Here is a 115,343-nt window from a genome sequence, read left to right as displayed (position 1 = left end):
AATGTAGTACAAGAACTAGTTGAAATAATAAAATAAGTGCTTAAGAAAGAGGAGAAACGATGAAGGAAAATACGAAGAAAGAATTATTCTCTTGGGCTAAAACGATAGGGTTTACCCTTGTATTAATTGCTATTATTCGCGGTGTTTTATTTACACCTTCTTTAGTACAAGGTGAATCGATGATGCCCACTTTAGAAAATAACGAACGAGTTCTCGTGAATAAGATTGGTTATAGTATAAGTGGATTAGATCGCTTTGATATTATCGTCTTCCACGGAAAAGAAGGGTACGATTTAGTAAAACGAGTAATTGGTTTGCCAGGCGATACAGTTGAGTATAAAAATGATGTTTTATATGTAAACGGCAAAGCGATGGAAGAACCATATTTAAAACAGTTTAAAGAAAAAGCAGTAGGCCGTGTATTAACTCCAGACTTTACGTTAGAACAAATCACAGGGAAAACGAAAGTGCCAGAAGGCCAAGTATTTGTTTTAGGGGATAATCGTGAAGTTTCTAAGGATGGTCGCATGTTTGGCTTTATTTCAGAAGATGAAATTGTCGGAAAAGGACAAGCTGTTTTCTGGCCGTTAAAACAAGTAAGAGCGTTATAAAGTGTGGTGAAGTATGGGAGAGATATTCTTCCATACTTTTTTATTTGCTTAAAATCTATTGATTGAATTGAAAGAATATTTTATAATTTTAAATTATATGTTTGTTTCGAAAAATGGAATTTAAGTTCCGTAATTCGGAACGAAAGGGAGATAGAATGAGTATAAATAAAACGGCAGTTAAGACAATGGATATTTTAGAGTTGTTTTATGAGCATGAAGAGCTAAGTTTAACTGAGATGGTTCAGCTTACAAATATGCCGAAAACATCTGTTTATCGTTTAATTGGCTCGTTAGAAGAGATGGAGTTTTTACAAAAAAACGAAAAGGGGAAATATCGTTTAGGGGTCGTATTTTTACGGTTCGGTCAACTTGTTTCACACCGGTTATCAGTAAGAAATATAGCAATTCCTTATATGAAAGAACTTAGAGATAGTTTAGGACAGGCAGTTAATTTAATAATTCAAGATGGTAATGATGCAATTTATGTTGAAAAGATGGAAGGTGTTCAGCCGGTACGCGTGTATACGGCGGTTGGAAGAAGAGCACCACTTTATGCTGGCGCATGTCCAAGAATTTTACTATCATATTTCTCTGAGGAAGAGAAACGGAGATACATAGAGGAAGTGGATTTAAAACAGTTTGCAGATGGAACAATCGTGGATAAGAAACAATTGTTAGAAGTGTTGCAAATGGCAAAAAAGGAAGGCTACACAATTAGTTATTCTGAGTTGGAAAATCATACAGCCGCGATAGCAGCACCCATTTTTGCGAGCGATGGAACGGTTGTAGCAGGCATTAGTATTTCAGGATTAGCAATTGAGTACAGCGAAAGTAACATTTCATATTTTATTGCGAAGGTGAAAGAAACAGCGCATCGCATTTCGAAAGAACTCGGCTTTTTGGCATAGAAAGAGGGAGTAGGATGAAATTTTCTGCGTTAGGGGATCAAGCAATTATTGTTACATTTGGTGAAGAAATTAAGATGGATATATATGAGAAAGTACAGCGGTTATTTCAAGCACTGCAGCAACAGCCGTTTGCAGGAATGATTGAGTGCGTTCCGTCGTTTACTTCATTAGCTGTTTACTACAATGCATATGAAGTATGGAAGAGAAATGAGAGAAGTGAAAGGTCATATGATTACGTTCGTCAGTATATAAAGGAGCTGTGTGATTCTTATAAAGAAGAAGTAAAACAGGATGTGAAACATATTTCTATACCAGTGTGCTACGGGGGAGAATATGGACCTGATTTAGAAGAGGTTGCACATTATAAAGGTTTACAAGTAGAAGATGTGATTCGAATACATAGTGAAACTACATATTTTGTATATATGCTTGGTTTTACACCAGGGTTTCCGTATTTAGGAGGACTATCAAAAGAATTAGAAACACCTAGAAAAGAAACGCCACGATTACAAATCTCTCCTGGTTCAGTAGGTATTGGCGGAAATCAAACAGGTATTTATCCGCTTGAAACACCAGGTGGATGGAATATTATCGGCCGAACACCTATTACTCTATTTAATCCGAACGAAGAAATACCAACATATATTCAAAGTGGTATGTATTTACGATTTATCCCAATAACGAAGGAAGAGTACGTATCGCTTGAGGGGGCTAAAAAATGGATGTAGAGGTTTTGCATGCAGGGATGTTTACAACAGTCCAAGATTTAGGGCGATCTTATTATCAACAATATGGTGTACCTGTTGGCGGGGCTATGGATCAAAGTGCAATTCGGATGATCAATATGTTAGTTGGTAATGAAGAGAATGAAGCGGCACTCGAAATGACGATTATGGGACCTAAATTGTTAATAAAGAAAACGACTTTACTTGCGATTGGTGGAGCAGATATGGAACCGTTACTGAATGGAGAACGTATCCCGTTATGGCGTCCCATTTTAGCGGAAGAAGGTAGTATGCTTTGTTTTGGAAAAGTAAAAAGTGGTTGCAGAGCGTATGTGACTTTTGCGGGTGGCATCCATATTGATCACACTATGGGAAGTAAAAGTACGTACATACGTGCTGCGATTGGCGGTATAGAAGGAAGAATGCTCAACAAGGGTGACTACTTCCAAATTGGTGCACAACCAGAAATGGCGAATCGTTTCATTCAAGACTTACAAAAAAATGAGCGAATAAAAACGAAATGGGCAATTAGCAACAGCGTACTACCAAAATATAAGAAACATCCTAAGCTTCGTGTCATAACTGACTTTGAATACGATCAATTTACAGAAGAAAGTAGAAAGACATTTTTTACGAAAGAGTATAAAGTATCTAATTATGCTGACCGTATGGGCTATAGGGTTGAGGGAGAAGTTTTAAATAGGATTGAAGAAAAAGAGATTTTATCGAGTCCTGTTACATTTGGAACCATTCAAGTTCCTAATGGTGGACAGCCGATTATATTAATGGCAGATAGGCAAACGACAGGTGGCTATCCGAGAATGGGAAATATCATTTCAGTAGATTTCCCTCTTCTTGCCCAGCTAAAGCCGTGGGACTATGTTTCTTTTGAGAAAATTACGCTTGAAGAAGCGGAACAATTGTACATAGAACAGGAAGTAAATATGAATCTATTAAAGAAATTCATCGCTTTACGAAGCTGGAATTAGGAGGAATACATTGTGACTACAATCGATTTAAACTGTGATTTAGGAGAAAGTTTTGGAGCTTATAAAATGGGGAATGATGATGAAATTCTTCCGTTCGTTTCCTCTATAAACGTTGCTTGCGGTTTTCATGCGGGTGATCCGTCTGTTATGCGTCAAACTGTTGAAAAAGCTTTGGAGCATAACGTAGCGATAGGAGCGCATCCTGGATTTCCTGATTTAATTGGATTCGGTAGAAGAAACATGAATGTTTCAGCAAGTGAAGTATACGATTATGTTTTATATCAAATCGGCGCATTAGACGCATTTGTAAAAGCGGCAGGCGGGAAAATGCAGCATGTAAAGCCGCATGGTGCCTTATATAATATGGCGGCAACGGATTCGAAAATTGCAGATGCAATCGCTAAGGCAATTTATCATATGAATCCGAGTCTATCGCTTTACGGATTAGCAAATAGCGAGGCGTTTATACAGGCTGCAGAAAAATACAATGTAACTCTCGTACAAGAAGCGTTTGCGGATCGTACATATAAGCAAGATGGAACGTTAACGAGCCGTACAGAAGAAAATGCACTTATAAAAAATGAAGACGAAGCGATAAAGCAAGTGCTTCAAATGGTGAAAGAAGGCTATGTAAATTCGGTCAATGGAGAGGAAGTAGCAGTTCAGGCGCAGACGATTTGTTTACACGGTGATGGAGAAAAAGCAGTACAATTTGCGGGAAAAATATACAGAATATTCGAACGTAATGGTATTTCTATTTGTGCACCGAAATAAAAAATAGGGGGAAGTGCTGGGATGATTAAATTAATCGGAATACTACTTGTTGCAGTGGGCTTTTTATTTAGATTAAATACACTTTTAGTAGTTATGGTTGCAGGTATTGTTACGGGGATGGTTTCAGGATTAAGTTTTTATGATGTGATCAGCATGTTCGGTAAATTTTTCATAGAAAATAGATATATGTCTATGCCAATTATATTAACTTTACCGGTAATCGGAATTTTAGAGCGTTACGGTTTAAAAGAAAGAGCAGAAGCACTTATAACGAAATCAAAAGGAGCAACAACTGGAAGAGTATTAATGTCATATTTTACGATAAGAGAATCGTCAGCAGCACTAGGGCTTAATATTGGTGGGCATGCACAAACGGTAAGACCGCTCGTTGCACCGATGGCAGAAGGGGCCGCGCAAGGTAAATACGGTAAACTTCCTGAAAAATTAAGAGAAAAGATTAAAGCAAACGCAGCTGCTGCGGAAAATACAGCTTGGTTTTTCGGAGAAGATATTTTCATCGCAACTGGTGCTATTTTATTAATGAAAGGGTTCTTCGATTCAGTAGGTATGCATGTGGGTGTATGGGATATGGCACTTTGGGGCATTCCAACTGCAATATCTGCACTTATTGTAAGCTGGATTAGATTTAGAAGGTTTGATAAATATATAGAGAAAACAATGAAGGCAGAAGGAAAAGAAGAGAAGGAGGCAATCTAATATGAACATCATCACAATGGATACAATCTATTATGTATTAGGGATAATCGTTGCTTTTATCGCTGTTCGTATCGCATTCGATCGTGAACATCCCAACAGATTCGGTTCTAGTTTATTTTGGGCATTGTTTGCAGTTACATTTTTATTCGGAAATGTAATTCCTTCGTTTTACGTTGGCTGTATCGTGCTCGCTATGGTCGTTTTAGCCTCGCTAAATAAAGTAACAAAATCAGAGGAAAAAGAAGTTCCAGTACAAGAGCGTGTAAAACATGCTGAGAAATTAAAAAATAAAATTTTTATGCCTGCACTATTAATTCCTATTTTTACAATTATCGGTACGTTGACCTTAGGGAAAATTAAATGGGGAAATGTCTCTCTTGTTGATCCAGATAAAGTAACATTAGTTGCATTAGCGCTTGGTGCATTACTCGCATTCGTTGCGGCGATGCGTATTACAAAATCAAAAATAACAACGCCTGTACAAGAAGGAAGCAGACTATTACAAGCTGTCGGCTGGGCTGTAATTTTACCACAAATGTTAGCAGCACTTGGCGGTATATTCGCGAAGTCTGGCGTTGGACAAGTTGTTTCAGATTTAGTCGGACAAGTGTTACCGACAGAGTATCCGTTCGTTGCTGTTATGGCGTATTGTTTAGGAATGATGCTTTTCACAGTCGTAATGGGAAATGCATTCGCAGCGTTTGCCGTTATTACTGGCGGAATTGGTTTACCTTTAATTGTTCAAATGCACGGTGGGAATCCAGCAATTATGGCAGCACTCGGTATGTTTGCTGGATATTGCGGAACGCTACTTACGCCAATGGCAGCAAACTTTAATATCGTTCCGGCGATGCTTTTAGAACTAAAGGATAAAAATGCAGTTATTAAAGCACAAGTACCAATTGCTCTTTCAATCTTTATTATCAATATGTTTATTATGTACGGCCTTGTATATCGTTTCTAATTAGGAGGGAAAACTATGAAAACAGTATTATTAACAGGATTTGATCCGTTTGGCGGAGAAAGCATCAACCCAGCTTGGGAAGTAGCAAAAAGTTTGCATGAAAAAACAATTGGAGAGTACACGATTATTAGCAAACAAGTCCCAACGGTATTTCATAAATCAATAAAAGTATTAAAAGAATATATAGAAGAACTAAACCCTGAAATGATTATATGTATCGGACAAGCTGGGGGCAGACCAGATATTACGATAGAGCGTGTCGCAATTAACGTTGATGATGCAAGAATTGCTGACAATGAAGGGAATCAGCCCATAGATGTGCCAGTTGCAGAAGAAGGACCAGCTGCTTATTGGTCTACACTTCCGATGAAAGCAATCGTAAAAAGACTGCAAGAAGAAGGTATACCAGCTTCCGTTTCACAAACAGCAGGTACATTCGTTTGTAATCATTTATTCTACGGTCTCATGCATGAACTAGAGAAGCGTGATAAGAAAATAAAAGGCGGATTTATTCATATTCCGTTCTTACCAGAACAAGCGAGTAAATATCCAGGGCAACCGAGTATGTCACTTTCTACTATTCGTAAAGGGATCGAATTGGCAGTTGAGGTAACGACAACAGTTGAAGTAGATATTGTAGAGGTTGGGGGTGCGACGCATTAAATAAAACGAATTGTACAACACCTCCTGTAAACAACTGGTATAATAAGTATAGGAATATACATAGAGGTGATTTTTGTGCAACAATTTGAAGAAGTACGTTCAATTTTAGAAAAAGCGAAGAAAATTACAGTATTAACAGGCGCTGGTGCAAGTACGGAAAGTGGTATTCCAGATTTTCGTTCAGCAAATGGATTGTATGCTGATGCGAATGTGGAGATGTACTTATCAAGAGGGTACTATAACCGAAGTCCGAAAGAATTTTGGAAGCATTATAAAGAAATCTTTCAAATTAATACGTTCCATCAATATAAACCAAATCGTGGCCATCGCTTTTTAGCTGAGCTAGAAGAGCAAGGGAAAGATATTACGATTTTAACGCAAAATATTGACGGTTTACATCAATTAGGTGGCAGTAAGCACGTCATTGATTTACATGGAACACTTCAAACAGCACATTGTCCAAAATGTAAATCAGGCTATGATTTACAGTATATGATTGATCATGAAGTACCGCGCTGTCAGAAGTGTAATTTCATTTTAAATCCAGACGTTGTTTTATACGGAGATACATTGCCGCAATATCAAAATGCGATGAAACGTTTATATGAAACAGATGTACTTCTCGTTATGGGAACGTCATTAAAAGTACAACCTGTCGCTTCATTCCCGGAAATCGCAAAAAGAGAAGTAGGGGCAACAACTATTTTAGTAAATGAAGAGTTAACAGAACAGGAATATAACTTTGATTATGTTTTTCAAAATAAAATTGGTGAATTTGTTGAAGGATTATCTTCAATGAAATAAGTTATCGAAAAAACTGAGGTATCCGCCTCAGTTTTTCATTTGAGTAATCACTGTTTTAAGCCATATGAAAACATTTTGATAATGTAGTAACCACATCTCTATAATTTATAAAAATCAATTTGCCCCATTTTTCTTTTAGAATAATATTCATGTTATTGTGCATTAAGGGAATGGTAATAAATAGGATAATTAATTAAAAAACTGAAAATTAAATCTTTTATTTCTTTTGTAATTAATATAAAATTCTATATATATCATATAAATAAATTTGATACATAATGATTTTGCGTAGAAATGTTAATAGAATGAAGCGAGGGAGCGAAATGAGACAGAAAAAGGAGCAGAAGAAACAATCGAAAAAGAAAAAGACTCATATTCCTTTTCGGTTAAATGTACTATTTTTTATTGTCTTTCTTTTATTTTCAGCTATTATAATTCAATTAGGTAAAGTACAAATCATTGATGGAGAAACGTATAGAAATGAAGTAAACAAAAAGGAAGATGTAACGGTAAGCACTCCCGTTCCTAGAGGGAAAATGTTTGATCGGCAAGGTCACGTTATTGTAAATAATAAACCATTGCGAACCGTTACATATACGAAAATGAGAGGAGTAGACTCGAAAGAAGTTTTACAAGTAGCAAGAGATTTAGCCAAGCTGATTGAAATGTCGCAAGAGGACATGGATAAGTTAACAGAGACAGATAAGAAAGATTTTTGGATGCAGTTAAATGAAAAGCGGGCAGCAGCGAAAGTAACGAAAGAAGATGAGAGTAAATTTAGAAAGCAAGAAATAGAAGGAAAAGAATTAGATAAAAAAGTAGAAGAACTGCGCCGGGAAAGAATTACACAAGAAGAATTAAATGAGCTTTCAAAGGAAGATATAGAAGTATTAGTAATTAAAAGCAAAATGAATGCGGGATATAAAATGACGCGGCAAATCGTTAAAAAAGATGTAAGTCAAAATGAATATGCTGTCGTTAGTGAAAGATTGGCAAGTTTACCGGGGGTAGATACGACAGTAGATTGGGAACGTGAATACCCAAATGATAAAATACTTCGCTCTATACTAGGTAGCGTTTCTAATGAAAATGAAGGGTTGCCAAGAGAACAATTAGATTATTATTTAGTTCGTGATTATAATCGAAACGATCGTATTGGTAAAAGTTACATTGAAAAACAATACGAAGATGCACTACATGGAACGAAAGAACAGTCTAAAAATATTATGGATAAAGCAGGGAAAATTGTTCGAACAGAAAAAGTGACCGAAGGAAAAAGTGGAAATAACTTAATGTTAACAGTCGATATGGATTTACAGAAAAAAGTAGAGGGAAGCCTTGAAAAGAATTTACGAGCTTTTCATGCTGCAGAGCCGATGATGGATCGTGCGTTCGTAGTAATGATGAATCCGAAAAACGGTCAAATTTTATCAATGGCAGGAAAGAAAATTGTAAATAAAGATGGCGGTATGCAAATAGAAGATTATGCATTAGGAACGATGACAAGTTCTTATGAGTTAGGATCAACTGTAAAAGGTGCTACTTTATTAGCTGGATATCAAACAGAAGCGATTAAGCCATATACACATTTCTTTGATGCACCAATGTATTTTAAAGGAAGTTCTAAGCCGAAGAAATCGTGGAAAGAATTTGGGGATATTGATGATTTAAGAGCTTTACAAGTTTCATCAAACGTTTATATGTTTAATACAGCTTTAAAAATGGCAGGCATTAATTATGTCCCAAATAATCCATTAGATATTAAACAAGAAACATTTAATAAAATGCGCTACTATTTTAGACAATTTGGCCTAGGTGTGTCGACTGGTATTGATCTGCCAAATGAAGCAATCGGTCAAGTAGGTAGAACTGATAACATACCCGGATTTTTACTTGATTACGCGATTGGACAGTATGATACATACACGCCTCTTCAGCTTGCGCAATATATTTCCACAATTGCAAATGGCGGTTACCGAATGAAACCACAAATTGTACAAGAAGTTAGAGAGCAACCGAATAGACCAGAGGATGTAGGAAAAGTCGTTCGGTCGATTGAACCAGTTGTATTAAATCGAGTGGATATGGACACTTCGTACATTAATCATGTAAAAGAAGGGTTTAGAAGAGTTTTTCAAGAAGCTGACGGAACAGGTACCGGAACGTTTAAAGGTTTACCATATAAACCAGCGGGAAAAACAGGAACAGCTGAGACAGTATATGGTGGAGAAAGTGATATTGGAAGAGATGAGAATAACAACCGAAAAAAATGTTATAATTTAACTCTTGCCGGTTATGCACCATATGATGCTGATCCGGAAGTAGCTTTTTCAGTTGTTGTACCATGGGTGAATGATGATAAATCAGGAATTAATTCTGCGATTGGTAAAGAGATTTTGGATGCGTATTTTGAATTAAAAACAAATAGATCAAATACAAATTCAATTCCAGTAGAACAACCGAACAAGGCACAGTAAAAATAGTATCACTGCATGGAAACATATTGTGCAGTGATATATTTTTTGAGTTAAAAAGCGCTTTATAAGGTGGGAATGGATATGAAAAAGGAAATTAAGAGAGGCTGGGGGAAGTACATACTATTTATATTGGTGATGGTAATAGGCTACCATTCTTTTACTTTATGTAAAGTGGAAGGGGAATCGATGCAGCCGACTTTATATGAAGCAGATTACGTATTTGTAAATAAAGCAGTAGTACGTCTTTCTAATTTACAACGCGGAGAAATTGTTATTATAAAGGAAGCGGATGAATCGAAATATTATGTGAAACGTGTAATAGGGCTTCCGGGTGATGTAATTAACATAACGAACGGAAAGGTATATGTGAACGATAAAAAGCAAGAAGAACCATATACGAACAAAGATTTATTTAACAACACACAAGTGTTTTATAACTTTCAAAAGACAAAAATTCCGCCAAATAAGTTATTTGTAATGGGAGATAACCGCGAAGTAAGTAGAGATAGTCGAAATGGCTTAGGATATATTGAAGAAGATAACATAATTGGCAAGGTGGAATTCGTATATTATCCTTTTTCAAAAATGAAAATGATAGAATAAGTGGGGGAGAAGCAAAACCCCACTTATTAAAGTTTCACTTTATTTTCTTTAAAAAACCTTTTGGATTAAATGATATGAAAAATTTATGTTTAGACTCGTCGATTATGAAGTTATTATTTTTAGTTAAAAACTCATCCACAGCCTCCATCGGACCAGGACCCCAATCGGGAAGAAGCGGATTTCCATTAATGGAGGTATCTTCTACAATCATATAACTGCCAGTAGTGACGATAGATTTATATAGTAATAGTTCTTTGGATACATGCTCTTTACTATGATCAGAATCTAAAATAACTAAAACCACATCATCAGGTTTGCGCATGCTTACTATTGTTTGGACGGCCTGCACAGAAACAGAAGAGGCTGTTAAATACGTAATCCGATTATGTGATGGCCGATTTGGCTGCGGAGTTATATCGATAGTAAGTACGTGACCTTTTCCAATTAAATCTAACATAGAAGCTAAATACAGTGCACTACCACCGTGAAAAGTCCCGCATTCAATAATTAAATCGGGCTTTAATTCATAAATAATTTCTTGATACAAAAAGAGGTCAGAGGGAAGTTTACAGATTGGAACTCCGAACCAGTGTGTATCGTTTAACCACACGAGGCTGTTGTAATATTGGTTTAGAAATTCATTGCTTATATTATCGATTTTAAATTCTCCTTTCTAAAAAGGATTCTCTCGTTTGACGTAAAGTGTTTACGCATGAAAGTTGTACTATATATTATGTAGTAAGGAATTGTAAGGCGAGTGTTTTTACTTGAAAATAAGCCAAATAACTCATGTGGAAAATGAAAGGAAATGATTGTATGTACAAATACACAATTTGTTTTATTAGAAAAAGCGATAAAATACTGCTATTAAATAGAAATAAAAAGCCGAATATGGGGATGTGGAATGGTGTTGGAGGAAAAATAGAAGATAATGAAACGCCATACGAAGGAATAATTAGAGAAACGTTTGAGGAAACGGGTATAGAACTTTCAAGTGTAATGTATAAAGGGACTGTTGGTTTTAAAGGTAAAGATGAGCCCCAGGCTAGTGAAGGAATGTATGTGTTCGTTGCTGATTTGCCAGATGGAATGCAAATGAATACACCATTTCGTACGGCTGAAGGATTATTAGAATGGAAAGAAATTGATTGGATATTAGATGGTGATAATAGAGGTGTTGTTAGCAATTTACCAAAATACTTACCGACAGTATTAACAGAAGAAAATAAGTTAAAACATATATTCACGTATGATAACCGGAATATTATTCATTACACAACTGCATGTTTGACAGAAGATGATGCGAATAAGCGATATGAAAAACAACTCATTTCTCAATAGAAGAGGATAGTGAAAAATCACGTTTTTGCTCTCATTATATATGCGAGGTGATTATATGTTTCAGAAATACAATTCATTGGTCAGAATTGTAATATATATGATATAACTTTTCTTATGGTGAAAGAGTAGAGAATATACGTAAACGGAACAAAAAGGAGGTGGCTTTGCCACCTCTTTTTGTTAGCTACGAATCGCCTTAATTATAAATCGATGTTGATTCACATCTAAATATCCTTTTTGCAAAATAATCTCATGTATACGATATAACTCCTCAAAGTACTTTTCGACAGTAAAATCAGGAATTTGCCACGGAATTGCTTTTAAATAATAGATGATAGCGCCAATATCATAAAAACGTTGGAAAGGGAATTCTTCTTTTGCTTCTAAAATAGTAAATCCATTTTGGTTTAACTCACTGCATGCAGTTTCGAGAGACCAATTTGCAAACTCACTATTTAGAGGCGTACCCAATTGTTCATTAAGTTCAACGCAATCAAGACCGCCAACTTGTTGTGTAAGAAATGTTCCATTAGGAGAAAGTATTCTATTTACCTCAGAAGCAGAATAGGATTCATGTTGATTCAGAATGAAATCAAACTGTTCATTTTGAAATGGTAAAGCAGTATCATCACTTACTGCCACAACTGTAACCCCTAAAGGTTCTAATTTCTTCTGAGCAATTGGCACGTTTGGAGCGTAGCCCTCAGTAGCGAATGTAGTTGACGGGAACGGTTGTAACATAGATAAAAACTCTCCGCCACCAGTACCCATATCGAGCATTGATTCTGCACGTTGCATAAGCTGAAAAGCAGTACTGCCGTACGACCACGATAATGGCTCGCTCTTCATTCGACCCGTTTCTGAAATGAAAGAAAAATCCCAGCCACTAAAGTTTGTATTTGCACTTTCTAATAAAGTTAAAAATAATGGATCACGTTTCATAAATTTGTCCTCCTATTTTTTAATGGATAATATGATGAGAAAAGAAAAAGGGAGGACCTCTTATTAAAATGAAGCAGTTTTATGTTTCATGTTCGAATAGATTCATATAAATTCGCTCCTTGTGAGAATGGTTATTTATATATTCGGGATAAATAAGTGGAAATCCTTTGATCAAGAGCTAGGGAATTTAGTAGATATGACTAAGGAAGTTCTAAATCGCTTGGAAAGCATGATAAGTGATAAAAATATATTAATTGGAATGCACCGAGAGAAATAATCGTTATTCACGAAAAAATATAGATGGAGGAAGCTTTGTTAAACCTGTTGAAGAATGCAATAGAACATTCTAAACCAGGTGGTAACATAATGATTCAGGTCAAAAATTCTCCAATCTATATCGAACTAGTGATCCAAGATTTTGGAGAGGGAATTTTAGCTGAAGAATTACCTCATATTTTTGAACGATTCTATAAATCAAGTAGTTCTAAAAAGCTTGGCTCGAATGGAATTGGGTTGGCACTTGTCAAAGCTATTATTTAGGCTAACTAACATATTGTATGTTTCAGTATCTATTTTATAAAAAAGAAAATAGATGTAACGGTCCTCCTTTTAATAAAAAAATCCTATAAAAATATAGTGCTCTTAAAAAATTTTGTTACAAATTTGTTTTGTTTGACTTTAAAAAAGGAAAGTAATATTTATTTGTAGAAAATTTTTAAGGATAAAAATAGGATGAATATCCATGGTAAGAAAAAGGGGGCACTTAAATGTTAACAAATGATTTAGATTTTCGATTAGAACCACGTTTAAAAGAACTGTATGAACAACATAAAATAAGAGCGCAGAAGATAGACTGGGCTTATCATGAGTTTTTACCATGGGATAAGGGAATGGACTTTAAAAGAGTTCCTTGGGATGAAAGTCAAGTTACTCTCCCTTCTGGTGTAATTACGGCCATTGAAACAGCTTTATTAACAGAAGTGAATTTACCATGGTTTACAACGTATTTATCTGCGACTTTTAAAGGTTCCCTTTCTGTTATTACAGACTTTATTCATACTTGGACCTCAGAAGAGGATCAACATTCGAATTTATTAGAGACATATTTACTACTCACTCGAAGTGTAAACCCTAAACGTATACATGAATTAAGAAAATCAGTCGTTGAGTGTGGATTTGAGCCTGATTTTCATACACCAATCGAAGCCATGACATATACGACGCTACAAGAACTTGCAACAATGGTGTTTTACAATAATGTAGCTAAGGTGGCAAGTAAGCATGATCCAGATCTTGCTACATTATTACGCCGTCTTGCAAAAGATGAAACACTTCATTATGCGTTTTATCGAGACGTTATTCGAACACATTTAGAATTGGAACCAAATTATTGCTACCATATTGCCAATGTGATTAGGAATTTTAAAATGCCAGGTGCCGTCATGCCTGATTTTGAAAATAGAATGGCTGTGATTGCAAAAGAAGCAAACTATGGCCCACTACAATATTTTGATCAAGTACTTGATGTAGTGGTTGAGTATTGGGGGTTAAAAGATTTACGACCAATTGCCCCTCTAGCAGAAAAAGCAAGAATTGAGATTTTGGAGTATCATATAAGATTGAAAAAAATACGGGATCGATTTGGCCGTTTTCAAGGGGAAATTGATCTACGTTAATGGGTGGAGATTTCAGGATATACGCGTATGGATTCCCTTTTCTTTTATTGGAAATCTCGAACGCTCTTTGGTATTTTACGGCTGTTTTACTTGATTTAACTTTTGAAGAAAAAAACTAATTGACACCTAAAATTAACTTGTGATATCATTGAGTATTTGATAAAAAACAACATATGTGTTAAGCTTGAAAAGGTTACCACATATGGAGGTGGATTATATGTTTCAAATTGGCGATAACATTGTTTATCCAATGCACGGAGCAGGTATAATTGAAGCCATAGAAGAAAAAGAATTCTCAGGGGAAAAACAACAGTATTATGTCATCAAAATGTCAATCAGTAATATGCAAGTCATGATTCCTACGGGTAAAATATTGAATTCGAATATACGCCCAGTTACTGATATACTTGCATTAAAACACATTATACACATTTTTCAGCATGAAGAATCATGTAAATTACTGCCGTGGAAACAAAGGCATAAAGTGAACACGGACAAAATAAAAACGGGTGAAATACAAGAAGGTGCTGAAGTTGTACGCGATTTAATGCGTATGAAGAAAGAAAAAACACTGAATACAAGTGAAAAAAAATTGTTGGATGATGCATATAAGTTTTTGGTCAGTGAACTAGAATTAATTAAAGGAATCACTGAAAATCAAATAAAAAGTTTCTGTTAAGGTTTATTATAGATAATGTATTATATCTCCCGAAAACATCCTGAATTTTTCGAGAATATGATGAGTATTAAAAGTAAATCATTTCAAAGACATTCAATTTCTTCAACTCACTTTTAGAGTAGGAACCTCTTTTGTTATTATTTCAATCTAATCCATTTTTATTTTTAAATTTATTTTACGAACATTCGAAGTTTCATTAAATAACTCGATTAAATAGTCACTTGATTTTTGCAATCCTGATTCACACTGGCACGGACAAGGAGCCGTAAGGATGAAAGAGAGGTAGGGCTTTCATTGTTTTAGGTAATATACTATCTAAGTCATTATTTCTAGAAGAAAAAACAATCAATCTCACCGCCAGCTTTAAGAGTTCCTTACATCTACTGAGACAGTGAATAGTAATTGTTTATCTTCTTTACGTAAAATTGATAAACGAACTGGTAACACCATATGGTAAACTACAAAAAATGGTTTCCAGACCAAGAAACCATTTTTTATTTTATTTACATAACAATAGTAAATTAAGCAGTAAGAAGGAGTCCGCACATGAAAAAAATGTTAACAAAAGAATTAAGTAATGAATTAAAGAAGCGAGAAGGGATTATTTCTATTACAGTTGAGCCTTATGAAAAAATTGAAGTTGGTGGAATTCGTGTAGATGGACCAGCTATTATTCTAATTAATCAAGAATAGGTAAAAATAGTTGCATGCAAGGAGAAAAGGATCAGCCTTTAAGAAAAGGGGGATCCTTTTTGCTTGCTGCAGCTAATATGGGATATACATAACTTTTATCTGATGTGTTGGGGTTAAAAGGAAGGAGAGGATGGAGATTATCATGGTGGAAAGCTTAATATTGGTAGGATTTCTTTTTACGTTATATAAATTAGTTGATAAAAAAACAAACTAATTATTTAAAACGATAGATTGTTTCCTTTTTAAGGGCGAGATTTATCTGAGAGTGAAATGGATCATCTAAAGGAGGAATTAAAATGGATGCAAGGAAAGAACGCATAAAATACGAGAAGATGTCAAAGAATTATGATCGTATTTATTTAGTTTCGTTTATCCTATTAATTGTACTTGTTTGTAGTAGTGTGATTATCATAGGAGCTACAGGCGGAAAATATGGAGTGTTTTTATTGTTAGCAATTTTACTTAACGCACGTATTACGAAAGAATCTCAAAAAAAGTATGAGCACTATTCTAATAAAGGGCGTATTTAAAATGATACATAACCAGAAAGGAACAACCTAGATGTATATTCAAAATATCCCTTTATCATCTCCTATTAACTAGTAAAAGTAACTTTATATAAATCATTTTTTTAGCAATGTAGAAATAGAAACCGTACCCTATTAAAATGTTATTTCCGTCCATATAATGAATTATCCTTCTAGCATATTTATAAGATTTATATCATATATTAGTAGAAAGAATGCAAGTTAGAAAGGAGTTTTATAGAATGAGTTATTTGGAGGGAAATGACTTTAGTAAACAAAATATGGTAAGTGTGCCTAATCCCTATGTATATCAGACATTACAATCAGTAATTGGTAAACATGTGGTTATTGAAACTGTAAGAGGCAATATAAGAGGTAAATTAAAGGATGTGAAACTAGATCATTTGCTCATTGAAGATACGGTGCCATATATTGTACGCATTCAACAAATTGTATGGATTATGCCAAAACAATAATCACATGTAATTTGATTTATAATAGATTAGCATTATAAATCAAATAAAAACACAGGGTTTTATCTCTGTGTTTCTTCAAATTTTCGTTTTTGGATATATGCTTGAGCATGGATAATTTCTTTCTGAAGTTCTTTTAATTCTTCCGTAGATCCAGATTCAATCCTCATGTACGTAGTAACTAGACTAATCATCATATCCATCTTCTCTACTATATTTTGAATGACCTGTTCAGATTGCTCTTTTTTAGGGTGTTGTATTGCTGTTAGAGCATTTTCTATATAATTGTTCTTTCTTTGCTGGATATCATAAATAAACTGTTTTGTGTTTGAGTTCATTTGTTATTCCTCCGTTTTGGATATACTTCTATTCTATCATATTTGAATGGTGAATATTAGATTCCCCTAAATATACACCTGTCACATACATCTCCTCAAATATAGAAACTAATTCCTTAACGTACAGGGAGCTAATCAAAATATGTTAATTTTGTGTCTAAACGTACAATTTTCGTTTTTGATATGGTGAGCCCTAATTGTAGTGCCCAATCCGATGTAAATTCCTCAATAACAACAGATTTTTCCATATCTCTAATACCCTTATGTATTTTGTGCTTGAATATAATATCAGATTTAGATAAGCAAAACTATTTCAAGTGAATAGAATCCACTCTTTAAGAATACATAAAAAATATATATACAAGCGTATTCTAATCACTGCATCATTGGTGAAAGTAGAATTCTATAAATTTTGGAGGAAGAGATATGCAAAAAAAGGTTCTCCTGTTTACAGATTTAGGGATTGATGATGCGTTTGCTATACTGTACACCTTTTTTCGTAAAGACATTCAACTTGTAGGAATTGTGGCCGATTATGGAAATGTATCAAGAGAAGATGTAATAAGAAATATTAACTATTTAAAGTACATTGCGGGAAGAGAAGAAATACCTGTATTCCTTGGTGCTTCTGTACCGTTGACAGGTATAGTGATTCAGTATTTCCCTGAGGTACATGGAAAAGTTGGATTAGGACCTATTATTCCACCTGAAATTTCATATCCAGTTTATCCTTTAAATGATATTTATCAAATTATAGAATCAAATTTAGAAGATCTTACAATTATCAATTTAGGAAGACTTTCTTCGCTAGCTACGACTTTTGTATTAAATTTAGAAACAATGCGAAATGTAAGAGAATGCATTTGCATGGGGGGAGCTTTTTTCTATCCAGGTAACGTAACTGCTGTGGCTGAAGCTAATTTTTACGCAGACCCGTATGCAGCAAACTTAATTCTGCAGCATGCAAAGAACTTGACGATTATTCCTTTAAATGTGACTCAACACGCGATTGTTACACCCGAAATGGTCCAGCAAATTGATGCATTTCATCGGAGTACACAGGATCTTGCAGGACTCATCATCAAACCTATGTTAGATTATTATTATAATTTCTACTCCAAGTCTAATCCTGGTATAAGTGGAAGTCCTATGCATGATTTTGTAACAGTTTGGTATTTGCTAAATCAAGACGCTGTTAGTCTTTCAAGAGTACCTATTAAAGTAATCCCTGATCAAGGAGAAGGATTTGGTCAAAGCATTGCAGATTTTCGTTTTGTTACTAATCCAGGCTATAAAACGCATAATGTAGCTTTTCAGTTTGATTATGAAAAATTTAAGAAAGATATTATGGAAACGTTCCTAAAGAAGAGAGTGTAATAGACTTTATTAACTTCAGATAATACGGATTATGAGAATCAAATGTCACTTAACTTAACTTAACTGTAAATATCAAATTAACAAAACAAGTTCCCCTAAAATAAAAAAGACGTTGACTTCTCTATGTAATTAACTGTCGTTTCATGTCCAGCGATGATGAATAGCCAAATTGTCGAAAGAAGCTCGTTCTTATTCAACTTGTTTTCTTGCTCTCTTGTTTGAATGAGATCGTTTATCAAATCAGAATCAGGATTTAGACGCTTTTCGTTAAGTAATGTCTCAATGTAATGAATAAACTTTTAAGTGTTGTTTTAACTTCAGTTCCCTGAATAGGTTCCACAGAGGTGTCCATGAGTTTTTTGTCTATTTGCGGAACTGGTTTCGATCAGTGGCGGGAATCCCAAGCACCTCTGAAATGAAAATAATGGGTAGTGGTTAAGCAAAATCTGCAATAATTTCCATCTTTCCTTGTTCTTGTACAGCAACTAACAATTCGTCGGCAAGTTGCTGAATACGGGAACGAAGGTCCTCAATCATACGTGGTATAAAGGGTTTAGAGACCATCCGACGCAGGCGAGTATGATTAGGAGGATCTACCGTAAGCATATTCGGACTCTAGATTCTACAACATTTCAACTTACAGACAAGTTTTCTTGACATATACATTATTTTAGACGAGCCTTTTATAATGCATATAGGGTAAATTGTTAAATTTTGATTTTTTATATGTAAAATGATAATAAAGTTATTTAATTTCAAAAGTCCAAATAAGTATAACCCGATCTAAATTTAGATCGGGGTTAAAAATATAGTTGTTTAATCTTGATGTAAGAAACGTCACTAGATTGAAAAATATAACAAAAAAGTTATTGAAAAATGAATCTTTTCACTTGATATATATTTCTTCTGGAGCATTTATACATTTTCATAGTAACCAACCAGCTAATCAATATGATTCCTGCAAAAAGTAATAGTAAATTACTATACAAATGAGTGAAAGAATTAGCATTCATAGGTAGTAATTTTCGGTTTAGCAAATGTATCGATAATAATCCACCTACAATCGCAATCCCCATTCCTTTCGTTAGAAAGCCTGGGAAATTAAGCAAACTCATTCTAGTACCAGCAGCCTTTTGTTCCAAACTACTGAAACACTGATAGAGATAACTGTTTTGGTCATGAACTCACTGTTGTAATATGTCTAGTGTGTCTTCATGGTATGTTTCAAGAAAAGGCCGAATGGCATATTCAGCAGTATTCCTTTTTGTTATTTCATACATTGCGTTGAATGAAGTTTCAAAATCGTTAAGCCCATATTTTTCAACGTATTTTGCAATAGGCATGTACATATATCCGTTTGTAAATGTGCCTACTTCTGTTGTATTTTCTGGTCCCAATGTTTTCAGTAAAATATGTATTGCTTCATTAAAATTTTTTTGTAATGCATCGTGTAATTCATCTGCTATTACTTCTATACGTTGCTTTAACTCTAAATTTTCAACTTTACATGTTACGGAAGATACGAAGTTTCTTTTAGAGAAATTAAGATTGTGTTTACAAATAGAGTTAGCCATACTTTCTGCTAATTCTTCATTAAATAAAAATTTTAACGGAACATATTTACCCATGTTTTCACCTCAATGGTCAGCTAAAAACAATTTTTATTTTTTAATCGACAATCCATAAACCAAAGTCTCACTCGGAGTCGTAATACTAAAACCTGTCGTCTTATAATCAAGTTTCACTGTATCACCAGTGTAATCTTTCGTGAATGAATCCATTTGTACGATAAGCTCTGCATCTTCATATACAACATCATCTGTGTTATATGTATCCCAAATTAAATCGACATCAACGAAAATACTACAAGAGTTCGTCATTGTTCCTCTAATACGAACGATCTTTTTATCTTCGCGTTCTAATCTATGTATAGCTGCTTTTGCTTCATCAGTAATACGAATGTTCATTGTATCCCAACCTTTATTTATATTTCTTCTATTATTGCAAAAACAGGAGCAATAGGGAAGCAAAGAGGTTTGTAACAAAAAACGAGCAAACAAATTTGTTTGCTCGTTTCACTTTATTTTAATTCACATTTATCAAGTGGAATCACTTTTGTTTTTTTCGTAAATTTATAACCTAACCATAGTACTAAGAAGAGTGGTAAACCGATGTAAGAAACGAGTACACCGTTCCAATCAATTGCTTCACCCATAAATGCGCCGTAGTTTTGTCCTAAAATTACGATGATACAAAGTGTAAATGCGAAGATTGGACCGAATGGGAACCATTTTGCTCTATACGGTAAGTCTTTTAAATCTTTTCCTTGTGCGATATATGCTTTACGGAAACGGTAATGACTAATTGCAATTCCGACCCATGCGATAAAGCCAGACATTCCAGATGCGTTTAATAACCAAATGTATACAACACCGTCACCGAATAAAGAAGCAATGAAAGCAATACTACCAACAATTGACGTTACGATTAATGCGTTAACAGGTACACCGCGGCTATCTAATTTACCAAGAAACTTTGGTGCTTTTCCTTGGCGAGCTAAATCCCAAAGCATACGAGTTGATGCATACATACCAGAGTTACCAGCAGATAGTACAGCAGTTAAAATAACAGCGTTCATAACAGAAGCAGCAAAGGCAACGCCCGCTTTTTCAAAAATAAGTGTAAACGGACTTACTGTTACATCACTTGCAGCAAGGCTTTCAGTTGTATAAGGAATTAATAAACCGATAACGAGAATCGCAAGGATATAGAATAAAAGAATACGCCAAAAGATTGAACGAATTGCTTTTGGGATATTACGTTCTGGATCAGATGTTTCACCAGCAGCTACTCCTAATAATTCAGTTCCTTGGAAGGAGAAACCAGCTGCCATAAATACACCGATAATTGCCATGATACCGCCGTTAAATGGTGCATCTGCAACTGTGAAGTTTTTAAATCCAACAGTTTCGCCGCCCATAATTCCGAAAATCATCATGAAACCAACAATTAAAAAGATAATAATAGTAACTACTTTAATAAGTGCGAACCAATATTCAGATTCACCAAACCCTTTAACAGATAAATAGTTTAAAAGGAAAATAATAGCTAAACATAATCCACTCCAAATAAGAGAAGGCGTATCTGGGAACCAAAATTTCATAATTAATGTTACAGCTGCAAGTTCAGCAGCAATCGTAATTGCCCAGTTATACCAATAGTTCCATCCAAGTGCAAAGCCAAGTGATGGATCAACAAATTTTGTTGCATACGTACTAAAAGATCCAGTAACAGGCATGTAAGCTGCAAGTTCAGCTAAGCTTGTCATTAAAAAATAAACCATAATTCCAATTGCGGCGTATGCAATTAATGCGCCACCAGGTCCAGCTGTATGGATGACACCACCGCTGGCAAGAAATAGTCCGGTACCAATTGTACCACCGAGAGAAATCATCGTAAGGTGACGAGATTTTAATCCGCGTTTTAATTCACCTTGTCCTTGTGTAGTTTGCGTTTTAGAGGTAGATTGATTTGTTGCGCTATTCATGTTCAACACTCCTTTTCTTGTAGGTTAGGAAGGAGCGGGGGAGAAAAATACAAAAAACCGCCAAAGGAATTTGGCGGAACGTTTCACAAATAACCACCCCATCATACCCTTCCGTTAAGATAGCACCCCACGTTTACACGGTAATTTGTAAACGTGACAGTTCTGTTCCTTTCGGAGACAGCCCCAGCTCATATTTCCAGAGAAGAAATATAAACTTCGGCAACCTTTCCTTTCAAACGGAGTTGGTGACATTCTCTGTGTCTCGTCCGTTTTACTCATAAAAGTCGCAACCTCTACCTCATCGGATTGATGAGGATTTGATATATTGCTAAGATTTTTAATATATGGCAATTGTAATGACTTTCTGAATATATTGCAAGATATTTTGTTAGGAAAAGTCAAAAAATATCGGTTATTGTATAGGAAACGCTTGCAAAACTCCACCCGAACCTACTATTATGTAGCAATAAGCAAAGAAAAAATTGTTATACAAATGTTTCGCAAAAAATATTGAAAAACCCTCTAAATTAAAAGAAAATTCAGAAAAATATAATTCGACATAACTATCAAAAGAGGATTATTCCTTAAATTCGTTTCAAAGAATAAGTATAAATTTAACGGATAGAATGAATATTCTTTTTATTTTTAGTAAAATTGAGGTATTGTTTAATTGAAAAGGGGAAATCAATATGAAATTAGAAACAGAAAGGCTCTATATAGTGCCGTGTACAGAAGAGAGGATTCAAATTGCTAACGAGCAAGGATACAATAGCGGTCCGCATATTGTAGGGCATGTAAAGAATGTAAAACAAGATGCAGCTATATTACCATGGGGTGCGTGGTATGTTCTTCGGAAAGAAGATGATAGCTTTTTAGGTGATATTGGGTTTAAAGGGAAACCAAACGAGAAGCAAACAGTAGAAATTGGCTATGGATTTATTGAGAAATATTGGAATCAGGGCTATGCAACAGAATCTGTAAGAGAACTAATCGATTGGGCTTTCAAAACAGGAGAGGTAGAAACAATAATTGCAGAGACACTCCTAGATAACTATAGTTCGATTCGTGTTTTAGAAAAGTTACATATGAAGAGAGTAAATGCTACAGAAACGATGATTAATTGGAAAATAGAAAAATAAAAAATACCGCTCGAAGTATATCGGGCGGTATTTTTATCGTTATGGTAGCATTTGTTTTTGATCATTCGGATATCCGGCTGTCGATGCGTTAGAACGCTTGGAATGATTGCGAACAGCAATGAAAATAGAAATAATAACGACAAGACCAACTGCCACGTAAGAAAGTGAAATAATAGTTGGATCCACTTTAAATGTAGTCAGCAGTGTACGTATATTCGTAAAGATAATAAGACCACCAACTAATACCCCAAGTAAATGTGCTGGAACGATACGAACTAACCATGCAGCAATTGGAGCTGCGACAATACCGCCAAGCATTAAGGCAAATACCCAAACCCAGCTTACTTGTTCCCAGCCAAGTGAGATGAAGAAACCAATTGTTGCAGCGAGTGAAACAGGAAATTCACTCGTATCTACAGATCCAATAACTTTTCTAGCTTCATTTCCTCTTGCTAGAAGAACGGGTGTCGTAATCGGCCCCCAGCCACCGCCACCAGTTGAATCAACGAATCCAGCGAATAAACCAAGCGGCACAAGTTGTTTTGCAGACATACGCTTATTTGAAGCAACAATTTGTTTTTGAAGGACGAATCGTAATAAAATATAAACCCCTAAAGTAAATAAAAAAACGGAAATGTACGGTTTAATTACATCGCCAGGTAAATTACTTAAAAAACATGCCCCAACAAATGCACCAATTGCTCCAGGTAATGTAAGTCTGGAAACTGTATATTTATCAACGTTTCCAAATTTGATATGAGATGCACCGGAAGCGGCGGTTGTAACGACTTCAGCTAAATGAACAGAAGCGGAAGCTACAGCCGGTGCGATACCAAACATTAATAATAGTGAGGTAGATGTTACCCCATACGCCATTCCAAGTGCCCCATCAATCAATTGAGCGAAAAATCCGATAATAGCAAAGACAATTAATTTCTGCATAAATAATCCCCCTGTAATAATAAATGAAAAAGGCACTTTTCCCGTATGAGAAAAGTGCCTTTGGTTTTTCCAATCAGCAATAATTAAATTTGTTTCATTATAATACATATTAATCGTATAAATCAACTGGGTTTTAAAGTTTTTTGAATTGAATGAAAGAAAAATAAAATATACAATAAAAGGATGGAGAGAAAGGGGAGAAGGACATGTTGCGATTTGATCATCTAGTACACGCCGTACATTGTACACCGGAAGAAGCGGCAAAACAAATGCAGGCGCACGGATTTTATACTGCAATAGGTGGAGAGCATATTACTTGGGGTACTTGGAATAGTTTATGTTATTTTGATTTATCATATATCGAATTTTTAGCAGTGCAGCATGAAGAAAAAGCGAAAGAAGCAGACAATCCATTAGTACAAGAAACAGTAGTGAAATTACAAGACGGAGAAGGAATGCTGCAAATCGCAATTCGAACAGATGCAATTGAAGACCTAGCAGTAAAGTTTAGTAAGCACGGTTTACATACGATAGGACCATTTGAAGGGAAACGTATGAGAAAAGATGGCCGCCTTTTAGAATGGAAAATGTTATTTGTAAAGCAAGAAGAGAACGGACCGAAATTACCTTTCTTTATACAATGGAATGAAACGGACGAAGAAAGAAGAAATGATTTACGTAACATTGGAACAATCACGGAACATAAAAATAAAGTACAACAAATTGAAACGATCCATTATGCAGTGAAAAACGTTCGAGAAACGGTGCGGAAATGGAAAGAAGTAATGGGGCTATCTACAAGCTCAGTTGTGAAAAGTGAAAAATGGAATGCCGAGTGTCAAAGTGTAGTATTTGGAGATATTCATGTGCAGTTTTGTGAGCCGATTGGAGAAGGGCTAGTGCTAGAACATCTGAATAAGAATGGCGAAAATCCTTTTGCAGTGGAGTTTAAAGGTGAAAATAAACGAGAGCATGAAGTGCTAGGTAGTTTGTACATATATTGATAGAGGTGAACTTTGTGAAGGAAACGCTTAGAGAGATAGAGAGAAAACTAGAATGGCCTCATATTGTAAAGTGTACAGCTATATCAAAAGGTTTTTCACATGAAGAGAAATATAAAATAGAGTTAGAAAACAGAGTAACATATTTTGTAAAAGTATGTGATGCTGTTCATTTTGAACGTAAACAAGAAGAATATATGTATATGAAACAATTAGAGTCATTACATATTCCAACGCCTAAGTTAATTCATTTTATAAAACTTGAACAAATAAATAAATGTGTTCAAGTATTTGAATGGATCCAAGGTATAAATGGTGAAGAAGGTTTAGGGAAGCTATCCGTGGAAGAACAGTACCATGCAGGAAGAAAAGCAGGAGAAGTACTAAAGAGGATTCACTCAATTGGAAGAGAAAGTGCAAGTAATAAATGGGAAACGGTTCGATGGAATAAATACGAAAGATACGTAGAAGCGTTAGCAAATTATGAAATAGACTTCCTTGATTTGAAGCCAGTATTAAGATTTGTAGGGGAGCATAAACAATTATTGAAAAATCGCCCTATTACCTTTTTACACGATGACTTCCATCCAGCAAATAGTATGATTCATAATAAGGAGTTTATCGTTATCGATTTTGGTGGATATGATTTTGGTGATCCAATACATGATTTTTATAACGTAGCGATTTTTACTACAAGAATAAGTAAACCATTTGCGGTTGGACAAGTTCACGGATATTGCGGAGGCGAACCGTCGCTTCATTTTTGGAAACTGTACTCATTATATGCAGCAATGACATTCCCAGCTGATATCGTATGGACAAACCGAAGCACGCCACATTTAGTAAATGATATGAAGGAAAGATTGAACGGAATTTTAGAAGATCATAATCATTTTTCATCCTATATTCCAAAATGGTATCAATCACAACATGAGGATATAATAAACTATAAGTAATGGAGGGATTCATTTGGATAAAATAGCGGTAATTTCAGATATACATGGTAATATTCCAGCATTAGAATCTGTACTGCAAGATATTAAATTAAGAGGAATCGAGCGCGTCGTGTGTCTTGGAGATTTAGTCGGAAAAGGTCCTCATTCTAGCGAAGTGATTGAAATCATTCGTAAAGAATGTGAAGGAGTTGTAATGGGGAACTGGGATGATTTCATTACAAAACCGACTGAATTTGAAACGTTAAAATGGCATCAAAAACAATTATCGGAAGAACAAAATGACTATTTAAGAAGCTTACCATTTTCAATCGAATTTTTTATGAGCGGCAAACTGATACGTATGTTCCACGCTTCACCGAGAAGTTTATATGAAAGAATTCAACCACATGCCTCAAGAGAAGAGCGTATTAGTATGTTCGAAAATAGTGAGCTCACAGAGAATATAGAAGGGGAAAGAAAACCAGATGTCGTTTGTTACGGTGACGTTCACCAAGCGTTCGTTCAAAATTTCAGAGGGAAAACGTTATGTAATGCCGGTAGCGTAGGAAACCCACTTGAAATAACACAAGCTTCCTATTTAATATTTGAAGGAACTTACAATGAAAAAGAAGCAGCGAGCTTTTCTATTCAACTCGTACGAGTACCGTATGATATTGAACTAGCCATCAGACTAGCAGAAGAACTCGATATGCCAGAAATTGAAGAATACAAACAAGAATTACGGACTGCTTTATATCGAGGGTTTAAGGGAAAGTAAGCCAATCATAATATATCAACGATTTTTTTCGATATATCGACGATTCGAAAAAGAATATTGACTTGCCGACAAATAGCGACATAAGTTATAACTCATAATTATATTATGTAAACCGATTGTGTGGAGGCAATATCATGAACCGAAAACAACAAATCAAAAAAATTGCAGATCATATTTTAAAGCTAAACTTAACCCATCCAACAAGAGTTGGAGTAAGTGGTATTACAGCGTCGGGAAAAACAACATTTGCAAACGAACTAGCGGAAGAAATAAAAAAACGAGGATTACCAGTAACACGCGCCAGCATTGATGATTTTCATAATCCGAGAGCAATTCGATACGCGCAAGGAAAAGAATCTGCAAGAGGGTATTATGAAGATGCACACGATTATACAGCTTTCAAAGAAAGATTATTAAAGCCTTTAGGGCCTAACGGGAATTTACAATATGATACGATTTCTCATAACTTAATAACGGATATACCTGTCCATAATGGGCAGCTATTGGCTCAACCTAATATGGTACTAATAGTAGATGGGACGTTTCTATTGAAAAAAGACGTAGAGCATTTATTTGACTATAAAATTTTCGTAGATACAGATTTTGAGATTGCGAGAAAACGTGGTGCAAAGCGCGAGACTGAGGCTTTTGGAAGTTATGAAGAAGCTGAGAAAATGTTTTTAAACAGATATCATGCGGCCTGTAAGATGTATATAGATGAGCATAATCCGAAAAGTTGTGCGGATGTTGTATTTCAGAATAGTGATTTAGGAAATCCAGAAGTTATATTTCATGAATGAGCGTATTACATAATCAGAAATATATGTATAGCCTTTTGTTTATTGTTATAATTAAATTAATTTTATGAAGCAAATAAAAGGGGATAAGACAATAAAAAACGCAAAAAGGGGACAAGAAATATAATGAATGAAGTACTAGAACTAAAAGAAGAACTACTACAAATTAAAAATAATAATTATGCTGTACCAGAAGACGTAGATGCTTATCCATATGCACAGTGGATGTTAGATTATATCGGGTCAACTGATGCTGAATTACGCGATGATTTAATTTATAGTACGCTTCACAAATGGATTACAAATGATGTGTTTAGACAAAAAGAATTACGAGGATTAATGCTGCAAGCAATTAGCCCTGATTATTTATTTTATAAAATTGGTGAAAAGGGAACAGATTCTGTCTTTAAACGTGCATTTTCTGTATTAATTCCACCACTTATTTTATCTGTTCATGAAAGAGAACCATTGTTATCTGAAGAACAACTGTACAGTGTGGCAGAACAAGTGCTGGAATATGTATATTTAGAAGAAGATGTAAGAGGCTACGTAGAAGGAAAAGGCTGGGCACACTCTACTGCACATGCAGCAGATGCGCTCGATGCTTTAGCACGTACAATCCAAAATCGTGAGTTCTCATATGCAATACTAGCTGCTGTTCGCCAGAAGGTACGCTTACATGACTACGTATACATTCACTTTGAGGATGAGAGATTAGTAGCACCAATTATGTCGTTACGTAACCAAAATCTTTTAACTGAAGAAGAGTGGAGCAACTGGTTACATAGTATAGCAATTGTTGAAGACATCCCGCATCCTCAATATGATATTTTAGTACAAAATATTAGAGCTTTCTTAAGAAGTTTATATTTTAGAGTTTTAGAGACAGAGGGTAGTACAGCCTTTACAGAGGATATATTGGAGACTTTGAAAGGGTTGCGTAGGTATTAAAAATACGTTTTTCTAAGAGAAAAGTACATAAAACCACTACCTCCCAACCATACTAAAAAATGTGTTGGAGGTGAATGTTATGGACAATAAAGACTTTGAAAAAGTTTATAATGATTACTTACATCAAGGAGAAGAACAAGCTCAATTTGAAGTAGACCATGAAGTTAATTCAGGAGCAGAACAAATTGTTGCTGTTCGTAAAAATGATGATGGTGATTTAATTGCGTTTAAAACAAGTAGCGGGAGAGAGTTAGATTATATGACTGCCCTTGAAGAAGCAAAATCAGGGAAGTTAGCTCATGTAGACGTATTTCATAAGTATGGCAGAGATATTATACGTAGTGAACCTGATGGAATAAAGGAAAATAACTTAGATAATTTACCTTCATTTTAAACGGGTAAACCTCAAGAAGAGAATGTTCATTTGGATATTCTCTTCTTTGTGTTGCGAAGTTTTCCTTGCGAAAAGAAGGTTCATCTTTAATGAGCGATCATACTTTTAAAGAGCGCTCTAAATTTCTCTTTATCTTCTGCTGTAAATGGTTTCGGTCCCTTTGTACGCTTACCGCTTTTTCGAACCATTGCACTTAAATACCGTGTTTGTAACAATTGTTCAATGTTGTCATTCGTATACTTATAGCCTTTATGGTGTAGTACGATACAGCCTTTTGCTAAAGCGAGTGAAGCAAGACCGTAATCTTGCGTTACGATTAAATCTTCTTTTTTTGCTAACTGCATAATCCGGTAATCCGCAGCATCTGCTCCAGAATCAACATAAATTGTTTCGACACCTTTTGGCTGCTCTGCATTAGAATAATGTGAAAAGCTAGTAACGAGGGTAACAGGAATTTCCACATTCGTAGCCTCAAAAATAATTACATCTTTTACAGGACAAGCATCTGCATCAACGTAAATCTTCATTTTATCACTCCTATAAATAGGTTCGAGTTGATAATAATGGTAGATTTAGGTTTTGTCAAACGAGAAAGCTTTATTTAAAGTTATTTTCACATACCAAAATAGCCTCGCGTAAACGAGAAATACCTTCCTCAATTTGATCAATATCCACTTTTCCATAAGATAAACGTATATAACCATCTTTCGCACCGAAAATACTACCTGGCATAAAAGCAATTTCTTGTTTTAAACTTTGCATAATGATTTGTTTTTCGTTTATAGGTTCTTTTAATTTCCCCCAAATGTATATACCACCAGTAGGGTTTGAAAAAGAGATTTTATCATGAAGTTGCTCGTTTAGGGCACGAACGATAACGTCTCTTTTTTCTGCTAGTTGTTTTCGTAACGGTACGATATGAGACTGAAATGGTACAGTTTCAAAAAATTGTTGCATAAGCCACTGCGGGAAAATACTCATTCCTAATTCCATTTGGTGCCGTGCATCTGATAATCGCTCTACGACAGACTGCGGGGCGACAAGCCAACCGACTCGTAATCCTGGCGCAATCATTTTTGATAAAGAATGTACATAAATGACAGTTCCATTTTCATCTATTGATTTCAAAGTAGGACAAGGTTGTTTCTTTTCTAGCGTCAGCAAACTAGATGGATCATCTTCAACGATTGCAATTCGTAAATCTGCGCAAAGTGATAATAGTTTTTTTCTACGGTTTGGATGAAGCATCGTCCCCGTAGGGTTTTGGAAATTTGGATTTAAAAAAATCATTTTAATGCGGTGCTTTCTGTATAGCTCTTGTACATCGTCTGGATTAATGCCGTGTTCATCGACAGGTAATGGGAAAATACGAATACCTGCTGATTGGAATAACGGCAGGGAATAACAGTGTGAAGGACTTTCGAAAGCAACAGCATCACCTGGATTTAATAAACATTGCACGATAAGGTGCAGTGCTTGTTGAGCGCCGGATGTAATCATAATGGATTGTTCAGTCGCCTCAACTTTTAAATATTCCTTCATATATTTTACGACCGCTTGTCTTAGCGGGAGATAGCCTTGCGGATGATCGTAACTTAATGAATGCGTTAACGGTTGTTCACGTAAAATCGTTTGTAGTTGATCGTGAGGATAAAGATTACAACCGAGTTCTCCATTAGCGAAATCTATAATATTTTCATTTTGTTGTACTTCTGCCCGAATATGGCGAAGTAGTGGTAAGTTTGGTAAAAAAGTACCACCTTCTACGAAATTTCTCCAGTTCGGCGTTAATGTTGGAGAAACGCCCCACATATGTGTACTCACACGTGTACCTTTACCAGTCGTACTTTCTACAATTCCCATAGCACGAAGTTCATTATAAGCAGTCGTTACTGTACTTCTGTTTACATTTAACTGCGTAGCTAATTTCCGTTCTGAAGGGAGGAAGCTTCCTGGAGGAAGTTCTCCATATGTAATACGTTTTTCAATAAAGTCAACCACTTGCTGATAAATAGGGATTTTACTGTCACTATCTAGCTTCCATTCCATACAAACGCCTCCGTATCTCTTATATACATTAAGTATAACAAATTGGCTGGGTAAAAAAACAGCCAATTGGACGGTGCTATATCCAGCCAATTTTACTATGCTAAATATGGAAGGGGAGATTCGGATGAAAAGATGGCAAATGGAATGGCTCCTAGTATCAGTAGCGTTAGTATGGGGAGCAAATTATACAATAGGAAAGTATGGCGTGGCATATATGTCATCCATTCAATTTAATAGTTTACGATTTTTAGTAGCATCACCGGTCTTATTACTTATTACATTTATGATGGAACGCTCATTACGTATTGAAAGAAAAGATTGGTTACGATTAGTAGTAGTCGGTATCGTTGGTACGGCAATGTATCAAACGATGTTTATGTTATCTGTGAAATATACTTCAGCAACGAACGCCTCATTATTAATTGCGATGTCACCTATATTTACAGGGATATTAGCAGTATTGCACAAACAAGAACGTTTTTCGATGAAAGTACAAATTGGTTCAATAGTAGCGTTTATTGGTGCAGCATTTGTTTTATTAACAGGACATACAGGAGGAGCTACTTACGAATATGCGTGGCTCGGAAATGTAATTGGATTAGTCGCAGCAATTGCGTGGGGATGGTATCCAATATTAGCGCAACCTCTTATTACAAAATACTCCGCAATGAGAGTTACATCATGGTCTACTTTAATTGGAATTGTACCACTTGTTATATACTGTTTATTCAACGTAAACTCTTTAACATGGCCAGTAGATACGCCAAGCTGGGGTTCACTAGCATATTCAATCATCTTTGCGACCATCTTCGGACTAGCAATGTGGTATGTCGGTATTAGTCAAATAGGCTCAACGAAAGTAATGGTTTATATGTATCTCGTACCATTGTTCGCAGTTATCTTTGCGGCAGTTACAATTGGAGAGCAAATTAATATGATGCAACTCGTTGGCGGACTTATTATCTTCATCGGCTTATATGTTGTAAAAAAAGGCGGAATCAAAAAGCCTGCTTTCAATTTGAAAAAAGTCAGTTAATAGTAAAAATGATCTCTTTCATATAGAAGGAGATCATTTTTGTTTTCGTAATAAAAGTGCTTGTTCAACCGCCCATTTTTGATGATCGTGAATGAGAAGCTTAACAGCAAGTAATGGAGACATCCATCGTAAAACATGATCCTCCCCACAGTTTTCAGTTTGTTTCTGCACCATGTTCGCAATATAAAAGAATCCATCATTCAAATAATATGTATCTTCCTTTTCTGCATAAAAATATCGAGCCGCATTACCGATATACTGATCAATTTTAATTGCCCATCCTAATTCCTCTAGTAGTTCACGGTGCAAGCATTCTTCTTTTGTTTCATTACCTTCCATACCGCCACCAGGTAAAAAGTAACGGTCACCTTTTTGGATAACAGCAATCATTGAAGAAGATGAATGGAAAATAACTGCATAACAACTAGGTCTTAATACATAATGAACGGTACGCTTTTTCGAGCCAAACGTAAGTTTTGAAATCATAAAACACGACCTTTCTCTATAAAATACATAAAAGGGATATTAAGGTAAATGCAGAATGATATAAGTATAATCTTAATAGATTGGAGTGGTAACAACATGATAAATCGAAAATGTTCAAGGTGTAAAGAGATAACGGGTACAATACATGGGGGTAAAAAAATTAAGGAAGAATTTTTATGTGAGGACTGTTTGCAAAAAGGAATTGCGAGCGGGGAAATCGAATTATCACAAGTGGAGAAAGAACAAACTTCGTATCTTTCTATAAAAATATTAAAAATAATGAGTGTTATTTATTTAATAGTATCAATTATAACCGCTTTTTCTGCTGGAGCATTTATACAGGATCCAGGGCTTGGTGGAATATCTTTTTCAATAACAGGTGCAGTTGGTGTTATGATAATTGGATCGATATTTCAGTCTGTTCTTGTATTTTGTGGAATATGGGTATTCATCCTTTTAGTAGAAACGGTTATTAAAATTTATGAAAAAATGAAGTGAGTGAAAGGGAGAAACATATGCAAGTAAGAAACATCCAAGGGGAAGATTATGTAAAGATTCATTCTGTTTTAAATGATTGGTGGGGCGGTAGAGATATGGCTGCTATGTTGCCAAAACTGTTCTTCGTTCATTTTCAAGAAACGAGTTTTATCATTGAAGAAGATGGCGAAACGTTAGGTTTCTTATGTGGATTCTTTTCACAAACATATAAAGATGAAGCATATGTTCATTTTATCGGTGTCAATCCGAAGTATAGAAGAAGAGGAATCGCATCGACATTGTATTCTTATTTCTTTGATATCGCTCGTGCAAATAATCGTAAAGCTGTAAAAGCAATTACGTCACCAATTAACAAAAAGTCGATACAGTTTCATCAAGAAATCGGTTTTCGAATTGAGGCCGGGGATGATGAGGTAGAGGGTGTATCGGTACATACAAATTATGATGGGAACGGCGGTAGTAGAGTTTTGTTTTTGAAAAATGTGTAAAAGTAGGCTAGCTTAACGGTAGCCTTTTTGTTGTGAGGAGATAAAAATATGGAGAGTAAACAAAGTAGAAATGAATACTTACGACGCATTTATAAAGTGCAAGATTATATAGAATCACACATAAATGATTCACTATCCATTGAAGAGCTAGCGGATATAGCAGGATTTTCAAAGTTTCATTTTCATCGGATTTTCAAGGGGATAGTAGACGAGCCATTATCACGGTATGTAAACCGATTGAAGTTAGAAAGGGCAACAAATCTACTTACATATCGCACAGATATGACGATTACACATATTGCGTATCACTTCGGGTTTACAGATTCAGCAGTTTTCTCCCGCACATTTAAAAGTCATTACGGAATAAGTCCATCTCAATATCGAAACGATAATAGCAAGAATTGCAAAGACGTAAGGAGAGCTTCTCAATACAATAAGTGTAAGAAGGTTCGAGGAAATGTTGAAATTGTAACAGCGGACGATATACACGTCGCATACATAAGGCATATCGGTACATATGAAGAGTTAACGATAGCTTTTCCAAAAATGATAGAGAAATTATTTCATTACGCAGCGAAGGAAAACTGTCATGTATTTGAGGATACGAAAGTATTAACCATTTACCACGATCATCATGAATTTACTGAAGAAAATCATTTAAGAACAAGTTTATGTATAAAAATTCCAGAGGGGTCCCCAGTAGAAACGAGCGACATTGGAATAATGGTAATACCTTCTGGAAAGTATGCGGTAGGTCATTTTGAAATATTCCAGGATGAATATAAAGGAGCATGGGATTTCTTATACGGTGAGTGGCTTCCTAATAGCGGATATAAACCGAGAGATTCGTATCCTTTTGAAATGTATAAAAATGACCCAAGACGGCACCCGGAAAATAAACATATAGTTGATATATATGTACCGATCGAACCTTTTTAATTATGGGTTAAAGGGGAATAAAAATGAAAACTGCTGAAAAGTTAGATTTGATTATAAAAGAAGAGTATAAAAATATTAATGGGATGTTAGTAGTACAAAAAGGTGATGTTATTTTTGAAAAATATTATAACGGTCACGGTCCAGATGATGCATTTCATATAGCGTCAGTCACAAAAACGATTATTTCTGCGTTAATTGGACTATGTGTAGATAAAGGCTATATAAAAAGCGTTGATCAAAGAGTAATAGAATTTTTCCCGGAATATAACGTTAATTCATCTGAAATAACAGTACGACATCTGTTGACAATGACAGCTCCACATCCTTTCGTAGACTGGCAGGAACCGTTAGAAGAACTATGTATGCAACGAGATTGGGTACAGTATACGTTAAATAGGATAGGACAAGGCGGAGAAATTGGATCTTTTAAATATTCATCTGCAGGAGCACATGTACTATCAGCGATTATTACGAGTGTAACAGGAAAAAGTGCCCGTGAGTTTGCGAATGAATACTTATTTCAACCACTCGGCATGAGCGAAATTTCAAACTACACTATGAAAGCATTTGGATTTGATGACTTATTCGGAAAAGATGTAAAGGGATGGGTTCACGATCCAAATGGTATTTCGACAGGCGGATGGGGACTAACGTTAACGGTTAGGGATATGGCTAAGTTTGGACAGTTGTGTTTGAATGAAGGTATTCATAATGGAAAACAAATACTATCAAAATTATGGATAAAAGAATCGACAGAAATGAACCAAAATCAATATGGTTACTTATGGTGGTTACGAGAAGAAAATGGAATCTTTTCATACTGTGCAATGGGTGATGGTGGGAATATGGTTTGTTGTATTCCAGAGAAGGAATTGGTGGTGGTGATTGCTTCTGAGGTTATACCGAATGCACGGGATAGATGGGAATTTATTGTGGAATATATTCTTCCTTACATACAAAACAATTAAATTTAAGATATAAAGGCGGTATGAGATCTCATACCGCCTTTATGTATGGCATTTTACATAGAAAGGGAGATGGGAAAATAACTTAATGTCATTAAGTTAACTGAAAAATAAATATAGCGTAAAAAATTGTTAAGATTTCGATGCCTGGATTTTAACCTTTATTTTTCTATGTATAATGAAGCCGCATACTAAAAATATTTTAAAGAAAGGGGATGAAGTGTGTATGAAAAACGAATTAAAAGCTAATGTGCGTTTCTTGATGGCTTAAGGAAACAGAATAATATTTTAAGTTTTTTTGATAAGTACAGCGTTTATATGGAATTTGTCAAAAAGGATATTTATCTTTTTGACGTTTGGAGGGTATATGAATCTAATATTAAAAGAAATAGCAGTGAACATAAAAATATTCATTATGTTATTTATTGGATTTACTTTAACAATTCTGCCCATACTTATAGCGATGTCGATTCGAGATTATTACGATGAAAAATTTTATGAGTATAAAAATGGTTATTTTAAATATTACTATGCTATTCAGCTTACTAGTTTTGGGGAATTGGATTTTAAAGCAATCCAAGCGATAACAGAAACTAGTTTTAAGAATTCAAGTGTTATTACAAATGATATGAGAACCAGACTGCCAGGCATAGGTGAAGTAACGATGGTTGGTCTTATAAATAAAAATTGGTCTCCGCCTTTAATAAAGGGTTCTCATATGGAAGATGGGGAAGAAAATAGTGTAATTGTCGGAAAGAGAATTTATAAAGAATCTGAAACAATAAAACTGTTTAGTAGAGAATATAGAGTTAAAGGCGTGAGCGCTGCGAATACCGGATACGCATATGACTACAATGTTTTTGTCGGCTTAAGTGACATGCCTGATGAGATAAAGCGACGTATGCAAAATGAAAATACATTTGAAATGATAGTAAGGTCTAACGAAAATCCTAAACAAGAAATAGATACATTTATTCGGTATGTTAAGCAAAATAGAACTGATACAAATGCGAAAGTGATAAATGAAAAAGAGAATTATGAGAACGAAAAAAGCTCGAATAAAGCTATGAGAGCACAACTTACTCTTCCGTACAGTCTACTTTTTATTGCTGTAATGAACTGTATAATTGCGAGTTATTTTTGGATTTACACGAAGAAGAAGAGTATTTCCTTAAGGAAAACGTTGGGAGCAAGCAATTTGAATTTATTTGTATTTATATTTAGCCAATTATTCATATGCGCAATCGTTGCAGTCATTTGTGCGATATGTATGCAGTGGATTTTAAGTACAATGAATAAAAGTATAGTATATGTAATGGGTTTTACTATTCATATAGATGTTTTCAAAGTTGTGATGAGTGTAGTAATTTCCTTGTTTATTTCGTTCATCACCGCTGTAATACCATTTTTCAAAATACTTAAAATTGAACCTGCTAAAGCGTTAAAGGAGTAAATAAGATGAGACTAAAAAGTGCTCTTATGGCTTTGAAAAATAGATTGCTCATTTCCATATTTCTCTTAATACAATTCACGTTTGGATTAGCGGCAATAACCCTTTCAATTAATACACTTTATAATTTTTACTATCTTGGAAACAGTTCCAACTCGTTGCTAGATTTAGAAAGTACATATTTTATCACTTATGATGAGATGACTACTGATAGGTTGAAGGCAGATCAATTTAATAAAGGGCAAATCGAAGAAGTTTATAAAAAAATCCAGCAAAATAAAGATGTGATTTCGTATGGTACATACGAAGAGAGCATAATCGAACTAGAATCAAGCAATCGACTGCTCCAAGAAATTATGTTAGAAGAATTGAAAAATAAAACTTTTCGCGATAAAAACCCTACTATTCTTATAATTACAATAGATGAAAATTATTATAAATTACTGAATATACCTATAAAAGCTGGAACAGGCTTTTCTTATCAAGACTTCCAAAAAAATAGTGAAGAGAAAACGAATGTTTTACTAGGTCCTTACTTTAAGAAATATTTTCAAATAGGGGATACAATCAATAATCAATATACGATTATTGGATTTTTGCCGGAAAATAAATTCATTATAAATGGTAACGGAGCGAATATATACCAGAAATTAGATAAGGCTATGCTATCACCCATGCCAATTGATAGATATGAACATTATGAAATAATGTTTTCAAGATTACATCAAAGTACAATTATGAATTTAAAAAGAGACGCAGATGTAAACAAACTACAAGAAATGATTCAACTGAAGGGAAGCGACGTTACGTTATACTTGAAAAATTTAGGAGAAGAAATAAATGAAGCCGTTACTAGTAGTATGGATACGGAAAATATCGATCTTATAGTAGGAAGTCTATTTATTTTATTTATAGTAGCGGGAATTGTCGTAACGACAATTGTTTCCATCATGATGAGAAAGAGGGAATTTGGTATTAAGATGGTCCTTGGAGAAAGTAAGTTTGGGATGTTCATTCAAATTGTATTAGAAAACATATGTATTGCGATAGTTGGTATGTTTTTATCGATAGTTTACTTTTTATGGAGATATGAGGATCATCTGCAAGTTTCGAAGGACTTTGATATGGCATCTGTACGCGAAATAAATTTAAATATGCCTATTTTATTATTTGTATTCCTATTCTTATTAGTGATCATCATTATTTCAAATCTCATTGTCTTCTTGTTTATTAGAAAACTTGAACCGAAAACATTAATAGGTGGGATGGAATAATGAGTTTAATTGAATTGAAAGACATTAAGAAGGTGTATAGTAACAAGAACCATAATACGTTCGCGTTAAATGGTATAAACTTAACGATAAATAAGGGCGAAATTATAGCGATAATGGGTCGATCAGGGTCGGGGAAAAGTACGCTATTAAATGTTATAGGGTTAATTGATATGCCAAATGAGGGTGAATATACGTTAAATGGAAAACCATTAAATGAAATTAGAGCGAATAAAGTTCATAAAACAAGAAATGAAATGATTGGATTTATTTTTCAATATTTTGCATTGTTAAAAGAACATACTGTACTGGATAATGTAGCACTACCACTCACATATAGAAAGTTAAAGCAACGAGAAAGAGAAAATAAGGAGAAGTTCTATTTAGAAAAAGTAGGTTTAAAAGAACATATGCATAAAACACCGGACGAGTTATCAGGTGGACAACAGCAGCGCGTCGCAATTGCTAGAGCGTTAGTAGGCGAACCAGAAATAATTTTGGCTGATGAACCGACAGGGAATTTAGATAGAAAAACAGGAGAAGAAATTATGGATCTACTATTACAACTGAATGAAGAAGGACGAACGATTATTATTGTAACGCATGATATTGAGGTAGCGAATAAGTGTAATAGAATTATTGAGTTAATTGATGGGGAGATTGTGTAAAGGTAAAGAATGAGCGCTAATAATTACTTTTTATTTTATAGAACTAAGATTATAGTGAAAATCTGCATTCCACCCGTAACTTTTAAGAGCAAAAAATCGTTTAACAAAAGAAAGGATTTTTAATGATGAATGGGGGAGAACCATGAAAATTTTAATACTAGGTGGTACACGATTTTTGGGAAGAGCTGTTGTAGAAGAGGCTTTGAACAGAGGGCATGAAGTTACATTATTTAACCGCGGAACAAACAAAGAAATTTTTCCTGAAGTGGAGCAGCTTATCGGTGACAGAAATGGTGATGTATCAAGTTTAGAAAATCGAAAATGGGATGTTGTCGTGGATACATGTGGGTTTTCTCCGCATCACATTCGGAATATTGGAGATGTCTTAAAAGATAATATAAAACATTATATATTCATCTCAAGCCTTTCCGTATATAAAGATTGGATCCCGCATGACATAAAAGAAGACTATATATTACAACCTGAACCAACGGAAGAGCAAATAAAGGCTGTAGAGAATGGTGAAGTTTCTCCTTATGAGCATTATGGTGCGCTGAAAGTATTATGTGAAAAAGAAGCAGAGAAGTATTGGCCGAGGTGTGTTTTACACGTAAGAGCAGGACTTCTTTCAGGGATGTTTGATTATACAGATCGGCTTCCATACTGGATTCAGCGTGTAGCAAAAGGAGGTAAAGTGTTAGTTCCAGGAAGAAAAGATCGTCCAGTGCAAATAGTTGATATAAAAGATGTCGCGAGCTTTGGACTCAACATGGCAGAAAATAATAAAGCAGGTACATTCAATATAACAGGTCCGAATGATGAATTGACGATGGAAGAACTATTAAATACGTGTAAAAAGGTTACGAATAGCGATGCTGCATTCGTTTGGGTAGATGAATCGTTTATGAATGAACATAAAGTGCAGCCTTGGACAGAGATGCCTTTATGGCTTCCTGAAACTTTTTCATTAGAAGGTGAGACGAAGCCGTGGAAAGGTGGTTTTTCTATTTGTATTGAAAGAGCTATTAAAGAAGGACTTACTTTTAGAAGTTTAGAACATACAGTTACAGATGTGTATGAGTGGATGAAGAGTGTGGACGAATGGGAATTAAAAGCAGGTATTTCAAGGGAAAGAGAAAAGATGTTATTGGATAAGTGGTATGGAATAAAGAGAGTTTAAATAAGAATCTTGTGAAAAAAGGACTCTGTTTATTGGTTAAACAGAGTCCTAATATGAATCTACCACTCAATCGGTTCTTCCCCATACATCTCCCATAGCTTAGGAAACATCTTTTTTAAACCTTCCTCATCGTCTTCATCCCAATCTAACTCGATATCAACTTCCTCAAACTCTTCATTTGTTAAGACATGGTATAGTGTAAAGTATGTATCATCTTCATCCCCAGTCTTCTCCATGTAAACTTCTTGCCCGAAATATAGAGTAAGTTCTTCAATCTCTGGAACGTCATACTCACTCAAATTTTCTAATACAGGAATTAATCGTTCTGGATCTTCAATACAAGCTTCGTATGTCTCTTTTCCTTGATATAATAACCATCCACGGAAGTAATCGAAAGTATCATCTGAACAGCCACCCATAATAATATAGGCTGCTGCCCATAAACGGGAGGTATAGGAATCTTTCAAAATACGATGCATATGCGTATCGAAAGCAACAATTTCATGTACTGTACGTTTAGCAAGGTGGGAAGTAAGCCATTCTATTTGTTCTACTTGTTCCTCACCTTTCGTTTTTGCACGATTAAGTAGTTCCCAAAATTCTTCTTCGGTTATTGTCTTTTCTTTTATGTAATCTTCCTCTTGAATAGGGTTTATATATCCTTTTTTACGTTTGGAAGCAACTAGTTTATTAGCTTCTTTCATACATTCTTCTTCTGTTTCAAACTCTTTCGCTTTCACACTGCCAGCTGTGCCGATTTTTCCGTAAAACACAACATAGTCTTTTTCTTTCACAACGATTTTCCAAAACTTATTTGATTTCTCAGTTTGCTGGATTAATAACGTTTCCATCCGTACCCCCATAATGTTTTCTAGTGTGCAATGTGATTGTAACATATGTATATACACTTGTAATGATGAAAAATAAGAGTTCGGAAAATTCGAAAACGATTGAATGAAGTGGATAAATTTGGTAACCTTATTTGTACAGTAATTACATAATTGTTTTGTAATAATTCGATATTTATATAAGGGGGCGTTACGGATGGATCTTACGTTTAAAGTAGAGGAAACATGTTTTAATTACCGAGTCGGAGCAATTTGTAAACAAGGTAATAAACTACTTATTCAGCAATGTGACGGTGAAGATTTTTGGTACGTACCAGGCGGAAGAGTGAAAATGTTAGAGAATAGTGAGGATGCGTTAAAACGAGAGCTTGCAGAAGAATTAGGTGTTCCTATGAAAGGGAAAAGATTAATATGGTCAGTAGAAAATTTCTTTACACTTTCTGAGCGAAAGTTTCATGAAATTAGTTTTTATTATGAAGTAGAGCTACATGAGTTACCTGCAAATGGAGTGGATCAATATATTTTGGAAGAAGAGGATAGAACGTATTTGTTTAGGTGGGTGCCAGTAGAAGAGTTAGAGGCATATAATTTACAGCCTGCGTTTATAAAAGAAAAAGTAAATGATATAGCAGTTCATATAGAACATATCGTTTTAAAAGATTAAATGTATTCGGAGGGGAAAATGGTGAAGGGAACTAAAAAAGAGGTACATATAAATGACAAAGTAATTTATTACACACATATCGAAAAAGGTTCTAGTAGGGTTTGCTTTATGTTTTCAGGTTCAGGATACAATTATGATAAGCCGTTATTTTATTATGCAATGATGTTAATGCTTGAACATAAAATAGATGTTGTACATATTCATTATTCTTATGATGGACAATTAATGAATAAACCAATGGAAGAAGTAACGAAAGTAATGATGGATGATATTAATCCTGTAATGAATGAAGTATTAAAAGATGAGCAATACAACTATATTATGTTTTTAGGGAAATCACTCGGAACAATTCCGATTGCAAATGATTTAATGAAGAGAGACGAATTCGCGCAGTCAAAAATGATACTACTTACACCTTTACTGACGTTTGATACAATTTTTGATTCTATCTTACATAGTCGACACGAAGGGCTTTTAGTTATTGGGGATAAAGATCACCAATACAATGCAGCTCAAATTGATCAGTTACATAAAACGAATTTAATGATCGATGTTGTTAAAAATGCAAATCATTCTGTAAATGTTGGGGAATATGAAACAAAGAATTCAATTGAAGCGATAGCAAATATAATAGAAAAGCTTAAAGAAGTTGTTAGGAAAAACTAACTCATCAATACATGCAAAAAGAGGTGCGAATTGCACCTCTTTTACTTTAATAAGCCTTCAGCACATGAAGCAAATAATCTTTCCGGTTCAGCGGATTATAATCAACACGTTTTCGAGTAGGGAAGGGAGCCATAAGCTTTGTGAAACCAGCTGGCTTCGTTGTAAATATGCCGTCTCCTTCTGTAAATGAATGTAGCATTCGTTTAAAATTCTCTGTTTTTGCAACAGGTAATGATCCTGTTAATTGGTAAGAATCATTATATAATATAGGCTCTGCAAAAGTTGCTGGAACGGCAGCGAGCTTATACATCGCGGTACTAATTGCGTGCTCCGGTACAGTTAATTCAAACTCGTTTATTGGCTCATATACATGTGTTTCAGCTTGCTTTAAAGCATTCATTAAAACGAGTGGTGTTAAATTTCTAAAGTCACTTGCTGTTGTAACAGGACTAGCATAACCGGTATGTGTTAATGTGACGATAATATCTGTAACTTCCCAACCATATAAACCTTGTTTTAACGTTTGAAATACCGTATCTTCAATCGCTTTATGGAATGCTAATGGAAGTGATCCAAGCTCAACACCTAAGTTATACGTTATGCCAGAATTAAGTTCACCACGCTCCACTTCGAAGCCAATTGTTGCGTAAAATGGATTCGCTTTTTCGCCCATTACTTCAACGCTATTCCCTATGCCAATTGGTTTCTCAATACATACAACTCGTGTATTTGAGAAAGTAACCTGCAAATTATACTTCTCAAAAAGTGTGGTTTCAATTACTTCTTTTTGCACTTCACCGAAAAGGCGAATGTATAGTTCCTTATGAACATCATCTTTCCACACTTTAATGAGTGGATCTTCTTCACAGAGTTCCATAAGTGCAGCGTATAAATCATGAATTCTTTCTTTTGATACTGCATCAATGGCCGCTTCCATTTGTGGTTCGGCAAAGTGAATATCTTTTATATAACGAGTCCGTTCACCGATAATATCACCAATTTTAATATCATTCAGTCCCCACACTTTGCAAAATTCTCCGCTAGGAACGATAGAAGCTTGAACAACATTCCCGTTATGAAATAGACATATTTTCTTAACCTTTTCTTTATGCCCCAGAACGTCTCCGCGCTGTATATCAACATATTTTCTTACGTGTAAACGACCAGAAAAAACTCTTACATAAGCAATCTTTTCTCCAGAAGGTTCACGTTCAATTTTAAACACAACACCGGATAATGTTTCGTTTTCTGCCGACTTATTAGCTGGAAATAAGGTTGAAATATTTTCGAGCAGTTCAGTTACACCTATACCTGTCATGGCTGAACCGAAAAAGATTGGGTACACACTTGCTTGCTGTATTTGTTTTTCGAGTTCTTCTCTTAATAATACGTCCGGTACGATTTCATCATTTACATATGACGCAAGTAACGATTCATTATATGGCGCTAACAGTTCCGTACAATCGTCATATGATTTGTATGCAATAATCCGGGCTCCTTTCGTTCCTACGTTTAGAACAGAGTAGAAGGGGAATGCTTCATTTGAAAGAATCTCTTTTATTTGTTTCATAACTTTTTCAGTATTTGCGCCATTACGATCAATTTTATTTACGAATAATATTGTTGGTATGTTTAGTTTCTGTAATGTTCGCATTAAAATCTTCGTTTGTGCTTGCACACCTTCAACGGCAGAAATAACTAAAATCGCACCGTCTAAAACGCGGAAGGATCGCTCCACTTCAGCGATAAAATCAGCGTGTCCAGGTGTATCAATGACATTTACTTTTACATCATCAATAAAGAAAGAAACGACAGATGCTTTAATCGTAATTCCGCGTTGTCTTTCTAATTCCATTGAGTCAGTTTGTGTATTACCACTATCTACTCGGCCAATTTCTTTAATCACATTCGTTTCATAAAGAATACGCTCAGTCAAACTCGTCTTGCCAGCGTCTACGTGCGCGACAATCCCTATATTTATTGTTGTCATTTGTGAATATCCTCATTTCATTTTCCATTTTCAATTCCTCATTTCTATTTGTATATTGCCGCATTATCAATCACTCTCCAGTTCTTTAAATTAGTATTATTATAGTGCAATTAACATTATTTGTAACGCTACAAATCGCCTTAATTTGGAAAAAATAAAATAAAAACAAAATGCTTGCATTCTAAATCGATATAGATTATATTAATTGACATATCAACTATTGATGCATCAAACATTTTTATTTTGATTGTAAAGGAGGGTTAATTTGACAAGTTCATGCTCAAAAGAAGCGATTATTTTATATAAATTACACTTTCTAAATAAAGAAGTAAGTTCGAAATTTGAAGGGTGTACGGGTATGAGCCAGTCTCGATTAGAGCTTATACTTCAGTTATATGAAGTAGGTGAAATTAGTCAAAAAGCACTTCAACAAGAAGTGAATATTGATAATGCTGCGATAACAAGGCATTTAAAGCAGCTTGAGGCCAATGAAATGATTGTAAGACGTAAAAATCCAGATGATAACAGAATTACGTTAGTTTCTCTTACTGAAGAGGGACGAAATAAAATTCAAGCATTTCAAGAGGAAAAAGAACGTTTTGCAGCATCTGCATTTAAAGGATTAAGTGAGGAAGAACGCGATAATCTTTTAAATATGTTAAATCACATTCAAGAAAATATAAAAGAATTATAAAAAAGGGAGAATACAACTATGACTAACTCAGTAAAAACAAATGATTTTAACGAAATTTTAACAGGACGTCGTTCAATTCGTAAGTACGACCCTTCAGTGAAAATTAGCAAAGAAGAAATGACAGAAATTCTTACAGAAGCAACACTTGCACCATCTTCAGTAAACATGCAACCATGGAGATTCGTAGTGATTGAAAGTGACGAAGCGAAAGCAACACTTGCGCCACTTGCGAAATTCAATCAATCTCAAGTAGAAACATCTTCAGCAATGATTGCTTTATTTGGTGATTTAAACAACTTTGATAACGCAGAAGAAATTTACGGTACAGCAGTAGAGCGTGGTTTAATGCCAGCAGAAGTAAAAGAAGACCAAATGAAAAAACTTTCAGCTTACTTCTCAATGGTTACACCAGAAGTAATGAAAGATACGGTATTAATTGACGGTGGTCTTGTAGCAATGCAATTTATGTTAGCAGCTCGTGCTCACGGTTATGACACTTGTCCAATTGGTGGATTTGAAAAAGACCAAATCGCAGAAGCATTTGGACTAGATAAAGAACGCTACGTACCAGTAATGCTAATTTCAATCGGGAAAGCTGCTGACAGTGGTTACCAATCAGTACGTCTTCCAATTGAAAAAGTTGCAGAGTGGAAGTAGTTTGAAAAAATTAGTGAAAAATGAGAGGGGAAGCACCATGATTATTATTCACGCAATATTTCAAGTAGACCCAGCAAAACAACAATCATTTTTAGAAGAAATTCAACCACTCATTCATGGTTCAAGAGAAGAAAGTGGAAATGTATCTTATGATCTTTATAAAGATACAGAAAAAGAAAGTGTTTATACGATGGTAGAAGTATGGAAAGATGAAGCAGCAGTTGCGAGTCATAATACGAGTGAACACTTCACATCTTTCGTTAGTAAAGCAGCACAGTTTTTAACTGCTCCGCTTAATATAAAAGCTTATAATGGGGAGTTAGTAAAATAATAAGGTAGAAAAAGATGACTTTAGCATATGGCTGAAGTCATCTTTATTGTATAAGTAGAATCCATTTTGGACTCAGTTATGTTGATTGATAAGCGTTGCTCGTATCCTCAGTAACTGTGCTGAATTGTATGTTAAATTCGAACATTCGGTTTATTGGGATATTTTTCCGTGGTATAATTTTCTTGTAAATAAAAGGTAGAGGGGAGTAAGTAATGGGAGAATTTCAAAGTAATTTGCATACGGCAACGCAACTTGCAACGAAAATGAGAAATGCTTCAGATAGGATGCAAAGTGCTACTAGTCGCTCTATAAATAAGGCAACGCGTACGACACTATCTGTGAACTTCAAAGCACAAGAAGCAAATCAACAAAATTTACAGATCACGAAACAATTTTGTACTGCTTTTCAACAAACAATTGATAATATCCATTCCGTAGCAAATGAATTTGAGAAAATGGATACAGGACTTCAAAAGACTTTTCAATAATGTAACAACCTACGTAAAGGGGAAAAGGTAGGGAGAAAAGATGAGTCAAGGAATTGAAACGAGAATCAATCAATGTAATCAAAAATTACGAATTATATTTGAAGAACAAAATGAAAACCGAATCGCGCTGCAAAATCAAGAACGAGCTGAGGCTAGTTTTCATGAATGGAAAAATAGAAGTAATCGTTTATTTAACCGAATACTAGAAACTTGGTATGGTGACAAAGAAGCATTTCACTTTTTTACGAATATGCGGCAAGAGATCGGGCAGTATGAAAGAAAACTTACATTCGAATTAGAAAACGAAAAAGAGACGTTGCTTAAAGAAAAACGGCATCTCAGTGAGAAAGAAAACAACCTTTCCTATGAACAGCAGCAACTACAAAGGGAGGCCAATACATGAGTTTAAACATGTATTTGGGAGAAGTACAAAGTCAAACTCAAAGTATGAACGCTATATGTAATGCTACGATTCAAAGTATGGAACAAGCCATTCAATCTATTGATGCCTTTGTGATAGACACAGTATTACAAGGACAAACATACAGTAGTGCAAAAGCCTACCTTGTCCAAACATTTCGGCCGTTAGCGCAAGGAATCATATGCTTATGTGAAGAATTAATTCGCCAAAATGAAGCATTTCCAAATGAGTTCCAAGCGAAAGTTGCTTCGACAGATGTGATTGAACAAGAAATAAGAGAACAAATAAGGGGAATTAATCAATCGATTACAAGTATAGAAGCAATAGAAGTACTTACACCAATGCCCGGAGTAGGTGCAATTGTAACGGTATTAGGTGCAATGAGAAAAAAACTGGAAGAAAAACTAGAGCATTTATATGAATTCAATCATTCATCCAGCAACAACTACAGCGCCGCTCTCCAATTAGCAGCTAGCATCACAGCCGGACTCGCTGAAGTGCAAAGTGGGAAAGGATTTAGTCCTGTGAGTGGTACGTTTAGTACACAAGGGTTGAATATGGATTGGGTGAGTTCGATTCAGGGGATTATAGAAGAAACAGCTCGAAAAAATGATCAGTCAATTAAAGATATAGAAACAAATAACATAATTGAGAAGAAATCTCCGGTTAGAAATGCTTGGGACGATGCGACAGACAGTATAGTTGGCACGTTTGAAACAGCGAAAAAGATGTGGGAAGCTATTCAAAGAGGATCGGGGAAAGCTATTGGTGATGAAATCGAGTCCGCAATAGCTTTAAGTAATATGGACATAGGAACTTTTATTAATGTAACCTATGCACTTTTCCATTTGGATGAAACTGCAAAAAATATGTGGCATGCATTTTCAAATAAAATAAAACGAGATATGATAGAGGGAGATGCAGAGAGTCGTACAGAATTGACTACCTATGGATTAACACAAATAGCTACCACAATATTAGGCGATAGGGCACTAAATAAAGTAGGCCATATCACAAAAGGAGCAAAAGCATCAAGTGGAGTAAGTACATTTGCTAATGCAGTAAAACTAGCAAAAGAATTGCAGCCTACGCTTGAAATGTTACAATCATTTAAGAAAGAGGCTTCCTATGCATTCTCTAGTGTTGGTGGAACTGTTGTAACCAAAATACCTCAAGGTGAATTAATAGAAGCTTATTATAAGTTTGCGAAGTCTAAAGATGGTAGTAAGGGTAAAACTGGTGAAATAGCTAAGGAATCTAGAAAAGTAGCCCAAACATTAGAAGCAGCTAGAGCACAACAACGTACGGTAATAGAATCAGTAGAAAGTGGCGAAGTAGCTTTAAAAACAACGAAGCGTAAAGGAAATTATGGTGAAATGAAGATGGATGACTTTTTTGAAAGTCAAACATATACTAGAATTAGTGATGATCGTGTATTAACATTAGATCAAAAAATTGTTAAGGGAATAGATGCTGTATATGAAAATTCATCTCCGCCACCTAAGTATGTGATAGCGGAGGCTAAGTATAACACATCCAAATTAGGAAAAACAAATGATGGTAAGCAAATGAGTGAAGATTGGATTCTTGGAAGTGAAAGGTTAGATAGTACTTTGTCAAAAGAAAAAGCAGATGAAATTGTGGAAGAGATGTTGCTGAATCCAGAAAATGTTCAAAGAATTGTTATTCAAGTTATGCCTGACGGAACGATTGTGAAGAAAATTCTTGAAGTATAAAAGGTGGAAAAGAAATTATGCTAAGGGATAAAATCAAAAATGATATATATTTTAACAAATTTATCAATTATGAGGAAAAGAGAATAGAAAAGTTTTTATTATTGGTTGAAAAGGTTATTGAGGAAAGAGGCAAAGATGATAAAGGTGTAAAGAATGGATATATAGCGTTACAAGGGTATCATTTTAATAAATTAAGGGCAATGTACTCTGCGGGTTGTTCTATCCAAACTATTCGTGATTTTTTACCTGAAGTAATAAATATAATGGAAAAAGTGTGGAATAAAGAAAGTGGATATATACGTATGTTATGGATGATATCTATAGCAGTAATGCTAAATGTTGAAGATAAAGAATTTAATAGACTAATAGCAATGGTAAGGAAAGAAGGATTAAATGATTATCTGATTAATTATTTTATTGCTTTTAGAAATAGTGAGCCATCAGATTTTTATGAGCAAAGTGAGTTTTATGTAAAATATCCATATTTCAAATTAAAAGAAGTAATTGAGAGTAATAAAATTTCACAAGAGAATTCTATAAAAAATTTAGAGAAATATATAAAGGAGTATTGGTATAAGGGACATTTAGAAGAAGCATGGTACGATGCACATGAAAATAAACATGACATTTATAGTGGTTACTGGAGTTTTGAAAGTGGAGCAATCGCTAAAATTTTAAAATTAGATGATTCAACCTTGAAAGATAGTTCATATTACCCTTATGATATGGTGCATTGCCAAGAAAAATAAATGTTGGAATCCACAGTGATAAATTTTAACACTGTGGATTTTTTAGTTTGTATTAAAGTAGGTATAAGGGTAATGTTGGTAATGGATCCAGTGAGCTAGATGTAAGAGCTAATTAGGAAATATGTACGAGATGTTGAAACGCAGACGAATTATGAATTATCACTGGATTTTTTTATCTAAATATCCATAATATCTAATTGAATGTTAGTAAATTCATAAACATATTGTTATCACCTTCTATTTATATCTGTATATAGAAATTAATTGAATTTTTTAATTAAATCTTCAATAGGCCATATCACAAAAGGAGCAAAAGCATCAAGTGGAGTAAGTACATTTGCTAACGCAGTAAAACTAGCAAAAGAATTGCAGCCTACGCTTGAAATGTTACAATCATTTAAGAGAGAGGCTTCCTATGCATTCTCTAGTGTTGGTGGAACTATCATAACCAAAATACCACAAGGTGAATTGATAGAAGCTTATTATAAGTTTGCGAAGTCTAAAGATGGTGGTAAGTTAGAGGCAAAGGAAATCAATGGGAAGAAATATGTTGTAGATTCTTATATTCCGGGTGAAGAAATTGTCTCGAGGAAATTTACCCAATTGGCTGAAGTAAAAGAAAAGACGGCATTAAGTTATTTAAGTGAGTTTACTAAAAAGTATTCTTCCGGTTCAGAAGTTTCTTCAGGTAAATTTAATCCTAATGCTTTAAAAGGTGGTCGACTAGATGGAGAGTTAATTTTGGAAATCCCTGTACAAACAAAGCCAGTTCCACAAAAAATTATTGAAGAGGCGAATGAGAAAGGGATTATTATTCGTGATATTAATGGGAAGGTGTATAATTAATGGGAATTTATTATTGTGATAAGTGGTCTAATATAAAAAAGAAGCCTTGGAATATTATTGATGAGAATGCAGCCAAGACACTTCATGAAAATCGTCATTCTTATACTGCTGTTCTTAGTGATGGAGAGCAGCCAAAGTATTTAGTAAATGTCACTGAGAAATGGGTATCGGTAAGTTTTTTGGATGATTTTCTTCGTAAATATTTACACTACGATTTTATTGTTAAAGAAGATAATAGACTATTCCTAAGGACAATAATGTATTGGGAATATGACGGGGATACACAGTTAAAAAGTATGATTTTGGGGTATCAAGAAAATGGTCATATTGCTATGGAGCAAAAAGATTCTAAAACTGGAGAAGTAGAAGAGCGAGAGATAAAAGATGATGTATCTAGAAATTGGGATGCATTCCCTAAGTTTGGCCAATACTTATATTTGTGCAAAGAAGAGAGGTAATTCTTTTGAATATAAGAACAATAACTAGGCGAGATAGCTATTAGTGGGCTAAGAATATAAATAAATGGAATAAACATGAAACTAATGAATTCGTAAGTTTTAAAGATATTGTAAAGTTAATTGGAAATTTCCCCAAATAATCCTACTTAATAAACAGATGAACTTAAAGCACTTGATTGCCGAATAAAAGCAACAAGTGCTTTTTATTTCGGAATTACAATATTTGGTACGGTGAATTATATATTCAAAAATACCAAAATAAAAGTTTCAAATGATGAAGTGCTTCCACAATTCTCTTTCATGATATGAAGAAGTTTTCAACGACTGGATTATCGTAGCAGTTTACTCTACGAGACATGCCAATCAATCGATTACAAGTATAGAAGCAATAGAAGTACTTACACCAATGCCCGGAGTAGGTGCAATTGTAACGGTATTAGGTACAATGAGAAAAAAACTGGAAGAAAAACTAGAGCATTTATATGAATTCAATCATTCATCCAGCAACAACTACAGCACCGCCCTTCAATTAGCAGCTAGCATCACAGCCGGACTCGCTGAAGTGCAAAGCGGGAAAGGATTTAGTCCTGTGAGTGGGACGTTTAGTATACAAGGGTTGAATATGGATTGGGTGAGTTCGATTCAGGGGATTGTAGAAGAACAAGCTCGTCAAACCGAGATGAAACAAATTACTTTGCAAAAACAACAATTTAACTTACAAGAGCAGGAAGACAATAGATCATGGCATGAAAAAACAGCCATTTATGCGCAAACATTTTTGCATGGAGTTATCGAATTTTTTCAAGGTGCTGGTGATGCAGCACTAGAAAACTTTTTTGGACTACAACCACATGAGAATGATAAATTAGAAAGTAAGACAACTTACCAAGCTGGAAGGTTGGCTGGAAATGTTATATCAATAGCCGGGTCCATTGTAGAAATGTTTGAAGGTATCTCGCTCATAGGCGGATCTAATTTCTTAACTATCGTGGCAGAAGTAGGAACTGGTGGGTTAGCATCACCAATTGTTATTCCATTAGATATAGCAGCAACAGCTACTGGGGCAAGTCTTTTTGTACATGGTGGATTTGTTTGGAATAAATCGATTCAAAATACTAAGGATACTATTCAAAAAATCCAGTCTTCTGGTGGAGGTGCGGCTAACGGTAAACCTAGCAGTAACAAAAACACAAATGTAGATAATTTTGATGCAAAAACAGCTACAAATAAGCAAAAAGGTAATTATGGTGAAATAAAATCTAGTGACAATTTATTGAATAATCAAAGTTTAAAAGAAGCTGGATTTGATTTAAAGCCAGTCGGAAAAAGTGCACCAACAGGTATAAATGATAAAATAGTAAAAGGAATTGATGGATTATACGAAAATGCAAATCCAAATTCAAATATTAAATATGTTATTGATGAAGCTAAGTTTGGTAGTTCACAATTGGGGAAAACTAAAGATGGAAGACAAATGTCAAATGATTGGTTGAACGGTTCTGAAACTGGAAAAAGTAGAATATTGAAAGCTGTTGATGGAGATGAAGTATTAGCAGAAAAGATTGCGAATGCATTGGAAGATAGTGAAGTTGAAAGAGTATTATCAAAAGTCGATAGTAGTGGAAACGTAAAAACATATAGGTTAGATGAAGAAGGAAACAATATTGGAGAATGGCCATAATTTAGAAGCTAGGAGGAATTAAATAGAATGAGAGATCAATTGTGCATAGAAGAAAAATGTAAAAAAGGAATAGAACTCCATAAAAAGTTTATTGAAGATAATAGAGAGGAGATTAGAAGTTTAGAAGAAGATGAAAAGAATGGTATACAAAGAAAGCCTAAAGATAATATAAGTATTATAGAAGGAAGATATTTAAGGAATTTTATACATGAGATGAACGACATTAGAGCAATGTATTCTTTAGGAGAAGACATTAGCACAATGGAAGTATATTTTTATAATGCAATGGATGATTTAGAGCATACAGGAGCTAGCAAAGTGGGTTATATATATATGCTTTGGATAATTTCTTTAGGGATTTTGTTAGAAACGGATAAAAAGAATATAGAAAGATTAAAAAAGATAGTTGATACAAAAAATATGAATGACGCAGTAATTGATTTCCTCTTATGCGCTAGTGATATTGGATACACAAACATGACGAACAGATATTATAAAGAAAATCCATATGCAAAAACGAGAGAGATTATAGAACTTGCACAAATAGATAAAAAAGAAGCATCTAAAAGATTACAAACGTACATGGAGAAAGAATGGTTTAAAGGTCATTATGATTATGAGTGGAAAAATGCGCATAAAGAACCTGGATATGTAGGATATTGGAGCTTTGAAACGGCAGCGCTTGCGAAAATTTTGGAACTGGATGATATAAGTTTAAAAGATAATAATCATTATCCATATGATTTGGCAAATTATAAAAATGAAATGAAATTTAAGCATATAGACCTAAGTGAATATCACTATGAAGATGAGACAGAAGAAATCGAGGATATAGTAGAAGGAATTGAACATAATCCTGCATTGGAAAATATTATTCCGCCAAAATGGCATTCATTGGTCAATGAATTAATACATGATTATGAGAATATGAATGATAGTAGTTTTTATGAAAAATACAAAAAAACGATAGGAATAGGTCAAGTGTGGTTCTTACCACAAGAGTATGAAGAAGAAAATGAGCAAAAAAATCTATTAGGAAGTTTAATTGTGTTTGCCCTGACGGTAAGAGATTATATATTACAATTGGACTATAAAGAAGATTTAGAGGACTACATCGATAATCTTAAAAATTTCTGGAATGTTTCAGAAACAAAGTTAGTTCAATTTATGTTAGAGAATGATCAAAATTATTATGCATGGGTACCAAAAGAAGTAAATATCCCAAATATGTATGAAGTGAAGATAGAGAGTGTCGATGTAGAGGAAGTTCTATAATAAGCAAATTAAAACATTGTGTATCATGAGTAACGTTGAAAAACTAATTTATACGGAATTTAATGAATTAAGAGGTTAAAAATAGTGGTAGTTTGGAGAATCCAACTGCCACTATTTTTGTGTTTACGAATGGTTCTGTAAATTAAGTAGAGTATTTCAGAGTATATATATTATGTAGGAGAAGTAAATAAGTTAAAGGCGCTAAATAAAATCGGTCATATCGCAAAGACATCAAGTGGAATAAGTACAATTGCTAATGCAGAAAAACTAGCAAAAGAATTGAAGCCTACCCTTGAAATGTTACAATCATTTAAGAAAGAGGCTTCCTATGCATTCTCTAGTGTTGGTGGAACTGTTGTAACCAAAATACCTCAAGGTGAATTAATAGAAGCTTATTATAAGTTTGCGAAATCTAAAGATGGTAGTAAGGGTAAAACTGGTGAAATAGCTAAGGAATCTAGAAAAGTAGCCCAAACATTAGAAGCAGCTAGAGCACAACAACGTACGGTAATAGAATCAGTAGAAAGTGGCGAAGTAGCTTTAAAAACAACGAAGCGTAAAGGAAATTATGGTGAAATGAAGATGGATGACTTTTTTGAAAGTCAAACATATACTAGAATTAGTGATGATCGTGTATTAACATTAGATCAAAAAATTGTTAAGGGAATAGATGGTATATATGAAAATTCATCTCCGCCGCCTAAGTATGTAATAGCGGAGGCTAAGTATAATACTGCGCAACTTTCAAATACAAAAGATGGAAAGCAAATGAGCGAAACATGGATAGATGGTTCTAGACGTTTGGAATCAACTGTTGGAGAAGAAATGGCAGATAAAATTCGAGAAGAAATGCTTTTGAATCCTGAAAATGTACAAAATATACTAATTAATGTTGATAAGGATGGTAATGTGGTTAAAAGCATTTTGGATTCTTCTGGGAAGAAAATAATTGAGTAAGGAGAATGAAATGAGAGATATTTTAAAAAATGAAGATTATTTCGAGGATTATTTAAATAGACAGAATAATAGAATAGAAAAGTATAAAGAATTAGCAATGAAAGTAAAAAATGAAAGACCAAATGATTTAGGTAGTATTAAAAGAGCTTATGGATATATTGAATCAATTTGTATTGATAAATTTAATTGTTTATATTCAATGGGAAGACCTATGGAAGTACTAAGAGATTTTTACCCCGAAATAATTGAGGCGATGAAAAAGGGGTGGAGTGGCAAATATAGATATATAGATTTATTGTGGGTTCTTTCTATTGGGATAATGCTAGATGTTTCAAAAGATTATATAATTGAATTAGAAAAGTTGGTAGAAAAAGAGAAATTGAATGATTATTTGATTGATTTTTTATTTAGTTATAAAGATGAAAATTGGGAAGGGAATACCACAGAATTTATCTTTGCAGACCCATATAAATCAATTTATCGTGTGGTCAATGCAAAGAATAAAGAAGAATCAGTAAAGGAATTGAAAGAATATTTAGAGGGAAAATGGTATAAGGGGCATAGTGATACAGGCTGGTATGATTCACATGAAAATAAAAATGATATCTACAATGGTTATTGGAGTTACGAAAGCGGAGCAATCGTAAAGATTTTAAAATTAGATGATTCAAGTTTAAAAAATACTTTATACTACCCTTATGATATGGTGCATTATCAAGGAAAATAAATGTAATAATCCACAGTGTTCAACTTTTTACACTGTGGATTTTTTAGTTTGTGTTAAAGTAGCTATAAGGGTAATGTTGGTAAGGGATCTAGTGAGCTAGAAGTAAGATTGATGCAGAACTAATTAGGAATTATCACTGTTTTTTTATCTAAATATCCATAATATCTAATTGACTGTTAGTAAATTCATCAACATGTTGTTATCAGAATATATTTTTATATATATAAATTGATTTAAGAGTTTAGCTAAATCTTCAATAGGCCATATCACAAAAGGAGCAAAAGCATCAAGTGGAGTAAGTACATTTGCTAATGCAGTAAAATTAGCAAAAGAATTGAAGCCTACGCTTGAAATGTTACAATCATTTAAGAGAAATGCTTCCTATGCATTCTCTAGTGTTGGTGGAACTATCGTAACCAAAATACCTCAAGGCGAATTAATAGAAGCTTATTATAAGTTTGTGAAGTCTAAAGATGGTGGTAAGGGTAAGGGTGATGTTGGTAAGGGCGTCAGTGGGGCTGGAAGTAAGATTGATGGAGAACTAATTAGAAAATATGTACGAGATATTGAAACACAGACAAATAGAAAAATATCAAAAAAACAAATGGAAGAATTAAAAAGTGCATTAAGAAATACAGAATATAAAAAGATGACGTCTTCAGAAATAAAGAGATATAGACGAGAGTTTAATAAAATTAAGAATTCATTAATTGATGAATGGGAAAAACAAACTGGTCAAAAATGGCCAACTTATACAGAAGATGTGATTTCAGAGAAAACAGGAAAAATCTTAAGAAAAAAAGGAGAACCTTATGATGCTCATCATATAATTGAAAACTCTTATCGTGGGGAACATGAGTGGTGGAATATCCATCCTGCTAAATTTCCTAATGAGCATCAAGCTGGTATTCATGGTTCGGGTTCACCAGGAAATAAACTTTTTAATGGAGGTAAATAATATGAAGTATGATTATCTAGTATCAAATAAACATAATAGCTTTTATCCAGTAGCATTAGAAGAGATAGAAGAAGTGGAAGAGGTATTAGGTTTGAAATTTCCAAAAGAACTAAAAGATTTCTTCTTAAATGTTGGGTATGGCTTTATCAAAGGTTCTAAGTACAATATTAATCGTATTATGGACCCTTATTCTATTAGAGATTTTCGATTAAAGCAAAATGATTATGAATTTTTTCCAGACATTGAAGTTTATGATGATCTTGAAGAAGAAATAATCTTTTTTGAAGGTAATGAAACAGTTTTAATTTCAATTAAATTAACAACAGAAGAAAATAATGGGATTTATTATGATGAATTTAAAATTGCCGATTCACTAGAAGATTTTCTTGCAAAAATATCAGAAAATGATTTATATTATATGGATTTAATTGATTGAAATAAGAAGAAATATTTTATCAAATAATCATAGTTCGAGAACGTAGTCTTATTGAAAAGAGGATAGAAGCTCGTTCGATTAGGAAACGGCTTTTGTAATCGGATGAATGATAAAAACTATAGTATGTATTAAGATGAAAACTCCAGTGATTTTATGAATCATGACTGGAGTTTTTTATTCGAATATCCACATTTCGGGATTTTGTATAACCTTCCATAATATCTAATTGATTTTTAGCAACTTCATCAACATATTATTTTTATTATTTTTTTATATAGATATATCAGAGTCTAACTGAATCTTCAATAGGCCATATCGCAAAAGGAGCAAAAGCGTCAAATGGAGTAAGTACAATTGCTAATGCAATAACACTAGCAAAAGAATTGAAGCCTACGCTTGAAATGTTACAATCATTTAAGAGAAATGCTTCCTATGCATTCTCTAGTGTTGGTGGAACTATTGTAACCAAAATACCTCAAGGCGAATTATTAGAAGCTTTTTATAAGTTTGCGAAGTCTAAAGATGGTGGTAAGGGTAAGACTACAGAACCATACGATGTAGTACCGTATAGACCAAGCAATTCACCATTAGAAAATCATCATGGCGTTATGGATGTATGGGCTGAACATAATGTCCCTGATTATGTTAGTAGAGGGGCGAATACTCCAAATATAGCTTTAACTAAAGAGCAACACAATGATACTAAAGCTGTTTATAGACAATGGCTCTTTGATAAAACAGGGAAAAAGGTTGGAGGTAAAGTAGAGTGGAAATCTGTTTCAACAAAGGAAATACAAGAATTGACGGAAAAAATGTTTGATGCTGCGAATGTACCACGTTTAGTTAAGCAAGAGTATTATAGGGCTTTTAATCAATATAATTTTAGGGAGTAATTCAGATGGAAAATATTAATCAGTTGATTAAAAAAGTAAAATCATTACCTAATTGTCGAGTTCAGGAGCCTACAGAATTACCGTTAATTGATAAGAATAAGCATATGCTACCAGGTGATTTAAAAGAATTTTATAGTCTTTGTGGTGGTCTAACTTTATTTGAAAATGAGGAATATCCTATTCATATTGTTACCCCAAAGGGGTTTATTTTGGCTAATCCCGTAATTGTAGGAGAGTTATGTGAAGAAGATATTTCATCAACTTGGTATATTATATGCAATGATGGCAAGGATGAATATTTAACAATAGATCTTAGTGAAGAAAGACTAGGTAGATGTTATGATAGTTTCTTTGATCGGCATGGAATAGTTGGGGAGTCGCAAATTATTGCCACTTCATTCACTGACTTACTTGAAAAACTTATTAAGAATAATGGACAATATTGTTATTGGCTAAAGAGTGAATTTGAATCACTGGGTGATGCTTATGATGATCAAGAGTGAAAAGAGAATCTTTAAGTGAGATAGGAAAGTGACAGGGTGTTTGAAAATACGTATTCTATGATGGTTGAACCATTATGGAGTACTATGTGCAATTATAGAATAGAAAAAGAAGTACGAGTTTAGGTGAGATGAGACCATGAACAGAGAAGATTCTCTGAAACGATGTAACAATGGCAAAAGAGAATTTGTAGAACGAGAGATATTATTCCGTTATATGAGTCTGTTCGTTATGGTGAAAAGACGTATACGGATTTAGATGTGGAAGAAATAATGAAGTGGGTAGAGGAAGATGGGAAGGTGGATACATAAATATCCACCTTTTCTTTTTTTATACGGAAATTTGATTAACATGAATTATTTTTTTATATGAAACCGTCTTCAAATAGGTAAACAAAATTAACTTTATTTACTTATACTTTATTACATGTTAACCTATACTTAATTTTTATAAAATATAATTAATTTTTGATTTTTTAAGGGTGTGAAAATGTAATGAAATCGGTATTAAAAAGCATACTTATTTCCTTTGTTTTTTCTGCAGTAGGTATGTGTTGGTTACTGTACGTATTATTCAAAGGGGACGGAGACTGGTTATTGTCTTGGATAGGTGTATTAATGGCATATTTATCTTTATATACTTTAATAGATTTATATTGTAAAAATACATACGATAAAAAAATAAATAAATGGCTTATAAAAACATCGGTGACTAGTTTTAGTTTTGCTGTATTAGGAATCTCATTTTGTATCATACATGAGCTATTAACACCATGGAGTCTTAGTTTAATGGTGTGGTATTGGTTGCTAATGTTAGTATTATTTTTAACGACTATAATATCATTAATCAGTTTAGTATTTGTTAATCGTAAAAATCACAATTTCACCGTTGGATATAAAATGCTCATACTTCTAAATGTATTTCTTACATTGGGACCAGTATTATGGCCGCTATTACTTTCTATTATTGGAAATGGTATGAATGCTAGTGCGGGCTGGTAAAAAGGAATTTAGATTAGTTGTGCAAAGAATAGGATGACAAGTTGATATAGAATTTTAAATGTTTATGAGAACATGTTTACATAAAAAATGAAAACATGTTCTCTTTTTATTTGCATGCATAACTCTTCCTCAGTTTACCGTATTTAAATTTAAACGTAAGTATTTCGTAAGGAATGGATAAGAAAAAAGAGAGATTTATCATATAGGATGAAAGTATAGCTTGAATCAATCCGATATTAATGGAGGAGAGAAAGCCTTATGAAAAAATGTAATTCAATTAAGTTAGCAAGTTTTGCAGTTTTATTAGCGGGTACTGCTCTATTCACACCTGGTTTTACTGTGACTGCAGAGTCAACTCAAAATATTTCTAGTTCGTCACAAGTACATGATCAAAAGAATCGTAATGGCTGGAAACAAGTAATGCAGGAAACAGTACAGCTTGGTGCTGTAGGAATATTAGCTAAGGCGTCTAATAACGGAAAAACTAGTAGTTTTACTGCTGGCTTGGCGGACTTAAGTACAAAGAAACCGGTGAATTCGGATTATCGCTTTCGGATTGGTAGTGTGACGAAGTCGTTTACTGCCACGACTATTCTTCAATTAGTAGGAGAAAAGCGCTTACAACTTGACGATCCAATTGAAAAGTGGCTACCGGGTCTCGTGCAAGGAAATGGGTATAATGGTAATCAAATTACGATACGACAACTTTTGAATCATACGAGTGGTATCGCTGAATACTTAAAGTCAAAAGACGCGGACATAATGAATTCGAAAAAAACGTATACAGCAGAAGAAATAGTGAAAATAGGCCTTTCGCTGCCTCCAGATTTCTCGCCGGGTAAAGACTGGTTGTATTCAAACACAGGATACGTAATACTAGGAATGCTTATTGAAAAAATAACTGGAAATAGTTATGCGGAAGAAATCGAAAAGCGAATTATTGAACCTTTGGACCTATCAAATACGTTTTTACCAGGAAATTCACCCGTCATCCCAGGAAAGAATCATGCTCGTGGATATGTAAAAATGGAAGGAACAGGCGAGTTGAAAGATATTACTTATTATAATCCGAGTTTAGCTAATGCAGCTGGAGATATGATTTCTAATGCGGATGATTTAAATAAGTTCTTTTCATCTTTACTCGGTGGTAAGTTACTGAAGGAACGCGAGCTAAAAGAAATGCTTACTACAGTTCCTATAGAAGGAAAAGGGGTTGGTGACGCATACGGTCTTGGAATCTATGAGACTAAACTTCCAAACGGTGTTTCAGTTTGGGGGCATGGAGGAGGAATTCCTGGATTTACAACTTTTGCTGGGGGAGTAATTGGAGGCAAACATACATTGGCTATCAGTCTCAACTCTATAGGTGGGGTCGATATTGTTCCACAGTTTAATAAAATGATGCAAATTGAATTTAATAAATAGATGAAAAGAAAGTGAATGGAATTTTTTTATAGTTATATTTAAAAGAGGTGCTTTTTTAAGTTCGCAACTATGGACAGTAGTTGCATTTATGATATGGCATCAAGTGTATTTCAAAGTGAAAATCAATCTTAATGCTTACGATAAAAATAAAAAGGATGTCAGTTGCATGGCATTCTTTTTATTTTGAAGAAAAGAAATGTGTTTATTTCTGAAAATTGTTATTTTTATAATCTTTTCATATAATGAAAGTAATAGGGGGTATAAAGGGGAGTTATGAATAGATGATACTTTAGTTTGTTAATTATTTCTAATATTAACTAATATAACAGTGGAGTTGAATACAATGGGACAAAATCATTTTAAATGGAGTAATAAGCAATTACGAGAACATGTTGAAGTACTAGACGGCACAAGAAGTCCACACATATTATTAAAGAATGTAACATATTTAAATTCCTATATACGCGAGTGGATGACAGCGCACATTTGGATATATAATGATCGAATTGTATATGTAGGGGAGCAGCTGCCAAAGCAATTAACGGAGTGTGAAGTTGTTGATTGTGAAGGAAAGTATGTCGTACCCGGTTACATAGAACCCCATGCACATCCATATCAGTTGTATAACCCAGAGACGCTAGCGAATCATGCGATGCAGTTTGGGACAACAACTTTTATTAATGATAATTTAACTTTATTTTTCACATTAAAGCGTGAAGAAGCATTTCGTTTATTAGATGAATTCAATAAGATTCCAGCAAGTATGTATTGGTGGTGCCGTTTTGATGGACAGACTGAATTACAAAACGGGGAATCTTTGTTTAATAGTGAAGAAATAGTAGAGTGGCTACAGCATGAAGCGGTGATTCAAGGCGGCGAGCTAACAGCATGGCCCAAATTATTACATGGTGATGATGAAATGTTACATTGGGTGCAGGAAACGAAACGATTACATAAAAAAGTAGAAGGACATTTTCCAGGTGCATCTGAAACGACTTTAGCGAAGTTAAAACTGTTAGGTACAGATTGTGATCATGAGGCGATGACAGGGCAGGAAGCTTTCGCTCGTCTTATGCAAGGTTACACTGTTTCCCTAAGAAATTCTTCAATCCGTCCAGATTTAGAAGTTTTACTGAAAGAATTGTTGGAACTAGGCGTAAAGCAGTTTGATAGATTTATTCTTACTACAGACGGCTCACATCCTTCGTTTTATGCAAATGGAATGACAAACGTTATGATTTCTACCGCGATAAAACAAGGAGTGCCAGTAATAGATGCATACCATATGGCAAGTTATAATATTGCTCGCTATTATAATATGGAGCATGTGCATGGTTCAATTGCGACAGGTAGAATCGCCAATGTCAATATTTTAGAAAGTAAAGAAAATCCGGTGCCAACGAGTGTAATCGCAAAAGGACAATGGGTAAAGCGTGATAGAGTAAACAAAAATGAATCGTTACTTATAGAATGGAGTAACTTCAAAGTAACTCCACTACTGTTAGACTGGACCATAGAAAAAGAGGATATGGTTTTTTCTAATAAAGCAGGTATACACTTATTGAATAACGTTATAACAAAACCATACGTTAGCGAAATCGACTTAGGCCTTAATGAACTGTCTATTGTTCATGATGAATGTTTCCTCATGATGATTGCCCGTGATGGCAGTTGGCGAGTGAATACAGTTGTGAAAGGTTTTGCGAATGAATTAGGTGGCCTTGCTAGTTCTTATTCAGGTACAGGTGATATCATTCTTATTGGAAAGAGTAAAGAAGATATGCTTACAGCTTTTCATAGAGTAAAAGAGCTTGGCGGAGGGATTGTAATTGCTGAAAAGAATGAAGTATTGCACGAAATTGCATTACCATTGCTCGGGATTATGTCGGATGTAAAGATGAGTGAATTAATACAAGAAGAGAAAAAGATGGTGAACTTACTGCAAGCGCGAGGATATGCTTATAACGATCCAGCATTTACGATTTTATTCTTTTCTGCGACGCACTTGCCTTTTATACGAGTAACACCTATAGGATTATATGATGTGAAAAGTAGTAAGGTAGTTGCCCCGCCCGTGAATTTGATAAAGCAATATTAAAAGGAAAGGTCCTATAAAAAATTTATTTTATAGGACCTTTCTCATTTCTAGCATAAGAATATTGTAAGCCTCAAATAATATAGTATCTAAATCATTTGAGGTGATATGTAATTATGAAAAAAATATTGTACATCTTAAGCATATTTATTTTGTGTGTATCGATACAACACGTTGTACATTCTCAAACAGATGCACCAAAGTTAACTTCAGATTGTCTCGAAGAAAGTAAAATTCGGGATGAAAAGTATGTGGAAAATATTATGAAGGACATTAAATCCGTATTTCATTTGGATTTTGATGAAGGTGGCTTTTGGGAAGTTAATAAAAGAGATTTAGAAGCTGCACATTTAATGTATGGTGGTCGGATTGATGATACGTATTATAATTCGTTAACTAAAGTTTTTGAAAGTGGTGGATATAGAGGAGAGCCAAGATTGTTTGTAAAGCCGCTTGAAGCATTTTTACTCTATAAAGAAATAGACGATACAAATGTGATAAAACACCTTGAACTTGAAAAAGGGGAATGGGTTGTTACTGAAACGCAAAAGAAGCAAGGGAAAATAGTGGAATACAAACCGTTGCAATGTGAAAAAGATTATTTGAAAAAGAGATATGAGTATCATAATCCCAAATGAAATAACGGAAATTTTGAAGGAGAAAAATTTCGTTAATACTTGTAAATGAGGCGGTAGAAATTCCTAGTAATTTCGCCATAAAAAAAACGTCATTTTATAGATTAAAAATGACGTTTTTTTTATTCTCAAAGCTTTTGTATTGCACTCTCAATTTTATTCACCAAATCAGCTGACACTTTATGAAAATACCCCAAAACTACCTTTCGAATATCATCGGATATAACTTTCAAATCACTAGCTAAGTTTTCAGCGAGATGTTCTTTTTCTATCGGCTGTAACTTCGTATAAAATTCACCAGCCTGCGTAAAGTCATTTTGTTTTGTTATAGAAGTTCTTTCAAGTTTACCTTCAACGTATCTTCCGTCACCGCTCGTTATTTGCTTAGTCGGTGTCCAATCTTGCTGCTGGTTAATCGTTAATTTGCGAAATTCGGGACCAATTCTTCTTCGTTGTGAATCACTGTAAATATTAGCGCGCCCTTGCAGCATTTTATCATCTGATAGTTCTGCACCATCCAGTAAATTAGAAGGGGAAAATGCGACTTTTTCTACTTGTTCCATAAAATTTTCAGGATTTTTATTTAATACCATTTTCCCGACTGGTATGAGAGGATACGTCTGTTCATCCCATACTTTTGTGTCATCTAAAGGATCATAAGATAGGTAAGCTTCATCTTTCAGATCCATGAGCTGGACGTATAAACCATACTCCAATGGTTTACCATTTTCAATAGCATCATATAAATCTTTCCCGCTATAATCAGGATTTTCAGCAGCTAGTTTAATTGCTTCTTTACTAGTAATGTACTGTACACCTTCAAATGGGTACCAATGATACTTTACATACTTTCGATTACCTTCCGCATTTCTCCATACATATGTATTAACACTATGTCCTGGAATGTGGCGAAGACTTTTGGCCGTACCATTATTAGAGTATAAACGGACAACAAAATGAATAGATTCAGGTGCTTTAGCGACAAAACTCCAAAATCTATTAGGGTCTATTAAGTTATTTTTAGGTGAAGGCAATAATGCTTGAATCGTTTCAGGGAAACGCATCGGATCACGAACAGAAAAAACAGGGATGTGATTGCATAAAAGGTCAAAAATGCCTTCTTTCGTATAAAATTTTGTGGAAAAACCGCGTACATTTCTAGAAGTATCCGGTGTTCCTTTCGTACTAACAGCTAACGAAAATCGCACCATAACAGGAACTTTCTCATTAGAATTTTGTAAAAAACTTAATTTAGTATGTTCAAACATCGGATAGATCGTTTGAAAATAACCGAACGCACCAAAACCTTTTACATGAACAGGTCTTTCTAAAATTTTTTCATGAATAAATTCTTGTAATGACTCATGCAGTACACTATCTTGCTCTAGTACAGGCCCGCGCGCACCAATTGTTTGCGAATGAAGTTTAGCTGGTTCAGTAAATTCTCGATGTTTATTAAACTCTTCTTCTAATAAATTGTTCCTATTTTTATCATATTTTTCATTCATCGATATAGCCTCCAAATTTTTTCGTCGATTGTTACTAAATATGATTTTATAGTCTTGATTATGTATGACATGCAAAGTTCAAAGCAGTAACATACCGCTAGATGAAAAAAACACATATGTAGTGGACCTGTTGAAATAGAAGAAATTATGGAAAAATGAATATCGTGAAGAAAATGACTATTAAAATTTCAATCTGAAAAATGAATTTATACATGACTTTATAGAGAATGAACAGAAATAAACAGGGAAAATAACTAGGAGGAATTTAGTATGTCGGATTGGTTTCAATTAGATAAAGAATATATGATGTCTACATATTGTCGTACAGAGGTTGCAATGGAAAGGGGAGAAGGGTGTAAACTGTATGATGTAGATGGTAAAGAGTATTTAGATTTATTTTCTGGCGTAGGAGTAAATGTATTAGGATATAATCATCCTAAAATTGTACAAACGACAATGGAGCAAGTTGCGAAATCGTTGCATTTACCGTTTCATTTTTTAAACCCAGTTGCAATTGAGTATGCAAAGAAATTAGTAGGTTGTACTTTAAAAAGCGGAAAAGTCTTTTTTACAAACTCTGGTACGGAAGCGACAGAAACGACATTAAAATTAATTGATAAATATAGATCTATTGCGAATGAAGAGCGTGATGGAGTAGTTGTGTTAAAAGATAGTTTTCACGGGAGGACGTTAGGGGCACTACATTTTACGAGACAAGAAAAGGTATATCAAAATTTTCCTAAAACATCTATTCCTGTATATGAAGTAGAGCGCGAGAATATAGACCAATTAGAAGAAACCATTATTAAAGAAAATCCAATTGCGATTATGCTAGAGCCTGTTTTAGGTAGCGGGGGGATTTATCCTTTATCAAGTGAATATTTACATGGTGTTCAAAATTTATGTAAAAAATATAATGTACTTCTTGTCGTTGATGAAGTTCAAAGTGGAATGGGTCGAACGGGAAAACTATTTGCTTATCAAAATTTTAATATTACACCGGACATTATTCAAATCGGTAAAGGAGCAGGAGGCGGGATACCGCTAGGGGGAATTATTGTAGGTGAAAAGTTATGTGATGTATTTTCACCAGGAGATCACGGGACAACGTTTGCTCACTCATCAATGGGAACAGCATTAGGTTTAACTGTATTAAATACATTACTTGATGATGGGTTAATGCAAGAAGCTTATGAAACGTCACTATATTTAAATGACAAACTGCAAGACATTCAGAAAGAAAATTCTTATTATATTCAGGAAGTGCGTCATGCGGGGATGATGTTTGGGATAAGTGTGAATGACACGAATGAAAATGTGAAGAAATTACAGATTGAGTTAATGAATAAAGGGATGTTGGTCGATGTAACACAAGGGAATATTATTCGATTACTTCCGCCGTATATTATTACGAAAGAGGAAATTGACGCATTCACTTATGAGTTTATTTCCTGTGTTCATAACATAGCTGCTACAGCAAGTATTTAAAAAAATATAAAAAAATATAAAAAGCTAAAGAAGCCGCTATTTTAGCGGCTTCTTTAGCTTTTTAAAATAGTAAATTACTTAACATAGAGAGCATCTCATTGGACAAATAATTAATTATGTGAAACAATAATAACAGATAAGGAGACGTTAATTTTCCTTAAGTGCTTCGAATTAATTTTATTCAATAAGAGAAGGTGTGCTTAAAGAAGTTAAATTAAATAAGGAGCTGTTTTATTATATGCAACAAAATAATGATTTAAATTTTGAACCTCAAGACGTTAATATTGTCAATCCTAAACAAGCCAGGAAAGCAGTAATTGCTACTGGTATAGGAAACGCAATGGAGTGGTTTGACTTCGGATTATACGCGTATTTAGCGGTTATTTTAAGTCAATTATTCTTCTCAGGTGTTGATAATAGTGGATTGCAGCTTGTACTTACATTCGGTACATTTGCAGCAGCCTTTCTCGTTCGACCAATCGGAGGTGTATTCTTTGGTAGAATAGGAGATAAGTACGGCCGAAAAATCGTGTTAAGTACTACTATTATTTTAATGGCACTTTCTACATTATTCATCGCATTACTACCAACCTATGAACAAATTGGTGTATGGGCACCAATACTACTTTTAGTTGCCCGAATGATTCAAGGCTTCTCTACAGGCGGCGAATATTCAGGTGCAATGGTTTATATCGCAGAATCTTCTCCAGATAAAAAGCGTGGTATACTCGGTAGTGGTCTTGAAATTGGAACACTCTCAGGTTACATTGCTGCATCGGTAATTGTTACCATTTTGACGTTATTGTTAACAGATGAGCAAATGCTCAGCTGGGGATGGCGTATTCCGTTCTTAGTAGCTGCACCAATTGGTTTGGTCGGTTTATACTTACGCCGTCATCTAGATGAATCTCCAATCTTTGAAGAGATGGAAAAAGCACAAGAGGAATCTGAAGACAATGAACAATTTTCATTTATGGATATTATTAAATATCACAAAAAAGACTTCTTATTAAGCACAGTAATTGTCGCCTTCTTTAATATTACAAATTATATGATTCTTTCGTATATTCCTTCTTATCTAACTCAAGTACTTAAAGTCGAAGAAACAACAGGCTTATTAATTATTTCTATTACGATGGCACTTATGATTCCACTAGCACTATATTTCGGTAAGTTAAGTGATAAAATTGGTAATAAACGCGTTGTGCAAATTGGTTTACTTGGTTTAACTGTATTTGCAATTCCAGCATTTTTACTAATAGGTAACGGACATATTGCAGCTATATTTGCAGGTATTTTCGTACTAGGTTTCTTCTTAAGTGTATATGAAGGAACATTACCTTCATTATTACCATCACTCTTTTTCACCGATGTACGTTATCGAGCACTTTCGATCTCATTTAATATTTCTGTATCGATATTCGGTGGAACAACACCGCTCGTATGTTCATACTTAGTTCATGCAACTGGTAACCCGCTCGCACCGGCATTTTATTTAGCAGGTGTAAGTATTATTGGATTAGTTGTATTTAGTGTACTATTTGTTACGACTTCAGGGCGTGCGCTAAAAGGTTCATATCCTACAGTAGAAACGAAAAAAGAAGCACACCTAATCGCTAAAGAAGACCCTGAAGAAACACTTTGGTGGCATGAAGAGTCATTAGAAATTGAAGCAGGGAAGAATGCTTCCATTTAAAAAGCAACGTAGAAGTATAAAAAGACTCCTATGAATAAATAACGGGTTCAGTTACGGGAGAGAAAATATAAAATAACAAACAAAAAAGGGATGTAAATCACATATGATTTAGCATCCCTTTTTATATTGTTATTAAAATGTTTAAGCACTTTTATGTACTCTTGCTATTTTATATACTAAAACCATTGCTAAATTGGTTGTCTAGAAAGACCTTTAATGATAGCTCGTGGAGATGGTAAAAGTTATATCCATTCTAATTTTAATCCAAAATACGCACAAATGGCTCTAACGATAATTCGAACCCATTATAACTTTTGTATACCATTTACCACAAACGAAGGGAAAAAGAAAACAGTAAAAACACCAGTATAACGATTGGGTATTGCTGGAAAATAGTTTGATTTAAAAGATATAATTTAATTTAGATAGTTCACTCAAATAATGGTGGACTATATTTTTTAAAAGGTAAATGGAAAATTACGTTAAAATAATTATAGAGATTGTGAAAAAATGTTCTTAAACTAACGGTCAGGTTACTTTAAGCAGGATTTTTCAAAGGAAATGGTGAATATCATATTTTGAAGGGGTGATTGCAGTGAAGTAAGTGATTTTTTTATCTTGGTTAAATACTTTGAAGAAAGGGATTTATAATTATGAACACAAAACTAATAATAGTAGAAGGTTTACCTGGATTTGGAAAATCAACCACTGCAAAGCTAATAAATGAAATTCTAAGCCAAAATAAAATTGAAGTTGAACTATTTTTAGAGGGAAATTTGAACCATCCAGCCGACTATGATGGTGTATCTTGTTTTAATAAATTTGAATTTGATAGATTATTATCTAACAGTGGAGATTTTAAAGAAGTGCTTCTTAAAAGAGTTCTAAAAAAAGGAAGCAATTATTTATTACCATACAGAAAGATAAAAAATGAGTTTGGTGATCAGTTTTCGGACGAATTATTTAACGATATTTCAAAAAACGATATATATGAATTGCCATTCGATAAAAATGTTGAATTAATTGCTGACAAATGGAATGACTTTACTGAAAGTGCTCTAGAAGACAATAAGGTTTATATCTTTGAATGTTGTTTCATACAAAACTCATTAACTATTGGGATGATTAAATATGGTGAACAAAAAGAAAAAATAATAAATTATGTAATGAAAGTTGCAAAAATCATAGAGAATTTAAATCCAATGTTATTGTATGTAGAACAAGATAATCTTGAATTTTCATTTAGGAAGGCACTAAAAGAAAGAACTCCAGAATGGTCCACAGGAATCGTCGACTATTACACTAACCAAGGCTATGGGAAAGAACATAATCATTCAGGTGTAGAAGGAGCGATAAAAGTTCTTGAAGCTAGAAGGAATTTAGAATTAGAAATATTCGATATGTTAAAAATGAAAAAAGAAAAAATCAATAATACAAAATATGAAATTGACTCATATAGCTCAATGTTAAAAGATAAGTTAACAATACAAATGGTGAAATAGCTTTTTGCACTAACTGGTACTTTAGTTGAAGAAGGAAATGAAAACGCTCAGAATATTTTCTGAGCGTTTTAGTTTGCTATTTATAATGCGAAATACATACAAATTATTGTGTTATTTCTAATGGTTATTAGCATTTTTCTCTCCCTAAACTGAGCACATGAATGAAAAAATAGGAGTCTTTTGTTGTCTTATTTCTTTCTTTTCTTCAAATGTTTTTGATATGCATAAAGCTTATGAATCTCTTCCTTAAATTCATGCAGAAGTACAGTGTTTTCACCATTTGAATAACGCACAGTATTATAAGCGTCTATAATAATATCACTTTGAATATTTACATCTTCTTCATCGTTTATTCTTTCTAGCCAAGCCTCAACAGTTTCTCCCCGTTTTCTATTTAAAGGAGGGGTTAACTTACTCTCTAGCTTGAAAATTTCCTTCCGAATTTCGTTATGCGGCGGTTTATTTCGTTTAAAACGATTTTGGTTCGTTCCTTCTTTATTAGTAATAATAGTAGATTCGAAGGCGGGCATATTTGGTAAACTGAATTGTTTTCGGTTTTTTACTATTTTCCAAACGACGTAAATAGCGATAGCTGTACATGCTATTATGGTAATGCTATTTATGAGTGTGGGGTCAAAATCAGGAAGTTTTTCCCCATTGTCTTCAATTTTAGGTTTTAAGAGATGCCCTTTACTTGCCCAAACCCCTTCAGTATCTTTCAATTCAGCTGCTGAAAATAACGGATTGATAGCGTATCCGACTCCTAACGCGACTACTTCTGTGATAAAGCTAAAAATAAGACGAATAAAAGGAAAAACTTGAACAAGTACTATACTCATTACACCAATCGTAATGATAGAAATGAAACGTAATAACTGTTGATTCCGATTTGCCCCAGTTAACCAAAATGTAATCATAATGTGTATAACTAATAGTAACAGCTTCCACAAAGGTGGAAAGGGCGCATAAAATATGGCTGAAATACCAAACCAAACAATACCGCCTAATGATTTTTGTACCGGATATCCTGGTCCGACTACATGTACGATAAAGAAGAAAAGCGGTAACATAATTGCGCCGAATAGAGAGAATGGGAGAAGGAAAGAACAACCGATTATTTGAGTAATGAACAGTATGACAAATCCTGTTGTTTTTTTCTTCATGAATTTATGAATAAGAAATACGCCTACATAGCCTGTTGCTAAAAATATGGAAATAGCAACAAGGTCATCCCTGTCTGTTAATAATGAAAGGAGGAGAAGCAAAATAAAGTCATTAACGTGATAGAGCCAAGTTTTCAACGGATTCCACCATCCCTTCGCTATTAATGAGGAACGTTGGCTGCGAGAGAAGAGGGAGTTCATTTTTCTGTAAACCAATGTATATCATTGTAGACGAACGTTCTCTCTTTCTCGTTACATAATGAAGGAATCCTTGTTTCGGAAGTAACGTACTATCATCTGAAATACGTGCTAATTCTTCTAAAGCTTTTGCATATTGTGTTTGCCCTTCATATAAAGATAAATGTAATGCACCACCTTCTGCTAATACACTAATAAATAATTCAAACGGTATTTGCTGCTTCGTTGCATATTGGCAAATGTATGTTGCAAATGAAATTAAATCTTCAACGTTATCTTTCCAACCAAACCCGCGATCGGCAGCTAAAGAAAGACAAATGGTCCAACTATAATTTTTTACAGGTTCATATTGCTTCGCTTGTAATTGTTGCATTTTAGCAGATGCCTTCCAATGAATAGATCGGAAAGACTCACGCTCATATCGTTTAACACCGATAATAGATGTTTCATCATTGTAAAAAGAAAAATTCGTTCGATAAGAACCAGTTAGAAGCTGCTGAAGTTCTTGCAACCCTGCGACTTCTTTAGGAGAAGGGTACACAATAATTTCAGTTTTTAACTTATCGAAAACGGGTAGGTGTACAGTTAATAAATGAAAAGGATCTTTTAATACACATTCAAACTGTTCAATTTGAAACACACCACGTTTCGTTGTGGTTAATGTTAAATCCCACTTTTGTGCCGAATGTGCAGGTTGTGAAAATGGAAAAGAGAATAACGTTTTTGATATTTGTTCAATTCCTTGATCTTTATGCTGTATAAGAGACGAATCTAAATGAAAATAACAAACACCATTAACGAGTGGTATGTTTGCACCGTTTTTCAAATGAATAAAAAACTGTCCAGATTCATCAGGGAAAAGCCGAGTGGTTTGTTTCTCGTTTATAACTTCAAATTTTTTCTCTATGTAAGCGACATATTTATAAATGAAAATCGCAAATAAATAATAGGAGAAAAAGAGAAACATTATAATTCGTTGCGGCATAAAAAACGTAAATAGTATAGCGCCTGGCACAGTTAGTTGAATAATATGGAGTTGAAAAAATAAAGGTACAGTTACAACACGCTGTCCATTCATGCTTGCTCAATCTCCACAGGTACGTCAATTTCTTTTAAAATACTTTGCATAATATCATTTTTAGTCGTGCGCAGGGCACCTTCCATTGATAAGACAATACGGTGATTCCAAACAGAAGGAGCTAAAAATTGTATATCTTCTGGTGTGCAATATTCTCTCCCGCGTAAGAAGGCTAATGCTTGAACTGCGCGCACTAAAGAAAGTGTGGCACGTGGGCTTACACCGTTAGCGATATAATCGTGATTTCGAGTAGCTTGCGCAAGTTTAATTATGTAATGTTCTAACGGTTCTGATATGAAAATTTCTTTTACTCTTTTCTGTGATTCTAATATATCTTCTAATGAGATAACAGGTGTGACACGTTCTAATGGTATATCGTTACGAAAACGTCGCATCATTTGTAGCTCATCTTCAGGAGTAGGATAACCGATTGAAATCGTCATTAAAAAGCGATCAAGCTGTGCATCTGGAAGAGGGAAAGTCCCTTGTGATTCAATTGGGTTTTGCGTCGCAATAACAAAGAACGGTTTCGGCAGAGGCGTAGATTGTTTTTCGAGCGTCACTTGTCGTTCTTCCATCGCTTCTAACAAACTCGACTGCGTTCTCGGCATTGCACGGTTAATTTCATCTGCCAGCAAAATGTTTGTCATAACTGGTCCAATTCTTAATTCGAATTCGCTTGTTTTTGGGTTGAAGTATTCAATACCTGTTATATCACTTGGAAGTACATCAGGGGTGAATTGAACGCGAGAAAAACTACCACCAATACTTTTGGAAATGGTTTTCGCCAGTAACGTTTTCCCAGTACCAGGCACGTCTTCGAGTAGTGCATGTCCATCAGCAAGAAGTGAAACGAGCAGTAGATCAATAACATTTTCTTTCCCAACAAACACAGATCCGATGTTTTCTTTCAATTTATGTATCATATGTACCATTCCTTTCATTATAAAAGAGCTAATATTTCTATATTTTAACAAATTATTCAGAAAATTTGTATGTTTTTTTAATTCAAAGAAATGGATATTTAATTATTAAATTACTCTTGCATATTTTGGAATATGATTATACAATATCGATATACGATGTATCGTAAGTCGATATATCATAAGGCGATGTATCGGAGGTAGTTATAATGAATGGGAAGGCGCAAAAATATATTCCGTTAACTGAGGCGACATATTACATACTGTTATCACTAGTGAAACCAATGCACGGATATGGAATTATGCAAATGGTAGAAGAGATGACAAATGGGGAAGTAAAGCTCGGTCCTGGTACTTTATACGGGAATACGACGAAATTACTTAAAGAAAAATTAATTGTTGAAGTTGCCTCTACAGATAGAAAGAAGTGCTATGAGTTAACGCCGTTTGGGAGAGAAGTGTTAGAGCTAGAATATAACAGATTGCAGAGATCTGTAAGGAATGGAAATAGTATATTAGGGGAGTGAATGGGAAATGGAGACAAAGAAGGTATTCAAACCTTTTGCGATATGGAGCTTGGAAAAAGAAGAAGCTTTTTTAAGAAAAATGCATCAACAAGGCTGGGCGTTACAAAAGTATAACGTAATGTATAGGTTTAAGAAAACTGAGCCGAAAGATGTAGTATATAAAGCAGACTTTAGATTAGAGTATAAAGATTCGACAGAAAAACAAAAAGAATATATCGAAATATATGAAATGTGTGGTTGGAAACATGTAACGAGTTTTGCGAAGTGGAATTACTTTTGTAAAGAAGTAGAAGAGGAAAATGAGTTACCTGATATTTATTCAGACAAAGAAACGAAGATACAAAAACTTGTTGAATTGATACAGTTCGTTGCAATTATGTTTGTAATGTTAATTCCAGTGCTTTACTTATGTTTTCTTGGAGTATCAGAATCAGGATTATATAAAGGTATGGTAGGGTTTTTAGTTTGTATATATTTATATGCGTTTATTAATTTATTTAGGAAGATTAAAAAGTTAAAAAAGGAAATATTTTAACAAAGAGTGATATTCTTAGAGAAGATATATATTGATGGGAATCAACTTCTCTAATTTCTATATATATTTTTTTTGTTCATTCTTTTTTATATAATAAAAGACCAACTTTTTAATTCATAGAACTAACAGTTACAAAGATAATATCAGTAACAACACCTAAAAAAATCATAAATGAAGAAGAAATAATCAACAATAACGAACTAGCAATTAATATTAATTTATTAGATTTTTGATTTTAAAAATGGTAGTAAAGTAAAAGACTACAAATAGTAGAAACAATCCATATTGTTAGATCGTAAGGAGTCGTTATTTTCTCCCAATCGAAGATCCAAAAGTAAAAGATGACTATATGACAAGTTAATAGTAGAAATATTGATGGAAGCGTTATCTTTTTATTGTTTGTTTTACCTCTCTTATGTAAACATTTCTAAAAGAGTGCGAAGTTTAACATATAATAAGGAAGAAACACATTTTTAATTAAGTTATTAAACGGAAAAATCCCTTATAGAAAAATCTATTTCTATAAGGGATAATAATGTTTTTATTAGAAAGACTGATTTTGAGCAGGTTTAATAAATTGTTCTGGGTTTTCAACAAGCCCACATACAGCGCATTGGACGCGATAAGTAGGTCCTTGATAGGCCATATGAAAAGCATTCATCGTGTCATTTGTATATTCTTCTTCTACTTGACCAGTTTGTGGATTTAATTTGACTGGTTTTACTTGTTGCTCAAGAATATTAAAGCGAGTACGGTTCGTTTTACAACTTGGACATAGCATTGGTTCCATATGTATACACCTCCATTTGTATCATTTCTTAAACTCTTTAATTTTATGCAAGCAAAAAACTTTCTCAATATAAATAGGTGTTTAATGTATTTAAAATTCAGAAAAAATAAAATATAATAAAAGTACGAACTGGTTATGTCCAAACCAAATCTCCTGTTTTATGCCAATAAGCTGGGGGGCCGAGAAATCGGCCTCATTTTTTTTGCTCATTACTACAAAGAACAAGGTTTTTATGAGACTTTTGTCGAAATTTTAGGGGTAGATATAAAGGGGGATGTAAAATGGATTTGAAAATGAAGTACATCATTTTATATGTAGAAAAGTTTGAGGAATGTTTAAAATTCTATAAAGATATTTTACAGTTACCTATAAAAGCAGAGCACGGTACATATATTGAATTTAATACTGGAACTACCATTTTAGCGATGAATACGCGGCAAGATGTGAAAGAATTAACAGGACTACCGCTTACAGAAGGTGAATTACAGTCTTCTCATTTCGAATTAGGATTCGTTGTTGAGAATGTACAAGAAACGATTGAGCAATTTAGAGAACAAGGTATTAAGATTTTAGTTGAACCTATTGTAAAACCGTGGGGACAAACAATTTCTTACATTGCTGATCCAGATGGAAATTATATTGAAATTTGTAGTTCATTAGAATAGAGGGAGAAAGAGAGATGGGATTTCCGAAACTAGAAACAGAACGTTTATTCTTAAGAGAACTTACACTATTAGATGCGGAAACGATGTTCCGTTATTTTTCGAAAGAATCTGTTATACGTTATTTCGGAATGGATTCTTTCCAAAATATTGAGCAAGCGAAAACAACGATTCAAACGTTTAAAAATCGTTATGAAGAAGGAAGTGTATTTCGCTGGGGAATCGAGAAAAAAGGGACGGGCCAATTAATTGGGACGTGTGGATTTCATTTAATTAACAATCATCATAGACGAGCTGAAATTGGTTATGAATTAGATGATACATATTGGGGACAAGGGTACGCAACGGAAGCGTTACAGGCGATTTTAGCTTACGGGTTTGAAACATTGCAACTTATAAGAATTGCTGCTGTTGTATATGTAGAAAATAAAGCTTCTCAAAAATTATTAAGTAAAGCAGGGTTTCAAGAAGAAGGATTACTTCGAAAACATATGATTCAAAATGGAGTTGCTCATGATACTATTTTATATTCTTTATTAAAAGAAGAGTGGAAGAAGTAATGAGCACAAACGAACTTATAAAGATTATGAAGAAGCATAGGGAAAATAGATTCATTTTAGGTATAGATGGTTTAAGTCGATCTGGAAAAACAACATTCGTAGCAAATTTAAAAGAAAATATGAAACAAGAAGGCATTCCGTTTCATATTTTTCATATTGATGATCACATAGTGGAGCGTAATAAACGCTATCATACAGGATATGAAGAATGGTATGAGTATTATTGTTTACAGTGGGATATTCCATACTTGAGGCAGAAGTTTTTTCAGAAGTTACAACATGAGACAAAACTGACTTTGCCTTTTTATCAAGAGGAAACAGACTCATGTGAAATGAAAAAAGTACAGATTCCTATTGTAGGCGTAATTGTTATTGAAGGAGTCTTTCTACAGCGAAAAGAATGGAGAGATTTCTTTCATTATATGGTCTATTTGGACTGTCCAAGAGAGACAAGGTTTCTACGTGAGAGTGAAAAAACGCAGAAAAACCTTTCAAAGTTTGAAAATAGGTATTGGAAAGCAGAGGATTATTACTTAGAAATGGAATTGCCGAAGGATAGGGCGGATTTAGTCATTGAATGATTTGAAAATAGAAGGTGAATAGAATGAATATTTTATGGGATTTTGATGGGACGTTATTTGATACGTATCCTGCATATACAATGATGCTTTCTGAAATATTAGGTGATTCAGTAGAAAAACAAGAAATATACAAAAACTTAAAAATATCATACTCTCATGCAATTCAATATTATAATATTTCATGCGAGCAGGAAGAAAAAATTAAAGTTTTGAAGGGGAAATTTACTCCAAAAGATATGGAACCTTTTGCGGGTGTCGAAGAGGTTTTGAAATTTGCAAATAAAAATGTGATTATGACCCATAAACATAGGAAAGGGGTTATGGCCATTTTAAAATATTACGGCTGGGAAAAATACTTCGTAGATATGGTTACAATTGACGATGGCTTTCCTCGAAAGCCGAACTCTTTGGCTTATAATCATCTGCATAAAAAATACAATATTGATTTAGCTATTGGAGATAGAGAATTAGATTTATTACCTGCAAAAGAATTAGGTATTTCAACATGTATGTTTCAAGGTAATTGTGATGTAGCGGATTATTCTTTATCACATTACTCGGAGTTTTTTAAGGTAGTGATAAATAGAGAGTTTTCTTTATAAAATAAGTTAGTATTTAAGACTGTATATTTCATTTTAAAGGTACAGTCTTTATTTTTTAGAACTATTTCATTTTATTTTCTGTATATAAAAATTGCTAGGAGTTAAAGAATGTCCGTCCATCTTTATTAAAGAAGTAGCCAGGTTAATTGTTAGATAGAAATAAACTGAAGGATAAAGTGATAGCGTCCACTTTATCTTTTTTATGTTTTAACCAAATTATGGTTATTCGTGTTAATATGAACTCATAGCTATATAGAAGGGGTGGGGTTAGTATGAAAACAGAAATAGTTCCTAAAAAGAAGTACAGTATAATAAGCTATATATCTTTACTCATCGGTATTTTGTGTTTTCTATTCGTGTTTATAACGCCAACAAGGATAGCGAATGCAGGTAATATAGTTGGAGATTATATTACAATTGCCCTGACAGGTGTAGGTATCATGCTTTCAATAATCACAATGACGAAAAGAACAGAGAAGAAGGGAATTGCTATTCTTTCATTAATACTGTCCTCATCATTTTTTATATTTTGGATCATAGCAATTATCCTATTGTTTACTGGTCAAATTAGTTTTGCGCCGTAATGTGTAATAAAAAGAGTCCTTCTCGTATGAAGGACTCTTTTTATTCGGTTTCTTCAGGTTGATATTCTAAAATATCACCCGGTTGGCATTCTAATGCTTTACATATTGCTTCTAAAGTTGAAAACCGAACTGCTTTTGCTTTTCCGTTTTTCAAAATAGAAAGGTTAGCCATTGTAATTCCAACCTTCTCCGAAAGCTCTGTTACACTCATTTTTCTTTTCGCTAACATTACATCAATATTAATGATAATTGCCATATTATTCACCTCAGACCGTTAAATCATTTTCTGATTTTATATCTATAGCATCTTTTAATAGTCTTTGGAGAACGGCAGCAAAGACCGCGATTACCATTGAAGCAAAAATCATAATCATTCCGATAATAATAATGCCAGGGGCGTCATCTCTCTCTGCCACAAGATAGAAAAGTGGCATACCTAATACATATAATACACTAATTGCCAATGCGCTGTACTTAATATTTTTTAAAGCTTTAACAGATAACTCTGAAAATGCGTTGTTTTTATCAATATAGTTTAAAAGCTTAAATGTTTGGTACAGTGCGAAGTAATAAGGTAGTGCTGTTGCGTATAAGTTGATAAATACAAGATATTTAATATATGCAATATCTGGATATAATTCTGCGGCGAAATTTCCTATTTTAGGGACTAAAAAAATGCACATAGCAAGAACAGGGATTCCGATCAGAATCACAACGGTCTTTAAAAAGAGTGTGGATCCTTGTTTCATAAAAAGCACCTCATTTATTTAATATCTTATTAATTTAACATGGAATTTATTGTTTAACAATAAATTTTTATTTCTTTTAATCGAGGATTTATTGTTAAACAAGTAATTAATGAAAAGAATGCTAAATCTTTTTTATAAGATAGATGAAACATACCGATATTTAATTAAAGAAAGAGAAGGTAACTATTGTTAGCTTTATGAGAATTGGGAACTAATAAAACATATGTAGGTTTTGGAATGGAAAAGGAAATAAGGTGTATTTAAATGAATGCAAAGTTTATGGAGGAACAATCATGTTGAATTATGGTGTGAAGATAAAAAAGTTGCTATTAGTGGCAGCTATAATAGTAAGCGTATTAAGTACGGAAAGTATGATGAATTATCATGCGGCCAAAGCTAAGGTGAAAAAAGTAGAACATCAGCCTAAAAATATAATTATGATGGTTATGGACGGGACTAGTTCAACGGCGACAACATTGGCTCGCTGGTATAAAGGGGCACCGCTTACGTTAGATCAAATTGTAACAGGAGGTGTTCGTACGTTTTCGGCGGAATCAGCTATTACAGACTCAGCGCCAGCAGCAACAGCATTAGCAACTGGAAATAAATCGAATTCAGGATATGTAGGTGTACTACCTTCTATTGTAAATTCACCTAGCTTAAAGCCAATAAAAGAAGAGGACAAGTTACGGCCGGTCGCAAACGTATTAGAAGGTGCAAAACGTACTGGTCGTGCAACGGGAATTGTTGCTACATCTGAAATTCAGCATGCTACTCCGGCGGGATTCTCAGCTCACCATGTCAATCGCAAGCAATTTAACGTAATTGCGAAGCAGCAAGTATATCAAAATATAGATGTCGTATTAGGCGGGGGAAAAGCGGCGCTTCTACCTATAAAAAGTAATGGAATCCGAAAAGATGGTGAAAATTTAGTAAAGGTGATTCAAGACAAAGGATACGATTTTGTTGAAACGAAAGATGCGTTATTGAACTCCAAATCTAATAAAATTTGGGGCTCTTTCTCACATCATGCTCTTGCGTTTGATATGGATCGTATAGCAACAAATCCAGAACAACCGACACTTTCTCAAATGACAGAAAAAGCAATTCAAACATTATCAAAAGATAAAGATGGCTTTTTTTTATTCGTAGAAGGTAGTAAGCCAGATTGGGCAGCTCATGCTAATGATCCGATTGGGATTATTAGCGATGTATTGGCATTTGATGAAGCGGTAGCAAAGGCGTTACAATTTGCGAAGAAAGATGGGGATACGATGCTTATCGCTTTAACTGATCATGGTAACAGCGGCATCTCTATAGGGAATAGGAATACGACAAAAGGATACAATACTACACCGGTTTCTGCATACATTGATCCATTGAAAAAGGCGAAAATGACACTTGAAGGAACTATAAATAAACTGAAATCTGATTTATCAAATGTAGAAGATGTAGCTAAACTATACGGTTTGGATAATCTAACTCATGATGAAAAAGAAAAATTAAAAGCGGAAAAAAAGAAAATGGATGTAGGACGAATCCTTACTACATTATTGGCTAATCGTGCAAATATCGGCTTTACGACAGGAGGACATACAGGTGAGGATGTATTCTTATATTCTTATGGACCTCAAAAACCAGAAGGCTTAATCCAGAATACAGACATTGCGAAGACGATGGCCAAAGCGATGGGCTTTAACTTAGAAGAAGTAACGAATAAAATATTTTTAGAGAGTGAGCAAGCCTTTAAGAAAATCGGTGCAACTGTAACAGCCGACAAAACCGAAGGAGTAAACCCGTTACTTGTGGTAAAACATAATAAAGTAGAAGCACAACTATTTGGTAACAAAAATATAATTCGTATCAATGGTAAAGGGTATGAATTAGGAAGTATTATTGTAGAGAGTAATGGAAAGTGCTATGTACCACAAGAAGCAATTCAACTATTTGTAAAGCATTCTCGTTAAAAAATTGCCAACCAGTTAAGCTAACTGGTGGCAATTTTTTGTGTTCATTCTAAATATAAGGGCTCGGATTGTTTTGTAAAGTTTTTCAGAGGAGACTTGTATAAATGTTAAAGGGGAATTATATTCTTTTCTTACATTAAAAAATTTCGTTTTGTAGAATAGAGAATTTATACATATAGTAAAGTCTAATGTATTATCAATTAATATTTACGAAAAATATATTAATACTTTAGAATTTCTTTAATTTTCATTATTTTTTATTTAAGGTTATCCGTTATATTTATAATGTGTTTATTTCAATTTATCGTATTGTAGCGCAGTTTCATATAATTAGAAAGCAATCCTCAAAATAAAATCTCCACTAGAGTAAATTTATTATTTTTTTGCGTTTTTTATTTACAAAAATTATTATGCCGCTAAGAAAACTGTAGTTTATTGAATTAGAGATATATTAGAATTTATTTGAAGAAAGAGAGAGGGAATAAAATGAATATAGTGCACTTACGTCCTAAACAGCGTTCTAAGTATCGAATTATGCTAGGGACGTGGTATTACTCTACAAAGAGGTATATTCAGTGGTTATCAGACGGAAAAACATATGCAAAAAGGTTCCAACAAGAAAAGCTACCTTGTACAGCAATTCAGCACCGAACGATATTACTCCGTAAGCTCAAAGATGTAGATATGTGGTATCAACAGAATAAGGTTGTTAATTTGAAAATTGCTGTTAAAAAACTAAATGGTATCGTCATTAGACCAGGAGAAACATTTTCTTACTGGCGTTTAATAGGTAAGCCTACGAGGAAAAAAGGGTATGTAGAAGGTATGGTATTACATTACGGATCTTTTCAAACAGGTATTGGAGGAGGTCTTTGTCAGCTTTCGAATTTAATATATTGGATGACTTTACATACACCACTGACAGTAACAGAACGATATCGTCATAGCTTTGATGTCTTTCCTGATTCTAGGCGAACTCAACCGTTTGGGAGTGGAGCAACTTGTTCCTATAACTATTTGGATTTACAAATTAAAAATGAAACGGACCAACCGTATCAACTTCATCTTTATATGACAGATGAATATTTAGTTGGTGAATGGAGAACAGTCTATCCGCAACTTTATCAATATGAAGTGTATGAGAAAGAACATTCAATTCAACCTGCATACTGGGGCGGTTATATACGACATAATGTGATTCAACGTAAAGTATATAATCAACAGAAACAGTTAATAGAAGATCAATATGTAACAGAGAATCACGCTATAATGATGTACGAACCACTATTAGCTTGTAATAATGAGAATAGTGAGTAATATGGTAATCCATAGATTAAATAGTATAGAAAATATTTAATTCTTATTTTTATTAAAAAAGTATGAATCCCAGATTTACTGGATTTTAATTGTAACTAAGAACATATAAAAGTTCACTGTTATTTATAGGAGAGTCTGTTTGTTTTTATATCTTATGTATTTCACCCTGCATAAAAAAATATTTCTCAACATTTTATTTGTTGAAAAAGATTGAATATTCGTATTATAACGAATATTATGTTGTTATCGGCAAAAAACGATAATTTGCAGACACTGGGGAGGAAATACATTGAAAAAGAAAAAGAAATTAAAACCATTAGCGGTATTAACAACAGCAGCAGTACTAAGTAGTACGTTTGCTTTTGGAGGTCACGCAGCTTATGCTGAGACACCAACATCATCTCTACCAATAGATGAGCACTTAATACCGGAGGAGCGTTTGGCAGAAGCGCTAAAACAACGGGGGGTAATTGATCAATCTGCATCACAAGCTGAGACGTCAAAGGCTGTCGAAAAATATGTTGAGAAAAAGAAAGGGGAAAACCCTGGGAAAGAAATCTTAACAGGAGATAGTCTTACACAAGAAGCTTCTGATTTTATGAAAAAAGTAAAAGATACAAAAATGAAGGAAAATGAACAGGCACAGCAGCCTGAAGTAGGCCCAGTAGCTGGACAAGGTGCAGCATTGAATCCAGGGAAATTAAATGGAAAAGTACCTACTACATCAGCGAAGCAAGAAGAATACAATGGAGCTGTTCGAAAAGATAAAGTACTTGTTTTACTTGTAGAATTTAGCGATTTTAAGCATAACAATATTGATCAAGAGCCAGGATACATGTATTCTAAGGACTTTAATCGTGAACATTATCAAAAAATGTTATTTGGTGATGAACCATTCACTTTATTTGATGGATCGAAGATTAACACATTTAAGCAATATTATGAAGAACAATCTGGTGGTAGCTATACAGTTGATGGGACTGTAACAGAGTGGCTTACTGTTCCAGGAAAAGCATCAGATTATGGTGCTGATGCGGGTACTGGGCATGATAACAAGGGGCCTTTAGGACCAAAAGATTTTGTGAAAGAAGCATTAAAAGCAGCGGTAGCAAAAGGAATCAATTTAGCAGACTATGACCAATTTGATCAATACGATCAAGATGGTGATGGAAATAAAAATGAGCCAGATGGCATTATTGATCATTTAATGGTTGTACATGCTGGCGTTGGTCAAGAAGCTGGCGGCGGTAAATTGAAAGATGATGCGATTTGGTCACATCGTTCAAAACTAGGTTCAAAACCATATGCAATTGATGGCACGAAATCTTCTGTTTCGAACTGGGGCGGAAAGATGGCTGCATATGATTATACAATCGAGCCTGAAGACGGAGCAGTTGGTGTGTTTGCACATGAGTATGGCCATGATTTAGGCTTACCAGATGAATATGATACAAAGTACTCAGGACAAGGTGAACCTGTTGAGTCATGGTCTATTATGAGTGGTGGTAGCTGGGCTGGAAAAATTGCAGGAACAGAGCCAACGAGTTTCTCGCCACAAAATAAAGAGTTTTTCCAAAAGAATATGAAGGGGAACTGGGCGAATATTCTTGAAGTAGATTATGACAAACTTAGCAAAGGAATCGGTGTTGCAACATATGTAGATCAAAGTACTACAAAATCTAAACGACCTGGAATTGTTCGTGTTAACTTGCCGGACAAAGATATAAAAAATATCGAATCGGCGTTTGGTAAGAAGTTCTATTACAGTACAAAAGGAAATGACATTCATACAACACTTGAGACACCAGTATTTGACTTAACAAATGCAAAGGATGCTAAGTTCGATTATAAGGCATTTTACGAACTTGAAGCGAAGTATGATTTCCTTGACGTATATGCGATTGCAGAAGATGGAACGAAGACACGCATTGATAGAATGGGCGAAAAAGATGTAAAAGGCGGCGCGGATACAACTGATGGTAAATGGGTTGATAAATCATACGATTTAAGCCAATTCAAAGGGAAAAAAGTAAAACTGCAATTTGAGTACTTAACAGATATTGCAGTAGCTTATAAAGGATTTGCGTTAGATAATGCAGCCTTAACTGTAGATGGAAAAGTTGTTTTCTCTGATGATGCAGAAGGTCAGCCAGCAATGACGTTAAAAGGCTTTACTGTGTCTAACGGATTTGAACAGAAAAAACATAATTACTATGTAGAGTGGAGAAATTACGCTGGTTCTGACACTGCGTTACAACATGCACGTGGCCCAGTATTTAATACAGGAATGGTTGTATGGTATGCGGATCAAAGCTTTACAGATAACTGGGTAGGCGTTCATCCAGGTGAAGGGTTCTTAGGAGTAGTAGATTCTCATCCAGAGGCAATTGTAGGGACATTAAACGGACAACCTACTGTGAAGAGCAGTACGCGTTATCAAATTGCCGATGCGGCATTCTCATTTGATCAAACACCAGCATGGAAAGTAAATTCACCAACACGCGGTATCTTTGATTATAAAGGATTACCAGGAGTGGCAAAATTTGATGATTCTAAGCAATACATCAACAGCGTTATTCCTGATGCAGGACGTAAGTTACCGAAGCTAGGACTGAAGTTTGAAGTAGTAGGCCAAGCTGAAGACAAGTCTGCAGGTGCAGTTTGGCTTCATCGATAAAATAAGGTAAAAAGAAGAGAAGCTGCGATAAGTCGGTGAAACTGACTGATTGCAGCTTTTTTCTTCTTGTGAAAAAACTCGCTGTTTTTTATGTACTTATTGGAAAAATATGAAGTTTTTTTGATACATAAAATGCTCCGTCTGTCCAATTATAGAAGCTATTTTGGACGTAAGAAATTTGTAAGTAATGAGTAAGAAAAAAGAGATTTTCATAGTATAAAATATTTATTATAGCTACTTTTAACACCTGATACTAATAGTGTGCTATAATATGAATTAGCAACAAAAAGGAAAGGAATTAGAACAATGACCTTAGAAAATACTAAAAATTTAAAAAAACAAGTTGCTCCTTTTGAAAAATCAACGATTAAAAAAAGTGTTTGGCAACTGATCAACACAATCGTGCCATTTATTATTTTATGGTACCTTGCTTATAAAAGTTTGTCAGTTTCTTATTGGTTAACATTAGTTCCAGCACTGTTAGCCGCTGGATTTATGACAAGGATTTTCATTATTTTTCATGATTGTACCCATTATTCATTCTTTAAAAGTCGACGTGCAAATAGAATAGTTGGAACGTGTATGGGTGTTTTAACATTATTCCCATTTGATCAGTGGGGGCATGAGCATTCTATTCACCACGCTACGAGTGGTAATTTGGATAAGAGGGGTACAGGGGATATTTGGACGCTTACAGTAGATGAATATGTAGCAGCACCATTTAGACTCCGTTTAGCATATCGTTTATATCGCAATCCATTCGTTATGTTTGGGTTAGGCCCAATTTATGTTTTCCTGCTTAAAAATAGATTTAACCGAAAAGGTGCTAGAAAAAAAGAACGTATGAACACTTATTTAACAAATATTTTAATCGTTGCTGTAGTAGCTATACTTTGCTGGGCGATTGGGTGGCAATCGTTTCTGTTAGTACATGGTACTATATTCTTAATAGCAGGTTCAGTAGGGATTTGGCTGTTTTACGTACAGCACACATTTGAGGATTCTTATTTTGAAGAGGATAAAGATTGGGAATATGTGAAAGCGGCAGTGGAAGGAAGTTCTTTTTATAAGCTTCCCAAAATTTTGCAATTTCTAACGGGTAATATTGGATTCCATCATGTTCACCATTTAAGCCCAAGAGTACCTAACTATAAACTAGAAGAGGCACACAATAATACGCTTCCTTTAAAAAATGTACCAACGATTACGCTTGCTACAAGCTTACAATCACTACGTTTCCGTCTTTGGGATGAGAAAAGTAACAATTTTGTTAGCTTTAAAGATGTCAAAAATATAATTAAAAATAATGTTTCTGTTCGGGTGAAATCTGAACTATAATTGCATCGCATATAAAACTCCCCTTAATCATTTTCGATTTAAGGGGAGTTTTTGTTTAAAGAGTAGATGCCAGATAAGAAGAAAAATTAAATGATTCAAATTATAATTGAAGCAGATTAGGAATTGCTCGTACGTAAGTACAAATATAAGGTGACAGTAAATACATTATGTTAATAAGTGGAGTTGTCATGAATTCTCCATTATGATAACTGTTCATAAATCCGACGAAAATTAATAGCAAAAGGGGGATAGTACAACATTATATCTAAAAATAAGAAAAGACTTGAATGGAAATTTCATTCATTTTTCTTGGTGTTCCGCATTCCATACACTTAAATAAGATGCATATTCTAATTCATCTGGATTCTCATGTAACATAGAAATGAATTCTAATTTATTTCCATCACAATCTAGAAAGTATACACTTGCAGCGGGCATCCACCTTTGGACAATTGGCTCTTGATTTCCTTTTCCTTGACTTCCTATCACTTCTATTCCACGTTCCTCTAACCAAGATTTAGAAGTCATTAAAGATTCTAAATTTACACCAAAAGCAAAATGTCTCGGCTCAAAGTCTTCGATATTATTTACTTCCCATAGTCCAAGCATTTGTTTTTTATTTTCTCCGACCCAAAAGAAAGCCACTCTTCTTTTGGAGAGTTTTCTTGCTAACGTTAATCCTAGCTTGTTTTGATAGAAATTTATCGCTTTTTCTAAATTTTTTACATGTAAATGAGTTTCGTATATGTTCTGTATTATTATGATCATTCCTTTCTTTATTGGTAACTACCAATTGAATAGTGAATGTAATTCTAAAGTTGAAATATGTATAAGCCTAGTAATGTACATCTATATCCGATATACCTACTTACTATTATATTGAAATTGAAATAAGATAAATCCAACTGAGGTAGCAAGTTTAAATGAATATTCTACTACTTTTGTAGGAGAGGGGATATATTCATTAAATTCAGATGAAATCATATTAAAATAATGAAAAACACTATTCTTTTCGTAAGAATAGCATCTTTTTTAATGTTCTTAAGTTGATGGCCATAGGGCAGAATTTGAAAAATGCGAAATTACAAAGCTAAGAATTTTAACTCCACAAAAAAATCGATTTCCTGTGGAGTTAAAGGAATCGACTTTTTATTTACCTTGTTGTATTAACGCGGCTGTTAACTTAATAGTAGATAAGTATAATCACCTATTTCTCCCAAAGTTCAATCAATCGACCTTCAGGATCCTTAATCCAAATAAACTTTCCAAATTCACTCATTTCTTCTTTCTTTTCAAGAGGTACACCAATATTCTCAAGATGCTTTATAGTCTTGTTTAGATTATATACTTGGAAATTTAACATTACTTGTTGTTCTGTTGGAAAATAATTGTCATTCTCAGTAAAGAAAGAAAAGATGGTCTCATTTCCTAACTGGGGTTTAATCACAGTCCCATTCCAATCTTCTATATCAAGTTTCAACACTTCACTGTACCATTTTTTTATAACATCAAGATTCTTAGTTCTCCAAAATATTCCTCCGAAACCTTTTATCATCGTATCTAACTCCTGTCTGTCTTTAAATATATATTAAATATATCAAAACAAAACAGTAATAGTAAGCTGAATCATCAACTTATGAACAGTAAAAATCATAATTGCTAGTATTGTAGCATTTACTACATTAACACTTTCAACATCATCATTGGCAAAACTTGAAATCTGGGGGGAAGGTATTGAAATGCTCACTTTTCAACCCATAGTTCATCTGAGAAATTCAGAACTTAAAGTGTTATAAATAATCCTTTCAATAGTAGGGAGAAATGAAAGAAGGAACGATAAAAGACCATACATGAAGTGAAGCGCCACGTGTGGTCTTTTATGTATCGTCAAATATTACATAGTCTCGCTAATTTTACTTTCACTATGAGTGTTAGTAGATATTCTTTTCTTAACTTTAAAGTGATAGTAGGTATAGCAAAAGATGATAAATGGTACAGTGCAATAGATTCCAAGTCGTTGTTCTGGGATAAAAATAAGACTGATTAATATAATGCCATACAATCCAAAACCAAGAATTGGTACGAGTGGATAAAGTGGAGTTTTAAATTTTAAGTCTTCTAATTTTCCACCGTCTGCTAAATAATGTTTGCGGAAAAAGAATTGAGAAACACAAATTGACATCCAAACAATAATGGTAATGACTCCGGAAATTGAAATGAGCCATAAGTAAACCGTTTCAGCAGCTACTACGCTTGTCAAAAGAGAAAAAGCAGAAATAGCTATCGTCATGATTAAAGCGTTGAGAGGAATCCCACGTGATGATAATTTCTTTAAAAAGGCTGGAGCCATTTCGTTTTTTGATAGTGACCAAAGCATACGAGTTGCGGCGTACAGCCCAGAGTTTGCGACAGAAAGAACAGCTGTAAGAATAACAAAGTTCATAATATCAGCTGCATATGGAATACCGATATTATCAAAAACAGCAACGAATGGGCTCTTTGTTAATCCAGCTTCTTCCCAAGGAATTAAAGCAACAAGAACAAAGATTGCTAAGACGAAGAAAAACATCGTGCGCCATATAATATTTCTAATAGAACGAGGTAAAGTTTTTGCTGGATCTTCACTTTCACCTGCTGCGATTCCAACAAGTTCTGTACCTTGGAAGGAATAGTTGACTGTAACCATTGTTAAAAGAATAGCGGCAAGTCCATTTGGGAATAAACCACCATGATTTACGAAATTTGATAATAGCGGAGCGGGTTCGTCGCCTTTTAAATCAATAAAACCGAACATAGCGGCGCCGCCAAGAATAATGAAAGCGATAATGGCAGATACTTTTATACTTGAAAACCAAAATTCTGTTTCTGCATAACTACGAGCAGATAATGCGTTAATAGTGAAGATTGTAACGCCAAATATTAAACACCAAACCCAAACAGGAATATCAGGAAACCAGCGCTGCATTGTAATGCCGGCAGTTGTAAATTCAAGACCGGTCGTATTCGCCCAGCTTAACCAATACAACCATCCGATTGTAAAGCCAGTTGCAGGATTGATGAACTTAGTGGCATATTCCTGGAAAGAACCTGAGACAGGCATGGCTACAGCGAGTTCACCAAGACATAGCATAACGAAATACATTAATAATCCACCGGCCATAAAGGCAAGTACGGATCCACCAGGTCCAGCTTGACTTATTATAAAGCCAGATCCGTTAAATAACCCCGTTCCAATCACACCACCGAGTGCAATCATGAATAAGTGTCTACTTTTCATCGTTCGTTTTAATTCATTGTTTGTATTACTTACTTGGGCCATTGTTTTCCTCACTTTCGTAGTTGATAGAATAAAGTTTGATGTTTTTCCGTATTATGGAATGTATTCCGTGATGTGAAATCTTGTTATAATTTTCAGAGAATTAAAAAGAAAAGTCAATATTTTTTTGTTTGCGTTTTCAATTTGTTATTAGTGATATATTTTTACTGTTAGAAAATTAAATAAATAGATTGATTTCATTTCGAATATTTGCTAAATTGATAGTTAATTAAACGTACTAACATATTACGAGTAAAGTTGAGGCGAGTTATGGTACAGTCCATTGATCGAGCGATAAGTATTATTAAATTATTGAATTCTACAAATGAAAAAGAGTATTGGGCTATTTCTGATATAGCAGATGGAACACATCTCCCAGTTAGTACAGTACATAGATTACTTAACTCTCTAATGGAGCATGGGTTAGTTACACAAATACCAGAGACAAAACAGTACAAAATTGGACCAATGTGGATGGAAATAGGGTTACGTCAATTGGAGAAGGTAGACTACAGATCAGTTGCAAGAGAAGTGATGAAGCGGTTGGCCTTTGAAGTCGAAGAAAGTGTCTATTTAAATATTCCAAACGGAACACATTCTATTATCATTGAAAGAATGGATAGTCCTTTAAAAATTCGAGTTATCGATAATCTAGGGGAACAAATTCCACTTTCAATTGGTGCCGCAAATAAAACGATGCTTGCTAATATGAAAACGAATGAAATGGAACATATTGTAGAACATTTACTTTCTTCATTACCAGAACAAAAGCAAATTCTTCTTAATCAAATAAAGCAAATAAAAAATGAAGGATATGCTGTCAGTTATGGTGAAAAAACAGAAGGGACAGCTTCAGTAGCTGCACCTATTATCGGATTTAATCATAAAGTAGTAGGAGCATTAAGTGTTGGGTTAATTAGTCATCGTATTAATGATGATCGACTATCTTTTCTTATTAGCAAGGTAAAACAAGCAGCTCATGAAATATCAATAAAAATCGGCAGTACATCAGAACTATAATTTTGATAGCTGTCGTCATTTTTTTATTCATATACTAGAATTCGTTTTCATAATGCGGAAAAATAGGGGGATTTATATGTCAAAGTGGCAATCAAAAGAACAATTGATTCAATTATTAAGCAGTCTTGTTGAAATTCCTAGTATTACCGGTTCAGAAGCTGAAGTAATATTGCCAGACTTTGTTGTGGAACAATTATCTGAATTACAGTATTTCAAAGAAAACCCGCATCATTTACAAAAAAATCCGACAGGGGACGGAAGATATTTTGTTACAGCACTAGTAAAGAAAAAAGATAGTACAAAAAATACTGTAATTCTAGTAAGTCACTTTGATGTTGTAGATGTACAAGATTACGGAGTGTGGAAAGAAGATGCATTTAATCCTAAAAAGTTAACATCTATGTTTTATTCTCATAAAGATGAACTTCCAGACCATGTGCGTGAAGATATAGAACATGGGGAATGGCTGTTTGGTAGAGGAACAATGGATATGAAATGCGGTCTAGCATTACAAATGGCAATGATTGAACAAGCATGTGAAGGAAGATTCGATGGGAATGTTCTTTTATTGGCTGTACCAGATGAAGAAGTGAATTCTGTAGGGATGAGGGCCGCTGTTCCGGGACTGTTAGATTTAGCTAGAGAGCATAACTTAGATTATAAAACGGTCTTAAACTCAGAGCCTATGTTTTCAAGACATCCTGGTGACCAAAATAAGTATATTTACACTGGCTCTATTGGTAAAGTGTTACCTGGTTTTCTTTGCTATGGAAAAGAGACACATGTAGGTGAACCTTTTGCAGGCTTAAATGGGAGTTATATGGCTTCATTAATAACAGCAGAATTAGAGTTAAACACAGACCTTTGTGATATTGTAGAAGGGGAAGCGAGTCCTCCGCCAACTAACTTACTTCAAAGGGACTTAAAGGAGGATTATTCTGTACAAATTCCGCATCGTGCAGTTACATTATTTAATTTGTTTTTATTAGAAAAATCAATGACAGATGTAGTTTCATTGTTACGTCAAAAAGTAACGAAAGTAGCAGAGAAAATAGAAGAGTCGTATGAAAAACATGCATATCGTTTTTCTAAATATAATCCATTTATACCACCTAATCTCAAAGTAAATGTATTAACGTATGAAGAGCTTATCACATATGCAATTGAGCAACATGGACAAGAAAAAATAAATCATATTCAATCTAATATTATAAAAAATAGAGAAGATAAAGATGATCGTGCGGTAACGATTGATTTAGTAGATAAATTAGCGATTTTATGTAAAGAAAAGGCACCGATGATTGTACTTTTCTTCGCTCCGCCGTACTATCCAGCTGTGAGTTCACGCAACAATCCTTTAATAAAAGAGGTGGTTGTAGAAATGGAAAAGTATGCACACTACAATCATAAGATTACATTTGAAAACCAAAATTATTTTGGGGGGATTTCAGATTTAAGCTATGTAGGCTTGCAGTATCCACTGGATTCAATGAGTTCGCTTGTAGACAATATGCCATTATGGGATAAAGGTTATTCAATTCCGCTTCAGGAATTAGAAGAGTTTGATGTTCCAGTATTAAATATGGGGCCGGTAGGAAAAGATGCACATCAATGGACAGAACGTCTAGATGTAAACTACGCATTTGAAACACTATTAGATATGTTACCGAAATGCATTGAAAAATTATTAGTTTCTAATAAAATTACACAATCATAGTAGGGAATAGGTAAGGGATAAAACAGAACCTTTAAAGAAAATTCGAATGAAATTATTTTAATATAATTAAAAACGGAACGGCCAAGCTCAATTTTATATGAGTTTGGCCGTTTATCATGTAGTGAATTTTTAATTAAAATTATGTGAATTCATAGCTAACGTAATCTCTTTTATAGTTTTATTTTTTAGTTTGACCAGATAGTTCAACAGACTTTTGCGTACAACGCTGCATAGCTGAAATAATCGCTGTTCGTAATCCTTTTTCCTCTAATGTTGCTACAGCTTCTATTGTCGTTCCACCAGGAGAACAAACCATATCTTTCAATTCACCTGGATGTATTCCTGTTTCTAGTACCATTTTTGCAGAGCCTAACACAGCTTGAGCAGCGAATTTATATGCTTGATTTCTAGGCATACCATCTAGTACAGCAGCATCTGCCATCGCTTCTATAATCATATATACATATGCTGGTGAAGAACCACTTACAGATGTTACAACATCCATTAATTTTTCACTTACGATCTCTGTTTGACCAAAACTATTGAAAATGTTTAGTACATCTTCTAAATCTTTTTCTGTCACCATTTCATTAGGGCATAATGCAGACATTCCTTCTCCAACAAGAGCAGGAGTATTAGGCATTACTCTTACAACTTTTAATTTTTTATTAAAGGCATTTTCAGTACTTTCAATACTTTTACCAGCAGCGATCGTAACGATGATAGCATCGTTTTTGATTACTTCTTTTATTTCATTAATTATTGATGCGTATAGGTCTGGTTTAATTGATAAAATTAAAATATCAGCATTTTTAGCTACTTTATTGTTGTCGGTAGTTGTAGTTAGCCCATATTTTTCACTAGCATTTTTTAAATTAGCAGTGTTTAAATCTGAACAAATAATATGATTTGAAGACACTATCTTTTTGTTTAGCATCCCGCCAATCATAGCCATTCCCATATTTCCGCAACCGATGAATCCAATTTGTTTATCCATAATAACTCAATCTTGCTCCTTTTATAATCAATTATATCGGTTTGATATTGTTATCTTAGAATAATAATAATATCCCTGTGCAATATAAAGAAACATTCTAAGAGAATATATTCCTTTTTGCAACACTAAAAGATAAAAATTAATTATATTCGACATTATGTAAATATATACACTATAATGTAAGGTTTTATGTTTATGAATATGAGTTAAACTTATATCAATTTGTATTTTCATTCAGTAGGGCAATAATTTCATACAAGTCACTTGTGGCACTATTTATTTTTAAAAATACCTCTTGACACCGAATTGAACTATATCGCATAATATAAAAAAATTAGATTGAAAATCGTTGAAGGGAATTAGTACATATGTCTTCTTGCGAAAGAGAGTGGAATTCACCGGCTGAAAGATTCCTCGTATAGAATGTATCGAACCTATCCCCGAGTCTTAAATGAAAGTTTAGGCGTTCGCCTGCGTTATAGGCACCAAGTGGATATCTATGTATATCAATTAAGGTGGTACCGCGGAACAATGACCGTTTCGTCCTTTTTATTTTATTAAGGGCGAAGCGGTCATTTTTATTTTGCTCTTAAATACTTCAATGCAGCATTGATGAGAATAGATATAGTTGCAAAGTGAATGAAGTGTAAACTATAAAAACTTTGATTTTAGACTTGGGGGATAAAAAGGTGAAAAAACAACGAATTGTTGTAAAGATTGGAAGTAGTTCCTTGGCAGATAGTCACGGAGGCATCTCTACAGAACAGCTTTCAGATCACGTTGCCGCATTGGCTCGGTTGAAAGAGGAAGGGCACGAGGTTGTGTTAATTACATCTGGAGCCGTCGCTGCAGGTTTTTCAGCGCTAGGATATCCTAGTAGACCTGTAACGATTAAAGGGAAACAGGCTGCAGCAGCTGTCGGACAAAGTTTGTTAATGCAGGCGTACACGGAGGAATTCCGTAAATATGGCATCGTTACTGCGCAACTTTTGCTGACGAGAAGTGATTTTTCTAGAAAAGAACAATATAGTAATGCTTACGCTACGTTAGGAGAATTACTAAACCGTTCCGCTCTTCCAATTATTAATGAAAATGATTCCATCTCTTTAGAGGAGCTGACGTTCGGTGATAATGATATGCTGTCAGCTTTAGTAAGCGGGCTTGTTTCGGCGGATATGCTTATGATCTTTACGGATGTGAACGGGTTATATGACAAAAATCCTCAGAAAAATGCGGATGCAAAAAAATATTATTTTCTTCCTGAAGTTACGGAAGAAATTTCTTCTCTTGCAGGAGATGCTGGCTCAAAACTTGGGACTGGTGGTATGAAATCAAAAATCGATGCTGCAAAGACAGCACTCTCTCTTGGTGTGAGTGTATTTATCGGGACAGGACGTGGACAGGAAAAGTTTGTAGATGTTTTGAAGGGTAAGGGTGATGGAACGTATGTTGGTAATGCTCCTCAAAAAGAAATGAAGATGAACAAGCAATGGATTGCCTTGCATTCGCTTGTTAGCGGACAAATTGAAGTAGATGCTGGGGCGGCTACTGCCATCATTCAGCATGGTAAGAGTTTACTTCCAGCTGGTGTTACGAATGTATCAGGATTTTTCCAAGTGGGTGAAGTTGTAGAGGTTGTAACGCAACAAGGGCGCGTAATAGGAAAAGGACAATGCACATATAGTGCAGAGGAACTAAGAGATGTAAAAGGTATGCAAAGCCAAGATATTCAAGTAAGAGGCGAGAGACATAGTTATGAAGTCATTCATAGAGATCATTGGGTTTCACTTTAAAAAGGAGGAAATGAAAATGAATGAAGTGTTGGCAAAGGGGATAAAAGCAAAAGAGGTTGCTAGAGAACTTGTGCTTAAAACTACAGATCAAAAAAATGAAGCACTTGCTGCAATTGCTAATCAGTTGATAGTAGAAACAGCTTATATTTTAGAAGAAAACAAACGGGATATTGAAGAAGGTAAGGAGAAAGGATTTTCTGATTCACTCCTTGATCGCCTTTTGCTGAATGAACAGCGAATTGTTGATATGACAGAGGGTATTAAGCAGTTAATTGAATTACGTGATCCTATTGGAGAATGTGTAAGTGCATGGGAACGACCAAATGGACTATCTATTCAGGAGATGCGCGTACCACTTGGTGTTGTCGGAATGATTTATGAGGCAAGACCGAATGTAACTGTTGATGCTGCTACAATTTGTTTAAAAACAGGAAACGCAGTAATACTACGTGGTAGTTCTTCTGCTATCCATTCTAACAAAGCCATCGTTAGCGTTATTCACCGGGCGCTTAAGCAAACTAGCTTGCCTTCAGAAAGTGTACAGCTCATAGAAGATACAACGAGAGATAGTGCAAAACAGCTGTTTACATTGAATGAGTACTTGGATGTTCTTATACCAAGAGGCGGTAAACAATTAATTGATACAGTAGTGAGAGAAGCGTCTGTTCCAGTACTTGAAACAGGTGCGGGAAATTGTCATATATTCATTGATGAAACAGCGGATAAACAAATGGCATTTAATATTATTATAAATGCAAAAACACAGCGCCCATCTGTATGTAATGCAATTGAGACGATTGTACTTCATGAGAATTGGGCAGAGCAATATGGTAGCGAGTTGTTTTCTTCTTTGAAGGAAAGAGGAGTAGAGCTACGCGGTGATAATAAAGCAGTGGCGATTGATACTTCTATCTTACTTGCGACAGAAGAAGACTGGGAAACAGAGTTTTTATCTCTCACACTAGCAGTGAAAGTGGTTGCCACTGTTGAAGAAGCGATTCATCATATAAATACGTATGGATCTATGCATTCTGAAGCGATTATTACTGAAAACGAGGAAAACGTCAGCAAGTTTTTTACTTCTGTAGATGCCGCGGCACTTTATCATAATGCATCGACTCGTTTTACAGATGGATCCGAATTTGGATTCGGAGCGGAAATTGGTATCAGTACGCAAAAATTACACGTAAGAGGACCAATGGGGCTTCCAGCATTAACTTCCACAAAATATGTAATTCGTGGAAATGGACAAATTCGGAGCTAAGAATAACAAAAGACATCCAATTTAATTGAGATGTCTTTTGTTATTATAATATCCATTTACCATACAAAAAGCCCTACAAGCATAGCGCTTAATAAAGAAACAGCCATCCCGCTAACAAGAAGCTTCCAAACATTTTTACCGATGACTGATGATTTTTCCCCGCCAAATAATGAATTGTAAGTTCCGTAAATCATACCTACTGTACTAAAGTTAGCAAAAGAAGCTAGAAATGTTGTTGCAACCGCAACCGTATGCGGTTGTAGCGACTTTAAGTTTGATTTTAAATCCATCATAGCAACAAATTCATTCGTCGTAATTTTTATTCCCATTAATTCAGCTACATACATAGCATCTTTGCCGGATAAACCGAGTAAAAATGCAAAAGGACTAAAGATAATGGAGAAGATTTTTTGAATTGTTAACCCCGTTACAAAAAAGCCTAAAATCCCATTTAAACATGCTGTTAAAGCTACATACCCAATTACCATGGCTAAAATAACGATAACCATATTCATTCCAACTAACATACTGTTTGAAATAGTAGAAAAGAAATCCTTTTTTTCATGTTTGGAAGGTGTGTAAACAACGTCTTCTTCTTTCGAAACTTCCACAGGATTTAATACATTGGCTAAAATTAATGCGTTAATACAGTTTAATGGGATTGCGCTGAAAATATATGTTGCTGGAACCATTGATAAATAAGCACCAAGAATGGATCCGCTAACGCTACTCATACTCATAATTCCAAAAGTCAACAAACGATTTTCTTTTAAAACAGATAATTGATCACGAACAACTGCAAGTGCTTCGGTGTTCCCTAAAAACATCATTTGAATGGAAAAGAAACTTTCTAACTTTGGCAAACGAGAAATCTTTGAAATAACTGCACCTACTTTATCAATAATCCAAGTTAAGATTCCGAAATAAGATAGAATATCGAAAAAAGTAATAACAAAAATGATAGGAAGTAATGCACTAAAGAAGAAATCAATGTGTGGACTGTCCATAGCGGAAGGAAATGCAAAGCGAATACCTTCGTTCGCGCATGCCAGTAGCCAACTGAAAAATGACGCAATTTTATTAATGATAATACTGCCGAGTTTCGTGCCTAACATAAACCACGTAATAAAAAGCTCCAATATGATGAGAATTACAATTGGTCTCCATTTTATATGTTTTTTATTAGGCGAACATAAGAAAACGATTAATATGACAACGAAAATCCCTAACATATTTAATATGAAATGCATGTCAACCACTCCTTGAGCTTTATTATTTGTATATAAAAAAGCTCTTATTCTTCTTAATTTAGAATGAATGTGGTTTAATTTATATTTTTGTAAATTCTAAAAATATAGAAGGGTAAATTCGATAAAAACAGAATTTAATACATAGCAAACAAGGAGGAGATAAAAATGGAGGTCTATCACATAAAGAGTAAAAAGAGGGAAACATACAACGTTCAGGTGAAATATTCGATACTTTTCGAATGTGCACTTGGCATTGCAGCAATTACTCATAAAAGGTTAATTGATACTCTTGAAAAGACTGAAAGTGAATGGAAAGGAATTAGACAATCATTAACAAATGAGATGAGAGAACACTTGCAGTTTGTAGAAGAACATAATACGTGGAAAGCATTGCTTCAGTTATTGTATAAAGAGGATTTTCAAGATTTATCGCAGTTTAATTTTAAAATTGATTTACTTTCAGAAGAAGATTTGAAATTTATATGTTTACCGTTTTTAGGGGAGAAGTATGAAGAGAAAAGACGTTTAGCCGCAAGTAGAGATGTAACTGCAATACATGAACTAAAGGAATTAACGCAGGATCATCCGTTTTTTTCTACTTATATTAGCTTTATATGTGATGTAGATGTACAAGTGCTGAAATCTCATTTAATCACTGTAATGACAGGTTGGTATGAGAGCATAATTAAGAAAGAGGAAGAAGAAATACTTTCTATATTAAAACGAGATTATGAAGCAAAAAATGAAATGAATAAAAAGATGAAACCGGAAGAGTTTGTCGAGTGGGCGACTGGCGGAGTGAACTATATGCCAGAGCCAAGTGTTCATCACGTACTTCTTATTCCGCAAATGACGTACAGACCGTGGAATATTGAAGCAGATATTGAAGATACGAAAGTATTTCATTATCCAGTTGCGAATGAAAGCATTCATCCTGAAGATCCGTATGAACCGAATTATTTTTTAGTTCAAAAACATAAGGCTCTTGGGGATGAGGCGAGATTGCGAATTGTAAAAATGTTGTTTGAAAAAGAACGTACATTACAGGAAATAACGGAAAGATTGCAGCTTGGTAAATCGACAGTACACCATCATTTGAAATTGTTACGTGCAGCGAAGTTAGTTGATATACATGACGGAAAGTATGTATTAAGGAAGAAAGCAGTACAGTCGTTAGCAAAAGAATTAGAAGCGTTTTTGAATAGATAATATGCAACAAGAATGTACATAAAGGGAGGAATTTAAGAGAAAAGTTGGTGAGCTATAGTGAAGAGTGTATTGAAAAATCGTTCTTTCTTTTTTATGTGGATTGGTAGTGCAATCTCAGAATTAGGAGGGGCTTTCGGAACGTTATGTAATTCAATTCTAGTATATGAATTAACAGGATCGGAAATGGCTTTAAGTAGTATGTGGCTATTATATTTCATCCCATCACTCATATTGCAATTAATAAGTGGCCCATTTATTGATAAATGGAGCCGGAAGTGGATTATGATATTTTCACAATGGATACGAGCGTCCGTATTTTTATTACCTTTGGTGATGCTAGTTTCGGGTAGTATAGAAGTTTGGCACATTTATGTTGTTCAAATTGTAGTGGGACTTATTACACCACTTTATACACCTGCAAGTCAAGCAATTACACCGAGCATTGTAGGGAAAGAACAACTTCAAGATGCAAATGCGTATATTGATGGGATGACTCGCCTTATGATGTTTCTTGCGCCAGTATTAGGCGGAGTAGTCATTCATTTGATTGGAACAGAACTTACATTATCTTTCGTATGCATATGTTTATTTGTTAGTGGCACTTTCTTATTTTATATAAAAGAAAATAGAACGTCGCAACCTATTAGGAAAACGTGGCTAGAACAATTTCTTCACGGTTTTACATATTTTTTCACAAAACCAATCATCGTTTGGCTCGGTATATTTCTTACTTTCGTGCAGTTTGGAGTAGGGGTAACGATGGTCACAAATCTTCCTTATATAAAAGACGAGCTGTCAGCGGGATATGCAGAGTACGGTTATTTCATGGCAGGTTTTCCACTTGGCTACGTAATTGGCTCAGTATTAGTCGGAAAAGTAACATATAAAAGCCGGCGTATACTTATGCTCGGAGGATTGTTTATAGGGGGACTCACATACATTTCATTAGGATTCAATCATAGTATTATCATTGCAATAATAATTGAAGTAATAGCAGGGATTTGTATTGCATTTTTCAATGTTCATAACACGACAATATGCCAACAAACCGTCCCAAATAATATGATAGGACAAGTATTTTCAGTGCGTTTATTTTTTATACGATCCACTATGCCATTAGGTGTGTTAGTAGGGGGAATATTGAGTGAAATGTGGGGAGTAAGAGCGCTATATGTAATCATCGGTGCAATTATATGTGTTACATCTTTAATAGGGATGTTACTTCCATATTTCAAATTTTTAGATGAGGCGATAGAAAAGAAATCAGCATAATTCAAAAAATTAAAACTTTACAATTGAAAATAATTATCATAATCAATTATAATAGAAGCATACTAGTATTCGTATTACAAAGAGGGAGTGGGATATATGTTTATCGAAACGAAAACATTTACAGTAAAAGAAGGTACATCAAATATAGTTGTAGAACGTTTCACTGGAGAAGGTATTATTGAAAAATTTGAAGGCTTTATCGATTTAAGTGTTCTCGTGAAAAAAGTAAGACGCGGCGACGAAGAAGTTGTCGTAATGATTCGCTGGGAATCTGAAGAAGCATGGAAAAACTGGGAAACAAGTGAAGAACACTTAGCTGGACATAGAGCAGGCCGTGGTAAACCAAAACCAGATCATATTATTAATGTGGATCACGCAGTTTATTATGTGAAATCATCGAAATCGGCTTATCAACAGTCTTAATATACAAGCAGAGGATACATGTTGTAGAAGCAAACATGTATCCTCTTTTTTATTAATGGGGGATGTAAATGATAGGAAATCTTTCATTCATTAAAAAAATGTTCTAGGATATAGAAAAAAATATTAGACTTATAAAGCATAGTCTTAGATGGAACGCTTGAATATCTTGCCTTACATATTTAAGGGTTATGAAAATGAGTCTATATCCCTTCTGTTTAAAAGGAGATGAATACATGAAGCTGAATCATTTAAATTTATGTGTTGATGACTTATCAGAAGCGAGACATTTCTTTGAAACATTTTTTGATTTTCAATTTTTGGAGCAAAAGGGAAAGGCACTAGTAGTGATGAGTGATGAGAGTGGATTTATACTTGTGCTAAGTGATCCAAAAGCATTTAAAGGGAATAAGGAAGTTACGTATCCGGAAGCTTTTCATATTGGTTTTTTAGTGGAAACTACAAATGAAGTGGATCAAGCGTATAATCGTTTAGTAGCAGGCGGCATTGAAATAGATAAGGAACCTTATTCGATGCGAGGTAGTAGTTATGGTTTTTATTTTACAGTATTTAATGGCTTATTAATTGAAGTGTCTTGTCTTGATTATAGAGAAGGTAAGAAAATTTCAAAGCTTAATAGTAATCACCAAGAGTAATCATTTGAAGGTGTATATTTAGCCCCTTATCCAGTTTGGAAAGGGGCTTGTTTATTTTATTACCTTATTTATCTTACTATTTGTGGATTGATTATAGTCTCACCTTATTTGTCTATCTGAATTTCAAATTCAAGCACAGCTTGATCTTTCCTAAACGGGATACTGAGTTCTTTAAATCGTAAGCTTATTCCAGACAAATTATCAGGAAGGACAGGAGATATAACGAATTGATGATTCATATGTCCATCGGTGCCACCACCACCTTCTGACCAGCAATCGTATGTATCATCTATTGATAATTGGAAGAAACTATGAGGCTTATTTTCAATAAAATCTTCATCCGTGGAATCCCAATCGCTATATAAATAAACTACACTAGCATTTGCATATTGCCGAATAAAAGTTACAGTATACATGACGCCATTATGTTCATAAGTTTTAAAAACAGGTACATGTTTTTTGAAGCCAGTTGGTTCAACGCGAGGTTTAAATTCTTCTTCATCCATCATGGAAGAGAATAATGAGTTTAGATAGTCTGGATAAAATTCGTATTGCTTAGCCCATTTATAAATCGCTTCATCATGTGGAAAACCTGGGTCATCACCTGAAAGTTCTTTTCGTTCTTTTAATAGGGCGCAAATTTTTTCATCAATAGAGTATAAGCGTTCATCGTAATGATCGGTAGGACGTTCGAAAGTCATTCTTCGCATAATCATTCCTCCTTTACTTTATTTTAACAAAAAAGACAGACTAATAAATAGTCTGTCTTTTTACATTAATTCTTCACATCATCATAAAGTTCAAGCGCCTCTTTCACATTCAATCTATTCTTCACAATACCATGTATTGCTTGAATCATCGCAGCTGGGTGCTCAGATTGCCATATGTTTCGGCCCATGTCTACTCCGATCGCGCCTTCTTGCAGTGCATTGTACGTAATGTTTAATGCGTCTTCGATTGAATCTAGTTTTGGGCCACCCGCGATGACAACTGGGGCAGGGCATGTGCTCGTTATTTTTTCGAATCCTTCACAGTAATACGTTTTAATAATATCAGCACCCATTTCAACACATACGCGGGAAGCAAGTGCTAGAAAGCGAGCTTCACGTTTTTGTAATTCCTTTGCGACTGCGGTAATACCGAGTACTGGTAGGCCGTAATCGTGAGCTTCAGAAACTACATTTGCGAGATTCGAAACAGTTTGTGTTTCATAGTCTGATCCGACAAAAACAGAAACGCCAACGCCAATTGCGTTTTGCTTCACTGCTTCTTTTACAGGTGTAACAATTGTTTCATTCGCTAAATCTTTACCAACGACAGTAGCGCCGCCAGATACACGCATAACCATCGGTGTACTGCAGTTTTCAGGAATACAGGAGCTAAGTACACCGCGCGTTAAAAAGAGGGAGTCTGTATAAGGAAGTAAGTTTTTTACTGTTTCAAGTGGTTGTTCTAGTCCGTGAATTGGTCCTAAGAAATATCCGTGATCTATTGCTAACATAACCGCTCTACCATCAGGTAAAATTGTATTTAATCGATTTTTAAATCCCCAAGTCATTCGAAATCACTCCTTCGTTAATGTTGGATTTTCCGTTTGTACCGTATCTTTATTTGGTAAATGTGGTGACTTTATAAAAACAGCTTTAAAAGGTTTATCAGAATGGTTAATCAGATAGTGAGATTCATGAGGGCGAACTTGCAGGACATCACCTTGTTTAATCGGAACTCTTTCGTTATTTACATAGAAGTCTATTTCACCTTCTAACGCATAAAAAACTTCTTCACACGTTGTATGATAGTGATTTTGAAACTCTTGCCCAGGCTGAATGACAACAAGGCCTAGATCAATATTGGGGCCTTGTATTAAATATTTGGGCCCGTTATCACCGAAGCGATAGGAGAAATCATTTTCATTCGCTTTTAACATACAGTTCACTCCTTTATGTAAATGAGTTACAGTGCACCTGGCGCAATCCACATATGTGTTGTAAGTCCTTTATCAGCTAAAGTGAGCTGACTGTTATACACGGTTTTCCATGTTTCATAGAATTCTTTGTATAGCTCGTGATTTTCAGTGATTGGTTCAAATGTATTTTCCCACTGTACAAATTGTTCGGCAGTCTCTTCCATAGATGAATATATGCCAGCGCCAACTCCAGCAGCAATCGCAGTTCCTAAAGCAGCTGCTTCTTTCACAACTGGTACTTTTACAGGAATGCCGAGTACGTCTGATAGAATTTGTGGCCATAGTTTCCCTTTAGCGGCACCGCCAGCAAAAACAACTTCAGAAGGGAATGTATCAGTAAGATTTTCAATTAGTTTTAAGTTTCCAAGTGTAACGAAGGCCGCATTTTCTTCAATAGCACGGAACAGTTCCTTTTTTCCGCATTTGTCAGCGTCTAAACTTAAATTTAAGAATGAAGGTGCGGCATGACGCCAAGAAATGTAGTTCATAACGTTTGAAAAAGTAGGGATAATACCATATGAACCGACAGGTACGTCTTTCGCTTGTTCTTCTAATAATTCATAAGCGTCTACACCGAGTTTTTCAGCGAGCTTTTTTTCTTCTTGGCAAAAAGCGTCTCGAAACCAGCGCATAACAAGACCAGGGAAAAAAGCGATTGTTTCATATTGCCATAGATTCGAAATGACATGGCAATTTACACGAATCGCAGCATATGGATCTGTAATTGGTTCTGTAATATTTACTTCTTGTTGCCAAAAGCTGCCTCCGCATATTAATGTTTGATTTGGTTTCACGACTCCAGTTCCGAGTGATGCCATTTGAGCATCTCCGCCGCCAGCGACGACAGGAATTCCTGCCAGTAATCCAGTTAATGCTGCACACTCTTTTGTAACGTTTCCGATTACTGTACCAGCCTCATTTACTTTTGGTGAAAATGGCAAAGTTATACCACACTCTTTAGCGACATCGTTATCCCAATTTCTATTTTGTAAATCAAAGATTCCAGACGTACAACCGTTGGAAGGGTCGATTTGCAGTACATCGCTTAATTTATACAAAATCCAATCGTTTAACATCGTAAAGGAGTGGATATTACAATAGATTTCTGGTTCATGTTTTTTAATCCAAAGTAGACGTGGTAAAGCACCTAATGAAAAAGTTTGCCCAGATTTTCTGTATAAATCTTCTTCAAGATGTGAGCGGATTTCTTTTAGCTCACTAACTTCAGCGGATGCACGGCCATCAACATTTGCACATGCCCATATTTCTTGCCCATTTTTATCATATAAAACAAAACCTTCTCGCATACTTGTAGCGCTAATAGCTTGAATAGAAGAAGGAAGTATATTACTTTTTTGTAGAACTTCTTTCGTACACTGTTGTACGAGTTGCCAGTTTGCTTTTACATCAAAATTCATAGAACCGGGGTAACGAGGATCAGTTTTATGAACCCATTCTTTTTGGCTTACTGCAATTTGATTGCCTTGTAAATCAAAAAGAACAGCTCGAATGCTTCCTGTACCAGCATCGAAAGCTAATAAAGTAGACATTAAGAATCACCTTCCTTTCTTAATAAGGAGAGCGCAGTTTCTTCATCAGTAATTAATGTATGAATAAATTTCCCTTTTAAAGCCCCATAAATGGCATCTATCTTTTGAGTACCTCCAGCCACACCAATGACATGCTTCATACTGCGAAGAATCGTAAGTGGTGTGCCAATTAGACGATTATGATGCGAGAGCTCTAATAAATCACCATTCGTATTATAAAACTGTCCTAAAATATCGCCCGCCCCGTTTTGACTTCGAATATATGTCATTTCACGTAGCGTTAATTTTTCTTCTTTTACAATCGTAGCGTCTTGAGATAACCCGCCAATACCGACAACTGCCGTATGTGCAAGTGAAGCGACATGAAGCATATCTTTCACGCTTGGTTCTGATAAAATACTTTGTGCCATTTCAGTAGAAGATGCTAGAAAAGGAGTAGGAATAATATGAAGATCACCTTGCATGTAGTGTAAATAGTTTTGTTTTCTTGGGAGATAGTGGTTTACTCCGCCTGTTAGCGTTACGAATGAAAGATTAATAGAACTTTCAAAATGAATGTTTTCTAGCATTTTACTTATTGTTTCACCCCAGCCGATGCCGAGTAAATCACCTTGTTGGAGATGAGTCTCTAAATATTGTGCAGCGGCTTTTCCGAGAGAAGCGTGATAATTGTCTATTGGAGTAGGGATAATGAAAGCATCTTTTAAGTGGAATTTTTTCATTAGGTCACGCTCAATACTTAAACAGTGTAAACCAGTTCCTTTTACGTGAAATGTAACGATACCTTCACTGCGTGCCTTATCTAATAACCGGACAACTTTATTTCTTGAAATGTGAAGAAGTGAAGCAATTTCCTGTTGTGTTAATTGGTCTTTATAATAGTACCAAGCTACTTTAGTTAATAAATTCTCTTCAAAGTTCAGCTGTGTCATACTCTTCATCCCTTTCAACAATTGACCACTCCTTAAACATATGTGCCACATATTTTGTTTATTCCAGTTGAAACGATTAATTGTACGTAGAAAAAAGTGTTCTAGATATAAAAAAAGGAATATACAATGCTACAAAACAAGTAGAACAAATAATCATTTTCTCAAAAAATGTTCTGGATAAAGGCAGGTGACATCATGTGGAGAACGTACCTTTATTACAAATAAAGAAAATGAGTAAGGCGTTTTTAAATCAACTTGTATTAAAAGAAGTGAACTTACAAGTAGAGCGTGGAGATATATACGCTTTAGTGGGGGGAAATGGCGCCGGGAAATCAACATTAATGAAAATATTAACGGGGTTATATTCGTATGATGATGGAGAGATGTATGTAAAAGGAATGAAGCAACAGTTTTCAAATCCGTCAGAAGCACATAGAAAAGGTATTTATTTAATACCGCAAGAACCACTCATTTTTCCGCATATGACTATTGAAGAAAATATATGTATCGGGTTAAAAGAAAAGAAAAAGAAACTAAGAGTACAGATTCAGCAATTGATTAACAGTCTAGGGTGGGATATTGACCTTTATGAGTTAGGAGCATCATTATCCATTGCGCAGCAACAGTTAGTAGAAATCATTAGAGGATTAATACGAGACGCTGAGATTCTTATTTTAGATGAGCCAACATCGACGTTAACAACTCATGAAATCAAGAGTCTTTTTGTGCTGATGAAAAGTTTGCAAGAAAAAGGAATTGGAATGATATACATTACACATCGTTTTCCGGAAATCTTTGAAATCTCCAATAAAGTAGCGATATTACGTGATGGAACAATCGCGAGTCAAGGGGATATATGTGACTATACATATGACACGCTGATGGAGGGGCTATTGCCAAAAGGATATAAACAGGAAGAAAAAAGAGAAATAGTTCAAGAGACAGAAAGAACGAAAAAAGTATTAGAAGTAGCGAATGTGACTAGTCACACATTCGAGAATATATCATTCACTGTACATGCTGGAGAGATTGTGGGGATTGCTGGCATTGTTGGATCAGGTAGAACGGAATTAGCGGAAGCAATATTTGGATTGGAAGCTATAAAATCAGGCTCTATTTTATTAGAAGGAAAACTAATTGATACATGTCCTTTGCATAAAAGATTAAGCGAAGGGCTCGTTTATGTGCCGGAAGATAGGGCGAGGAATGGAATTTTCTCCATTGTATCTGTCAAAGAAAATATTACTGCAGCATGTTTACAGCAAAATAATCGCTTTTTTATTAACCGAGAAAAAGAAAGCGCTTTAGTAAAGTCGTTTATAGAAAAGTTCCGAATTGTTGTACCAAGTATGAATGAAGAACTTACATCTTTATCGGGAGGTAATCAGCAAAAAGTCGTGCTTGCGAAATATCTTGCATGTAATCCCAAAATCATTATTCTTGATGAACCAACTCGCGGAATTGATGCAAAAGCAAGGCTTGAAGTGTATGAAACGATAGAAAAAATGAAAAGAGAAGGACTCGCCATATTATTCATTTCTTCAGATGTTGAGGAAATCGTCCAATTAGCTAACCGTGTATACGTCATGCGAAATGGTCAATTTGTTTCTCATTTGGAGAAAGAAAAAATAAATGTAGAAGAAGTTACACGTCTTGCATACGGAGGTGTAACGGAATGAAACGCATGTATAAAATGCACGAAACGTCTATCATACTGTTACTACTAATTTATATAGCCATGGTCGGGATAATAAATCCTAGTTTTGTTCAGTTTAACTCGTTATCGTTAATGATGAAATCAAGCGTTATTTTAGTCGTTCTAGCAATTGGCCAATCGTTCGTTTTATTTACGAAAAATATAGACGTATCAGTTGGCTCAATTATGGGATTAAGCGCGGCAGTTTGCGGGATGTTATTAACGAACGGATATAGTGCAGTCTTGTCGATACTTGCTGCTATAATGCTTGGTGCTATTATCGGTTTCATAAACGGGATTGGAGTTGCAAAGTTTCGGGTACCAGCCATTATTATGACATTAGGGATGTTAGGAATTGTTAGAGGTGCAATGTTAATCTTCACAGGCGGGAAGTGGATTGAAGATACTCCAAATAATTTTAAGAAACTTTCATCTATCGTCATACTTGGTCTGCCGATAATTGTATGGGGTGTTCTTATTATTTTATTACTACTATACTTCTTTTTAAGGAAGGTACCATACGGAAGATACTTCTATGCGGTAGGTGACAATGAAGATGGTGCGAGGCTCATTGGGATACCTGTTAATAAAGTAAAGATAAATGCGTTTATTATATCGGGCATAAGTGCGGCAATCGCTGGTTGCATATTTGTTATGAATATCGGGTTCGTTCCAAATCAAACTGGTACAGGAATAGAACTACAGGTGATCGCAGCTGCTGTGCTAGGAGGAATTCATCTAAAAGGAGGAACCGGTTCTATATTTGGAGCCGCATTAGGAGCATTATTTTTAGAAGCAATAAGCAGTTCACTCGTCTTTTTAAAAATACCAGCATTTTGGAATAATGCTATTTCGGGTTTTTTACTATTACTTATTATCATACTAGATAGTGTCATGAAGAAGTGGAAAGTAGAGAGGAGGATGAATCTATGAAGTATTTTTACAGATGGGAAGGTGTTCTAATCGTATTACTTCTTATAGAATTCATTCTCTTTAGTTTTATAAATCGTGATTTTTTAAATATTAGTAATCTCCTTTTTAGTACAAATGATTTTCTGTTTATAGCAATCGCAGCGATTCCAATGACTTTCGTTATTGTAACAGGAGGAATTGACGTATCTGTAGGATCTATTATGGGGCTAACTTCGATTTTAATTGGTGTACTTTGGATGAATGGGATTCATATTTTATTAGCAGTAATAATGGCACTTATAGTCAGTTGCTTAGCAGGAGCTTTAAATGGATTCATTATAAAAATGACAGATGTAGAACCACTAGTTGTTACACTCGGAACGATGTTTTTATATGGAGGAATTGCACTCGTCATTTCAGGAGGGGCGGGTGCTTCTGGATATGAAGGGATAAGTGGTTTACCTGATGCTTATGTACAACTAGCAAATGGTAGTTTTATAGGAATACCTAACTTATTATGGCTTCTTATCGCATTAACAATTGTATGCACGATTTTGTTTCACCGAACGATATATGGACGCCACGTACAATTAACAGGAGCGAACGAAAATACAGCAAAATACACCGGGATTCAGACGAAGAAAGTAGTAATCATTGCTTACATACTTTCTGGGTTAGGAGGTGGATTAGGGGGTGCTTTCTTAACTGCATATTTCGGTTCCGCACGTGCTGATATGGGAAGTGAAACAATATTACCGATCATTACAGCAGTCGTATTAGGTGGGACACTTATTACAGGGGGAAAAGGTAGTATTTTCGGTACAGTACTGGCAAGTATTTTTATAGGCCTTATGCAATATGGCCTACAAATGACAGGTTTAACAAATGAACAATCAAATGTAGTAATAGGTATTATCCTTATTCTTTCAGTTATTATGAGACATTTCAAATTACATCAATTCTTAGCAGGGAAAAGACGGAATTTGCATAAGGGGGAAATGTCATGAAGAGAAAACTAGGGATTGTATTGATCGTATGTATTTGTTTAATTGGTTTAATCGCTTGTTCCAGTCAAACGGCAGATAAGAAAAAAGCAGATGATGTGAAATTTGCATTTATCCCGAAATTAACTGGAGTTGGCTTCTTTACATCGGGCGGTGAAGGAGCAAAGGAGATGGGAGATAAGCTAGGCGTACAAGTGAAATATGATGGGCCGTCTGAAGCGAGTGTATCAGGGCAAGTAAAGTATATAAATAATTTCATTAATCAAAACTATGATGCACTTATGGTTTCCTCTACATCAGTTGATGGTTTATCGCAATCACTGCAGCGTGCTAAGAAAAAAGGAATGACTGTCTTAACGTGGGATTCTGATGTGAATCCGAAAGACCGTTCTTTTTATATAAGTCAAGGGACACCAGACCAACTTGCTAACTTATTAATTGAAATGACTTCCAAGCAAATTGGAGATAAAGGAAAAGTAGCTTTCTTTTATTCTAGTCCAACAGTAACGGATCAAAACCAATGGGTAACGAAAGCGAAAGAAATTATTAAAAAGAAATATCCGAACTGGGAAATTGTAACGACGCAGTACGGTGAAAATAATGCGCAAAAATCGTTATCAGTAGGGGAGAACATATTAAAAACGTATCCAGATATTAATGCAGTCATTTGCCCGGATGCAACGGCACTACCAGCGATGGCACAAGCAGCTGAAAACTTGAAAATGGATAAAAAAGTTGTTGTAACTGGCTTCTCTACACCAAACGTTATGCGTGATTACGTAAAACGAGGAACAGTACAACAATTTGGATTATGGGATGTAAAACAACAAGGTGCACTCGCAACGTATGTAGCAAATGAAATAGTAGTAAAAGGGAAGAAGTTAAAAGTAGGGGATAGTTTTGAAGTAAAAGGAATCGGAAAAGTGAAAGTAGAGCCAAACTCCATCCAAGGTTATGATTATGAGGCAGAAGGAAATGGAATTATTGTATTGCCAGAGCGGGTTGTATTTACGAAAGAGAATATTGATAAATATAATTTCTAGTAACGAAAAAACGTCCGAATATATCGGACGTTTTTTTATTTCTTCATTAGTTATGAACTGTTTCTTTTTCATTTAATCCAAGCGTACGACCTGTAGAAGTGTGTAGGTCTTGGAACAACCTTGGATTTTCAGTTAGTGAAATGCCATATGAAGGAATCATTTCTTTTATTTTTTCTTCCCATTCTACCATGCGGCTTGGGAAACATTTTTCTAATACTTCAAGCATGACGTGAACAGCAGTAGAAGCACCTGGTGATGCGCCTAGTAATGCGGCGATTGAGCCGTCAGCTGCACTTACTACTTCTGTACCAAATTGAAGTGTTCCTTTACCGCCAGCATCAGTATCTTTAATTACTTGTACACGTTGTCCAGCAACTACAATATCCCAATCTTCACTTTTCGCGTTCGGAATGAATTCGCGTAATTCTTCCATGCGTTTTTCGTGCGATAACATAACTTGCTGAATTAAGTATTTTGTAAGTCCCATTTCTTTTACACCAGCAGCTAACATCGTTAAGACGTTATTCGGTTTTACAGAACCGATTAAGTCAAGATTTGAGCCAGTTTTTAAGAATTTAGGTGAGAACCCTGCGAATGGTCCGAATAATAAAGCTTTTTTATTATCTATATATCTCGTATCAAGGTGAGGTACAGACATTGGCGGAGCGCCAACTTTAGCTTTACCGTATACTTTCGCATGATGTTGCTCTACAACTTTTTGGTTTTTACATACCATAAATAGTCCACTTACTGGGAATCCACCGATATGCTTTGATTCAGGGATACCAGTCTTTTGAAGTAGAGGTAGACTACCGCCACCACCGCCAATAAAGACGAATTTAGCAGTATGATGCTCAATTTTACCACTATTCATATCGTGTACTTTCACTTCCCACAAACCATTTTTCGTGCGCTTAATATTTTCAACACTATGCTTGTAATTTAGCTCGACATTTTTCGTTTTTAAGTAATCAAACAACATACGTGTTAATGCACCGAAGTTAACATCTGTTCCAGAGTCAATCTTCGTTGCCGCCATCGGTTCATTAGATGTACGGCCTTCCATAATGAGTGGAAGCCATTTTTTTAATGTTTCAGGAGCGTCGGAAAATTCCATTCCTTGAAACAGTGGATTTTTTGAAAGCGCTTCAAAACGGTTTTTTAGAAACTCAACATTTTTTTCCCCTTGTACTAAACTCATATGAGGTAGTGGCATAATAAAATCTTGTGGATTACGAATTAATTTGCTTTTTACAAGATATGCCCAAAATTGTCTTGAAAGCTGGAATTGCTCATTCACTTTTACAGCCTTACCAATATCTATAGATCCGTCAGATTTTTCGGAAGTATAGTTCAGTTCGCATAGCGCAGAATGCCCTGTACCTGCATTATTCCATTCGTTAGAGCTTTCTTCCCCGGCACTTGCGAGTTTTTCAAAAACTTTAATTTCCCATTCAGGTGCTAATTCTTTTAGTAATGAGCCTAACGTTGCACTCATAATTCCTGCACCAATTAAGATAACGTCTGTTTTTTGCTGCATGTTGCTCATGATAATCTCTCCATCCCCTATATTGGCAAAAAAGTGTAGGTGTTTTCTATGTCTAAGCCGTAAAAGAGAAACACCGCCTAGGCCCCACCTAGGTGTATACCTTTTTTGTCTCAATTATATAACCATCTCATACTCTATTATAATAATTAATAGACTAAAATATCTAGTGTTATCTGATAATTTTAAACTATTTAACGTTTTATTCGCTAAAAATCTTATTTAACAAGCTCTTTTAAGGTTGTAAATAGAAAAAAATTACAGTTTGAAATTATCTCGAAAAAGCTTACGTATCATTAAGTGACTAAAGCGAGTACCTTTTTATGGGATTTTTTTCGTTAATGGCAAGATTATTCTGAAAAATAAAAAGGAGGGACTCTAATGCGTACAAAAGAACAAATTTCAAACTTATTTCGAAACTTTTCAATAAAGGAATGTAAAGGGTCAAGTGATTTATATGAATATTTATCAATGAAAATTGCTGAAGATGAGGAAGTACTTACACTATCGTCCTATGCTCAGGTAGGTCAACCAGTCCCAAACTTACTATTAGGTGCAGTACATTATTTATTGTTAGCAGGGAAAGAACATCATTTAAAAACGTATTATAGTAGTTTAGTTGAAAATGCCGATACAAATTTAGATAAAGCTTTTAATCATTTTAAAGATTTCTGTAAAGAGTACCGAGAAGAAATCATTACTTTGTTACAAACGAAACTCGTTCAAACGAATGAAGTAAGACGGTGTGCATACTTATACCCAAGTTTCTGCTACATATTTAACAAAGTGAAGAAGCCGTTAGCGTTAATTGAAATTGGGACAAGTTCTGGATTACAACTGTTCTGGGACCAATATCGTTATTCGTACGGAACGGATGAAATGTACGGAAATATAAATTCAACTGTGCATGTAACTGCTGAAATAAGAGGGGAGAATATGCCGCATTTACTTAAAGAAAGCCCATCTGTCGTAGAAAGAATCGGACTGGATTTACATGTGAATGATTTACATAATGAGGAAGATTATTTATGGCTACGTGCACTCATTTGGCCAGAACATAAAGAAAGGCTTGAAATGTTTGATCAAGCTGCATCTTTAGTGAAAAATGAATCTGTCCAATTCATAGAAGGAGACGGTGTAGAGCTATTATCATCTATTATTGAACAAATAAGTGATGAAGCTGTTATCTGCATTTTCCATACACACATTGCAAATCAAATACCAGAACAAGTAAAACATAAGTTAGAAAAACAAATACAAGAAATTGGCGCAAAACGTGATGTATTCCACCTTTATAACAACATGTGGGATCGTGACCTTCATATTGATTATTATATTAACGGAAACGAATATCGTGAAACGGTTGGAGAAACAGAAGGGCATGGGAGATGGTTTAGCTGGAAGATTGGAAATGAGACGCTTATTTAGATTAATATTGGCGCTCTCACTTGTAAAAAGTGAGGGCATAGGTTCAAGCATTGACTAAATGACTAAGGAATAAATATTATTAGTACCATACAAAAAAAGCTTGGGAGAAATCCTAAGCTTTTTTGTATTACATTTAAACCCCATAATGGATCATGTACTTTTGTTCTGTTGTAGCTTGTACAATTTTTGAAGCTAACTCATTCAGCTCATCAGAATTTTTGAAGAACTTTGAAGATGTAACTGTTTCATAGAATATTGCTAATGATTCAGGCGGGATAATTGTAATACCGTAATAGGCTAAACCGTATTCCTGATTTTTGGCTGTATGGAAGTAGGTTTTCATAATTGATACATTTTGACCTAAACTACTGATAATATCATCATTCACAGAAATACAATGATATTTCTCTGGTGTATAATCTTTGTAATTTTTTTGAGAAGTAAAATCGTCAATTATTCCAAAATCATGAACACATGCCATTATTATCGTCCTTTCAAATTTAATAAAGTAAAATGTTCATTCGTTTAAGTATAATAGAAATGGTTATGTAGTTCATTAGTATCATGCTTCATAAAATATCTTCGGTTCTTCTTCGTAAAAACAGTTTAATTATTAATAAACTCATCGGGAGCCCAAGTGGCGATTTCATTCCCAGGTGCAGCTACTACAAGCCATTGCTCACATAGGACACCAGCTTGCCAACATTCATAATAATCATGAAAACCATTTACAAAAATAATTTGTCCACTATCTAATGTAATAATTAAATGAGGGCTTTCTAAGCCAAGTTGTATATCGGTAACTTTTTGTCTTCTTATCTTAAATATTCTTTCATATTCTTCTTCCCCAGAATAAACTTCAAATTCATCTTCATTTAATGGGTATCTTTTTTGAGGTTTATTAAATAAACACCATTTTGATTCGATATTGATATATAATTGTCCGTCATAATCAACTGAGTCGTGAAAGTTTGTGAAATGAATCTTTATAGCGCCTGGAGAAATACCAAATTGTAATCCATCAACTTGTGATCCGATGAATAGATTTTTCAACACTTTTTCAGTGTGAATTTTATCCTCTTTATTCATTCTTGAAATCCTCCTTTTCTTAAAAATATACTTTATATTTTTATTGTAATAAATAAATTTTCATGTGAAATGAACCTTTTGTGAAAAACGAGCGAATATATTGTGAAAGATCATGAGAAGGGGTTGTAATGTTGGATGAAGTAAAATTGAAAGAATGGCTATAGAGTTTGCTTTACCGTTAAAGTATTTCATATAAAAATCACGCATTCATTCTAAGTCATTTACCCAAATTGCAATATGTTCAATTTTCATAGGTTTCATCCATCCTATCTGTAGCAATTAGGCTTCCACTGTATTAAGTTTGCATTTGCATTGCAACAATTTTGCTTTGGTGTTAAAGCTAGTTGTTAATTTTTGATTATGTACGTACATACAATATGTAATTAAGTGAATGATCAACATAGTAATTACAGAAAAGGGTGAATGAAGCATATGAATCAATTTGAGCAAATGATGTACGTTGGTGTCATCATGTCTATTGTACTATCCGTTATGATTTTAGGGTCCTTATATTATAATCCTCGACTTTCATTAACTGATTATCCGAAAGATATTCAAAAAGTAGTTTTTCCAAAATCGATTCATGAAAAAAAGCAAACAATTTATTTTAATATTGTATATAATGCTATTCTTTTCGGTAGTCCTTTCGTTTCTACATATATACTACATAAGCATGAAAAATTATTGTATATTGATGCCTATTTACATACTTTTGGTATTTTAATGATTTTTAATTTAGTAGATTTATTTATAATTGATTGGCTAATTTTTTGCTGGATTACTCCGAGGTTTGTTGTGATTCCTAGTACAGAAGGAATGAAGGGATATAAAGATTATAAGTTTCATTTAAGAGGTGCTATAGTCGCTACTAAAATTTTAGCAATCGTAAGTTTATTTTTGGCGGGAATTGCAACAACTATTTAGTGTGAAGAAGGGCATGAAGCTTTTATAAAAGATAAGGATATTTATAATATATAGAATTAGAAATAAGAATTTGATAGTATTGGAGTAAGGAGTTTTAATAACAGTATATTAAACAATATTAATATACTGTTGCAAATGTTTTGATATTATGTAAAATTATACAATTTTACAGAGGCATTTGATAAAATTCAAAAAATACAATGGAGGCTAATATGAAAAAAGTAATTGGCGCAGCAACAGCAACTATTTTTGGATTGGGGGCATTTACCACAACTGCTACCGCAGAAACAATCGTAACAGCAGATGTACTTAACGTACGTGAAAAACCGACTACAGAATCAAAAGTGGTCGAAAAAGTAAAGAATGGGCAAGAGTTAAAAGTCATCAATACCGAAGATGGTTGGTCAAAAATTGAATTGAACGGTAAAGAAGTGTTTGTAAGTTCGGAGTTTACAAAAGATGTGTATCATGTAACGGCGAATTTGTTAAATGTACGTACCGAAGCAAACACAGAATCAGAAATTCTTGGCAGACTGAAAAAAGATGATGTAATTGAATCAACGCATCAAGTAAAAGACGGATGGCTGCAATTTGAGTATAAAGGAAAAACAGCTTATGCAAACGTTTCTTTCCTATCAAGTACAGCACCAACTGAAAAGAAAACTGAAGAGAAAATGAAGCAAGTAGCGAAAGTACAAAAATCAGTTAAAGAAAAGAAAGAAGTAAAGACGCAGAAAGTAGCAAAAGCGAAAGAAACAACGAAAGCACAAGAAATAGTAAAGCCTAAAGAAGAGGCAAAAGTCAAAGAAGAAGTAAAAGTTAAAGAAGAACCGAAAGCACAAGAAATAGTAAAGCCTAAAGAAGAGGCGAAAGTATCAGAGAAAGTAAAAGTTAAGGAAGAACCGAAAGCACAAGAAATAGTAAAGCCTAAAGAAGAGGCGAAAGTATCAGAGAAAGTAAAAGTTAA

115 protein-coding genes, 11 pseudogenes, 1 riboswitch and 1 other annotated feature (1 of these 128 running past the window's edge) are annotated in these 115,343 nt (G+C 34.5%); of the genes and pseudogenes, 90 read left to right on the top strand and 36 right to left on the bottom strand.

The window, feature by feature from the left end; all coding sequences use genetic code 11:
• The 12 genes from MR167_RS01655 to lepB (MR167_RS01600) form a co-directional block, all read left to right on the top strand.
• Positions 1–36: the 3' end of a copper homeostasis protein CutC gene (locus MR167_RS01655; protein ID WP_000895107.1), read on the top strand. It extends 642 nt beyond the left edge of the window; only the last 36 of its 678 coding nucleotides appear in the window; its start codon lies beyond the left edge, outside the window; the stop codon is at positions 34–36.
• 23 nt (positions 37–59) lie between these two features.
• Positions 60–611: a signal peptidase I gene (lepB, locus tag MR167_RS01650; protein WP_000662490.1), complete on the top strand. Its 552-nt coding sequence runs from the start codon at positions 60–62 to the stop codon at positions 609–611.
• Between the two features lie 155 nt (positions 612–766).
• A complete protein-coding gene (locus MR167_RS01645) occupies positions 767–1,519 on the top strand; it encodes an IclR family transcriptional regulator (protein WP_000026362.1) in 753 nt (250 codons plus the stop codon).
• 14 nt (positions 1,520–1,533) lie between these two features.
• The gene (gene pxpB / locus MR167_RS01640) at positions 1,534–2,247 is read left to right on the top strand and encodes a 5-oxoprolinase subunit PxpB (RefSeq protein ID WP_242313746.1); all 714 of its coding nucleotides are present in this window, start codon (positions 1,534–1,536) and stop codon (positions 2,245–2,247) included.
• Positions 2,238–3,233: a 5-oxoprolinase subunit C family protein gene (locus MR167_RS01635; protein ID WP_242313744.1), complete on the top strand. Its 996-nt coding sequence runs from the start codon at positions 2,238–2,240 to the stop codon at positions 3,231–3,233. Before pxpB ends, MR167_RS01635 begins: the two co-directional genes overlap by 10 nt.
• A gap of 12 nt (positions 3,234–3,245) precedes the next feature.
• Positions 3,246–4,007 (top strand): 5-oxoprolinase subunit PxpA, encoded by a 762-nt coding sequence (pxpA, locus tag MR167_RS01630; protein WP_000207324.1) that lies wholly within the window; start codon positions 3,246–3,248, stop codon positions 4,005–4,007.
• Positions 4,008–4,028: 21 nt separating this feature from the next.
• A complete protein-coding gene (locus MR167_RS01625) occupies positions 4,029–4,724 on the top strand; it encodes a DUF969 domain-containing protein (RefSeq protein WP_000593392.1) in 696 nt (231 codons plus the stop codon).
• A 1-nt stretch (position 4,725) separates the two neighbouring features.
• Positions 4,726–5,688 carry a DUF979 domain-containing protein gene (locus MR167_RS01620; RefSeq protein ID WP_001021658.1) on the top strand — a complete coding sequence of 321 codons (963 nt, stop codon included), beginning with the start codon at positions 4,726–4,728 and terminating at the stop codon, positions 5,686–5,688.
• Positions 5,689–5,703: 15 nt separating this feature from the next.
• Positions 5,704–6,351 carry a pyroglutamyl-peptidase I gene (gene pcp / locus MR167_RS01615; RefSeq protein WP_000859749.1) on the top strand — a complete coding sequence of 216 codons (648 nt, stop codon included), beginning with the start codon at positions 5,704–5,706 and terminating at the stop codon, positions 6,349–6,351.
• A gap of 75 nt (positions 6,352–6,426) precedes the next feature.
• Positions 6,427–7,155 carry an NAD-dependent protein deacylase gene (locus MR167_RS01610; RefSeq protein ID WP_001183806.1) on the top strand — a complete coding sequence of 243 codons (729 nt, stop codon included), beginning with the start codon at positions 6,427–6,429 and terminating at the stop codon, positions 7,153–7,155.
• A gap of 323 nt (positions 7,156–7,478) precedes the next feature.
• Positions 7,479–9,632 (top strand): peptidoglycan D,D-transpeptidase FtsI family protein, encoded by a 2,154-nt coding sequence (locus MR167_RS01605; protein WP_044784025.1) that lies wholly within the window; start codon positions 7,479–7,481, stop codon positions 9,630–9,632.
• An 81-nt stretch (positions 9,633–9,713) separates the two neighbouring features.
• Positions 9,714–10,235: a signal peptidase I gene (lepB, locus tag MR167_RS01600; protein ID WP_000711484.1), complete on the top strand. Its 522-nt coding sequence runs from the start codon at positions 9,714–9,716 to the stop codon at positions 10,233–10,235.
• 34 nt (positions 10,236–10,269) lie between these two features.
• On the opposite strand, the gene MR167_RS01595 is transcribed toward lepB (MR167_RS01600), so the two are convergent.
• A complete protein-coding gene (locus MR167_RS01595) occupies positions 10,270–10,893 on the bottom strand; it encodes a cephalosporin hydroxylase family protein (RefSeq protein WP_265736909.1) in 624 nt (207 codons plus the stop codon).
• A 158-nt stretch (positions 10,894–11,051) separates the two neighbouring features.
• Between MR167_RS01595 and MR167_RS01590 the strand changes: the two genes are divergently transcribed.
• The gene (locus tag MR167_RS01590) at positions 11,052–11,576 is read left to right on the top strand and encodes an NUDIX hydrolase (protein WP_000280180.1); all 525 of its coding nucleotides are present in this window, start codon (positions 11,052–11,054) and stop codon (positions 11,574–11,576) included.
• Between the two features lie 180 nt (positions 11,577–11,756).
• On the opposite strand, the gene MR167_RS01585 is transcribed toward MR167_RS01590, so the two are convergent.
• Entirely contained in the window at positions 11,757–12,518 is a 762-nt protein-coding gene (locus tag MR167_RS01585) for a class I SAM-dependent methyltransferase (RefSeq protein ID WP_000817594.1), read from the bottom strand.
• A gap of 163 nt (positions 12,519–12,681) precedes the next feature.
• On the opposite strand from MR167_RS01585, the pseudogene MR167_RS33280 reads away from it, so the two are divergent.
• From MR167_RS33280 to MR167_RS01555, 6 genes and pseudogenes are all read left to right on the top strand, one after another.
• A pseudogene (locus MR167_RS33280) lies at positions 12,682–13,055 on the top strand (sensor histidine kinase); the annotation flags it as partial.
• Between the two features lie 230 nt (positions 13,056–13,285).
• Entirely contained in the window at positions 13,286–14,194 is a 909-nt protein-coding gene (locus tag MR167_RS01575; protein WP_000957093.1) for an acyl-ACP desaturase, read from the top strand.
• A 217-nt stretch (positions 14,195–14,411) separates the two neighbouring features.
• On the top strand, positions 14,412–14,873 hold the full coding sequence (locus tag MR167_RS01570) for a CarD family transcriptional regulator (protein WP_000486293.1): 462 nt from the start codon (positions 14,412–14,414) through the stop codon (positions 14,871–14,873).
• 546 nt (positions 14,874–15,419) lie between these two features.
• On the top strand, positions 15,420–15,566 hold the full coding sequence (locus tag MR167_RS01565; RefSeq protein ID WP_000738546.1) for a BC1881 family protein: 147 nt from the start codon (positions 15,420–15,422) through the stop codon (positions 15,564–15,566).
• Between the two features lie 296 nt (positions 15,567–15,862).
• Positions 15,863–16,096, top strand: coding sequence for a hypothetical protein (locus MR167_RS01560; protein WP_000340032.1), 234 nt, complete (start codon positions 15,863–15,865; stop codon positions 16,094–16,096).
• Positions 16,097–16,335: 239 nt separating this feature from the next.
• Positions 16,336–16,569 (top strand): YuzF family protein, encoded by a 234-nt coding sequence (locus MR167_RS01555; RefSeq protein WP_000120816.1) that lies wholly within the window; start codon positions 16,336–16,338, stop codon positions 16,567–16,569.
• A 59-nt stretch (positions 16,570–16,628) separates the two neighbouring features.
• Here MR167_RS01555 and MR167_RS01550 read toward each other — a convergent pair whose 3' ends face one another.
• Positions 16,629–16,904 carry a hypothetical protein gene (locus MR167_RS01550; protein ID WP_242313742.1) on the bottom strand — a complete coding sequence of 92 codons (276 nt, stop codon included), beginning with the start codon at positions 16,902–16,904 and terminating at the stop codon, positions 16,629–16,631.
• Between the two features lie 426 nt (positions 16,905–17,330).
• Between MR167_RS01550 and MR167_RS01545 the strand changes: the two genes are divergently transcribed.
• A complete protein-coding gene (locus MR167_RS01545) occupies positions 17,331–18,281 on the top strand; it encodes a nucleoside hydrolase (RefSeq protein ID WP_001170286.1) in 951 nt (316 codons plus the stop codon).
• 122 nt (positions 18,282–18,403) lie between these two features.
• Here the strand turns inward: MR167_RS01545 and MR167_RS01540 are convergent.
• From MR167_RS01540 to MR167_RS01520, 5 genes and pseudogenes are all read right to left on the bottom strand, one after another.
• Positions 18,404–18,893 (bottom strand): annotated as a pseudogene (locus tag MR167_RS01540) (cytochrome P450); the annotation flags it as partial.
• Between the two features lie 254 nt (positions 18,894–19,147).
• A pseudogene (locus MR167_RS01535) lies at positions 19,148–19,458 on the bottom strand (tetracycline resistance MFS efflux pump); the annotation flags it as partial.
• A 10-nt stretch (positions 19,459–19,468) separates the two neighbouring features.
• Positions 19,469–19,909 (bottom strand): annotated as a pseudogene (locus tag MR167_RS01530) (DNA alkylation repair protein); the annotation flags it as partial.
• A 33-nt stretch (positions 19,910–19,942) separates the two neighbouring features.
• A complete protein-coding gene (locus tag MR167_RS01525) occupies positions 19,943–20,248 on the bottom strand; it encodes an iron-sulfur cluster biosynthesis family protein (RefSeq protein ID WP_242313741.1) in 306 nt (101 codons plus the stop codon).
• A 113-nt stretch (positions 20,249–20,361) separates the two neighbouring features.
• Positions 20,362–21,828 (bottom strand): amino acid permease, encoded by a 1,467-nt coding sequence (locus MR167_RS01520; protein WP_001083394.1) that lies wholly within the window; start codon positions 21,826–21,828, stop codon positions 20,362–20,364.
• A 112-nt stretch (positions 21,829–21,940) separates the two neighbouring features.
• A riboswitch (Lysine riboswitch) is annotated at positions 21,941–22,132 on the bottom strand.
• 385 nt (positions 22,133–22,517) lie between these two features.
• Here MR167_RS01520 and MR167_RS01515 point away from each other — a divergent pair.
• Positions 22,518–22,967: a GNAT family N-acetyltransferase gene (locus MR167_RS01515; protein ID WP_000764594.1), complete on the top strand. Its 450-nt coding sequence runs from the start codon at positions 22,518–22,520 to the stop codon at positions 22,965–22,967.
• Positions 22,968–23,006: 39 nt separating this feature from the next.
• Here the strand turns inward: MR167_RS01515 and MR167_RS01510 are convergent, their stop codons facing one another.
• Positions 23,007–24,017 carry a sulfite exporter TauE/SafE family protein gene (locus MR167_RS01510; RefSeq protein ID WP_002082558.1) on the bottom strand — a complete coding sequence of 337 codons (1,011 nt, stop codon included), beginning with the start codon at positions 24,015–24,017 and terminating at the stop codon, positions 23,007–23,009.
• A 98-nt stretch (positions 24,018–24,115) separates the two neighbouring features.
• On the opposite strand from MR167_RS01510, the gene MR167_RS01505 reads away from it, so the two are divergent.
• The 6 genes from MR167_RS01505 to MR167_RS01480 all read left to right on the top strand — a co-directional run bounded on the left by MR167_RS01505 (position 24,116) and on the right by MR167_RS01480 (position 28,765).
• Positions 24,116–24,913, top strand: coding sequence for a VOC family protein (locus MR167_RS01505; RefSeq protein ID WP_000943329.1), 798 nt, complete (start codon positions 24,116–24,118; stop codon positions 24,911–24,913).
• Between the two features lie 14 nt (positions 24,914–24,927).
• Positions 24,928–25,866, top strand: a complete 939-nt coding sequence (locus tag MR167_RS01500) for an aminoglycoside phosphotransferase family protein (protein ID WP_016077518.1) — start codon at positions 24,928–24,930, stop codon at positions 25,864–25,866.
• A 13-nt stretch (positions 25,867–25,879) separates the two neighbouring features.
• Positions 25,880–26,623, top strand: a complete 744-nt coding sequence (locus tag MR167_RS01495) for a metallophosphoesterase family protein (RefSeq protein WP_000357646.1) — start codon at positions 25,880–25,882, stop codon at positions 26,621–26,623.
• Between the two features lie 134 nt (positions 26,624–26,757).
• Entirely contained in the window at positions 26,758–27,423 is a 666-nt protein-coding gene (locus tag MR167_RS01490) for a nucleoside/nucleotide kinase family protein (RefSeq protein WP_079245701.1), read from the top strand.
• Positions 27,424–27,546: 123 nt separating this feature from the next.
• Complete coding sequence (locus MR167_RS01485) at positions 27,547–28,371, top strand: DUF2785 domain-containing protein (protein WP_001006698.1); 825 nt, start codon at positions 27,547–27,549, stop codon at positions 28,369–28,371.
• Between the two features lie 79 nt (positions 28,372–28,450).
• Positions 28,451–28,765: a DUF3892 domain-containing protein gene (locus MR167_RS01480; RefSeq protein ID WP_000368862.1), complete on the top strand. Its 315-nt coding sequence runs from the start codon at positions 28,451–28,453 to the stop codon at positions 28,763–28,765.
• Positions 28,766–28,851: 86 nt separating this feature from the next.
• Here MR167_RS01480 and MR167_RS01475 read toward each other — a convergent pair whose 3' ends face one another.
• Both MR167_RS01475 and pdxR read right to left on the bottom strand, forming a co-directional pair.
• Positions 28,852–29,292, bottom strand: coding sequence for a YaiI/YqxD family protein (locus MR167_RS01475; RefSeq protein WP_000708771.1), 441 nt, complete (start codon positions 29,290–29,292; stop codon positions 28,852–28,854).
• A 70-nt stretch (positions 29,293–29,362) separates the two neighbouring features.
• Positions 29,363–30,814: a MocR-like pyridoxine biosynthesis transcription factor PdxR gene (gene pdxR / locus MR167_RS01470; protein WP_000454934.1), complete on the bottom strand. Its 1,452-nt coding sequence runs from the start codon at positions 30,812–30,814 to the stop codon at positions 29,363–29,365.
• A gap of 124 nt (positions 30,815–30,938) precedes the next feature.
• Here pdxR and MR167_RS01465 point away from each other — a divergent pair, with 124 nt between their 5' ends.
• Positions 30,939–31,850: a DMT family transporter gene (locus MR167_RS01465; protein WP_000832990.1), complete on the top strand. Its 912-nt coding sequence runs from the start codon at positions 30,939–30,941 to the stop codon at positions 31,848–31,850.
• Positions 31,851–31,883: 33 nt separating this feature from the next.
• Here MR167_RS01465 and MR167_RS01460 read toward each other — a convergent pair whose 3' ends face one another.
• Positions 31,884–32,336 (bottom strand): NUDIX hydrolase, encoded by a 453-nt coding sequence (locus MR167_RS01460; protein WP_000624005.1) that lies wholly within the window; start codon positions 32,334–32,336, stop codon positions 31,884–31,886.
• A gap of 96 nt (positions 32,337–32,432) precedes the next feature.
• On the opposite strand from MR167_RS01460, the gene MR167_RS01455 reads away from it, so the two are divergent.
• From MR167_RS01455 to MR167_RS01420, 8 genes are all read left to right on the top strand, one after another.
• The gene (locus tag MR167_RS01455; RefSeq protein ID WP_000610481.1) at positions 32,433–32,834 is read left to right on the top strand and encodes a DUF3980 domain-containing protein; all 402 of its coding nucleotides are present in this window, start codon (positions 32,433–32,435) and stop codon (positions 32,832–32,834) included.
• Positions 32,835–32,851: 17 nt separating this feature from the next.
• Complete coding sequence (locus tag MR167_RS01450) at positions 32,852–33,322, top strand: GNAT family N-acetyltransferase (protein WP_242313740.1); 471 nt, start codon at positions 32,852–32,854, stop codon at positions 33,320–33,322.
• A gap of 48 nt (positions 33,323–33,370) precedes the next feature.
• Complete coding sequence (locus MR167_RS01445) at positions 33,371–34,261, top strand: AraC family transcriptional regulator (protein ID WP_079245699.1); 891 nt, start codon at positions 33,371–33,373, stop codon at positions 34,259–34,261.
• Between the two features lie 23 nt (positions 34,262–34,284).
• Complete coding sequence (locus tag MR167_RS01440; RefSeq protein WP_242313738.1) at positions 34,285–35,229, top strand: serine hydrolase domain-containing protein; 945 nt, start codon at positions 34,285–34,287, stop codon at positions 35,227–35,229.
• Between the two features lie 364 nt (positions 35,230–35,593).
• On the top strand, positions 35,594–36,679 hold the full coding sequence (locus tag MR167_RS01435) for an ABC transporter permease (protein WP_046946014.1): 1,086 nt from the start codon (positions 35,594–35,596) through the stop codon (positions 36,677–36,679).
• A gap of 5 nt (positions 36,680–36,684) precedes the next feature.
• Entirely contained in the window at positions 36,685–37,950 is a 1,266-nt protein-coding gene (locus MR167_RS01430) for an ABC transporter permease (protein ID WP_242313736.1), read from the top strand.
• Entirely contained in the window at positions 37,950–38,615 is a 666-nt protein-coding gene (locus tag MR167_RS01425; RefSeq protein WP_242313734.1) for an ABC transporter ATP-binding protein, read from the top strand. The genes MR167_RS01430 and MR167_RS01425 overlap by 1 nt, the downstream gene beginning before the upstream one ends.
• 142 nt (positions 38,616–38,757) lie before the next feature.
• Positions 38,758–39,795 (top strand): SDR family oxidoreductase, encoded by a 1,038-nt coding sequence (locus tag MR167_RS01420; protein ID WP_046946011.1) that lies wholly within the window; start codon positions 38,758–38,760, stop codon positions 39,793–39,795.
• Positions 39,796–39,854: 59 nt separating this feature from the next.
• On the opposite strand, the gene MR167_RS01415 is transcribed toward MR167_RS01420, so the two are convergent.
• A complete protein-coding gene (locus tag MR167_RS01415) occupies positions 39,855–40,646 on the bottom strand; it encodes a DUF4240 domain-containing protein (protein ID WP_242313732.1) in 792 nt (263 codons plus the stop codon).
• A gap of 193 nt (positions 40,647–40,839) precedes the next feature.
• Here MR167_RS01415 and MR167_RS01410 point away from each other — a divergent pair, with 193 nt between their 5' ends.
• Both MR167_RS01410 and MR167_RS01405 read left to right on the top strand, forming a co-directional pair.
• Positions 40,840–41,307, top strand: a complete 468-nt coding sequence (locus MR167_RS01410) for an NUDIX hydrolase (protein WP_000366255.1) — start codon at positions 40,840–40,842, stop codon at positions 41,305–41,307.
• Positions 41,308–41,973 carry an alpha/beta hydrolase gene (locus MR167_RS01405; RefSeq protein WP_139788860.1) on the top strand — a complete coding sequence of 222 codons (666 nt, stop codon included), beginning with the start codon at positions 41,308–41,310 and terminating at the stop codon, positions 41,971–41,973.
• Positions 41,974–42,019: 46 nt separating this feature from the next.
• Here the strand turns inward: MR167_RS01405 and MR167_RS01400 are convergent, their stop codons facing one another.
• Positions 42,020–43,963: an elongation factor G gene (locus tag MR167_RS01400; RefSeq protein ID WP_242313731.1), complete on the bottom strand. Its 1,944-nt coding sequence runs from the start codon at positions 43,961–43,963 to the stop codon at positions 42,020–42,022.
• Positions 43,964–44,228: 265 nt separating this feature from the next.
• On the opposite strand from MR167_RS01400, the gene MR167_RS01395 reads away from it, so the two are divergent.
• From MR167_RS01395 to MR167_RS01290, 22 genes and pseudogenes are all read left to right on the top strand, one after another.
• On the top strand, positions 44,229–44,657 hold the full coding sequence (locus tag MR167_RS01395; protein ID WP_000204172.1) for a MarR family winged helix-turn-helix transcriptional regulator: 429 nt from the start codon (positions 44,229–44,231) through the stop codon (positions 44,655–44,657).
• An 18-nt stretch (positions 44,658–44,675) separates the two neighbouring features.
• Positions 44,676–45,314 carry a nitroreductase family protein gene (locus tag MR167_RS01390; RefSeq protein WP_000185391.1) on the top strand — a complete coding sequence of 213 codons (639 nt, stop codon included), beginning with the start codon at positions 44,676–44,678 and terminating at the stop codon, positions 45,312–45,314.
• Positions 45,315–45,351: 37 nt separating this feature from the next.
• The gene (locus MR167_RS01385; protein ID WP_000583816.1) at positions 45,352–45,645 is read left to right on the top strand and encodes a putative quinol monooxygenase; all 294 of its coding nucleotides are present in this window, start codon (positions 45,352–45,354) and stop codon (positions 45,643–45,645) included.
• A 212-nt stretch (positions 45,646–45,857) separates the two neighbouring features.
• On the top strand, positions 45,858–46,133 hold the full coding sequence (locus MR167_RS01380) for a TIGR04197 family type VII secretion effector (RefSeq protein WP_000503639.1): 276 nt from the start codon (positions 45,858–45,860) through the stop codon (positions 46,131–46,133).
• 40 nt (positions 46,134–46,173) lie between these two features.
• On the top strand, positions 46,174–46,536 hold the full coding sequence (locus tag MR167_RS01375; protein WP_000077521.1) for a DUF3958 family protein: 363 nt from the start codon (positions 46,174–46,176) through the stop codon (positions 46,534–46,536).
• The gene (locus tag MR167_RS01370) at positions 46,533–48,290 is read left to right on the top strand and encodes a T7SS effector LXG polymorphic toxin (protein ID WP_242313729.1); all 1,758 of its coding nucleotides are present in this window, start codon (positions 46,533–46,535) and stop codon (positions 48,288–48,290) included. The genes MR167_RS01375 and MR167_RS01370 overlap by 4 nt, the downstream gene beginning before the upstream one ends.
• Positions 48,291–48,307: 17 nt before the next feature.
• Positions 48,308–49,039, top strand: coding sequence for a PoNe immunity protein domain-containing protein (locus tag MR167_RS01365; RefSeq protein ID WP_079245693.1), 732 nt, complete (start codon positions 48,308–48,310; stop codon positions 49,037–49,039).
• Positions 49,040–49,321: 282 nt separating this feature from the next.
• Positions 49,322–49,885: pseudogene (locus tag MR167_RS01360) on the top strand (hypothetical protein); the annotation flags it as partial.
• The gene (locus MR167_RS01355; RefSeq protein ID WP_242313725.1) at positions 49,885–50,343 is read left to right on the top strand and encodes a hypothetical protein; all 459 of its coding nucleotides are present in this window, start codon (positions 49,885–49,887) and stop codon (positions 50,341–50,343) included. The pseudogene MR167_RS01360 and the gene MR167_RS01355, both read left to right, overlap by 1 nt.
• A 352-nt stretch (positions 50,344–50,695) precedes the next feature.
• Positions 50,696–52,024, top strand: a pseudogene (locus MR167_RS01350) (hypothetical protein); the annotation flags it as partial.
• A 27-nt stretch (positions 52,025–52,051) separates the two neighbouring features.
• Positions 52,052–53,299, top strand: a complete 1,248-nt coding sequence (locus MR167_RS01345; protein ID WP_242313724.1) for a PoNi-like cognate immunity protein — start codon at positions 52,052–52,054, stop codon at positions 53,297–53,299.
• A 297-nt stretch (positions 53,300–53,596) separates the two neighbouring features.
• Positions 53,597–54,256 carry a hypothetical protein gene (locus tag MR167_RS01340; RefSeq protein ID WP_000941894.1) on the top strand — a complete coding sequence of 220 codons (660 nt, stop codon included), beginning with the start codon at positions 53,597–53,599 and terminating at the stop codon, positions 54,254–54,256.
• Between the two features lie 10 nt (positions 54,257–54,266).
• The gene (locus tag MR167_RS01335) at positions 54,267–54,983 is read left to right on the top strand and encodes a PoNe immunity protein domain-containing protein (RefSeq protein ID WP_001204727.1); all 717 of its coding nucleotides are present in this window, start codon (positions 54,267–54,269) and stop codon (positions 54,981–54,983) included.
• A 352-nt stretch (positions 54,984–55,335) separates the two neighbouring features.
• Positions 55,336–55,941 carry a hypothetical protein gene (locus tag MR167_RS01330; RefSeq protein ID WP_463426709.1) on the top strand — a complete coding sequence of 202 codons (606 nt, stop codon included), beginning with the start codon at positions 55,336–55,338 and terminating at the stop codon, positions 55,939–55,941.
• A gap of 1 nt (position 55,942) precedes the next feature.
• On the top strand, positions 55,943–56,377 hold the full coding sequence (locus MR167_RS01325) for an SMI1/KNR4 family protein (protein ID WP_000872947.1): 435 nt from the start codon (positions 55,943–55,945) through the stop codon (positions 56,375–56,377).
• 545 nt (positions 56,378–56,922) lie between these two features.
• Positions 56,923–57,270: pseudogene (locus tag MR167_RS01320) on the top strand (sugar-binding protein); the annotation flags it as partial.
• 5 nt (positions 57,271–57,275) lie between these two features.
• A complete protein-coding gene (locus MR167_RS01315) occupies positions 57,276–57,773 on the top strand; it encodes an SMI1/KNR4 family protein (protein ID WP_000427920.1) in 498 nt (165 codons plus the stop codon).
• Between the two features lie 135 nt (positions 57,774–57,908).
• Positions 57,909–58,082, top strand: a pseudogene (locus MR167_RS01310) (signal peptidase II); the annotation flags it as partial.
• A 183-nt stretch (positions 58,083–58,265) separates the two neighbouring features.
• Positions 58,266–58,772, top strand: a complete 507-nt coding sequence (locus tag MR167_RS01305) for a DUF3902 family protein (protein WP_000843837.1) — start codon at positions 58,266–58,268, stop codon at positions 58,770–58,772.
• Between the two features lie 258 nt (positions 58,773–59,030).
• Positions 59,031–60,197 carry a serine hydrolase domain-containing protein gene (locus MR167_RS01300; protein ID WP_000710629.1) on the top strand — a complete coding sequence of 389 codons (1,167 nt, stop codon included), beginning with the start codon at positions 59,031–59,033 and terminating at the stop codon, positions 60,195–60,197.
• Positions 60,198–60,540: 343 nt separating this feature from the next.
• The gene (locus MR167_RS01295) at positions 60,541–62,295 is read left to right on the top strand and encodes an adenine deaminase C-terminal domain-containing protein (protein WP_000531325.1); all 1,755 of its coding nucleotides are present in this window, start codon (positions 60,541–60,543) and stop codon (positions 62,293–62,295) included.
• Positions 62,296–62,408: 113 nt separating this feature from the next.
• Positions 62,409–62,930: a hypothetical protein gene (locus MR167_RS01290; protein ID WP_000723219.1), complete on the top strand. Its 522-nt coding sequence runs from the start codon at positions 62,409–62,411 to the stop codon at positions 62,928–62,930.
• A gap of 125 nt (positions 62,931–63,055) precedes the next feature.
• On the opposite strand, the gene MR167_RS01285 is transcribed toward MR167_RS01290, so the two are convergent.
• Positions 63,056–64,435, bottom strand: coding sequence for a catalase (locus MR167_RS01285; RefSeq protein ID WP_242313722.1), 1,380 nt, complete (start codon positions 64,433–64,435; stop codon positions 63,056–63,058).
• A gap of 270 nt (positions 64,436–64,705) precedes the next feature.
• On the opposite strand from MR167_RS01285, the gene MR167_RS01280 reads away from it, so the two are divergent.
• The 4 genes and pseudogenes from MR167_RS01280 (at position 64,706) to MR167_RS01270 (ending at position 69,121) form a co-directional block, all read left to right on the top strand.
• The gene (locus MR167_RS01280; RefSeq protein ID WP_001286468.1) at positions 64,706–65,923 is read left to right on the top strand and encodes an aspartate aminotransferase family protein; all 1,218 of its coding nucleotides are present in this window, start codon (positions 64,706–64,708) and stop codon (positions 65,921–65,923) included.
• 238 nt (positions 65,924–66,161) lie between these two features.
• The gene (locus MR167_RS01275; RefSeq protein WP_001186930.1) at positions 66,162–67,619 is read left to right on the top strand and encodes an MFS transporter; all 1,458 of its coding nucleotides are present in this window, start codon (positions 66,162–66,164) and stop codon (positions 67,617–67,619) included.
• A 192-nt stretch (positions 67,620–67,811) separates the two neighbouring features.
• Positions 67,812–67,991, top strand: a pseudogene (locus MR167_RS33595) (hypothetical protein); the annotation flags it as partial.
• A gap of 281 nt (positions 67,992–68,272) precedes the next feature.
• Positions 68,273–69,121, top strand: a complete 849-nt coding sequence (locus MR167_RS01270; protein ID WP_001093192.1) for a P-loop NTPase family protein — start codon at positions 68,273–68,275, stop codon at positions 69,119–69,121.
• Positions 69,122–69,309: 188 nt separating this feature from the next.
• Here the strand turns inward: MR167_RS01270 and MR167_RS01265 are convergent, their stop codons facing one another.
• The 3 genes from MR167_RS01265 to MR167_RS01255 are packed head-to-tail and all read right to left on the bottom strand — an operon-like array spanning position 69,310 to position 72,486.
• Positions 69,310–70,422: a DUF4018 domain-containing protein gene (locus tag MR167_RS01265; RefSeq protein ID WP_242313720.1), complete on the bottom strand. Its 1,113-nt coding sequence runs from the start codon at positions 70,420–70,422 to the stop codon at positions 69,310–69,312.
• Positions 70,397–71,560, bottom strand: coding sequence for a DUF58 domain-containing protein (locus MR167_RS01260; RefSeq protein ID WP_242313718.1), 1,164 nt, complete (start codon positions 71,558–71,560; stop codon positions 70,397–70,399). The genes MR167_RS01265 and MR167_RS01260 overlap by 26 nt, the downstream gene beginning before the upstream one ends.
• A complete protein-coding gene (locus tag MR167_RS01255) occupies positions 71,557–72,486 on the bottom strand; it encodes an AAA family ATPase (RefSeq protein WP_242313716.1) in 930 nt (309 codons plus the stop codon). Before MR167_RS01255 ends, MR167_RS01260 begins: the two co-directional genes overlap by 4 nt.
• A gap of 206 nt (positions 72,487–72,692) precedes the next feature.
• Here MR167_RS01255 and MR167_RS01250 point away from each other — a divergent pair, with 206 nt between their 5' ends.
• Together MR167_RS01250 and MR167_RS01245 are read left to right on the top strand one after the other, a co-directional pair.
• Positions 72,693–73,010, top strand: coding sequence for a PadR family transcriptional regulator (locus MR167_RS01250; protein ID WP_001013435.1), 318 nt, complete (start codon positions 72,693–72,695; stop codon positions 73,008–73,010).
• A 79-nt stretch (positions 73,011–73,089) separates the two neighbouring features.
• Positions 73,090–73,545 carry a DUF2812 domain-containing protein gene (locus tag MR167_RS01245; protein WP_003263013.1) on the top strand — a complete coding sequence of 152 codons (456 nt, stop codon included), beginning with the start codon at positions 73,090–73,092 and terminating at the stop codon, positions 73,543–73,545.
• Positions 73,546–73,654: 109 nt separating this feature from the next.
• On the opposite strand, the pseudogene MR167_RS01240 reads toward MR167_RS01245, so the two are convergent.
• Positions 73,655–73,933, bottom strand: a pseudogene (locus tag MR167_RS01240) (hypothetical protein).
• A gap of 156 nt (positions 73,934–74,089) precedes the next feature.
• Positions 74,090–74,335, bottom strand: coding sequence for a hypothetical protein (locus tag MR167_RS01235; protein WP_000433605.1), 246 nt, complete (start codon positions 74,333–74,335; stop codon positions 74,090–74,092).
• Positions 74,336–74,616: 281 nt separating this feature from the next.
• Here MR167_RS01235 and MR167_RS01230 point away from each other — a divergent pair, with 281 nt between their 5' ends.
• From MR167_RS01230 to MR167_RS01210, 5 genes are all read left to right on the top strand, one after another.
• The gene (locus MR167_RS01230; RefSeq protein ID WP_000364500.1) at positions 74,617–75,000 is read left to right on the top strand and encodes a VOC family protein; all 384 of its coding nucleotides are present in this window, start codon (positions 74,617–74,619) and stop codon (positions 74,998–75,000) included.
• Positions 75,001–75,014: 14 nt separating this feature from the next.
• Complete coding sequence (locus MR167_RS01225) at positions 75,015–75,557, top strand: GNAT family N-acetyltransferase (RefSeq protein ID WP_000506642.1); 543 nt, start codon at positions 75,015–75,017, stop codon at positions 75,555–75,557.
• Positions 75,557–76,138, top strand: a complete 582-nt coding sequence (locus MR167_RS01220; protein ID WP_000106089.1) for a kinase — start codon at positions 75,557–75,559, stop codon at positions 76,136–76,138. The genes MR167_RS01225 and MR167_RS01220 overlap by 1 nt, the downstream gene beginning before the upstream one ends.
• A 23-nt stretch (positions 76,139–76,161) precedes the next feature.
• A complete protein-coding gene (locus MR167_RS01215) occupies positions 76,162–76,740 on the top strand; it encodes an HAD-IA family hydrolase (RefSeq protein ID WP_001024238.1) in 579 nt (192 codons plus the stop codon).
• A gap of 272 nt (positions 76,741–77,012) precedes the next feature.
• Positions 77,013–77,324, top strand: coding sequence for a hypothetical protein (locus tag MR167_RS01210; RefSeq protein ID WP_000845550.1), 312 nt, complete (start codon positions 77,013–77,015; stop codon positions 77,322–77,324).
• A 40-nt stretch (positions 77,325–77,364) separates the two neighbouring features.
• Here MR167_RS01210 and MR167_RS01205 read toward each other — a convergent pair whose 3' ends face one another.
• Positions 77,365–77,580 carry a helix-turn-helix domain-containing protein gene (locus tag MR167_RS01205; RefSeq protein WP_000974622.1) on the bottom strand — a complete coding sequence of 72 codons (216 nt, stop codon included), beginning with the start codon at positions 77,578–77,580 and terminating at the stop codon, positions 77,365–77,367.
• Between the two features lie 10 nt (positions 77,581–77,590).
• Positions 77,591–78,073, bottom strand: coding sequence for a DUF2975 domain-containing protein (locus MR167_RS01200; protein ID WP_000809121.1), 483 nt, complete (start codon positions 78,071–78,073; stop codon positions 77,591–77,593).
• Between the two features lie 293 nt (positions 78,074–78,366).
• Here MR167_RS01200 and MR167_RS01195 point away from each other — a divergent pair, with 293 nt between their 5' ends.
• From MR167_RS01195 to desA, 4 genes are all read left to right on the top strand, one after another.
• Positions 78,367–80,040 carry an alkaline phosphatase gene (locus MR167_RS01195; RefSeq protein ID WP_000935910.1) on the top strand — a complete coding sequence of 558 codons (1,674 nt, stop codon included), beginning with the start codon at positions 78,367–78,369 and terminating at the stop codon, positions 80,038–80,040.
• Between the two features lie 486 nt (positions 80,041–80,526).
• Complete coding sequence (locus MR167_RS01190) at positions 80,527–81,357, top strand: VanW family protein (protein WP_001028246.1); 831 nt, start codon at positions 80,527–80,529, stop codon at positions 81,355–81,357.
• Between the two features lie 289 nt (positions 81,358–81,646).
• Positions 81,647–84,034, top strand: coding sequence for an immune inhibitor A domain-containing protein (locus MR167_RS01185; RefSeq protein WP_000727453.1), 2,388 nt, complete (start codon positions 81,647–81,649; stop codon positions 84,032–84,034).
• 306 nt (positions 84,035–84,340) lie between these two features.
• Complete coding sequence (gene desA, locus MR167_RS01180) at positions 84,341–85,372, top strand: Delta(5) desaturase DesA (RefSeq protein ID WP_000171500.1); 1,032 nt, start codon at positions 84,341–84,343, stop codon at positions 85,370–85,372.
• Between the two features lie 300 nt (positions 85,373–85,672).
• On the opposite strand, the gene MR167_RS01175 is transcribed toward desA, so the two are convergent.
• The 3 genes from MR167_RS01175 to MR167_RS01165 form a co-directional block, all read right to left on the bottom strand.
• Positions 85,673–86,131: a VOC family protein gene (locus MR167_RS01175; RefSeq protein ID WP_025989052.1), complete on the bottom strand. Its 459-nt coding sequence runs from the start codon at positions 86,129–86,131 to the stop codon at positions 85,673–85,675.
• A gap of 448 nt (positions 86,132–86,579) precedes the next feature.
• Positions 86,580–86,927 carry a VOC family protein gene (locus MR167_RS01170; protein ID WP_000589588.1) on the bottom strand — a complete coding sequence of 116 codons (348 nt, stop codon included), beginning with the start codon at positions 86,925–86,927 and terminating at the stop codon, positions 86,580–86,582.
• Between the two features lie 339 nt (positions 86,928–87,266).
• On the bottom strand, positions 87,267–88,691 hold the full coding sequence (locus MR167_RS01165; protein WP_000079994.1) for an amino acid permease: 1,425 nt from the start codon (positions 88,689–88,691) through the stop codon (positions 87,267–87,269).
• Positions 88,692–88,958: 267 nt separating this feature from the next.
• Here MR167_RS01165 and MR167_RS01160 point away from each other — a divergent pair, with 267 nt between their 5' ends.
• Together MR167_RS01160 and MR167_RS01155 are read left to right on the top strand one after the other, a co-directional pair.
• Entirely contained in the window at positions 88,959–89,708 is a 750-nt protein-coding gene (locus MR167_RS01160) for an IclR family transcriptional regulator (RefSeq protein ID WP_000250748.1), read from the top strand.
• Between the two features lie 52 nt (positions 89,709–89,760).
• Complete coding sequence (locus MR167_RS01155) at positions 89,761–91,425, top strand: M20/M25/M40 family metallo-hydrolase (protein ID WP_145953818.1); 1,665 nt, start codon at positions 89,761–89,763, stop codon at positions 91,423–91,425.
• A 178-nt stretch (positions 91,426–91,603) separates the two neighbouring features.
• On the opposite strand, the gene proC is transcribed toward MR167_RS01155, so the two are convergent.
• Positions 91,604–92,422, bottom strand: coding sequence for a pyrroline-5-carboxylate reductase (gene proC / locus MR167_RS01150; protein ID WP_000360732.1), 819 nt, complete (start codon positions 92,420–92,422; stop codon positions 91,604–91,606).
• Between the two features lie 340 nt (positions 92,423–92,762).
• Positions 92,763–92,973: a binding site (T-box leader), on the top strand.
• Between the two features lie 138 nt (positions 92,974–93,111).
• On the opposite strand from proC, the gene proB reads away from it, so the two are divergent.
• Positions 93,112–94,215 carry a glutamate 5-kinase gene (gene proB, locus MR167_RS01145; protein WP_000744738.1) on the top strand — a complete coding sequence of 368 codons (1,104 nt, stop codon included), beginning with the start codon at positions 93,112–93,114 and terminating at the stop codon, positions 94,213–94,215.
• 16 nt (positions 94,216–94,231) lie between these two features.
• Positions 94,232–95,479: a glutamate-5-semialdehyde dehydrogenase gene (locus MR167_RS01140; protein WP_001006616.1), complete on the top strand. Its 1,248-nt coding sequence runs from the start codon at positions 94,232–94,234 to the stop codon at positions 95,477–95,479.
• Positions 95,480–95,535: 56 nt separating this feature from the next.
• Here the strand turns inward: MR167_RS01140 and MR167_RS01135 are convergent, their stop codons facing one another.
• On the bottom strand, positions 95,536–96,729 hold the full coding sequence (locus MR167_RS01135; RefSeq protein WP_218225784.1) for a NupC/NupG family nucleoside CNT transporter: 1,194 nt from the start codon (positions 96,727–96,729) through the stop codon (positions 95,536–95,538).
• Between the two features lie 165 nt (positions 96,730–96,894).
• On the opposite strand from MR167_RS01135, the gene MR167_RS01130 reads away from it, so the two are divergent.
• The 4 genes from MR167_RS01130 (at position 96,895) to MR167_RS01115 (ending at position 100,286) form a co-directional block, all read left to right on the top strand.
• Entirely contained in the window at positions 96,895–97,938 is a 1,044-nt protein-coding gene (locus MR167_RS01130; RefSeq protein ID WP_081143950.1) for an ArsR/SmtB family transcription factor, read from the top strand.
• A gap of 57 nt (positions 97,939–97,995) precedes the next feature.
• Positions 97,996–99,210 carry an MFS transporter gene (locus MR167_RS01125; protein WP_346657765.1) on the top strand — a complete coding sequence of 405 codons (1,215 nt, stop codon included), beginning with the start codon at positions 97,996–97,998 and terminating at the stop codon, positions 99,208–99,210.
• 96 nt (positions 99,211–99,306) lie between these two features.
• Positions 99,307–99,633, top strand: coding sequence for a heme-degrading monooxygenase HmoA (gene hmoA / locus MR167_RS01120; protein ID WP_000469498.1), 327 nt, complete (start codon positions 99,307–99,309; stop codon positions 99,631–99,633).
• A 233-nt stretch (positions 99,634–99,866) separates the two neighbouring features.
• Positions 99,867–100,286 (top strand): VOC family protein, encoded by a 420-nt coding sequence (locus MR167_RS01115; RefSeq protein ID WP_000773089.1) that lies wholly within the window; start codon positions 99,867–99,869, stop codon positions 100,284–100,286.
• A 104-nt stretch (positions 100,287–100,390) separates the two neighbouring features.
• Here the strand turns inward: MR167_RS01115 and MR167_RS01110 are convergent, their stop codons facing one another.
• The 5 genes from MR167_RS01110 to MR167_RS01090 all read right to left on the bottom strand — a co-directional run bounded on the left by MR167_RS01110 (position 100,391) and on the right by MR167_RS01090 (position 104,752).
• Positions 100,391–100,996: a hypothetical protein gene (locus tag MR167_RS01110; RefSeq protein ID WP_001253821.1), complete on the bottom strand. Its 606-nt coding sequence runs from the start codon at positions 100,994–100,996 to the stop codon at positions 100,391–100,393.
• A 65-nt stretch (positions 100,997–101,061) separates the two neighbouring features.
• Positions 101,062–101,844, bottom strand: a complete 783-nt coding sequence (lsrF, locus tag MR167_RS01105) for a 3-hydroxy-5-phosphonooxypentane-2,4-dione thiolase (RefSeq protein ID WP_000219780.1) — start codon at positions 101,842–101,844, stop codon at positions 101,062–101,064.
• Between the two features lie 6 nt (positions 101,845–101,850).
• Positions 101,851–102,213 carry a cupin domain-containing protein gene (locus MR167_RS01100; RefSeq protein ID WP_000909986.1) on the bottom strand — a complete coding sequence of 121 codons (363 nt, stop codon included), beginning with the start codon at positions 102,211–102,213 and terminating at the stop codon, positions 101,851–101,853.
• Positions 102,214–102,239: 26 nt separating this feature from the next.
• Positions 102,240–103,802: an autoinducer-2 kinase gene (lsrK, locus tag MR167_RS01095; protein WP_242313712.1), complete on the bottom strand. Its 1,563-nt coding sequence runs from the start codon at positions 103,800–103,802 to the stop codon at positions 102,240–102,242.
• Positions 103,802–104,752, bottom strand: coding sequence for a sugar-binding transcriptional regulator (locus MR167_RS01090; protein WP_000677766.1), 951 nt, complete (start codon positions 104,750–104,752; stop codon positions 103,802–103,804). Before MR167_RS01090 ends, lsrK begins: the two co-directional genes overlap by 1 nt.
• 179 nt (positions 104,753–104,931) lie before the next feature.
• Between MR167_RS01090 and MR167_RS01085 the strand changes: the two genes are divergently transcribed.
• Genes MR167_RS01085 through lsrB form a run of 4 tightly spaced genes read left to right on the top strand, consistent with a single transcriptional unit; the run spans position 104,932 to position 109,389 of the window.
• Positions 104,932–106,413 (top strand): sugar ABC transporter ATP-binding protein, encoded by a 1,482-nt coding sequence (locus MR167_RS01085; protein ID WP_149185926.1) that lies wholly within the window; start codon positions 104,932–104,934, stop codon positions 106,411–106,413.
• The gene (locus MR167_RS01080) at positions 106,410–107,363 is read left to right on the top strand and encodes an ABC transporter permease subunit (protein ID WP_000827677.1); all 954 of its coding nucleotides are present in this window, start codon (positions 106,410–106,412) and stop codon (positions 107,361–107,363) included. The genes MR167_RS01085 and MR167_RS01080 overlap by 4 nt, the downstream gene beginning before the upstream one ends.
• Entirely contained in the window at positions 107,360–108,349 is a 990-nt protein-coding gene (locus MR167_RS01075; RefSeq protein ID WP_000873534.1) for an ABC transporter permease, read from the top strand. The genes MR167_RS01080 and MR167_RS01075 overlap by 4 nt, the downstream gene beginning before the upstream one ends.
• Positions 108,346–109,389 carry an autoinducer 2 ABC transporter substrate-binding protein LsrB gene (gene lsrB, locus MR167_RS01070; RefSeq protein ID WP_000823653.1) on the top strand — a complete coding sequence of 348 codons (1,044 nt, stop codon included), beginning with the start codon at positions 108,346–108,348 and terminating at the stop codon, positions 109,387–109,389. The genes MR167_RS01075 and lsrB overlap by 4 nt, the downstream gene beginning before the upstream one ends.
• Positions 109,390–109,435: 46 nt before the next feature.
• Here the strand turns inward: lsrB and MR167_RS01065 are convergent, their stop codons facing one another.
• Positions 109,436–110,938 carry a malate:quinone oxidoreductase gene (locus MR167_RS01065; RefSeq protein WP_000069147.1) on the bottom strand — a complete coding sequence of 501 codons (1,503 nt, stop codon included), beginning with the start codon at positions 110,936–110,938 and terminating at the stop codon, positions 109,436–109,438.
• A 378-nt stretch (positions 110,939–111,316) separates the two neighbouring features.
• Here MR167_RS01065 and MR167_RS01060 point away from each other — a divergent pair, with 378 nt between their 5' ends.
• Entirely contained in the window at positions 111,317–112,363 is a 1,047-nt protein-coding gene (locus tag MR167_RS01060; RefSeq protein ID WP_242313710.1) for a DUF2332 domain-containing protein, read from the top strand.
• A gap of 133 nt (positions 112,364–112,496) precedes the next feature.
• Here MR167_RS01060 and MR167_RS01055 read toward each other — a convergent pair whose 3' ends face one another.
• The 3 genes and pseudogenes from MR167_RS01055 to MR167_RS01045 form a co-directional block, all read right to left on the bottom strand.
• Complete coding sequence (locus MR167_RS01055) at positions 112,497–112,844, bottom strand: short-chain dehydrogenase (protein ID WP_149185805.1); 348 nt, start codon at positions 112,842–112,844, stop codon at positions 112,497–112,499.
• Positions 112,845–112,969: 125 nt separating this feature from the next.
• The gene (locus MR167_RS01050; protein WP_242313709.1) at positions 112,970–113,452 is read right to left on the bottom strand and encodes a hypothetical protein; all 483 of its coding nucleotides are present in this window, start codon (positions 113,450–113,452) and stop codon (positions 112,970–112,972) included.
• 159 nt (positions 113,453–113,611) lie between these two features.
• Positions 113,612–113,704, bottom strand: a pseudogene (locus MR167_RS01045) (VOC family protein); the annotation flags it as partial.
• 180 nt (positions 113,705–113,884) lie between these two features.
• On the opposite strand from MR167_RS01045, the gene MR167_RS01040 reads away from it, so the two are divergent.
• Entirely contained in the window at positions 113,885–114,376 is a 492-nt protein-coding gene (locus MR167_RS01040; RefSeq protein WP_242313706.1) for a nitroreductase, read from the top strand.
• A 212-nt stretch (positions 114,377–114,588) separates the two neighbouring features.
• Positions 114,589–115,343: SH3 domain-containing protein (locus MR167_RS01035; RefSeq protein ID WP_242313705.1), on the top strand; the 755-nt coding region annotated here is incomplete at its 3' end.

Source organism: Bacillus cereus group sp. BfR-BA-01355, from assembly GCF_022663675.1.
GTDB lineage: Bacteria > Bacillota > Bacilli > Bacillales > Bacillaceae_G > Bacillus_A > Bacillus_A thuringiensis_S.
The sequence above is the reverse complement of the archived record's forward strand: the minus strand, read 5'-3'. Positions and strand labels throughout refer to the sequence as shown.

What these genes read in the sequence shown, in the direction of transcription:
- lepB (WP_000662490.1), top strand. Translation starts at nt 60, where the DNA reads ATGAAGGAAAATACGAAGAAAGAATTATTCTCTTGGGCTAAAACGATA.
- MR167_RS01645 (WP_000026362.1), top strand. Translation starts at nt 767, where the DNA reads ATGAGTATAAATAAAACGGCAGTTAAGACAATGGATATTTTAGAGTTG.
- pxpB (WP_242313746.1), top strand. Translation starts at nt 1,534, where the DNA reads ATGAAATTTTCTGCGTTAGGGGATCAAGCAATTATTGTTACATTTGGT.
- MR167_RS01635 (WP_242313744.1), top strand. Translation starts at nt 2,238, where the DNA reads ATGGATGTAGAGGTTTTGCATGCAGGGATGTTTACAACAGTCCAAGAT.
- MR167_RS01625 (WP_000593392.1), top strand. Translation starts at nt 4,029, where the DNA reads ATGATTAAATTAATCGGAATACTACTTGTTGCAGTGGGCTTTTTATTT.
- MR167_RS01620 (WP_001021658.1), top strand. Translation starts at nt 4,726, where the DNA reads ATGAACATCATCACAATGGATACAATCTATTATGTATTAGGGATAATC.
- pcp (WP_000859749.1), top strand. Translation starts at nt 5,704, where the DNA reads ATGAAAACAGTATTATTAACAGGATTTGATCCGTTTGGCGGAGAAAGC.
- MR167_RS01605 (WP_044784025.1), top strand. Translation starts at nt 7,479, where the DNA reads ATGAGACAGAAAAAGGAGCAGAAGAAACAATCGAAAAAGAAAAAGACT.
- lepB (WP_000711484.1), top strand. Translation starts at nt 9,714, where the DNA reads ATGAAAAAGGAAATTAAGAGAGGCTGGGGGAAGTACATACTATTTATA.
- MR167_RS01590 (WP_000280180.1), top strand. Translation starts at nt 11,052, where the DNA reads ATGTACAAATACACAATTTGTTTTATTAGAAAAAGCGATAAAATACTG.
- MR167_RS01585 (WP_000817594.1), bottom strand. Translation starts at nt 12,518, where the DNA reads ATGAAACGTGATCCATTATTTTTAACTTTATTAGAAAGTGCAAATACA.
- MR167_RS01575 (WP_000957093.1), top strand. Translation starts at nt 13,286, where the DNA reads ATGTTAACAAATGATTTAGATTTTCGATTAGAACCACGTTTAAAAGAA.
- MR167_RS01570 (WP_000486293.1), top strand. Translation starts at nt 14,412, where the DNA reads ATGTTTCAAATTGGCGATAACATTGTTTATCCAATGCACGGAGCAGGT.
- MR167_RS01565 (WP_000738546.1), top strand. Translation starts at nt 15,420, where the DNA reads ATGAAAAAAATGTTAACAAAAGAATTAAGTAATGAATTAAAGAAGCGA.
- MR167_RS01560 (WP_000340032.1), top strand. Translation starts at nt 15,863, where the DNA reads ATGGATGCAAGGAAAGAACGCATAAAATACGAGAAGATGTCAAAGAAT.
- MR167_RS01555 (WP_000120816.1), top strand. Translation starts at nt 16,336, where the DNA reads ATGAGTTATTTGGAGGGAAATGACTTTAGTAAACAAAATATGGTAAGT.
- MR167_RS01550 (WP_242313742.1), bottom strand. Translation starts at nt 16,904, where the DNA reads ATGAACTCAAACACAAAACAGTTTATTTATGATATCCAGCAAAGAAAG.
- MR167_RS01545 (WP_001170286.1), top strand. Translation starts at nt 17,331, where the DNA reads ATGCAAAAAAAGGTTCTCCTGTTTACAGATTTAGGGATTGATGATGCG.
- MR167_RS01525 (WP_242313741.1), bottom strand. Translation starts at nt 20,248, where the DNA reads ATGAACATTCGTATTACTGATGAAGCAAAAGCAGCTATACATAGATTA.
- MR167_RS01520 (WP_001083394.1), bottom strand. Translation starts at nt 21,828, where the DNA reads ATGAATAGCGCAACAAATCAATCTACCTCTAAAACGCAAACTACACAA.
- MR167_RS01515 (WP_000764594.1), top strand. Translation starts at nt 22,518, where the DNA reads ATGAAATTAGAAACAGAAAGGCTCTATATAGTGCCGTGTACAGAAGAG.
- MR167_RS01510 (WP_002082558.1), bottom strand. Translation starts at nt 24,017, where the DNA reads ATGTATTATAATGAAACAAATTTAATTATTGCTGATTGGAAAAACCAA.
- MR167_RS01505 (WP_000943329.1), top strand. Translation starts at nt 24,116, where the DNA reads ATGTTGCGATTTGATCATCTAGTACACGCCGTACATTGTACACCGGAA.
- MR167_RS01490 (WP_079245701.1), top strand. Translation starts at nt 26,758, where the DNA reads ATGAACCGAAAACAACAAATCAAAAAAATTGCAGATCATATTTTAAAG.
- MR167_RS01485 (WP_001006698.1), top strand. Translation starts at nt 27,547, where the DNA reads ATGAATGAAGTACTAGAACTAAAAGAAGAACTACTACAAATTAAAAAT.
- MR167_RS01480 (WP_000368862.1), top strand. Translation starts at nt 28,451, where the DNA reads ATGGACAATAAAGACTTTGAAAAAGTTTATAATGATTACTTACATCAA.
- MR167_RS01475 (WP_000708771.1), bottom strand. Translation starts at nt 29,292, where the DNA reads ATGAAGATTTACGTTGATGCAGATGCTTGTCCTGTAAAAGATGTAATT.
- pdxR (WP_000454934.1), bottom strand. Translation starts at nt 30,814, where the DNA reads ATGGAATGGAAGCTAGATAGTGACAGTAAAATCCCTATTTATCAGCAA.
- MR167_RS01465 (WP_000832990.1), top strand. Translation starts at nt 30,939, where the DNA reads ATGAAAAGATGGCAAATGGAATGGCTCCTAGTATCAGTAGCGTTAGTA.
- MR167_RS01460 (WP_000624005.1), bottom strand. Translation starts at nt 32,336, where the DNA reads ATGATTTCAAAACTTACGTTTGGCTCGAAAAAGCGTACCGTTCATTAT.
- MR167_RS01455 (WP_000610481.1), top strand. Translation starts at nt 32,433, where the DNA reads ATGATAAATCGAAAATGTTCAAGGTGTAAAGAGATAACGGGTACAATA.
- MR167_RS01450 (WP_242313740.1), top strand. Translation starts at nt 32,852, where the DNA reads ATGCAAGTAAGAAACATCCAAGGGGAAGATTATGTAAAGATTCATTCT.
- MR167_RS01445 (WP_079245699.1), top strand. Translation starts at nt 33,371, where the DNA reads ATGGAGAGTAAACAAAGTAGAAATGAATACTTACGACGCATTTATAAA.
- MR167_RS01440 (WP_242313738.1), top strand. Translation starts at nt 34,285, where the DNA reads ATGAAAACTGCTGAAAAGTTAGATTTGATTATAAAAGAAGAGTATAAA.
- MR167_RS01435 (WP_046946014.1), top strand. Translation starts at nt 35,594, where the DNA reads ATGAATCTAATATTAAAAGAAATAGCAGTGAACATAAAAATATTCATT.
- MR167_RS01430 (WP_242313736.1), top strand. Translation starts at nt 36,685, where the DNA reads ATGAGACTAAAAAGTGCTCTTATGGCTTTGAAAAATAGATTGCTCATT.
- MR167_RS01425 (WP_242313734.1), top strand. Translation starts at nt 37,950, where the DNA reads ATGAGTTTAATTGAATTGAAAGACATTAAGAAGGTGTATAGTAACAAG.
- MR167_RS01420 (WP_046946011.1), top strand. Translation starts at nt 38,758, where the DNA reads ATGAAAATTTTAATACTAGGTGGTACACGATTTTTGGGAAGAGCTGTT.
- MR167_RS01415 (WP_242313732.1), bottom strand. Translation starts at nt 40,646, where the DNA reads ATGGAAACGTTATTAATCCAGCAAACTGAGAAATCAAATAAGTTTTGG.
- MR167_RS01410 (WP_000366255.1), top strand. Translation starts at nt 40,840, where the DNA reads ATGGATCTTACGTTTAAAGTAGAGGAAACATGTTTTAATTACCGAGTC.
- MR167_RS01405 (WP_139788860.1), top strand. Translation starts at nt 41,308, where the DNA reads ATGTATTCGGAGGGGAAAATGGTGAAGGGAACTAAAAAAGAGGTACAT.
- MR167_RS01400 (WP_242313731.1), bottom strand. Translation starts at nt 43,963, where the DNA reads ATGACAACAATAAATATAGGGATTGTCGCGCACGTAGACGCTGGCAAG.
- MR167_RS01390 (WP_000185391.1), top strand. Translation starts at nt 44,676, where the DNA reads ATGACTAACTCAGTAAAAACAAATGATTTTAACGAAATTTTAACAGGA.
- MR167_RS01385 (WP_000583816.1), top strand. Translation starts at nt 45,352, where the DNA reads ATGATTATTATTCACGCAATATTTCAAGTAGACCCAGCAAAACAACAA.
- MR167_RS01380 (WP_000503639.1), top strand. Translation starts at nt 45,858, where the DNA reads ATGGGAGAATTTCAAAGTAATTTGCATACGGCAACGCAACTTGCAACG.
- MR167_RS01375 (WP_000077521.1), top strand. Translation starts at nt 46,174, where the DNA reads ATGAGTCAAGGAATTGAAACGAGAATCAATCAATGTAATCAAAAATTA.
- MR167_RS01370 (WP_242313729.1), top strand. Translation starts at nt 46,533, where the DNA reads ATGAGTTTAAACATGTATTTGGGAGAAGTACAAAGTCAAACTCAAAGT.
- MR167_RS01365 (WP_079245693.1), top strand. Translation starts at nt 48,308, where the DNA reads ATGCTAAGGGATAAAATCAAAAATGATATATATTTTAACAAATTTATC.
- MR167_RS01355 (WP_242313725.1), top strand. Translation starts at nt 49,885, where the DNA reads ATGGGAATTTATTATTGTGATAAGTGGTCTAATATAAAAAAGAAGCCT.
- MR167_RS01345 (WP_242313724.1), top strand. Translation starts at nt 52,052, where the DNA reads ATGAGAGATCAATTGTGCATAGAAGAAAAATGTAAAAAAGGAATAGAA.
- MR167_RS01340 (WP_000941894.1), top strand. Translation starts at nt 53,597, where the DNA reads ATGTTACAATCATTTAAGAAAGAGGCTTCCTATGCATTCTCTAGTGTT.
- MR167_RS01335 (WP_001204727.1), top strand. Translation starts at nt 54,267, where the DNA reads ATGAGAGATATTTTAAAAAATGAAGATTATTTCGAGGATTATTTAAAT.
- MR167_RS01330 (WP_463426709.1), top strand. Translation starts at nt 55,336, where the DNA reads ATGTTACAATCATTTAAGAGAAATGCTTCCTATGCATTCTCTAGTGTT.
- MR167_RS01325 (WP_000872947.1), top strand. Translation starts at nt 55,943, where the DNA reads ATGAAGTATGATTATCTAGTATCAAATAAACATAATAGCTTTTATCCA.
- MR167_RS01315 (WP_000427920.1), top strand. Translation starts at nt 57,276, where the DNA reads ATGGAAAATATTAATCAGTTGATTAAAAAAGTAAAATCATTACCTAAT.
- MR167_RS01305 (WP_000843837.1), top strand. Translation starts at nt 58,266, where the DNA reads ATGAAATCGGTATTAAAAAGCATACTTATTTCCTTTGTTTTTTCTGCA.
- MR167_RS01300 (WP_000710629.1), top strand. Translation starts at nt 59,031, where the DNA reads ATGAAAAAATGTAATTCAATTAAGTTAGCAAGTTTTGCAGTTTTATTA.
- MR167_RS01295 (WP_000531325.1), top strand. Translation starts at nt 60,541, where the DNA reads ATGGGACAAAATCATTTTAAATGGAGTAATAAGCAATTACGAGAACAT.
- MR167_RS01290 (WP_000723219.1), top strand. Translation starts at nt 62,409, where the DNA reads ATGAAAAAAATATTGTACATCTTAAGCATATTTATTTTGTGTGTATCG.
- MR167_RS01285 (WP_242313722.1), bottom strand. Translation starts at nt 64,435, where the DNA reads ATGAATGAAAAATATGATAAAAATAGGAACAATTTATTAGAAGAAGAG.
- MR167_RS01280 (WP_001286468.1), top strand. Translation starts at nt 64,706, where the DNA reads ATGTCGGATTGGTTTCAATTAGATAAAGAATATATGATGTCTACATAT.
- MR167_RS01275 (WP_001186930.1), top strand. Translation starts at nt 66,162, where the DNA reads ATGCAACAAAATAATGATTTAAATTTTGAACCTCAAGACGTTAATATT.
- MR167_RS01270 (WP_001093192.1), top strand. Translation starts at nt 68,273, where the DNA reads ATGAACACAAAACTAATAATAGTAGAAGGTTTACCTGGATTTGGAAAA.
- MR167_RS01260 (WP_242313718.1), bottom strand. Translation starts at nt 71,560, where the DNA reads ATGAATGGACAGCGTGTTGTAACTGTACCTTTATTTTTTCAACTCCAT.
- MR167_RS01255 (WP_242313716.1), bottom strand. Translation starts at nt 72,486, where the DNA reads ATGATACATAAATTGAAAGAAAACATCGGATCTGTGTTTGTTGGGAAA.
- MR167_RS01250 (WP_001013435.1), top strand. Translation starts at nt 72,693, where the DNA reads ATGAATGGGAAGGCGCAAAAATATATTCCGTTAACTGAGGCGACATAT.
- MR167_RS01245 (WP_003263013.1), top strand. Translation starts at nt 73,090, where the DNA reads ATGCATCAACAAGGCTGGGCGTTACAAAAGTATAACGTAATGTATAGG.
- MR167_RS01235 (WP_000433605.1), bottom strand. Translation starts at nt 74,335, where the DNA reads ATGGAACCAATGCTATGTCCAAGTTGTAAAACGAACCGTACTCGCTTT.
- MR167_RS01230 (WP_000364500.1), top strand. Translation starts at nt 74,617, where the DNA reads ATGGATTTGAAAATGAAGTACATCATTTTATATGTAGAAAAGTTTGAG.
- MR167_RS01225 (WP_000506642.1), top strand. Translation starts at nt 75,015, where the DNA reads ATGGGATTTCCGAAACTAGAAACAGAACGTTTATTCTTAAGAGAACTT.
- MR167_RS01220 (WP_000106089.1), top strand. Translation starts at nt 75,557, where the DNA reads ATGAGCACAAACGAACTTATAAAGATTATGAAGAAGCATAGGGAAAAT.
- MR167_RS01215 (WP_001024238.1), top strand. Translation starts at nt 76,162, where the DNA reads ATGAATATTTTATGGGATTTTGATGGGACGTTATTTGATACGTATCCT.
- MR167_RS01210 (WP_000845550.1), top strand. Translation starts at nt 77,013, where the DNA reads ATGAAAACAGAAATAGTTCCTAAAAAGAAGTACAGTATAATAAGCTAT.
- MR167_RS01205 (WP_000974622.1), bottom strand. Translation starts at nt 77,580, where the DNA reads ATGGCAATTATCATTAATATTGATGTAATGTTAGCGAAAAGAAAAATG.
- MR167_RS01200 (WP_000809121.1), bottom strand. Translation starts at nt 78,073, where the DNA reads ATGAAACAAGGATCCACACTCTTTTTAAAGACCGTTGTGATTCTGATC.
- MR167_RS01195 (WP_000935910.1), top strand. Translation starts at nt 78,367, where the DNA reads ATGTTGAATTATGGTGTGAAGATAAAAAAGTTGCTATTAGTGGCAGCT.
- MR167_RS01190 (WP_001028246.1), top strand. Translation starts at nt 80,527, where the DNA reads ATGAATATAGTGCACTTACGTCCTAAACAGCGTTCTAAGTATCGAATT.
- desA (WP_000171500.1), top strand. Translation starts at nt 84,341, where the DNA reads ATGACCTTAGAAAATACTAAAAATTTAAAAAAACAAGTTGCTCCTTTT.
- MR167_RS01170 (WP_000589588.1), bottom strand. Translation starts at nt 86,927, where the DNA reads ATGATAAAAGGTTTCGGAGGAATATTTTGGAGAACTAAGAATCTTGAT.
- MR167_RS01165 (WP_000079994.1), bottom strand. Translation starts at nt 88,691, where the DNA reads ATGGCCCAAGTAAGTAATACAAACAATGAATTAAAACGAACGATGAAA.
- MR167_RS01160 (WP_000250748.1), top strand. Translation starts at nt 88,959, where the DNA reads ATGGTACAGTCCATTGATCGAGCGATAAGTATTATTAAATTATTGAAT.
- MR167_RS01155 (WP_145953818.1), top strand. Translation starts at nt 89,761, where the DNA reads ATGCGGAAAAATAGGGGGATTTATATGTCAAAGTGGCAATCAAAAGAA.
- proC (WP_000360732.1), bottom strand. Translation starts at nt 92,422, where the DNA reads ATGGATAAACAAATTGGATTCATCGGTTGCGGAAATATGGGAATGGCT.
- MR167_RS01140 (WP_001006616.1), top strand. Translation starts at nt 94,232, where the DNA reads ATGAATGAAGTGTTGGCAAAGGGGATAAAAGCAAAAGAGGTTGCTAGA.
- MR167_RS01135 (WP_218225784.1), bottom strand. Translation starts at nt 96,729, where the DNA reads ATGCATTTCATATTAAATATGTTAGGGATTTTCGTTGTCATATTAATC.
- MR167_RS01130 (WP_081143950.1), top strand. Translation starts at nt 96,895, where the DNA reads ATGGAGGTCTATCACATAAAGAGTAAAAAGAGGGAAACATACAACGTT.
- hmoA (WP_000469498.1), top strand. Translation starts at nt 99,307, where the DNA reads ATGTTTATCGAAACGAAAACATTTACAGTAAAAGAAGGTACATCAAAT.
- MR167_RS01115 (WP_000773089.1), top strand. Translation starts at nt 99,867, where the DNA reads ATGAAGCTGAATCATTTAAATTTATGTGTTGATGACTTATCAGAAGCG.
- MR167_RS01110 (WP_001253821.1), bottom strand. Translation starts at nt 100,996, where the DNA reads ATGCGAAGAATGACTTTCGAACGTCCTACCGATCATTACGATGAACGC.
- lsrF (WP_000219780.1), bottom strand. Translation starts at nt 101,844, where the DNA reads ATGACTTGGGGATTTAAAAATCGATTAAATACAATTTTACCTGATGGT.
- MR167_RS01100 (WP_000909986.1), bottom strand. Translation starts at nt 102,213, where the DNA reads ATGTTAAAAGCGAATGAAAATGATTTCTCCTATCGCTTCGGTGATAAC.
- lsrK (WP_242313712.1), bottom strand. Translation starts at nt 103,802, where the DNA reads ATGTCTACTTTATTAGCTTTCGATGCTGGTACAGGAAGCATTCGAGCT.
- MR167_RS01080 (WP_000827677.1), top strand. Translation starts at nt 106,410, where the DNA reads ATGAAACGCATGTATAAAATGCACGAAACGTCTATCATACTGTTACTA.
- MR167_RS01075 (WP_000873534.1), top strand. Translation starts at nt 107,360, where the DNA reads ATGAAGTATTTTTACAGATGGGAAGGTGTTCTAATCGTATTACTTCTT.
- lsrB (WP_000823653.1), top strand. Translation starts at nt 108,346, where the DNA reads ATGAAGAGAAAACTAGGGATTGTATTGATCGTATGTATTTGTTTAATT.
- MR167_RS01065 (WP_000069147.1), bottom strand. Translation starts at nt 110,938, where the DNA reads ATGAGCAACATGCAGCAAAAAACAGACGTTATCTTAATTGGTGCAGGA.
- MR167_RS01060 (WP_242313710.1), top strand. Translation starts at nt 111,317, where the DNA reads ATGCGTACAAAAGAACAAATTTCAAACTTATTTCGAAACTTTTCAATA.
- MR167_RS01055 (WP_149185805.1), bottom strand. Translation starts at nt 112,844, where the DNA reads ATGGCATGTGTTCATGATTTTGGAATAATTGACGATTTTACTTCTCAA.
- MR167_RS01050 (WP_242313709.1), bottom strand. Translation starts at nt 113,452, where the DNA reads ATGAATAAAGAGGATAAAATTCACACTGAAAAAGTGTTGAAAAATCTA.
- MR167_RS01040 (WP_242313706.1), top strand. Translation starts at nt 113,885, where the DNA reads ATGAATCAATTTGAGCAAATGATGTACGTTGGTGTCATCATGTCTATT.